Genomic DNA, 113,865 nt, shown 5'->3' on the forward strand with positions numbered 1-113,865 from the left:
ACCAGGAACGGGAATTCCCGACGCGGGTGTTCGGCACCTCGCTGGTGAACCCCGATTTCGCCGCCTATGCCAGGGCTTTCGGGGCCTTCGGGGCGCGGGTGGAGCGCGACGACCTGCTGGTGCCGGCGCTCGACGCGGCGCTGGCCTCCGGCCGGCCGGCGGTGGTGCATGTGCTGCTCGACCCGGAAGCGATCACCCCCACCACGACGCTGACCGCCCTGAGGGAGAAGGCGCTGGGGGACCGCTCGCTGAGCTGAACCGGGGGCGGGCACGCCCCGCACCCGCAAGGGGACGGCGGGAGCCGCTCGCCAGTCGATATCGACCGGCGGCATTCCGGCGGTCGGGCGTTGGCGGTCGGGGTAATGCCTTTCCGCGGTGATAATCAGCGGCAGGTGAGCCGGCCATCGACATTGGCGATGTCGCGGCCGGTGCACCAGCTGGCCGCCGTGGTGGCGTCGACCCAGCGGCCCTTCATGTCCTGGCAGCTCGCCTTGAGCCAGCCCGCCGACATGCGCACATCGCGGCAGGTGCCCATATAGGAGCCCTGCGGCGAACGCTCGCCGAAGCCGGAGGAACCGGAAGAACCCGGCTTGCAGACGAGGCGGCCATCCTCGTTGGAGATGTCGTTGCCGGGCGCGCACCAGGAGATCGCCAGCGTGGCCTCGACCCAGCGCCCCGAACGGTCGCGGCAGGAGGCGCGAAGCCAGCCGGCGACATTGCGAACATCCTGGCAGGATTGCTGATAGCTGCCCGGCGGCACCGATTGGGCGCTCGCCGCCCCGGCAACACAGAACAGCGTACACGCCGCCGCGACGGCTCCCCCAAAGCGCGACATAGTTCTCCTCATCCGGCCCATCCGGCGGCAGGCTAGTATCCGGCATCAATGGGCGGCAAGGTCGGCTCGCGCCGCAGTACCGGTTCTCCACCAGCGGATCGGCGCGCCATATGCCGAAGCCGGAACACCGTCACGACACCGCCGAGCCTGTCCGCGGGAGCGAAGGCGATACCGGGATGCCGATCCGGCGGCGCGCGTCGCAGCAGTTGCTCTTCCACCGACTCCCCGATCCGTATGCCGAGCCGGAACATCCTTCCGGCACCGCAGCACCGCCGGGCCCGCTCCCGGCAGGCGAGCCGATAGCGGGACGCCGGCGGGTAGCCCAAATCGCGGCTGCGGCTCTCCATCGAAGGGCGCCGCGCCGCATGCCAAAACCGATACATCGTCACGGAACGCCACACCGCCGAGCATCCTTCGGGCCAGCGAGCCGGCAGCGGCGCGTCGGCGGAGGCTACATCGCGGCAGCGGCTCTTCATCGATGGGCGCCGCGGCGCATGCCGAGACCGACACATCGTCACGGAACGCCGCACCGCCAAGCCCGCCGGACAGCGAAGGCGGGACGCCGATCCGGCGCCCCATAGCGGCCGGCCGCAGGCACTCCCGCGTGCCGGACGCAGAGGCCGCCGTCGCTACGCCGCGCCCCTCGCCAGCTCGCCGGACAATGCCCGGGCGATCAGCGCCCGCGTCTCCGGGATGCCATAGGCCGCGACGAAGGTGCCGAAGCGCGGCCCTTCCTTCTCGCCGAGCAGCAACTCGTACAGCGCGCTGAACCAGGCGAAGGAGACGCCCGGCCCGCCATCGGGACCCTTGCGCTTGAGGTCCTGATAGCGCGGCACCGGACGGGCGACGTCGAGCACCGCGTTCTGGATCGCCTCGCGGTCGGTGCCGTCGAGCGGCGCCAGCGCGGCGTCGAGGCGGGCGAGCGCATCGGCCTCCACCTCGTCGGCCAGGCGGAAGACGCGGCGCGGCTTCACCCGGTCGATGAAATAGCGCACCGCATAGCCGGCGAGCGCGTCCATATGCGGATGGGTTTCCACCGTCACGCCGGGCGCATAGCGGCTGATCATCCGCCACAGCACGCCCTTGTCCTCGGCGTTGGAGGCCGAGGCGAGCTTGAGCAGCAGGCCGAAGGAGAGCGGCAGGTCGATCGCCGGCGGGTTGCCGGAATGGATGTGCCACACCGGGTTGCCGAGCCGGTTCTTCCAGTCCTGCGTCGGGTAGCGGGCGAGGAAGCCGTAATATTCGTCGACCGCCTTGGGAATGACGTCGAAATGCAGCTTCTTCGCCGAGCGCGGCGACTGGAACATGTAGAGCGCCAGGCTCTCCGGGCTGGCATAGGTGAGCCACTCGTCGATGGTCAGGCCATTGCCCTTCGACTTCGAGATCTTCTGGCCGATCTCGTCGAGGAACAGCTCATAGACGAAATGCTCCGGCGCCACGCCGCCAAGGATCTCGCAGATGCGGTCATAGATCGGCGCGTTGGTCTGGTGGTCCTTGCCGAACATCTCGAAATCGACGTCGAGCGCCGCCCAGCGGGCGCCGAAATCCGGCTTCCACTGCAGCTTCACCTGGCCGCCGGTGACGGGAAGCGTCTTGTCCACCCCGTCCTCGTCGGTGAAGGTGATGGTGCCGGCCTTGGCGTCCACTGCCTTCAAGGGCACGTAGAGCACGCGCCCGGAGGTCGGCGAGATCGGCAGGAAGGGCGAATAGGTCGCCTGCCGCTCCTCCCCGAGGGTGGGCAGCATTACCTCCATGATGGCGTCGTACTTCTCGGCGGCCTTGAGCAGCACCGCGTCGAGCTTGCCCGACTTGTAGTAGTCGGTCGCCGAGGCGAACTCGTATTCGAAGCCGAACGTGTCGAGGAAGCGGCGCAGCATGGCGTTGTTGTGGTCGCCGAAGCTGGCATAGCCGCCGCCGAACGGGTTGGGCACCACGGTGAGCGGCATCTGCAGATAGGGCTTCAGCGCGGCGGGATCCGGCACGTTGTCCGGGATCTTGCGCATGCCGTCCATATCGTCGGAGAAGCACAGCAGCCGCGTCGGAATCCTGCCTTCGGTGAGCACATGGAAGGCGTGGCGCACCATGGTGGTGCGCGCCACCTCGCCGAAGGTGCCGATATGCGGCAGGCCGGACGGGCCGTAGCCGGTCTCGAACAGGACCTCGGCCTTGGGTTTCCGCGTCAGGCGCTCGACGATCTTGCGGGCTTCCTCGAACGGCCAGGCGCCGGCGGTCTCCGCCAGCGTACGCAGTTCGGCAGCAAAATCCTCGACCGGAGCGGTCGCCGTCATGATGGGTCTCTCCCGACCTTGAAAGAATGGGCGCGGACACTAGGCAGTCGCACCCGCAGCGTCAATCGAAGCGCACCTCCCCAACCGGGTTCTTGCATCGATGTTCGCTTTATGTTCTCATCGCGTCAAGCGGATGGGGAGGCCGGGGTGACGCTTTTGGTGCTTTTCGCGATGGCGGCGCCGTGGTGGAGGCGGGCGACCGCTTCAATAGACGCCGATGGGGAACCAGCGCAGATAGAGATCGACATAGGCGCCGTTCTCCCAGATCTGCGCCAGCGCATAGTTCAGCGACTGGCGCAGCGCATCGTCGCCGCGCCGCACCGCGATGCCCATGCCCTCGCCGAAATAGAGGCTCTCGGTGAACGGCCCGCCGGCGAAGGCGCAGCAGGCCTCCGAGGACGACCCGTTGAGCCAGAAGGCAAGCTGCACGCCGTCGCCGAAGACGAGATCCACCTCGCGTCGGAGCAGGGCGGCGCGCGCCTCCTCCGGCGTCGGATAGGAGCGGATGGCGGCCTCCGCGAAGAAATCGCGCAGATAGGCCTCATGCGCGGTGCCGGCGACGACGCCGACCGTCTTCGACGCCACGAGGTCGGGAGTGACCGCCGGGAGGACATCCGCCTTGCGGGCGACGAAACGGGCGGGCGAGCGGAAATAGCGATCGGAAAAATCGACCGCCTCGCGGCTGGCGGGGGAAATGGCGAGGCCGGCGATGGCGGCGTCCGCCTTGCCGCCGGCCAGCGCCTCGGTCAGCGCCTCGAAGGGGACCACCTCCAGCGAGCAGGTGATGGCGAGCTCGGAGCAGATGGCGCGGGCGAGGTCGATATTGAAGCCGGCCGGGCGCCCGTCCTCGCCGCGAAAGCTGAAGGGCGGGTAGTCCTCGGTGGTGACGAAGCGGATCTGCACCGGCACGCGGGTGACATCCGGCTTCTCCGGCTGGCGCCGGGGATCCCAGAAACCCGGCACCGGGACGTCAGGAGCCGTCCGGGCGGAACCGGATGCGGCAGCCGGCGGCGAAGCGGATGCCGGCGGGGTGGGGGAGCGTTGCGCCTCCTGCGCCGCCGCGCCGGCGAGCCCGCCCGCGGCCGCACAAGCCACGAGAAGCGCGGCCGCAAGGCCACAGACACTGGATTTCCACGTCGCGTCTGGCAACTGGCGCCTCTAATCCGCTCCGGTCGATTGAAGACCGATCCCGATCTTGTAGCGTCTTCGCGGGGCTAGGGCGAGGGGCGGCACGGCGTGGACGGGAGTGCGGCGGAGCAGGGGATGGCGAACGCGACGGGGCCGGCGGCAGGTGCCGCGGCGGCCCTGATCGCGGCCCGGATCATGGTGGAGGCGGACGAAGGGCCTGCCGGGGAACCTGTCGGCGGGCCGTTTGGCGGATATCCGGCCGGATATCCCGAAAGCCTTGCCGGAGGGCCCGCCGCGCCGCTCTTCACAGCGGACGCCGAAGAGGATGTCGACCTGCCGGTCGAGATCGCCGGGCTCGCCGGCCAGCTGCCGAAAGCACGGCTGGAGGCGGCGCGGGAGCGCGCGGCCCGCCTCGGCATCGGCGCCGACGAGGTGCTGCTCGCCGCCGCCGCGGCGACGCCGGACCGTCTCGCCGCCGCCGTCGCGACCCGGCTCGGCCTCGCGACGGAGCCGCTCGACGCGGATACTCCCGTCACCGTGCCTTCACCCGGGACGTTGCACGGCATGATGCGCAGCGGCCTGTTGCGCCAGCCCGACGGCACTCTCGTCACCGCCGAGCGCGGCCTGCGGCTGCGCCGTCTCGCCGCGGCGCTGGAAGCGCGGCCGGAGCTGCGCCTCCGCCTGCGGCTGACCACGCCGGAACGGCTGGCGGAACTGGTGCGCCGGCGCTTCGCCGAACCGCTCGGCCGGCTCGCGGCATTCTCGCTGCGCGACGAGAAGCCGGAACAGAGCGCGGCGACGCTCGGCCTCTCGCGCCACCTCCTGGTGCTCGGCGCGCTCACCTGCGTGGTGCTCGCCGGCCTGGCGCTGATCTCGCCGGCGCTGCTGCTGATCGGCCCGGTGCTGCTCGTCTCGCTGCTGCTGCTCGGCTGGTCGTGCCTGCGGCTGGTCGCCTCGACCCAGACGCCGGAAGTCGCGCCCCCGCCGCCACGCGACGATGCCGGCCTGCCGGCCTACAGCCTGATCGTCCCGCTCTACCGCGAGGCGCGGGTGGTGCCGCAGCTGATCGAGGCGCTCGCCGCGCTGGACTACCCGCTCGAGAAGCTGCAGGTGCTGCTGGTGATCGAGCCCGACGACGGCGAGACCGCCGCGGCGCTGGCGCGCCATGCCGCCCGCCCCGGCTTCGACATCCTCACCGCCCCCGATGTCGGGCCCCGCACCAAGCCGAAGGCGCTGAACGCCGCCCTGCCCTTCGCGCGTGGCGAGATCATCGGCATCTACGATGCAGAGGACGTCCCCGATCCGCAGCAATTGCGGCGGGCCTGCGCCGTCTTCGCCACGCCGGGCAACCGGCGGGTCGGCTGCGTGCAGGCGCGGCTCGCCATCGACAATGTCGCCGACAGCTGGATCACCCGCCAGTTCGCGGCGGAATATGCGGCGCATTTCGACGTGGTGCTGCCGCTGCTCTCCGCCGCCGACCTGCCGCTGCCGCTCGGCGGCACCTCCAATCATTTCCGCCGCGCGGCGCTCGACCGCGTCGGCGCCTGGGACCCTTTCAACGTCGCCGAGGACGCCGATCTCGGCGTGCGGCTCGCCCGCGGCGGCTGGCACACGCGGATCATCGCCTCCACCACCGACGAGGAGGCCCCGCGCACGGCCGGCGCCTGGCTGCGCCAGCGCACCCGCTGGTACAAGGGCTGGATGCAGACCCTGCTGGTGCACGGGCGCACCCCGCGCCGGCTGATCGCCGAGATCGGCTGGAGCGGCATGCTGAGCTTCCTGCTGCTGCTCGGCGGCGGGCTCGTCTCGGCGCTCATGCATCCGGTGTTCGTGCTCGCCCTGGCGCTGCGCTGGAGCCTCGGCGATCCGAGCGGCACCACGCTCGCCAGCCTGCTGCTCGACGGGCTCGGCATTCTCGTGCTGCTCGTCGGCTACGGCGCCACCATGCTCTGCACGGTGGTCGGCATGCGCCATCGCCGGCTGTCCGGGCTGTGGCGGGTATTGCCGCTGATCCCGGTCTACTGGCTGATGCTTTCCATCGCCGGCTGGCGGGCCCTGTTCCAGCTCATCGCCGCGCCGCAGCGCTGGGAGAAGACCGAACACGGCCTGGCCCGCACCTCGCGCCGGCGGCCGGTGCGCCTGCGCGTGCGCCGCGTGCGGACCACGAGGGCGAGACGGCCGGCGCCGTCGGGCTGACACGCCTCGCCGGCCGCTGGGACGGGGAGCCATTCGGGAAGCGGGGCGGGGGGAGCGGATTGCCTGCGCATCGGTCGTACGGAGACAGATCACCGCATTGCGGATGATCGGTGCGGGTCACCGGGATGCGGAGCCCCGGGAGCGGAACGCCGGGAAGCGGACTACCGCACATGGATGGCGACGGCACGCCTTCCACCGGCGGCCGGCCTGTGATGGCTCGCCGCGAGATATCGGACGGGGCGCCCCCGCCAGCATCCCGCCCCGTCGTCGCTCCGGCGGGATGACACCGCTCCCGTTGCCCAGCCGGCACTCCCGTGTCAGCCACCCCGGCACTCTCTCTTCGACACCAACAGAGAAGCCGGTTGGAAGCTGGCAGGGCCTCGTCGCGGGTGAGCCTGGCAGCGTCCGGGCAGGAGGACGCTTGCCAGCGCATCCCGTGCCGCATCCTGTCGCATCCTGCCGTGATCGAGCCGCGACGACGCCGAGCGTCCGTCCTTTGTCGGCCGGGCGGCATCATTGGCTACCGTCGCGCAGCGCGGAGAAGGGAACGCGACTTCCGGGAAGAAGTCGGAGTGCCTGGGCCAGTGAAGGCAGCCGGAGAGGGGGCCGAAGGGGTCGGCGAGGGCGGAGCAGATGTGGGCCACGCCTTCTCCTTCTTCCGATCTGCCCGGTCTTCGTCACTTATGGGATAGCTGGGTGGTTCGCTTCACCCTGAATTGATCGGTCGCCTCGCCCTTGCGAACGTGCCTAAGCCCTGTCACTCGACCGTGCTCGCGGGTCTTGATCCCTTAACAGCTTCGACCCAGCAGACGACCTGCGGCGCTCCCAAATAACGGACATCTCACCGCATCGATGCCCGGAGAAAGCGTGGAGCTTAGGGACGCCTGCTATCCATGACTGGCGGCATGCGCCCTTTCCGCCGAGCCGCCACGGCGTATGAGAATGATCCAACGGTTATCGCCGCGGTCGTCCTGCTCCGCGCGGAACCGCGCGGGCTCCGTCGCGGTGCGGTGTTTGCGGGTCTCGATCCCTCTTGGCAGCTCCGACTCAGCAGACGGTGGCCGTGCCCCCGAAAACATCTCACCGGATCGATGGCCGGAAGCATGCGCCTTCCCGCCGAGCCGGCCCAACAGGGCAGAAGGCTCCAGATGTCATCGCCGCGGGCGTCCTGCCCTGCGGAACTGCGGAAGTCCCGTCGTCCTGCGGGGCTTGCGGGACTCGATCCGCTTGGGCGGCTGCGGCCCATCAATCGGCATGCGACGCTCCCCGACGAGGCGCGCATCTCACCGTAGCGATGCCCAGAGAAGACGCGGAAACTCGTGGGGGACGCCTGCTATCCATGGCCGGAAGCATGCGCCCTTCCGCCGATCCCGCCCGGCCAGGGTGTGACACCCACTACTCATCGCCGCGATCGGCGGGGCATGGGCGTCTGCTTGAGCCCCTTCGTGTGGCGATACTTGCGTGTCTTGCCTCTTATATCCTTGGGCAGCTTTTACCCACCGGACGGCTTGCCGCGCTTCCGAACGCATGCGCGGCGGACCGGCAAGCGGTTTCGGGATAAGCCCGAGCCGAAAGCCGGTGCGGGTTGTGCACCGGCTTCTGCCATCGACCACCGCGAGGATCCGGGCGTTCAATCCTCTCCTGAGACCGCCGATGTCGTTGTCGCCTCGCGGTCCACGTTGCCGCAAACATTCCCTGCGCCGCCGGACGCGCGGACGGGCGCAGGCGAAGGGAAAAGCGATCGGGTGAACGACCGGCCCGCCCTTTCGCCGGGGTGTCGGGCGGCCGGAGCCTGGCTTTCGCCGATCCTGCGGGGGCCGCGGGCGGCAGCATCCCCCGAGCGCGCCGGCGGGTCGCGCTGGAGCAAGCCCGTTGACGATCCGGGGCGCGGCACAGGGGAGATGTCGTCGAGCACCCGTCGATCGGCGGCATGCCGCTTACGGGGTCGATACCCGCTCCGATCCGCTGCTGCAGCCGTGGAGCGTCCACCAATCTGCGCCATGCCTCTTCGTCGAGGTCGTGACACCCGCTCCGGCCCGCTGCGACAGCCGTAAAGCGCCCCCCCCGATCCGCCGCGATACCGCTTCGCCGGGGTCGAGACGCCTGCCCGAGCTCGTTGCGGCTGCCGTGACGCTCCCATCTCTTCCCACGGCACGGACGGTTTCAGGAACCGAGCCGTCCGTGCCGCAGGTTGGAAAGCAGCCGCAGCCGCCGGTTTCAGAAATACGGGCGCAGCGCCGTGGCGGCGTCGGCGGGGGGGCGCTTGAGATCGAAAGGCGCGACGAAGGTGCCGTTCTTGTCCATCAGATAGACGATGGCGGTGTGGTTCATGGTGTAGTCGCCATCCTGCCCCGGCACCTTCTGCGCATAGGCGCGGAACGCCTTGATCGCCGCCGTCACCTGCTCGGGCGTGCCGGTGAGGCCCTGTATGCTCGGGTGGAAGCTGCCGATATAGGACTTCATCACCTCGGGCGTATCGCGCTCGGGATCGACGGTGATGAACAGGCCCTGCACCTTGCGGGCATCCTCACCGAGATATTCGAACAGCTGCGACATCTCGAACAGCGTGGTCGGGCAGATGTCCGGGCAGTGGGTGAAGCCGAAGAAGATGAGGGTCGGCTCGCCCTTGAAGGTCTCCTCATTGACCGGCTGACCGTCCTGGTCGACGAGGGAGAAGGCGCCGCCGACGCTCGCCTGCGTCGCGACCGGCGCCGGCGGCGGCAACAGCGCGAAGACCGAGACGGCGACGGCCGCCGCTCCCACGAGGAAGGCAGCGAGCACGAGAAGCAGGCGACGGCGAGCGGGCATGCACAGTCCACAGATCAAGAGCCAAGGCCGAGGGCGCACCGCCGCCGACCCGCGCGAGCCCGCCCGCCCGAGGCGGCCGGTCCCGCCTCAGAAGCAATAGGCGATGCCGCTGGCAATCAGGTCAAAGAAAACGGCCGAACCGTGGCGCGCCCACAGGCCGATCGCCGCAGCCAGGAGCGCCGCGGCGAGAAGCGCACATCCGATCCGCACGGCCGAAGAAAACCAGTCCCGATTTCGCGGTGCCCCCGCCAGCGCGGGTATCGGCGTCCGCATTTTCTCGCCCATCTGCAGGAACTCCCGCCGGAACTTCGCGCGCCGGTCGGATTTTTTATACCATCCGCGACGCCGCTTCGTCACGGGAGGTCTTGCTCAACAGCTTCTTCACATTTGATCGACTATTGACTTTAGGCTCGCCGCCGTCGTCGATAATGGGCGTTGCGAGGGAGACCGCATCCGATGGCCAAGGCTGGCGCTTCCGACGAACCGAGCCCGCGCGGCCAGGCGCCCCTGGCGCGGCTGTCGCCCTGGGGCGAGGACGCGGACCTGCGCACCTCCCTCGATTTCCTCAGCGACGGCTTCGCCCTGTTCGACGACAATGACCGCCTCGTCATCCACAATGCCCGCTTTCTCGAGCTGTTTCCCTTCCTCTCGGTGCTCGGCGACCTCGAGGGCCTGAACTTCTTCGCGCTCGCCTCGGTCCCCTGCGGCGAATGGAGCCGGGTGGGCGACCCCGACGCCTATGTTGCCGAACGCATGCGCCGCCACCACCTCGCCGATGGCGAGGCCTTCGACATCCCGCTGGAAAACGGCGGCTGGGCCCGGGTGCGCGAACGCCGCACCCCCGCCGGCGGCATCGTCTCCACCTGGACCGACATCAGCGAGCTCAAGACCGTCGAGCAGAAGCTGCGCGACGCCATCAACGGCATCGGCGAGGGCTTCGTGCTGCTCGATCCCAACGGATCGATCATCCTCGCCAACGCCTCGATGAACCGCCTCTTCGCCACGGCGGACGTGACGCTGCGGAATGGAGGGCGCTTCGGCACCGCCATAGAGACCGCGCAGCAGGCCGGCCTGTTCGGTCCCGGCACCAGCCCCGAGACACTCGCCCTTCTCGCCGGCAGCGCCGACAGCGATGCCGAGCCGCGGGTGGAGATCGAGCTCGGCAACGGCTCCTGGCTGCTCGCCGGCCACCGGCGCATGGAGGATGGCTGCCTCGCCGCCATCTGGACCGACGTCACCGTGCAGAAGCGCCGCGAGCAGGAGCTCATCGAGGCGCGGGCGCAGCTCGAGCAGCAGGCCGCCGCGCTCGCCGACTTCGCCCGGCTGGTGTCGCGGCAGGCCCGCAGCGACGCCCTGACCGGGCTACCCAACCGCTTCGCGCTGGAAGAGCGCCTCGACCTGCTGCTCACCGAGGAAACCCAGCCGGAACTCTGGCTGAGCTTCATCGACATCGACCACTTCAAGACCGTCAACGACCTGGTCGGCCATGCCGCCGGCGACCGGCTGCTCATCGACTTCGCCCAGTTCCTGCGCAGCCAGATGCGCGCCGACGACCTGATCGTCCGCATCGGCGGCGACAGTTTCGCGGTGCTGCTGATCGACCTCGACGAGACCGAGGCGCAGCGCATCGCCTCGCGCATCGCCACCGCCGCCCGCAGCCATCCGTTCCTGATCGACGGGCACAGCTTCGCGCTCAGCGTCAGCATCGGCCTCGCACGCGCCGGCGGGCCGGGTTCCTCGGCGAGCGCCCTGCTGGTGCGCGCCGATACCGCCTGCTGCGTGGCCAAGGAATCCGGCCGCGACCGGGTGCAGATCTACGACACCGGCGACCCCAAGGTCTCCGACACCCATGACCGGACCGGCTGGGCGGAGCGGATCCGCAGCGCGCTCGAACTCGACCGGCTCATCCTCGAATTGCAGGCCATCGTCGACGCGGAGGGCGAGACGCTCGGCTATGAGGCGCTGATCCGGCTCGGCGACGACGAGGGCGAGGTGCACGGCCCCGGCCATTTCCTGCCCGCCGCCCGCCGGCTGGGCCTGATGCGGCGGATCGACAGCTGGGTGTGCCGGCGCGCCGTCTCCTATGCCGCCCGCCTGCAGCGGCGTGGCGTGGCGCGCTATATTTCGGTCAATATCGGCGCGCGCACCCTCGCCGATCCCGGCTTCCAGAAGGAGCTGGTGCAGCTGCTGGACCTGCATCCCGGCTGCGAGCCGGCGCTGCGGGTCGAGATCACCGAGACCGAGGCCGTGCACAGCCTCAACGAGATCACCGAGTTCCTCGCGCTGCTGCGTGGGCGCGGCATCCGCACCTATCTCGACGATTTCGGCAATGGCTACAATTCCTTCGACTCGCTCAAGCAGCTGCCGGTCGACGGCATCAAGATCGACTGGCGCGTCACCCGCGACCTGCTGGAAGACCCGATCGACGAGGCGCTGATGAAGGCGGCGATCTCCATCGCCCATTCGCTCGACCTCGAGCTCGTCGCCGAAGGCGTGGAGACCGACGCCCAGCTCGGCAAGCTGCGCGAGCTCGGCGTCACGAAATATCAGGGCTTCTATTTCCATCGCCCGCAGGTGGCCGAGGCGACCCTCGGCTGACGCCGCGCGCGCCGATCCTCTCCTTCGGGCGCGTCACTCCCGCATCACTCCGAGGCGTCGAGCAGCACCGCCTCGCCGAGATCGAAGGCCAGCGCCAGCGGCGCGCCGACCGGGGCGCCGGCCACGATGTCGGAGCCGGTCACCCGCGTCTCGACCAGGCCGATCCCCTCCACCACCACGCGGGTGATGGTGTGCGAGCCCTGGTAGATGTGGGCGTCCACCTTGCCGGTGACGATGTTCGGCCCGGCCTCGCCGGGCGCGGCCGGGCGCACATGCTCCGGCCGCAGGAAGGCGCGCACCTGCCGGCCCGGCGCGAAGCCGGCGGCGGGCATCGCCGGGAAGACCAGCGGACCGGCGCCGGGCAGCACCAGCGACGCGATGCCGTCCTTCACCTCGCAGCGGCCCGGCGGCAGGGCGTTGATCTCGCCGATGAAGGAGGCGACGAAGCCGTTGGCCGGCTGGCGGTAGAGCTCGATCGGCGTCGCGACCTGCTGCACCGAGCCCTTGTTCATCACCACGATGCGGTCGGAGAGCGACAGCGCCTCGCCCTGGTCGTGGGTGACGAAGATGGTGGTGAGCCCGGTCTTGCGGTGCAGCTCGGAGAGCTCGACCTGCATCTGGGCGCGCAGGTTCTTGTCGAGCGCCGAGAGCGGCTCGTCGAGCAGGAGCACCTTGGGCCGGATGACGATGGCGCGGGCCAGCGCCACGCGTTGCTGCTGGCCGCCGGACAGCTGGCGCACGCGGCGATTCTCGAAGCCGTCGAGCTTCATCATCGCGATGGCGCGGGCGACCTCCTGCTCCACCTGCGCCGCCGGCAGCTTACGCATCTTCAGGCCGAAGGCGATGTTGTCGCGGACGTTCATATGCGGGAACAGCGCATAGGACTGGAACACCATGCCGATGTCGCGCCGGTAGGGCTCGAGACCGGTGATGTCGGCGCCGTCGACGACGATCCTGCCAGCGGTGGGGGTGACGAAGCCGGCGATCATGCCGAGCAGGGTCGACTTGCCGCAGCCGGACGGGCCGAGCAGGGTGACGAACTCGCCCTTGGCGATGGTGAGCGACACGTCGGCGACGCCGACCGCCGCGCCGAAATCCTTGCGCACCCGCACGATGTCGACGGCGCTGCCGGCCTCCGGCGACGGGTTGAAGGTGTTCGCTTGCTGGGTGGGCGTGGCAGTCATGGGATCAGGCGTCTCCGGCAGTTTCAGTGCGTGTCGATGGCGAGGACGCGGCGCAGACCGATGGTGCGGTCGGCCACCAGCATGATGAGCGTGGTGGCGATGATGAGCAGCGCCGAGATCGCCGACACGGTGGGGTCGGCATATTCGCGGATGTAGTTGTACATGGCGACCGGCAGCGTCTGGGTGCGCGAGCCGGTGACATAGAGCGAGGCGGTGAACTCGGTGAGCGACAGCACCGCGGCGATCAGCCAGCCGCCCGCCATGCCCGGCACCACCAGCGGCAGGGTGATCCTTGTGAGCACCTGCCACGGCGAGGCGCCGAGATTGGCGGCGGCGCGCGCCAGCGCCGGGTCGATATTGGCGAGGCTGACATGCACCGCCCGCGTGACGAACGGCATGACCAGCACCATGTGGGCCAGCACGATCATCACATAGCCCTGCTGCAGCCGGAAGGCGCCGCCGAGCAGCAGGAAGCCGAAGCCGAGGGTGAAGTGCGGGATGATCAGCGGCGACCACAGCACGCCTTCCAGCAGGCCGCGGCCGCGGAACTCGTAGTGATGGATCAGCCAGGCGAAGGCGGAGCCGACGATCAGCGCCAGCGTCGAGGCGCAGGCGGTGACGATCAGCCCGTTCTTGAAGGCGAGCTGGAAGTCCGGGTAGCTCACCGCCTTGGCGTACCAGTCGAACGAGACGCCCTGCGGCGGGAAGGCGAGGATCTCGGTGGGGTTCACCGAGGTCATCAGCACGACGATGGTCGGCAGCGTCATATAGGTCAGCAGCGCGACCACCAGGCTCCAGAAGGCGAAAGAGCGCATCGGCTTGCTCCTCAATGAACCGCGAGGCGCCGCTCGATGCGGCTGGTGACGCCCTTCATCAGCGCGAGGCTGCCGAGGGCGCAGACGAGGGCGATCAGGCTCAGCGTCGCGGCGAAGGGCAGGTTCAGCACCGAGAAGCCCTGCAGATAGGCGAGGTTGGAGATCATCAGGATCTTGCCGCCGCCGATCAGCTGCGGGGTGGAGAAGGCGCTCATGGTCCAGGCGAACACCACCACGATGCCCGACAGGATGCCCGGCACGGTCAGCGGCAGGGTGATGCGCCAGAACACCGCCGTCGGCGAGGCGCCGAGATTGGCGGCGGCCTTCTCGCAGTCGCGGTCGACATGGGCGATGGCGGTGGCGAGCAGGATGATCATCACCGGCATGGAGAACTGCACCAGCGCCACCACCACGCCGAAGCGGGTGTACATGAGCTGGATCGGCATATCGATGAGGCCGAGCTTGCGCAGGATCGAATTGATGAAGCCGTCGGTGCCCAGCGTGAGCATCCACGAGAAGGTGCGCACGATCTCGCCGGTGAACAACGGGGTGATGGAAAGCGAGACGAGGGCCGAGCGCACCCAGTCCCGCTTCGCCCGCACCAGCGCATAGGCGACCGGATAGGACGCGAGCAGCGAGAAGATGGCGGTGAGCAGGCTGATGAAGAAGGTGTCGGCCAGCACCCACCAGTAGATCGGCTTGTTGAGGGCGGCGAAATTGGCCAGCGTGAAGCCGCCGACATTCAGCGAGCCGGGAATGAACTCGCGCACGCTGTATTGCAGCACCTCGAAGATGGCGGCGGCAAGGATCACCGCGGTGAGCACCGCCGGCGCCAGGAAGGTGATGAAGAAGGGGCGTTTGGCGAGCATCGGGCCTTCGGTCGGGTTGGGGCGGACGGGTGGCGGATGGGCGGGCGGCGGTCGGGAGAGTACGGCACGTTCCCTCTCCCCGTCGGGAGAGGGGTCTTCAACGCTTCCCGGTCGCGTCTCCCCTCACCGGCCCGCTTTGCGGGCCACCTCTCCGTCGAAACCGGACATTTCCGGTTTCGACCTTGCAGGAACCGAACTCGGCAACAGCCGGGTTCGGGCGGGGAGAGGAAAGGAAAGCGGCGGCGGAATGGAGCCCTCCCTCCGCGACAGCGTCGTCATGCCCGGGCTTACCCCGGGCATCCACGTCCTGGGCCCGGAGTACCGGGAGGAAGTCGTGGATGGCCGGGTCAAGCCCGGCCATGACGTCGTTCTCGTCGGGCGATCGCCCAGAGCGACCTCCCGGCGGTGACCGGGAGCCGGCCCGGGCGACGAGCCAGTGATGGCAGCCGGCAGCGCGACGCCGCCGGCCGTCCTCTCCGCGGATCAGTGCATCATGTTCTCGGTGAACCACGCCTTCCACTGCGGCAGCAGGGTGGCGTAGGTCTTGTCGTCGAGGACGATGGCACCCTTCTCGATCGCCTCCTGGCTGGTGAAGATGCCGGGCAGCTTGGCGATTTCCGGGTCCAGTTTGGCTTCGCCGCTCATCGGCGAGCACTTGTGGAAGTTGCACAGCTTGGCCAGCATTTCCGGCTCGAGCGCGATGTTGAGGAACTGCTCGGCCAGCGCCTTCTTCTTCGAGTTCTTGTTGATGCCCCACACATCGGTGCCGGCAACCGCGCCTTCCTTCGGCACGTCGATCTGGATCGGGATACCGAGCTTCTGGATGTGGTAGCCGTTGATGTTGAGCAGCACCTGCACCGGGGTCTCGCCGGTGCGGATGAGGTTCTGGCTGGTGGCGTCCGACTGGTAGAAGGCCTTGATGCTCTTCTTCAGCTCGAGCAGCTTCGGCTTCACCTTGTCCCACTCCTCCGGCTTCACGCCGGCGAGCTTGGTGGCGGCGATGATGACGTGGCTCGGGTCGAAGTCGGGCAGGCCGAGCTTGCCGGCGACTTCCGCCCCCCACAGGGCCTCCCAGCTGTCGATCTTGAAATCCTTCGGCATCAGATCCGTGCGGAAGGCCGGCGTATAGACATAGACATAATCCGCGACCGTGTAGTCGGAACGCTTCGCCATCGGGTAGAGCTTGGCGGCGTTCGGGATCTTCGACCAGTCCAGCTTCTCCATCAGCCCGTCGGAATGATAGAGATAGCCGACATGAGCGGTGGTGTTGACGAGGTCGGACTCGGGGTTGTCGCGGGCGACCTTCGCCTTGGCGAGACGGTCCAGCGTGCCGCCGGTGATGTACTCCACCTCGACGCCGGTGCGCTTGGTGAACTCCTTGCCGACGATGGCGACGCCTTCCTTCCAGTTGCCACCCCAGGTGCTGATCACCAGCTTCTCCTGGGCCGAGGCGACGGTCGCCGACGCTACGACCGCCAACGCGCCGAGCGCGAGTGCAAGCTTCTTCATAGTTCCACCTCTCTTCATTGGGCGGCTTGAGCCGCCGGATTTTCCGGCCGCGACATCGTTGGCCGCGGCACCTCCCGCACGCGGCCTAGTAGCCGCGGGCGGGATCGATCTCGTGCAGCGGCGGCCGGCCGGCGCGCACGCGGCGTATGCTCTCGGCGACGTCGCGGGCGGCCAGCGCCGGCACGGTGATGCTCGCCATGTGCGGGGTGATGAACACGTTGTCCAAGGCCCAGAACGGGTGCCCGGGCGGCAGCGGCTCGACATTGAACACGTCGAGCGTCGCCTCGGCGAGGCGGCCGGAGGTGAGCGCGGCGACCAGCGCGTCCTCGTCGACCACCGGCCCGCGCGAGGCGTTGACGAATTTGGCGCCCTTCGGCATCAGCGCCAGCTCGGCGGCGCCGAGGAGACCGCGCGACTCTTTCGTCAGCGGGATGAGGCTGACGAGGATCTCGCTTTCCTTCAGGATGGTCTCCAGCCCCTCGCGGCCGGTGAGCGAGCGCACGCCGGGGATGGACTTTTGTGAGCGCGACCAGCCGGAAACCGTGTAGCCCATCTGCGCCAGCATGGCGGCGGCGGGCGCGCCGAGCTCGCCGAGGCCGAGCACGCCGACCTTGATGTCGGCGAGCGGGCGGGGATGCACATATTCCCACTCGCCGCGCCGCTTGGCGCGCTCGAAGACGTGCATGTCGCGGGCGTAGCGGGTGACGGCGAACACGACGTAGCTCGTCATCATCGCCGTCATGCCGGTGTCGTTGAGGCGCGAGAAATACACCGGCACCAGATCGTCGCGATTGACCAGCCGGTCGACGCCGGCACCGAGATTGGTGACCAGCTTCAGGTTGGGAAAGCGGGCGAAGAAACCGTCCGGCGGCGTCCAGGCGAGGACGTAATGCACCTCGGCGGGGTCGCCGACCTCGGGATCGACGCGGAAATCGAGATCCGGCAGTTCGGCCGCGAGCGCCGCGCGCCACTCCTCGGCGCTGTCGACAGGGCTGTAGAAGACGAGCGCATCGCGTCCCATCAGAAGGCCTCCATGGTGAGGCGCACAGGGTCGGCGAAGCGCTGCATCGGGGGCAACTCCTGTCGGTGCTTTTTCCTGTCAGGAAATGTTGCGACTGCCGGCTGAATAGAAAAATACTTTTTACTGTTCCCCAAGATTGGAAAAATCAATCTTCGCTTCGGGACGACGGGTCGGCGACAGGAAGGCCACGATCGCCTCGCCGTCACGCTGCGAGGACGCGCGCAGGGTCGCCTCCTCGCGCGAGACCAGCGTCTCGCCGGGGCGCACGATCGCCGAGCCGACGCGATCGCCGACCTGCCAGGTGCCGCTGACGGCGTGGAGCACGACGAAGCCGCCATCCGGCACCGCCAGCAGCGGCTCGGTGGCGCCGACCACCGGCATGACCTGCGCGTTCCAGCGCCCGCGCCGCGTCATCACGTTGAGCACCTGCGCCGGCCCTTCCGCCAGCACCGAGCGCGGCTGCAGCACGCTGTCGAAATAGAGCGGCTCCAGCCGCTTCAGCTCGCGCGTCTCGGTGCCGAAGGCGAGGCCGAGCGACGCCGCGCTCAGGCGGGTGATGTGGCGGTCGATGCCGGGGAAGGAGGAGAATGCGCCCTCCGTCACGATCGGCGCCAGGCTGAGGCGGATGTCGAAGCTCTCATGCGTCGCTCCCTCCGGGAAGAGGAACACGTCCCGGGTGATGCCGCCGCCGTTCTTCCACGGCGTGACGGCATAGTCGGACATGGTGAGGACTTTCAGCGACATGATGCACTCCCGCGCCCCCGGCCCGGCCGGCGACGCCCCTTCGGTCAAAGAGGCGGGAGACTAGCGAGCGTCCTCCTCCCCCGGCAATCGGAAGAAGTGACGCCGTGGCAACAGTTTGCCGATGGATTGCATAGGGCGCGCTTATGGAGGGGAAGCGGCCGCCTCCGTCATCCCGGCGGGAAGCGGCAGCCGGAGCGCGGGATCGGCCGACCCTGGCGAGGCGGCACGGATCGGGCTGCGGCCGTCCGGGGTGACGGTGACGGCCGCTGCCGGCGACCTCGATATGTTGCGGGGCGGCCTGTCGTTGCCCCTCCCCGTCCGACTGCTGCGGGGCGGGTTTCGGCGCTGCCGAAGCCGGCGACGTTCTACCTGCCGGGAGGGCCGCGTGGCGGGTTCGGTGAAGGGCGACAACATTATGGGCGAAGAAGGCCCCTCACCCCACCCCTCTCCCCGACGGGGAGAGGGAGCAGGTCGCTCCGGTGACGTGTGTTGCTGGAATGTCTTCCAGGAAGGGGACGGGCCTCAGCGCATCGTCACCTGCGGCGAGAGGGTGCCGGGGGCGAAGACGCCGCCGGCGGAGAACGATTCCTTCAGGTGGCGGGCGAACACCTCCACCGCCGGACGCGGCGCCTGGCGCCGCAGCCGCAGGCTGACGAGGTGCACCGGCTCCAGCCGTTCCACCAGCGGCACCGCCGCCACCCGGCCACCATCATGCGTGGTCTGGGTGCGCGGCATGACGTTCTGGATGGTGTAGCCGCGCCCATGCCCGACCAGGCCGCGGGTGAGCTCATAGGCCTTGGAACGGAAGGCGATGCGCGGCTCGATGCCGACCGAGCGGAACAGGCCGAGGAAATAGTCGCGCGAATGCGGCAGGTCGAGCAGGATGAAGGGCTCGTCCTTGAGATCGGCGAGCCGGACATTGTCGCGCTGGGCGAGCGGGTGGTCGGGATGCAGCACCACATAGGGCGGCAGCTCCGCCAGCGGCTCGGCCACCACATCCTCCGGCACGGCGAATTCATAGGAGAAGGCGAGCTCGGTGCGGCCGGAGATGATGGCGTCGAGGATCTGCGCCTGATCGCCCTCATCGAGGCTGACGGAGATGCCGGGATGCCCCTCGGCGAAATCGGATAGCAGGCTCGGCATGAAATGGGTGGCCAGTGTCCAGAAGCAGCCCACCGTGATCTCGCCGCGCACCTCGTCCGCCATGGCGCGGGCGTTCTGGCCGAAATCGCGGGCATGGTTCAGCAAGAGGCGCGCCTCGTTGATGATGCGGGTGCCGGCGATGGTGGTGGTGACGCCCTTGGCATGGTGGCGCACGAAGATCTGCACGCCGCACTCGGCCTCGAACTGAGCGACGGCGGCGGAAATCGAGGGCTGCGACACGTTCAGATATTTCGCCGCCTCGGTGAGATTGCCGAAATCGGCGGTGGCGACGACATAGCGCAGCGCCCGGAGCGAGACGTTCATCGGCCCATCCGCATCGGTTCACCCGGATCATTGCGCTTCAGCATCGGATTTTCTTATCCCAAAAAATGAATGAAAATATTTTACCGATCTATCGGCGCAACGCAATATTTCCTCACAGGAAAAGGATGGAACCATGATCCGTACCGGCGACCAGTATCGTGAGGGACTTCAGGACGGCCGTGAGGTCTGGATGGACGGCGAGCGGGTGAAGGACGTCACCCAGCACCCGTCCTTCAAGCCGATCGTCGACGTCCGGGCCCGCATGTACGACATGGCCCATGAGGCGAAGTACCAGGACCGCCTCACCTATGTCGAAGACAACAAGCGCAACACGATCTTCTACAAGCCGCCGCGCGAGACCAAGGACTGGACCGACAAGCTCGAGGCCGTCGACGCGGTGATGCAGGACATCGGCGGCGTCGTCACCCGCGTCGGCGACGAGACCATCGGCGAGGTGTGGTCGCTGATCGACGGGCGCGACGTGCTCGCCGAATTCGACCCGCGCTTCGCCGACAATGTCGACCGGCACGTGCAGAACATCTTCGACAACGACATCTTCCACATCTCCGCCAATACCGACCCGAAGGGCGACCGTTCCCTGCCGCCGCAGGAGCAGGACCCCGACATGATGGTGCATGTGGTCAAGGAGACCGATGCCGGCATCGTCATCCGCGGCGCCAAATACGAGACCGCCGCGGCTTACGCCGACCAGGCCTTCCTGAAGCCGACCGTCGGCGCCTGGACCAACGAGACGCTGTCCGACTACGCGGTGGGCGGCATCATCGACATGGGCGCGCCGGGGGTGAAGCAGATCTGCCGCTCCTCCTTCGCCGGCCGCAACAACCCGAAGGACTACCCGCTCGCCAACAAGTTCGACGAGGTGGAATCCCTCGTGATCTTCGACAATGTGCTGATCCCCTGGGAGAACGTGTTCTTCTACCGGCACACCAAGGCGGCGCAGTTCATCCGCGCCACGCTGCACCGCTACTCGGCCTTCCCCTATGTGCACCGCCTGCTCTACGTCGCCGACATGATGATCGGCGCGGCGATGTGGAACGCCAAGCAGACCGGCCTCGACAAGCTGCAATCGGTGCGCGAGAAGCTGGCCGACCTCGTCTGCTACCGCGAGGGCATCAACGCGCATCTCACCGCCTCGATCACGCTGGCGGAGAAGAGCCCCGGCGGGCTCTTGATGCCCAACCAGTCCATCCTCTATGCCGGCCGCGTGCATGGCTGCGCCAACCTGCCGGCGATGATGCACATCGCCCGCGAATTGTGCGGCGGGCAGATCTGCGTCACCCCGAACTCGGCGGCGTTCGAGTCGGAAGGCTCGGGCCCGTGGCTGCAGAAGTTCTACTCGCTGAACAAGCAGTGGGAGAGCGAGGACCGGCGCAAGCTGCTCGCCTTCGCCCGCGACCTGCTCAATTCCGACTATGCCGGCCACCGGCTGACCTTCGTGCAGTTCGCGCAGGCGCCGCACTTCAATCATCTCAATGCGGTGTACAACAGCTTCGACTTCTCCGGCCCGCTCGACTTCGTGCGCAAGGCGGCGGGCCTGTCGGACAAGGTGATGGGAACCGGAAAATGAGTGAAACGGGACACGGGATCGACACGGCCCTCTTCCGCCAGGCCATGGGGCGCACCGCCTCCGGCGTGACGGTGGTAACGACTGACGGCGACGCCGGACGTGGCGGCGTCACCGTGTCCTCGCTCTGCTCCCTGTCGATGGAGCCGCCCTCGGTGCTGTTCTGCCTGCACAAGGGCAGCCGCATCCTCGACACGCTGATGAGCAACGGCGTGTTCGCCGCCAACATCCTCGCCCATGACCAGCACCGGGTGGCCGACAGCTTTGCCGGCCTGATCCCCGAGCTGCGCGAGGACCGCTTCGCGGTCGCCGAATGGGACGCCCTTCATACCGGCTCGCCGGTGCTGCCGGGCGCCCTGTGCCGCTTCGACTGCAAGATCGCCAGCGTGTTCGAGTTCGGCACCCACCACATCATCGCCGGCGAGGTGGTGGCGCTGGAAAGCTTCGAGACCAAGCCGCTGATCTATTCCAATCGCGGCTACCACAAGCTGCACATGGTCTGAGGCATGAACGTGGGGGCGGTGGGGCATGCCGAGAACGGGTTGGTAGCGGGGGAGCGGCTTGAACCCACGCCGGAGCTGCTGCGCCTCGCCGCCGACCTGATCGCCATTCCCTCGATCAGCGCCGTCTCCAACCTGCCGGTCATCGACTATATCGCCGCCTATCTCGCCAAGCATGGCGTCGACAGCCGGCGGATCCCCAATGCCGCCGGCGACAAGGCCTCGCTGCTCGCCACCATCGGGCCGGCGGAGGCGCCGGGGCTCGCCCTCTCCGCCCATACCGACGTGGTGCCGGTGGAGGGACAGGACTGGTCCACCCCGCCCTTCGCCGCGACGATCCGCGACGGCCGGCTCTACGGGCGCGGCTCCTCCGACATGAAGGGCTTCCTCGCCACCGTGCTGGCGACGGTGCCGCATTTCGTGCGCCACGCCACCACCCGGCCGGTGCATCTGTGCTTCTCCTATGACGAGGAAGTCGGCTGCGCCGGCGCGCCGGACCTCGTCGCCGCAACCGCAGCGCTGGCGGTGCCCCCAGCGCTGTGCCTCGTGGGCGAGCCGAGCTCGCTGAAGGTGGCGCGGGCGCATAAGGGCAAGTTCGCCAATCGCCTTGTCGTCACCGGCAAGGGCGGGCATTCCGCCCTGCCCCATCGCGCCGCCAATGCGGTGGCGGCCGCCGCGAGGATCGTTGTCGGGCTGGAGGCGATCGGCGCCTCGCTGAAGACGATCACCGACGACGCCTTCGAGCCGCCCTACACCACCGTGCATGTCGGCGCGCTGCATGGCGGCACGGCGCTGAACCTGGTGCCGGACCGCGCGGTGCTGGACTATGAGGTGCGCACCATTCCCGGCGCCGACGCCGTCGCGATCAAGGCCCGCATAGATGCGCTGGTCGCCGAGGTGCGCGCGAACCTGAAGGCGCAGGCGCCGGAGGCCGACATCGCCGTCGAGCCGATCAGCGCCTATCCCGGCCTCGACACCCCCGCCGACCTGCCCGCCGCCGCCCGGCTCGCCCGGCTCGCCGGCTCCAACGAGGCGCCGATCACGCTGGCCTACGGCACCGAGGCCGGCCTTTACGACGAAGCCGGCATCCCGACACTGGTGTGCGGGCCGGGCGACATCGCCCGCGCGCACAAGGCCGACGAATGGATCGGCCTCGACGAACTCACCCGCGCCGAACAGCTGATGCGCCGGCTGGCGCTCGCGCTCGGCGACACCCCTTCCGACCCGCTTTTCTAACCCCCACCCTTTGCCCCAACGAGGCTGCTCCCATGGTCGTGCACACGCGTCTGCGCCCCTTCAACACCAAGGAAACCTATCCCGAGCAGAAGCTGGACAACGACCTGTCGCAGGGCGTGGTCGCCCGCGGCACCATGGTGTTCCTGCGCGGCCAGGTGGCGCAGGATCTCGACACCCGCGAGAGCCTGCATGTCGGCGACGCCGGCAAGCAGACCGAAAAGGCGATGGCCAACATCAAGATGCTGCTGGAGGAAGCCGGCAGCGAGATGAGTCATATCTGCCGCATCGTCGTCTATGTCACCGATATCCGCTACCGCGAGGCGGTCTATCAGGAGATGGGCAAGTGGCTGAAGGGCGTGTTCCCCTGCTCCACCGGGCTGGTGGTGCCGGCGCTCGCCCGCCCGGAATGGGTGGTGGAGATCGAAGTCACCGCCGTCATTCCCGACGCCGCCTGAGCAGGTATTTCCGCGTTTCCCGGAACCGCAGAAATACACCAACCTTTTGTTTTACCGCATTTTCTTTCACGCGACCCGACACCCGCTTCGCTTGAAAATGCTTTGAAAGGCGCCGACGTGACCTTCTCCATCTCCGCACGCTGCGCCCGCACCGGGCGCTTCGGCATCGCGGTGTCCTCCTCCTCGCCGGCGGTGGCGGCGCGCTGCGCGCATGTCCGCGCCGGCGTCGGCGTGGTGGCGACGCAGAACATCACCGACCCGACGCTCGGCCCCAAGGGGCTCGACCTGATGGCGCAGGGTCTCTCCGCCGACGAGGTGATGGCGCGCTTCAGGGCCGAGGCGCCGCATTTCGACTACCGGCAGGTGGTGGTGCTGGACAGGACCGGCCATTCGGCCGGCCATTCCGGCGTGAAGACGCTGGGCACCCACACTATCGTCCACGCCCCCGACGTGGCGGCGGCGGGCAACCTCCTGTCCTCCACGGCGGTGCCGCAGGCGATGGTCGACAGCTTCCTGTCGATGCCCTCCGCCGACCTCGGCGACCGGCTGGTCGCCGCCATGCAGGCGGCGGTGAAGGCCGGCGGCGAGGAAGGCCCGGTGCATTCGGTGGGCCTGCTGATCGTCGACAAGGTGGCCTGGCCGGTCGCCGATTTGCGCATCGACTGGTCGGACGGCGACGTGATGGCGGAGCTGGCGAGCCTGTGGGAGCTGTGGAAGCCGCAGCTGGAGGCCTATGTCACCCGCGCCCTCGACCCGTCCACCGCGCCGTCCTACGGCGTGCCCGGCGACGAATAGAGGCGGCACGGCCCTGCGGGCTTCGAGACGCGGGGCCATGTCCCGCTGCGCAGCCTGAGGGAGAAAGGCCAGCATCCTTCGCCCCCTCATCGCGAGGCGCGAGTGAAGCGAGCCTCGAAAGACGCACCACGCCAGCCGCTTTCGCTTTTTCAAGATCACTTTCGAGGTGCCGCATGCCGATCACCCGCCCTGCCCTCAAGCTGACCCATGAAGGCGCGCTCAAGGCGCTCAATGGCGCGCTCGCCAAGGCCACCGAACTCGGCGTGCCGCAGAACATCACCATCGTCGACGAGGGCGGCAACCTGCTCGCCTATGTCCGCATGGACGGCGCCAAGCTGCTCTCCCGCGAGACCTCGATGTCGAAGGCCGTGACCGCCGCCTCGCATCGCCAGCCCTCATCGCGACTGAACCCGAAGGACGAGGTGAAGCTGTCGCTCGCCGCCGGCCAGCGGCTGACCAATCTCGAAGGCGGGCTACCGATCATCATCGACGGCCAGTGCCTCGGCGCCATCGGCGTGGGCTCCGGCAAGGGCGCCGAGGACGTGGAAGTGGCGCGGGCGGGGCTTGCCGCCATCGGCGCGGAGGACCAGATCCCGTGAAGCTCAAACCGATGAAGTTGATCTTCGCCCCGACCTCGCCCTTCGTCCGCAAGGTGATGGCGGTCGCCCACGAGACCGGCCTCGCCGGTCGGCTCGAGATCGAGTTCAACCCGGCGAGCCCGCTGCAGCGCGATCCGGCCCTCGTCGGCCACAACCCGCTTGGCAAGATCCCGGCGCTGGTGCTCGACGACGGCCGCGTGCTGTTCGACAGCCCGGTGATCTGCGAATACCTCGCCACCACCGCCGGCGACACCGTGCTGTTCCCGCCCGCCGGCCCGGCGCGCTGGGCGGCGCTGACGCAGCAGGCGCTGGGCGACGGGCTGCTCGATGCCGCCATCGCCAACCGCTACGAGACGGTGCCGCGCCCGGCGGATCTGCGCTGGCCGGACTGGACGAAGGCGCAGCTCGCCAAGATCGCCGGCGCGCTCGACGCCATCGAGGCGCTGGCGCCGGAGCTGCCGCAGCAATCCGACCACCCGGCCACCATCGGCACGATCACGCTGGGCTGCGCGCTCGGCTATCTCGATTTCCGCTATGCCGAGCTGAACTGGCGCGAGGGACGGCCGCAGGCGGCGGTGTGGTTCGCCGCCTTCGACGCCCGCCCGTCCATGGCGGCGACGCGCCCGCGCGAGCACGTCGCCTGAGGCGGCGGGCCTCCCGCCCCTCTTCGCCCCCCTGCGGCGTGGGCTGCCGCCCGCGCCTTTCCCCCGCAACCGGAGCCCGCCCGTGACCGCCCTGCGCCTCGACGTCGTCAACGGCCCCAATGCCAATCTCTACGGGCTCGACCCCACCGGCCCCTATGGCAGCCTGACGCTGGCCGACATCGGCGCGCGCTGCGAGGCGAAGGCGGCGAGCCTCGGCGCCACGCTGCGCTTTCGCCAATCCAACCATGAGGGCGTGCTGATCGACTGGATCCAGGCGGCGCGCACCGAGGCCGACGGCTTGATCATCAACGCCGCCAGCCTGTCCTACACCTCGATCGGCGTGCTCGACGCCCTCTCGGCGCTGGGCAAGCCGGCCTTCCAGGTGCATGTGAGCAATGTGTTCAAGCGCGAGAAGCTGCGGCATTTCTCGCCGCTTTCCGCTGCCGTGACCGGCTGCATCATCGGCGCCGGGCCGATGGGCTACGAGCTCGCCATCGAGGCGCTGGTGGCGCAGCTGAAGGGCGTGGTGTAGCGACGGGGGCCTGAACTCGCGCGCCTTCTTGACGCGCAGAGAAGAAGGCCTGCCATCCGTCACAGATGCCGTCGCCAGTGCTCCTCGGACACGATGGAGATCGGCAGGCCACTGCTCCGCCACTCGACGGCCTGCAGGATCTTGTTGCCGAAGGAAGAGTGTTTCCAGGATTCGGTGGCATAGGCACCGATGACCAGCACCTGCGTCTTCTGTGTGATGCCGCCGACCTGCGCGCCGCGCTCCACCACGGCGGCTTCGCAATGCCGGCGCTGGCCGAAAGTGAAGGTGCCCGTGAAGCAGTAGCGCTGGCCGGCAAAGCTGAGAGCCGGCGCCGGCTGGCAAAGCGGCAGGCTGGTCGACTTGAGCACCTCGCCGAGCTCGAAATTGCCCGCAGTGAAACGCTCCAGCGTCTCCAACAGCTCTGTCTTCTCCTGTTCGTCCACCACGCTGTCGGCGAGGATCGCGGCAACACGCTCGTAGAGACCGTGAATCAGGGGCTCGGCGCTGATCGCCAGATTGGCGGCAAGCCACTTCTGGAGAAACTGAACCTCGGCCTCGTTAATCTGCCCGTCTGCGATGAGACCGCGGGAAATACCGATCAATTCGTCGATCTGTCGACTAGTGAGACGATCGCCGTTCACGCGCGCAAGGAATGCCTCGTCCATCCACCCCTCCCTTTTCCGCAAGGGAATAGGAGGGAGCCGGCAACGTCAACCGAAGGTTGCGGGAAATCGAGAACATCGGGGGAGACTGGAGCGGGCGAAGGGAATCGAACCCTCGTATGCAGCTTGGGAAGCTGCCGTTCTACCATTGAACTACGCCCGCATCGACGCGGCGCACATTAGGGGGGCGCCGCGCGCGGTTCAAGGGGGTGCGGACGAGCATTCCGCGCAACGCACAGGGTTCGCCACCCCACCATCCCGGCCCCGCCACGCTGCGGCACGGGCCCTCATATTCCCATCAACCGGAAGGCCGCCCGGCTGACGTCCGTGTCCGGCTGCGCGAGCCTCCCGGGCACCTGGAAATGATTGGCGTCGACCGCGACGGTTCGGCTCGCCAATCGTCCCATGCCCTCCAGCGCCCTCGCGAACACATCCGACTGGCGCGCGAATTCCGGGCTGTCTCCATCCCCCGACGCGATGCCGATCGGGCAGGAGATCCGATCGAGATGCCGGATGGGGCTGAACTCCACGACCTCCTCGGGCGTGACGTGCAGATATTCCCGGCGCGACGACAGCAGGACCGGATGCAGGTCGTACATGCCGCTCACCAGAAAGCCGCCCTTGACGGCATCCCGCGGCAGGCCGTGGGCCGTCCAATCGGTCGTGAGCACGCAGGCGGCCAGATGCGCGCCAGATGAATGCCCGGCGAGGAACACGCGGCCGGGATCGCCGCCGAAGCTGCCGGCGTTACGGATCGTCCACGCGACGGCGGCGCGGCACGATTCGACCATCTGCGGCAGGCGTACCGTCTTGAGGCTACCGAAATCGGGCGCGAGATAAGCGGCGCCGCGCCCCACGAAGGTCGGCGCCGGGTAGGACGCATCCTCCCTGGTGTTGCGGGTCCAGGCCCCGCCATGGATGAAGACCAGGATCGGGGCCGCACGGGCTCCCTCCGGCACGAACACGTCGATCACGTCGCTCCCGGCCGGGCCGTATTGCTTCGTGAGCGGCGGCATGATCTTGCGGACCGCGGCGCTGGCGAGCCCGTCATCGGCTTCGAGCTGCGCCATTTGCGGCGCCCAGACCGACTGGTCATAGGCCCTGTCGAGTTCCTGCTGATCGTAGTTCAGGAACACCCGTTTCGCGTCGGCGGACATCGGCCTCTCCAGAAAAGCGATGGCCGGAAAGGATGGTGGAGCGCGGCATGGCGGTCAATCGACCCGCCCGGGGCCTCTTCCAACCGCCGGCCGGAACCGCTCGTGCCCGGACATCGCGCCGGCCCGGGCACCGTCGCGGCGCGGGCGTTTCCCTTCCGGGGCGTCTCGGGCGCGGCGGTGCCGTGGTGATGATTTCCGCCCGGGACTTGGTTATCGTGCCCTTGAGGAAACAGGCCTCGGGCAAGGCGGGCGCAGACCTGCGGCCCCGGAAAAGGCCGGCACAACGAGGAGCTTCGCGTGGCCGAATCCGCCCCTTCCACCCCGCTTTTGTCGGGCGTCACCATCATCGACCTGTCCCGCGTGCTGGCCGGGCCGTTCTGCACCATGACCCTCGCCAATCTGGGGGCGCGGGTGATCAAGGTGGAAATACCCGGCACCGGCGACGATTCCCGCGCCTTCGGCCCGTTCGCCAATGGCAAGTCGCTCTATTTCTCCGCCATCAACTGCAACAAGGAGAGCATCGCTCTCAACCTGAAGAACGCCGACGACCGCGCCATCTTCGAGACGCTGCTGGAGAAGGCGGACGTGCTGGTCGAGAACTACCGGCCGGGCACCATGGAGAAGCTCGGCTATGGCTGGGACGTGCTGCATCCGCGGTTTCCGCACCTGATCTACGGCGCGGCCTCCGGCTTCGGCGACAGCGGCCCGATCTCCCAGCGCGCCGCCTACGACATGGTGGTGCAGGGCCTCGGCGGCATCATGAGCGTGACCGGCTATCCCGGCCAGCCACCCGCCCGCGTCGGCATCTCCATCGGCGACATCGCCGCCGGCATCTATCTCGCGAACGGCATCACCGCCGCGCTCTACAGGCGCGCCATCTCCGGCGAAGCGAACAAGATCGACATCGCGATGCTCGATTGCCAGATCGCGATCATGGAAGACGCCGTCACCGCCTATGACAAGACCGGAGAGGTCCCCGGCCCCAAGGGCACCCGCCACCCCTCGATCGCCCCCTTCCAGTCCTTCGCCGCACAGGACGGCAACCTGGTCATCGCCGCCGGCAACGATCATCTGTACCGGCTCATGACCGAGGCGCTGGAACGCCCCGACCTTGCGACCGACGCCCGCTTCGTCTCCAACGATCTGCGCCATCTCAACGTCGACGCGCTGCAGGCGGCGATGGAGACGACGCTCCGCACCCGCTCCGTCGCCGCCTGGCTCGACGCCCTGAACGCCAAGGGCGTGCCCTGCGCGCCGATCAACGACATCCCGCACATGATGCAGGAGCCGCAGGTCGCGGCGCGCAACATGATCGTCACCGTGCAGGATCCCGTCGCCGGCGCGATCAAGGTGGCTGGCAACCCGATCAAGGTGGTGGGCGCCGCCGAGCCGGCGAGCTTCGCGCCTCCCCCCGAGCTCGACGCCGACCGCGCCGCCATCCTCGCCGAGTTCGTGGGAGCGGGGCGATGAGCGACACGCCCCCCTCCGATCTGGTCACGGTCGGGATCGCCAACCGCGTGGCGACGCTGACCCTCAACAACGCCGCCAAGCGCAACGCGCTCAGCGCCGCCCTGCTCGATGCCCTCGTCGCCGGCTTGAAGAGCCTCGACACGCAGGAGGTGCGCGTCGTGATCCTGCGCGCCGCGGCGGGGCTTCCCGTATGGTCGGCCGGGCACGACATCAAGGAACTGCCCAGGGGACACGAAGACCCCCTCGGCTATTCCGACCCGCTGGAGAAGGCGCTGCGCGCCATCCGCGAGCTGCCGGTGCCGGTCATCGCCATGGTGCACGGAACCGTCTGGGGCGGGGCGTTCGACCTGGTCCTGTCCTGCGACATGATCGTCGCCGACGAGACCGCGAGCTTCGCCATCACGCCGGTCAATCTGGGCCTGCCCTACAACACCACCGGGCTGATGCACTTCATCGGGCGGCTGCCGATGAACCTGATCAAGGAGATGTTCTTCACCGCGGCGCCGCTCAAGGCGGCGGACGCCGAGCACTGGCACATCGTCAACCATCTCGTTCCCTCGGCCGAGCTCGAGGGCTTCACCCGGACGCTGGCGGAGGGAATGACCGCCAAGGCCCCCCTGGCGGTGGCGGTCATCAAGGAACAGCTCCGGGTGCTCAGCGACTACCAGCCGATCGCGGCGCAGGTGTTCGAACGGATCCAGGACATGCGCCGGCAGGTCTATGAGAGCGCCGATTTCCAGGAGGGCATCGCCGCCTTCCTCGAAAAGCGGAAGGCGGTGTTTCGGGGGACCTGACCGGTGGTGCCGGCGGCCCGAGCTTCGCGGACGGTCCTGCCGGCTCGCGGCACGCACTTGACTTCCCGGAGCGGCCCCCAGGAGCATGCGCGCGACAGCCGAGGAGGGCGCGAACGATGATCCCGATCAGCCCGAACAAGGTAGTGGCCCCGCGTGGATCGCACCCATGACCCCGACCGAAGCCGCCGATCTTCGGCTGCGCCGCGCTTTGCTCGAGAACATTCCCGACATGGCGTGGCTGAAGGACCGCGACTCGCGCTACCTCGCGGTGAGCGCCGCCTATCTCGAATTTCTCGGGCTCGCCGAGGCCGAGGTCATCGGCAAGCGGCCGGAAGACCTGTGGCCGCCGGAGATCGCCGAGGTTTATCTGCGGACCGACCATGCGGTGCTCCGCAGCGGCAAGCGCCGCCGCTACGAGGAGAGCCGTCCCATCCCCTCCGGCGAGCTGCGCTGGTACGACACCATCAAGTCGCCGATCCGCGACGAGGCCGGCCATATCATCGGCACGGTCGGCATCTCCCGCGACATCACGCAGCGCAAGGCGTCGGAGGACGAGCTGATCGCCTCGCGGGCGGAGTTGCGGCGGCTGTCCGGCGCCGAGCAGAAGGCCCGGGAAAGCGAGCGCGCCCGGATCGCGCGCGAGCTGCATGACGAGCTGGGCCAGACGCTGACGGCGATCAAGATGCAGCTGGTGTCGCTGAAGACGCGCGCCCTCGCCTCGCCCGAGGCCGCGGCGGCCCAGATCGACCGGCTGATCGCCATCGTCGACCGCTCCGTCTCCGACCTGCGCCGCATCGCCACCGAACTGCGGCCGCTGATCCTCGACGAGCTCGGCCTGCCCGCCGCGCTGGAATGGCTGACGCAGACGGTCGCCGACACCGCGCAGCTTCCGGTCGCGCTCGATATCGACGCCGCCGCCCAGCGCCTCGACGCGGAAGCCCGCACCGCCGCCTTCCGCATCGTGCAGGAGGCACTGACCAACGCCGTCCGCCATGGCGGCGCGTCCCGGATAAGGGTATCCGGCCGCCGGTGGCGCCAGGACTTCGAGATCGAGGTCGCCGACGATGGCTGCGGCATCGATCCCTCCGCGACGCCGGGCGGCCGCCTCGGGCTCGCCGGCATGCGCGAGCGGGCCCGCCTCGTCGGCGGCTCGGTGGAAATCCTCGGCATCCCCGGCCGCGGCACGACGGTGACGGTGCGGCTGCCGCTGACGCGCCGCCGCTCGGGGGAGGAGAAGCGATGATCCGCATCTGGATCGCCGACGACCACGCGATCTTCCGCGAGGGCCTGAAGCAGCTCCTCGGCGACCAGCCCGACTTCGCCATCGTCGGCGAGGCCACCAGCGGCGACGAGCTGCTGCGCCGCCTCGACGGGGCTCCCTGCGACGTGGTGCTGCTCGACCTGTCGATGCCGGGTGCCTCCGGCATCGCCCTCGTGCGCGAGGTCGCCGCGCATGGCGGCGGCCAGCGGGTGGTGGTGCTGTCCATGCACGAGGAGCGCCAATATGTGATCGAGGCCCTGAAGGCCGGGGCCGCCGGCTACGTGACCAAGTCGAGCGCCTCGGACCAGCTGTTCGACGCCTTGCGCAAGGCCGCCGCCGGCGAGCTCGCGGTCAGCCCGGCCGCCTCGCAGGCGATGATCCGCCAGATGCTCGAACCGGAGGATCCCCGCCCGCATGAGCGGCTGACCGCGCGCGAGCGGCAGATCTTCGACATGCTGGTGGCCGGCAAGACCGTTTCCGCCATCGCCCATGCGCTGGAACTCAGCGTGAAGACCGCCTCGACCCACAAATCGAACGTCCTGGTGAAGATGGGCGCGAAGACCACCGCCGATCTCGTGCGTTACGCGCTCGCGAAGAAACTCGCCTGACATACGCTGCGTCGCAGCTCGGAAAAGTCCTAGGCCGCCACCGGACGGCGCCGATTGGCATGACGTTCGGTCAGCGCCAGAGTTCCTCCCATAATGAGGACCCTGAATGGGTCACCGGAGGAGGAAGACGCTGATGGACATCGTCCTGCGCCGTGTCCGTATCGACGACGAAAAGCCGCTGATGGACATCGGCGTCGAGAACGGCCGCATCGTGGAAATCGCCGAAACCATCGAGGAAAGCGGCGAGGAGGAGATCGATGCCGGCGGGCGCGCCGCGCTGCCGGGCTTCATCGAGCCTCACCTGCATCTCGACAAGGCCTTCCTGCATCGCCGGCTGCCGGCGCGCACCGGCACGCTCGAAGAGGCGATCCGCGTCACCGGCATCCTCAAGGCGAAGCAGGAGCGGGAGGACGTGCTGGAGCGCTCCCGCCGCGTGCTGGACATGGCGGTGGCCAACGGCACCACCCTGGTGCGGGCGCACCCGGACGTCGACCCGATCCAGGGGCTGATCGGCGTCGAGACGGCGCTCGCCCTGCGCGAGGAATATCGCGACCTCATCGACATCCAGATCGTCGCCTTCCCGCAGGAGGGCATCCTCAAGACCGAGGGCGTCGACGAGCTGATGGAGGAGGCGCTCGACATGGGCGCCGACGTCGTCGGCGGCTGCCCCTATAACGAGCTGAGCTGGGACGACACCCGCAGCCATATCGACAAGGTCTTCGACCTCGCGATGAAGCGCGGCCTGCCGGTCGACATGCATGCCGACTTCGCCGACGACGTCGGCGACCAGCGCTTCGCCTCGGCGCGCTACATCGCCGAGAAGACCATCGCGACCGGCTATCAGGGCCGTGTCGCGCTCGGCCACGTCACCAGCCTCGGGGCGCTGCCGCCCGACGAGCTGGCGCCGGTGATCGAGCTGCTCCGGCGCGCCGACGTGCATATCGTCACCCTGCCGGCGACCGACGTCTATCTCGGCGGCCGCAAGGACGAGGCGAAGCCCCGGCGCGGGCTCACCCCGGTGCGCGCGCTGCACGAGGCCGGCGTCAACGTCGCCTATTCGTCGAACAACATCCGCAACGCCTTCACGCCGTTCGGCAAGGCCGACCCGCTGGTGATCGGCAATCTGCTCGCGCATCTCGTCCAGTTCGGCACTCCCGAGCACCAGGTCGAGATCCTGAAGATGGGCACGGTGAACGCCGCGCGGGCGGTGGGCGTGTCCGACGATTACGGGCTGGCGGTCGGAAAGCAGGCCGACATCGTCATCCTCGACACGCTGTCGGTCGCCGACGCCCTGCTCGACCTGCCGGCCCGCTCCTGGGTGCTGAAGCGCGGGCGCGTGACCGTGGTGACCACGGTGGACAGCCGCATCTGCCGCGACTGCGGCCGGGAGCATTCGATGAACTACCGCGGGCGCCAACCCGCCAAACAAGGAATGACATCATGAGGAAGCTGCCCGTCGAAATCGTCTCCTCCACCCTGGCGGTGACGACCCTGTTCTATCCCTGGCACCTGCCCGTCTGGGCGATCTTCGTCGGCTGGGCCGGCACCTTCGCCGCCGGCGGCCCCAAGCCCGAGATCCTCCGCAAGATCTGGCCGACCATGCTGCTCGGCAATGTCACCGCCTGCATCATCGTGGTGCTGTTCGGCGTCGCCGCGCAGAACCTCTCGGGGACGGCGCTGACGCTCGCGCAATGCGCCATCCTGTTCTGCCTGAACGGAAGCATGATGGCGCTCGGCCGCTTCGAGCCGCTGAGCCTGATCCCGGGAATGTTCTTCGGCTTCGCCTCCTATTTCGCCACCTATTTCGGCGGCTTCGGACCGGTGCCGAAGGACCCGCTGGTGGCGCTCGCCGCGGTGGCCGCCATGAACGCGCTCGGGCCGGTCTATGCCATCCTCACCGCCAAGTTCGGCGTGCACCACCACCCTGCGCCGCGTCCCGCGGCGGCCCCCGCGCCGGCGCGTCCCTGAGCGCCGCGTCCCAAGTGCTTCCCTGAAAGGTTGAAAGTCGTGTCCATGTCCCGCAGGTCCTTCCTCTCCGCCTCGGCGAGCGCCGCCTCGCTCGCCGCCCTCGGCCCCTCGGCGCAGGCCGAGGGGGATCCGGGTGCGGGCATCGTCCGGCCGCGCCTCGCGACATCCTCGAAGGGAATGGTCACCAGCCCGCACACCCTCGCCAGCGAAGCCGGCGCCAAGGTGCTGCGCGAAGGCGGCAACGCCATCGAGGCGGCGGTCGCGATCGGCGCCGCGATCGCCGTCACCTACCCGCATTTCTGCGGCATCGGCGGCGACGCGATCTGGATGATCGCCGACAGCGACGGCCGGCGCAGCACCATCATGGGCATCGGCCAGGCGCCGATGAAGGTGCCCGCCTATAGCGGCCCGATCCCGGTGCGCGGCCCGGCCTCGACCGCCTCCTCCGCCTGCGCCGTCGATGCCTGGCGCGTGGCGCTGGATTTCTCGGCCACCCATTGGGGCGGGCGCCGGAATCTCGCCGAACTGATGGACCCGGCCATCGGCTATGCCGAGAACGGCTTCGCCTATTCGCCCTCGCAGGCCTTCTGGACCGATTTCCGCAAGAACGACCTGCCCGCCTGGCCGGGCTTCGTGGAGACCTTCCTTCCCGGCGGCACGGCGCCGCGCACCGGCGACACCTTCGTGCAGAAGCAGCTCGCCGAGAGCCTGAAGCTCATCGCCCGCAACGGCGCCCGCGACTTCTACGAGGGCGAGCTCGCCGCGCGGCTGGCCAAGGGGCTCGCGCAAGCCGGCTCGCCGCTGACCGCCGAAGATCTGCGGGCCACCCGCGCGCTGCTCGAGGAGCCGGTGGCGCTCGACTATCGCGGCCTGACGCTGCTGGCGCCGCCGCCGCCCACCCAGGGCATCTCGACGCTCGCCATCCTCGGCGTGCTGAACCGCTTCGACCTCGCCGCCGTCGAGGAAGGCAGCCCGGAATATTACCATCTCTGCGTCGAGGCGGTGAAACAGGCCTTCCTCGACCGCGGCCGGATCGCCGACCCGCATTTCGTCGACCTGCCGGCCGATCTGTGGCTCGACGCCGCGCTGCTCGACCGCAAGGCGGCGGCGATCGACCGCAAGCGCGCCATGCCGTGGCCGGCGGTGTTCAAGACCGGCGACACCGTGTTCTTCGGCGCCACCGATGCACAGGGCCGCAGCGTCAGCGTGCTGCAGAGCACCTATTTCGACTGGGGCAGCGGCGTGGTGGTCGGCGACACCGGCGTGCTCTGGCAGAATCGCGGCGCCGCCTTCAGCACCGATCCGAAGAGCCCGAACGCCATCGCCCCCGGCAAGCGGCCGTTCTACACCCTCAATCCCGGCATGGCGCTCAAGGGCGGCAAGCCGCATATCCTCTACGGGACCCAGGGCGCGGACGGCCAGCCGCAGACGCTCACCGTGGTGCTGACGCGCCTCATCGACTACGGGCTCGACCCGTCGGAGGCGCTGGCCCGGCCGCGCTTCCTGCTCGGCCGCACCTTCTCGGACAGCCGCGACACGCTCAAGCTGGAGCGGAGCATCAGCCCGGCGACCGTCGCGGCGCTGGAGCGGATGGGCCACCAGACCAGCCTCATCCCCGCCAACAGCGCCCTCGCCGGCCAGGCCGGGGCGATCGTGATCGGCGATGACGGGACGATCACCGGCGCCCACGACCCGCGCAGCGACGGGATCGCCATCGGGATCTGAGATACGACCGCCGCGACGGGGACGTCGCGGCGGTTGTCTTGCCCAGGCGCATGAAGAGCGGCGTGAAAGAAGGCGCACCGCCGCCCACCGACGACATTCCTGCCTGCGCGGCGGGAGATCTTATTCGCCGAAGAGCGTATCGCTCGCGGTTATGAGGCCGATCTGGGGATTGGCGGCGCAATAGGTTCCGAGCTTCTCGGCATTGCTGACGAACTTCTCGGTATCGATGACCGGCGGCGCGTCCTCGTCCTTGTAATACGCATCCAGCCACGACAGGATGACGCCGATCGTCGACTTGTCGCTATTGATGAATTGCTGGCACGTCATCGTCGACAGGTCCCATTTTTCGGCAAGAACGGGACTTGTACCGAGCATCACGGCAATAATGGCGACCACATATTTCATGGTCGACCCTCCCTTTGTGTCGTTTGTTCTGGAATTCGAGCACGGCACGCATCGACGCCATCCCGCCTGCGCCCGCGACGGCCGGTTGCGGCTCGCGACACGCCGGGTGCAGGTCTTCGAATACCACATCGTCTCCGACATGCCCATCGACACGCAAGATCTCGTCCGCAATCGTCGTTTCAACGAAATATTTCAATTGCGCAATCTGACATGTCAGTTTATAACTTTGACGTATCACGACAGCGATTGAACGACTGACGTGCAATCATGGCGCCGCATATAAAAACAATGGCGCCGATGAATTATCGAGAGGAACGCCCCATGCACTACGTTTACGTAGGGCGCAACGAAGTCGTTGCGCTTGCCGTCGGCCTCATAACCGGCACGATCTACTCCTATCTCAACCTTCCGATCCCGGCCCCCAACGTTCTTGGTGGCATCTTCGCCATCATCTTTACGTTCATCGGCTACCTCATTGTGCAGAAAATGCGCGGCCAGATCGGCTTCGGCCGTCCGCCGCACAACAGCTGATCTCGGGAGGCACGCATGTTTGAAATCGGTATCGGCGCGGTCGAGATACAGGCCGCCGTCGTCGGGCTGGTCACCGGCCTCATCTACACCGCCGTCCGCGCGCCCATCCCGGCGCCCAACGTCCTCGGCGGCATCTTCGCCATCGTCGGGACCTTCATCGGCTTCGCCGCCGTCGCCGCGGCCCGCGGCCAGCTCACCTTTGCCTTCTGAGGGATGACATGAACAAGCACGCCAAATTCGCCACCGCGCCGTCCATCGCCTATCACGAGGTTCCCGCGACGCTGGAAACCGTGCAATGGGGCGCCTTCGACGGCAGCGTCGCCCCGGTCTGCACCATCGCCTCCGGCGACATCGTCCGCATCGAGTGCCTGTGCCATCACGCCGGCGACGCGCCGGACTACCTGATGGACGACGCCATCCGCGCGATCTATGACGGCATCCCCGAAGACCAGCGCACCCCCGGCGTCCACATCCTCACCGGCCCGATCTATGTGGAAGGCGCCGAGCCGGGCGACACGCTCGAATGCCGCGTCCTCAGCATGGAGCCGCGCCTCAACTACGGCGTGAACTTCCAGGGCCGGTGGGGCCTGCTCGACAAGGAGTTCGACAGCCAGGAACACGTCATCGTCTATGAGGCGGACGTGAAGAAGGGCACCGCCAAGGCGCTGTTCCAGTTTCCCTATGACAGCCCGCCGGAGCGCGGCATTCCCGGCCGCTACACGAAGGTGCCGACCTCCGAGCGCAAGCCGGCGCTGGACGGGATCGTCGTGCCGCTGCGCCTGCATTTCGGCACCGCCGGCGTCTGCCCGCCCTCGGACGAGCCGATCAGCACCGTGCCGCCCGGCGTCCATGGCGGCAATGTCGACAACCGCGAATTCGTGGCCGGCACCAGCATGTTCTACCCCGTCCACAAGAAGGGCGCGCTGTTCTGGGCCGGCGACACCCACTTCGCCGAGGGCGACGGCGAGGTGAACGGCACGGCGATCGAGGCGCATGTCAACGCCACCATCCAGCTCGTGCTGCACAAGGGCACGCGCAGCAAGAACCCGATCCTCGAGACCCCCGACCTGTGGATCTGCCACGGCTTCAGCGAGGATCTCGACGAGGCCACCAAGGAGGCGGTGCTGGAGATGATCGCGCTGCTCGGCCGGGAATGGGGCCTGTCGCGCGAGGAGGCCTACTCGCTGTGCAGCATCGCCGGCGACCTGCGCGTCACCCAGGTCGTCGACGGCGTGAAGGGCGCCCACATGGCGATCCGGCGCGACCTGAAGCGCGGCTGACCGGCCGGTCATCCTGCCGTTCGTTTCTTCCAATCGGCATCTGGCAGGCGCTGCGGCGCCTGCTTTTTTTTCCCAGCGTTTGCCCTACATTGCCGCGAACGGGCCGGCGGTAGCCAAGGACAGGTAATGGGCAAGCAGATCGAACAGCCGGAACTGTCCCAAGCCCGCCAGGCCTACCGGCTCATCGAGGAGATGATCGTCACCCTCAAGCTGCCGCCCGGCCACAAGATTTCCGAGATCTCGCTCAGCAAGACGCTCGGCATCGGCCGGACGCCCATTCGGGAGGCGCTGCAGCGCCTGTCCTTCGAGGGCACGGTGCGGGTCGTGCCCCGGTCCGGCGTCTTCGTTTCCGAGATCGACCTCGTCGAGCAACTCGGCATGCTGGAGGTCCGGCGCGGCATCGAAAGCGTCCTCGCCGGACGCGCCGCGCGCTTCGCCACCAATTCGTTGAAGCGGGAATTCGCCGCCGTCGCCGACGCCTTCGACAAGGTGGCGGCAAGCCGCGAAGGTGCGGCCTTCGTCGCCGCGGATCGCGAATTCAACACGCTGGTCATCCAAGCCGCCAACAGCAAATACGCCACCCAGGCCATCGGCCCGATCGAGGCACAGACGCGACGCTTCTGGTTTCTCTACTTCAAGGAGTTCGGCGACCTGCAGCGCGTCTGCGAGCTTCACGCCGCCATCGCCCGGAAGATCGCGAGGGGCGACGAGGCCGGCGCCAAGCAGGCCTCGGACGCGCTGATGGACTATGTCGAGGAATACACCAAGAAGACGCTGCGGGTTTACGGCGTCGCCTAGGCCGCTCAGCTGATGCCGCGCAGGCGCTGGCTGCGCCGCCGCAGCATCTCCGCCGTCAGCAGCAGGACGATGGCGAACACGATGAGCAGCGTGGCGGCGGCGAGGATGGTCGGGCTAATGTTCTCGCGGATGCCGTCGAACATCTGCCGCGGCAGGGTGCGTTGCAGCGGCCCGGTGAGGAACAGCGCCACCACCACCTCGTCGAAGGAAGTGACAAAGGCGAACAGCGCGCCGGAAATCACCCCCGGGGCGATGATCGGCAGCGTCACCCGCCGGAACACAGTGAGCGGGGCGGCGCCGAGGCTGGCGGCGGCGCGGGCGAAATTGGCGTCGAAGCCGGTCAACGTCGCGCTGACGGTGACCAGCACGAACGGTGCCCCGAGGGCGGCATGGGCGAGGCCGAGGCCCAGCAGCGAGCTCGACAGCCCGAGCGGCGCATAGAAGAAATAGCTGCCGAGCGCCACGATCACGATCGGCACGATCATCGGCGAGATCAGCAGCCCCATCAGCAGCGCCTTGCCGCGGAACTCGTTGCGGTGCAGCCCGATCGCGGCGAGCGTGCCGAGCGCGACGGCGATCACCGTGGCGATGGCGCCGACGATGAAACTGTTGAGGATCGCCCGCCCCCAGGCCGGGCTGGTCAGCAGCGCCTCGTACCAGCGCAGCGACACGCCGGGAATCGGCAGGCTGAGGAAGCTGGCCGAGGAGAAGGAGATCGGCACGATCACCAGCAGCGGCAGCACCAGGAAAGCGAGCACGAGGAGGCTCACGGTCCACAGGAGAATGCCGCGGATGCGCTGTCCCATGGCGTCAGCCCAGCTTCACGCCGTCGGTGCCGACGACGCGCGTATAGACGAAATAGAGGGCGATGGTGATGACCAGCAGCACGGTGCCGAGCGCCGCCGCCAGCCCCCAGTTGAGCGTCTGCAGGGTGAGGAAGGCGATCAGCGCGCTGACCATCTGGTCATTGGCGCCGCCGATGAGCAGCGGCGTGATGTAGTAGCCGATGGCCAGGATGAAGACGAGCAGGCAGCCCGCGGTGACGCCCGGCAGCGACAGCGGGAAATAGACCCGCCGGAACGCGGTGAAGAAGGGCGCGCCGAGCGAGGTCGCCGCCCGCATGTAGTTGGGCGGGATGCCCTTCATCACCGAATAGATCGGCAGCACCATGAAGGGCAGCAGCACATGCGTCATGGCGATGATGACGCCCGGCCGGTTGAACACCAGCTCAAGCGGCTGGTCGATGAGGCCGAGCCATTGCAGCATCTCGTTGATCGGCCCCTCGCGCTGCAGGATCACCAGCCAGCTCGCCGTCCGCACCAGCAGCGAGGTCCAGAATGGCAGCAGGACCAGGATCATCAGCAGATTGGCGGTGGATTCCGGCAGGGTGGCCAGCCGGTAGGCGAGCGGATAGGCCAGAACAAGGCAGATGAGCGTGACGATGGCGCTGATCTCGAGCGTGCGGAGCAGCGAGGCCACATAGATCGACCGGCTCGCATCGGTCGATTGCACGCGATCATTGTCGTCGCGCCGGTGATCCAGCGCGGCCAGCAGATAGCCGTCGGTCAGCCGGGTGGAGGCGCGGCCCAGCGCCGCCCAGATCCCGACCTCGCCCCATTGCGGGTTGAGGCCGACCAGCGTGTCGCGCCAGCTGCCGGCGGGCGCCTCGGGAAGCCGGCGGGCGGTCGCCATCAGCAGCGATCGATAGCCGGCATTCTCGAAGTTGAGCCGGGTGGCGAGCTCGGGAAGCGTGCGGTCCTGCGAGGCGGTCCGCAACTCCCCGGCGAAGGCGGCGAAGACCGCCTCGTCGGGAAGGCCGCGCGGATCGGTGCCGCGCCATTGCTGCAGCAGCGCCGAGGTTTGCGGCATGATGGCCGGCATCGGGCCGTTCTGCACGCTCTTCACCAGCATGCCGGCGATCGGCAGCACGAAGAAGACCAGCGTGAACAGGACGAGCGGCAAGGCGAGGCCGAGCCCGCGCAGGCTGCGCGCGCGCTCGGCGCGACGCAGCGCCGTGCGCAGGCTCCGGCCATCGCCCGCCGTCATCGTCTCCATCGCGCCGCCCTGCCCTTCCGGCTCACTACGCGGCCCGGGTCACTGCGCGGCCCAGGCGTTGAAGCGCTCGTTCAGCGCCTCGATATTGTCGACCCAGAAGGCGGTGTCGAAGGCGAGGCCGTGCTCGATCACGCCCGGCGCCGTCGGCAGATAGGGCAGCACGTTCGGGGCGATGCTGCCGGTGGAGTCCTTCAGCGTCGGACCATAGGCCAGCACATTGGCCACTTCCTGCTGCCGCGCCGAGGTCTGGATGAACTTCAGGAAGGCCTGCGCCTGGTCCTTGTTCGGCGAATTGGCGAGGATCACCCAGCTGTCGACCTGGTAGATGAAGCCGGCCGGCCAGGCGAGGGCGAAATTGGTCTTGTCGGCATTGTTCACGGCGAAGATGCGCCCGTTATAGACGCTGGTCATCGCCACCTCGCCGGACTGCAGCAGTTGCACCGGCTGCGAGCCCGCCTCCCACCAGACGATGTCCTTCTTGATGGTGTCGAGCTTCTTGAACGCGCGGTCCACGCCTTCCTTGGTCGCCAGCACCTTGTAGACGTCGCCCTGCGGCACGCCGTCCGCCAGCAGCGCGAACTCCAGCGACTGGCGCGGGCCGCGGCGCAGCGAGCGCTTGCCGGGGAATTTCTTGGTGTCGAAGAAGTCGGCCCAGCTCTTGGGGCCGTTGTCGCCGAGCTTGGCCTTGTCATAGGCGAGCGCGGTGGACCACACGAAGGTGCCGGTGCCGCATTCGTCGGTCATGCCCGGCAGATACTGCTCCTGCCCGCCGAGCTTGGTCCAGTCGAGCTTGGCATAGATGCCTTCCTCGCAGCCGAGCACCAGCTCGTCCGCCTCGACCTGCACCACGTCCCAGGTCGAATCCCCCTGCGCCTTGGTGCGCAGCACGCCGATGCCGCCGTTCCAGCTGTCCTGCACCAGCTTGTTGCCGGTGTCCTTGACGTAAGGCTGGAACATCGCCTTGTCCTGCGCCGCCTGGGCGGTGCCGCCCCAGCCCACCACCGTCAGGTCGCGCGCCATCGCCGCGCCGGCCGCCATGGAAAGGCCGGCCGTCAGGCCGGCGGCAAGGATCAGTCGTCCGAAGGTGTTCTTCACGGTGGTTCCCCTCCCTTGTTGTCGTACGGCACGTCGCCCGGCCCGATCCTCAACGCGCGGGGGCGTCGAGGGCGAGGCAGTCGGAAATGTTGAAGCCGATCCGCAATTCCTGGCCGGCCACGAACTCGCGGCTGCTCTCGGCGTTCGGCACCTTGGCGATGAAGTCGCTGCTGCCCATGGTCGCCAGCCTCAGCCGGAGATGATCGCCATGATAGATCACCTCCTCGACCCGGGCAGGCATCACATTCGGATAGGTGGCGCCCGCCGCGGCGATATGCACCCGCTCCGGCCGGATGGAGACCAGCTTGCGCGCGCCGGGGCTCCGGTCGCCGAGCAGATCGCAGCGCAGCAGGCCGGCCGGGGTTTCCACCTCGCCGGCATTGCCGGCCACGCTCTTCAACGTGCCGTGCACGGCGTTGTTCTCGCCGATGAAGCTGGCCACGAAGGCATTCTGCGGATGCTCGTAGAGCTCCTTCGGGGTCGAGAGCTGCTGGATGCGCCCCTCGTTGAACACCGCCACGCGATTGGACATGGTCAGCGCCTCGCCCTGGTCGTGCGTGACATAGACGATGGTCACGCCGAGCCGCTCGTGCAGATGCTTGATCTCGTACTGCATCGCCTCGCGCAGCTGCTTGTCGAGGGCGCCGAGCGGCTCGTCCATGAGGATCAGCACCGGCTCGAACACCAGGGCGCGCGCCAGCGCCACGCGCTGCTGCTGGCCGCCGGAGAGCTGGCCCGGCTTGCGGTCCGCCAGATGCTGCAGATGCACCATGCCGAGCGCCGCACGCGCGCGCTGCTCCGTCTCCGCCGCCGACAGCTTCCGCACGTCGAGCGGGAAGGCGACGTTCTCCAGAACCGTCATGTGAGGGAACAGCGCGTAGTTCTGGAAGACGACGCCGATGTCGCGCTTGTGCGGCGGCACCCCGTCTATGGGGCGGCCGGCCAGGGTGATCCGCCCCGCCGTGGGATGCTCGAAGCCGGCGAGCATCATCAGGCAGGTGGTCTTGCCCGAGCCGGACGGGCCGAGCATCGTCAGGAACTCGCCCTTGGCGATCTCCAGATCGAGATCGGACACGACGAGCGTGCGCCCGTCATAGGTCTTGCGGACTTTCTCGAAGGTCACAAAGGCGTCGTTCATGGAAGCATGCACTGCCGCTGATCGGATGACGTCGAGCGAGGAAATGCACCCTAGCGGAGTCTGGGGGCGGCGGACCAGCCCCCTTCATGGAGGAGGGACGGCTCCACCTGTGCACAAGCCCCCGCCGATCGATACCGCTAGACGACGATGCGCCCTGTCGCCAGGCCGTAGACGGCCAGCACCGCCCCCGCGGCGATGACGGCGAAAAGCATCAGCTCGGCAGGCGTGAAGACCTGCCGCCCCTGCTCCCGCCGGGTGATCACGAACAAGGCCGTCCCCGGCGCGTAGATCACCAGCGACAGCAGGAGGAAGGTCAGGCCGCCGGCATAGATCAGCCCCGCGGCATAGAGCGTCGCCAGCGCCGCACGCACGAGGTCGCCGCGGCGCTCCCGCGCCCCGGCCTCGTAGCTCTCGCCGGTCCAGGCGAGCTTGAGCGCATAGGCGGCGGTGAGCAGATAGGGCAGCAGGATCATCGAGGAGGTGAGCTTGAGCGCCAGCAGGAACGCCTGCTCGGCGAACAGCGTCAGGATCAGGAAGCACTGCACGAGAATGTTGGTGAGCCAGAGCGCCGCGAACGGCACCTTGTTGCGGTTCTCCGCCGACAGGAAGGCCGGCATGCTCTCCATCTTCGCCGCCGAGAACAGCACCTCCGCCGCCAGCAGCGACCATGAGAGATAGGCGCCCAGCACCGAGACGATGAGCCCCACGCTGACGAACACCGCTCCCCACGGGCCGACCACCGCCCGCAGGACGCCGGCCATGGAAGGGTTGCGCAGCTCCGCGAGGTCCGGGCGCAGCATCACGCCATAGGACAGCATCGTCACCAGCACCAGCAGGCAGAGCACGCCGAGAAAGCCGAGCAGGGTGGCGAGCCCGACATCCGCGCGCCGGCGGGCATAGCGCGAATAGACGCTCGCTCCCTCGATGCCGACGAAGACGAACACCGTCACCAGCATGGTGCCGCGCACCTGCGCGAACAGCCCTTCCGCCTCCAGCCCCGGCCCGCCGTAGAAGTTCACCGCGAAGATGTCGGCCTGGAAGCCGAAGCCGACGAAGACGAGGAAGATCAGGATCGGGATGATCTTGGCGACGGTGACGACGGTGTTGATGAAGGCCGCCTGCCGGACACCGCGCAGGATGAGGAAATGGACGATCCACACGCCGAGCGAGGAGACCGCCACCGCGGTGACGGTGTTGCCGTCGCCGAAGATGGGGAACAGCGCCCCGAGCGTGGACTTGATCAGCACCCAGTAGGACACGTTGCCAAGGCAGCCGACGGTCCAGTAGCCCAAGGCCGAGAGGAAGCCGGGATATTCGCCGAAGCCCGCCTTGGCATAGGCGTAGACGCCGGCGTCGAGCTCCGGCCGGCGGCGGGCCAGGGTCTGGAACACCAGGGCCAGCATCAGCATGCCGCCGCCGGCGATGGCCCAGGCGGCGAGCGCGCCCAGGCCGCCGGTGACGCGGCCGAAGGTCTGCGGCAGGGAGAAGATGCCAGCCCCCACCATCGACCCCACCACCATGGCGGTCAGGGTGGGAAGGGCGAATTTCGCGTCCGTCGGCTGGCTCATTACGGCTATCGCCTATCGGCACGTGCGGCGGGACGGCGCGACCACGCCGCACCGCCCCGGGCGCCTCGCGCCATCAGAAATCCACCGCGTCGCGGATGATCGGGCAGGTCATGCAATGGCCGCCGCCGCGCCCGCGCCCGAGCTCGGACCCGTCGATGGTGATGACCTCGATGCCCGCCTTGCGCAGCAGCGTGTTGGCATAGGTGTTGCGGTCATAGGCGAAGACGACGCCCGGCGAGGCACAGACGAGGTTGGCGCCGGAATCCCACTGGGTACGCTCGCGCATGTAGTCGTTGCCGCCGGTTTCGACGACGCGGATCTCCTTGAGCCCGAGCGCCTCCCTCACCGTCTCGACGAGGCCCTTGTCCTTCGACAGCTCGATGCCGCCCTTGCCGTCCGGGCGGTAGGAGAAGCACTGGATGGCATTGACGATGTCGGGATAGAGCAGCACGCAGTCGCGGTCGGCGAAGGTGAAGACAGTGTCGAGATGCATCGCCGCGCGCAGCTTCGGCATGGCGGCGATGATCACCCGCTCGGCGGCGCCCTTGGCGAACAGCTCGCCGGCGAGCTGGCTGATCGCCTGCCGCGAGGTGCGCTCGCTCATGCCGATGAGCACGTTGCCCTTGCCGATCGGCATGACGTCGCCGCCCTCGAGGGTGGCGAGCCCCCAATCCTTGGTCGGATCGCCCCACCAGACATTCACCTTGCCGGCGAAATCGGGATGGAACTTGTAGATGGAGGTGGTGAGGATGGTCTCCTCGTGCCGCGCCGGCCAGTAGAGCGGGTTCAGCGTCACCCCGCCATAGATCCAGCAGGTGGTGTCGCGGGTGTAGAGGGTGTTGGGCAGCGGCGGCAGCAGATATTCGTTCACGCCGGCGGCGTCGCGGATCAGCGCCAGGGTCTCGCCGCCGATGGTCTCGGGAAACTCATAGGTCGACAGCCCGCCGATCAGCGTCTCGGCCAGCTGGCGGTCCGGCAACCCTTCGAGATAGGCGCGCACCTCCTGGACGAAGCCGAGGCCGATCTGGTTCGGCACGACCTGGTTGTCGAGGATCCATTTCTTGGCCTCGGGAATGGCCAGGGTCTGGGTGAGCAGGTTGTGCATCTCGACGACCTCGATGCCGCGGTCGCGCATCTTGGTGATGAAGTCGAAATGGTCCCGCTTGGCGACGTCGACCCACAGCACGTCGTCGAACAGCAGCGCGTCGCAATTGCTCGGGGTGAGGCGCTGATGGGCGCGTCCGGGCGCACAGACCATCACCTTGCGCAGCTGGCCGACCTCGGAATGCACGCCGAAGGGAGTTTCCATGATGAGGCTCCTTGATGCCCTTCTTGTCAGGGAGTGATGAGGCCGGTCGCGAGACCATAGGCGCCGATGGCGCCGGCCAGCAAAGTGATGCCGAAGACGATGAGCTCGGCCGGCGCGAACAGCCGCGCCTTCTGCTCGCGCCGCGCCCAGAAATAGAGAATGGTGCTGGGAACATAGAGCACGGCGAGAAGCAGCACGTATTTCGGGCCGGCGGCGAAGAACATGAACAGCGTGTAGACGACGGCGATCCAGGCGAAGATCTGGTCGCGGACCCGCTCATGCGGCGTCGTCTCGTAGCCGGTGCCGCGGCGCGCCAGCAGCACGCCGTAGCCCGCCACCAGCAGATAGGGCAGCAGCGCGGTCACGCTGGTCATGTCGAGCATGACGTTGAAGGCGTCGCGCGACCAATAAGTGGAGATGACGAACAGCGAGACGACGATGTTGGTCAGCCACAGCGCGTTGGCGGGCACCCGGTTGCGGTTCTGCGCCGCGAAGAGCTTCGGCATGTCGTTCGACTTGGCGGCGGCGAACAGCACTTCGGCGCAGATGAGCGACCAGGCGAGATAGGCGCCGAGCACCGAGATCAGCACGCCGATGGAAATGAACACCGCGCCCCAATGGCCGACGACCAGTTCCAGCGCGCCGGCGAGCGAAGGATTCGACACCCCGGCGATCGCCGCCCGCGGCGCCGTCGCATAGGGGAGCAGCGTGACGGCCACCATGAGCCCGGTGACGGCGACGAAGCCGAGGATGGTCGCCGAGCCGACATCCGAGCGCGTCTTGGCATAGCGCGAATAGACGCTCGCCCCCTCGATGCCGAGGAACACGAAGACGGTGATGAGCATGGTGTCGCGCACCTGTGCCACCAGCGTCTTCTCCGGCATGCCGACGCCGCCGAAGAAATTCTCCGAGAACTGCGTGTAGTTGAAGAAGAAGATGAAGGCGAGCACCGCCACGATCAGCGGCACGATCTTGGCGATGGTGACGATGGTGTTGATGAAGGTCGCCTGCTCCACCCCGCGCAGGATCATGAAGTGAAAGGCCCAGATGCCGACCAGCGACACGATGATCGCGGTGGCGCTGCTGCCGTCCCCGAATATTTCCGGGAAGAAGCGCCCCAGCGTCGAGCCGATGAGCACCCAGTAGAAGACGTTGCCGAGGCAGCTGCCGAGCCAATAGCCGAAGGCCGACAGGAAGCCCGTATAGTCGCCGAAGCCCGCCTTGGCATAGGCGAAGACGCCGGCATCGATATCCGGCCGCTTCTCGGCCAGCGCCTGGAAGACACGCGCCAGCATGTACATGCCGGTACCGGCGATCGCCCAGGCGATGATGGCGCCGAACGGACCGGTGGCCGTCGCGAAGCGGCCCGGCAGATTGAAGATTCCCGCACCGACCATCGAACCGACGACCATGGCGGTAAGGGAAAACAGCGAAAGCTTACCGGTTGGCTGACTTGCCATGACGCCCCCACACAGCACGAAGACTTCGATTGTATTACATATTTATGAGCATTGTATTCTATTAATCGATCCCACGCTGGAGACGATCATTTAATCCAAAATGCCCACAGGAGGTAAGCCCTTAAAGGATAATATTTTTGCTGCACATGCGAAATCGATGGCGATACGGGCGTGCGGCGGCGGATGGCGCCTTCATCTTTCGAAATCCCACGCCGTAAATCTCCACACGACAGGACATGCTGCAGTGCGTGATGAATAAGGGCGCGGTGGAAGCCGGCTCACGACCGGCCGCCCCGCGACCGTCGGCGGCGCACCAGCCGAGGGACGCCTGCCGAATGCGGCACGACAGCCTTCGCCAAGCGCGGGAAGCGAGACCCGGTGATGCATATATTCCATAATATGAAAATATTATGATATGAAATTTCTGAATATGGAATTACTTGACGATTTTGCTTGGAGCGTGATCGGGTACGAAAAATAGGCACTAGCCCATCGCCTCACCTCACGGCACGACAATGAGCAAATTCTCTCCCTTCGACGCCACGCTGTGGTACGCCACCGCACGCCCCGCTCCCGAGACGCATCCGCTTGAAGAGCGACTGACCGCCGACGTCTGCGTCGTCGGCGCCGGCTACACCGGGCTGACCACCGCGCTCGAACTCGCCAGGCAGGGCGTGAGGGTGGTGGTGCTGGAAGCCGAGGAGGCCGGCTTCGGCGGCTCCGGCCGCAATGCCGGCCACTGCACGCCGACCTTCAGCTATTACAGCATCGCCTCGTTGCGGAAGATGCTCGGCGAGCCCTGGGCGGAACGGCTGATCCATCGCCAGACCCGCGCCAATGACCGGGTCAGCGCCATGATCCGCGACTACCAGATCGACTGCGAGTGGCAGCAGAACGGCTATGTGATGGGCGCGCTGCGGCCGGGCGCCCTCGACGTGCTGAAAGGCAAGGTCGAGAGCTACAACGCGGTGGGGGCGAAGACTCGCCTGATCGACCGCGAGGAGGTCGAGGCGCTCACCGGCAGCCCGCGCTTCCATGGCGGCTGGCTGCACACCGAGGCCGGCCACATGAACCCGCTCGGCTATGCCCGCGGCCTTGCCCGCGCGGTGATGCAGGAAGGCGGCATCCTCCATACCGGCTCGCGAGTGGAGGGCGTGGAGAAGGAGGGCGGGCGCTGGAAGGTGAAGACCGCCAAGGGCGAGGTGGTCGCCGACAAGGTGGTGTTCGCCACCGGCGCCTACACGGTCGCCGGATGGCCCAAGCTCGACCAGAGCTTCAAGATCCTGCGGGTGTTCGTCTGCGCCACCCAGCCGCTCGACCCGGAGACGCGCGCCAAGGTGCTGCCCCACAACACCACCATGCATGACGGGCGCGGCGACATCTATGTCTACAAATACAATGCCGAAGGCCGCATCGTCGCCTCGATGTTCCCGATGGGCGCGCGCGGGCGCGACCTCGACTATACCCGCCAAGTGATGACCGACCGGCTGAAATGGCTGCATCCGCAGATCAGGGAGCCGATCCGCTGGGAATATTTCTGGTTCGGCGAACTCGACATGCAGGTGAAGACCGTGCCGCGCCTCTACGGGCTCGCGCCCGGCGTGGCCGCCCTCACCGGCCTGTCCGGGCGCGGCGTGCCGACCGGCTCCATGCTCGGCGGCATCCTCGCCGAATGGGCGCTCGGCGTGCCGGAGAAGGACCTCGCCCTGAAGGTCGAGCCGCTGAAGCCGGCCCCCTTCTATATGAGCTACGCGCCGAAGCTGCGGCTGCGTTATTTCCGTCATCAGGACACCCGCGCCGCGCAGCGCGAGGGCGCCGACATTCCGCCGCATGCCTGAGGAGGAAAAGATGGGCGCACGCACCGTTCTCATCTCCGGCGGCGGCCGCGGCATCGGCGCCGCGACCGCCAGGGTGATGGCCGCGGCGGGCTGGAACGTCTCGCTGGGCATGCGCAGCCCCGCCGTGCCCGACTGGGCAGGTGAGGTGGCCGGCACCGTCGAGGCACACCCCTACGATGCCCTGGACGCGCAATCGGCCGCCGACTGGGTGACGGCGGCACGCGCACGCTTCGGCGGCATCGATGCCGTGGTCGCCAATGCCGGCATCATGATCCGCGGCACTGTGGTGGAGACCAGCGACGCGGATTTCGACGCGCTGATGGCGGTGAACGTCGCGGCCCCGCGCCGCCTGGTGAAGGCGGCCTGGGACGATCTCGTCGCGAGCGGGCAAGGCCGGGTGATCATTGTGTCCTCGCTGTCCGGCAAGCGGGTGAAGTCGGCTGCCTCGGGCCTCTACGCGGTCTCGAAATTCGCCGCGACGGGGCTGGCCCACGCCATCCGCCATGCCGGCTTCGCACAGGGCATTCGCGCGACCGCGGTGTGCCCCGGCTTCGTCGCCACCGATATGGGCCTGCCGCTCACCGACCTCCCCGCCGAGGAACTGACCTTGCCGGAGGATCTCGCCCGCAGCATCGCCTTCCTCATCGAGCTGCCGAACACCTCGAGCGTGGCCGAGTTCGCGGTGAACTGTCGGCTGGAAGAATCGTTCTGAGCCGGACGGAGAGGCTCAGTTCCGTCGCTCGATCAGGTCGATCTCGGCGCGCAGCAGCGCGGCGTAGTTCTCGACCAGCCCCGGTGTCATCTTGGCGCAGAGAAAGGTGAAGCCGAGCGAGGCGACCGGCACGCCGGCCTCGTTGCGGATCGGCATGGCGACGCCGGCAATGCCGGGGATCAACTCGCCAATATCCACCGCATAGCCGCGGATGCGCGTCTCCTCGATCAGCCGCCAGGCCTTCTCGACCGGCAGATCGCGGAAATCCCCCAGCCGGGCGGCATTGGCGCGCAGGATGAACTCCTGCTCCTCGCGGTCGAGAAAGGCGAGCATGGAGATGCTGCCCGGCCCGGCGCCGAGCGGCACCGAGCCGCCGATGGAGCCGGTGAGCGTCTGCACCACGCATTCGCCGTCGCGACGGTCGAGGCAGATGGAATCGTGGTTGTGGCGCGCCATGAGATGCGTGGTCTCGCCGGTCTTCTTGCGCAGCCGGGCCAGGCTCATCTCGCAGCGGCTGATCAGCCCCGGCCCGCGCGCGGCGCGGGCGCCATAGATGAACATCTTGGCGCCGAGCCGGTAGCGCTTGCGCTTGTCGTCGCGCGCCAGCAGCCGATGGCCGACCAGCGTGTTGAGGATGCGATGGCAGGTCGCCGTGTTGAGGCCGGACAGGTCGACCAGTTCCTTCAGCGTCGCCCCCTCCGGGTTGCCGTCGGCGATGAGGTCGAGCAGCAGGGCGGCGCGATCCAGCAGCTGCGACCCACCGGCACTGGAAACCGACATTTCATCTTTCCATATTATGATAAAATAACCTCCATACACTTGTAGTGTGAGAAAAACTGATAATCAATGTTCAAAATTCAAGCACAGGGGAAGCGGGCTAAATTTTAGCCATCAAACGCGATCGCGCGGCTCTGCGAGTCCCCTCAACGATACCTCACCAACCGCAACCAGACGGGGACCTACAGTGAAGACAACCATTCTGACGATTGCCTCTTCCCTGCTGCTGGCGCTCGGGCTGAGCGCGGCGCACGCCGACACGCTGGCGGATGTCAAATCCAAGGGCACCCTGACCATCGGCGTGAAGAACGACTATCCGCCCTATGGCCTGCTCAACGACAAGGGCGAGATCGTCGGCTTCGAGGTCGATCTCGGCAAGTACATCGCCAAGGAGCTGCTCGGCCCCGACGGCAAGGTCGAGCTGGTGCCGGTGGTGGCGTCCAACCGCATCGAATTCCTGAATTCCGGCCGCATCGACATCATCCTCGCCACGCTGGGCGTGACCCCGGAGCGCGCCAAGGTGATCGATTTCTCCGAGTATTACGTCTCGGCGCCCGGCCCCTCGATCCTGGCGCCGAAGAGCGCCACCTTCTCCAAATGGGAAGAGATGAAGGGCCTGACCCTGTGCGGCATCCAGGGCTCCTACTTCAACAAGCACCTGACCGAGGCCTACGGCATCAATCTCACCAACTTCAAGACCCAGCCGGAGGCCTATCGCGCGCTGAAGGACAATCGCTGCGTCGGCTTCGCCTTCGACGACATGACCCTGCGCAAGAAGACCGAGGAGGCCGACTGGGCCGGCTACAAGATCGCCATCGATCCCTATGAGTACATCCCGCAGGCCGCCGGCATCCGCAAGGACGACACCGCCTTCCGCGAGGCGGTGAACAAGGCGATCCTCAAGGCCGAGGCCGAGGGCAAGCTGATCGAGTGGGAGACCACCTACGGCATGCCGCACGCCAAGTACATCGCCGAGCGCGCCGAGGCCGCCAAGGCCAAGCTGAAGCCGTGACCTGACGTCCCGCGGGGGCCGAGCCGTGTTCAATCTCGATTATTCGTGGCTGGCCGACCCGGTCTATCAGGGTTGGCTGATCCGCGGGACGCTCACCACCATCGAGCTGGCGTTCGCCTCCTCGGCGATCTCCTTCGTGATCGGCCTGTTCGGCGCACTGGCGCTGACGCTGCGCATCGCCTGGCTGGATGCCTTCATCGAGCTGTTCGTGGAAGTGTTCCGCAACACGCCGCCGCTGCTGCAGATGCTGTTCTTCTACTTCACCCTCAGCACCATCGGGCTGAGGGTGACCGACCCGGCGACGGGGGTGAGCGTGCCGCTCCTCTCCGCCTTCGCCTGCGCGCTGATCTCGTTGAGCCTGTTCGGCGGCGCGCTGTGCATCGAGGCCTTCCGCTCCGGGCTCGACAGCCTGCCGCGGGCGGTGACCGAGGCGGCGCGCTCGCTCGGCTACAGCCGCTGGCAGCGCTTCCGCCGCATCGAGGCGCCGATCGCCAGCCGCATCTGCCTGCCGGCGCTCACCAACATCATGACCAACCAGTTCAAGACCACCTCGCAGGCCTCGGTGATTACCGTGCCGGAGCTGATGTACTACGCCGGCCAGATCTACAACGACACCTTCCGCACCGCCGAGGTGATGATCCTGGTGCTGTTCATCTATGTCTCGCTGGTGAGCCTGCTCTCCTGGGGCATGGTGCGCATCGAGCGGGCACTGGCCTTCCCCGGCTATGGCAGGGCGCATTGAGATGGCGCTGCTCGTGACCTATGCCGACAAGAAGCGCGCGGTGCAGCTGGGCATCGTGCTGGCCGTCGCGGCCTGGATCGGGCTCGATGCCGCCGCCGGCGGCGGCGAGGGGTGGGCGCGCGTCTGGGCGCGGCTGCCGATCTTGCTCACCGGCAACGGTTCGGGCTGGCCGCTCTCCGGCGGCTTCGCGCTGAACATCTTCCTCAGCCTGTGCGCCATGGCGCTGGCGGCGCTGCTCGGCACCGTGCTCGGCTTCGGCATGCTGGCGAAGAACCGGCTGGTGCGCGTGCCGTGCTTCTTCGTGATGAACTTCCTGCGCAACTCGCCCTGGCTCGTGCTGCTGTTCGCGATGCTCTACATCATCCCGTTCAACATCCGGCTGTTCGGGATCTCCATCGCCGTGCCGGCCTTCGTCAAGGCGGTGATCGGCCTCGCCTTGCCAACCGCGGCGAATTTCGCCGAGATCATCCGCGGCGCGGTGCAGTCGATCCATTCCGGCCAGTGGGAGGCCGCCCGCTCGCTCGGCTACATGCCGATGGCGATCTATTGGCGGATCATCCTGCCGCAGGCGCTGCGCCGCATGATCCCCGGCTGGATGAACCTCTACGCGCTGCTGATGATCGCCACCTCGCTCGCCACCGTCACCGGAATTCAGGACGTGATCACCACGCTGAATACACTGCTGGCGATGGAGAACGAACGGGTCATCGTCTATTTCTACATCACCGCGCTGTTCCTGTTCTTTGCCTTTTGCTACCCGCTGGCCCTGCTGGCGCGGCGCATGGAACAGTCGGTCAAGGGAGATTCCCTGTGAACCGCTCCGACGTCCTCATCGAGCTCGACCAGGTCAACAAGAGCTTCGGCGCCTTCCAGGTGCTGAAGGGCATCTCGCTCTCCGTCAAGGACGGCGAGGCGGTATGCATCATCGGCCCGTCGGGCTCGGGCAAGTCGACCATCCTGCGGTGCATCAACGGGCTGATCCCGATCGATTCCGGCTCCATTCGCGTCGGCACCCATGCGGTGCACAAGATGAAGACCGAGAAGGAGATGCGCCCGCTGCGCCATCAGGTATCGATGGTGTTCCAGCAGTACAACCTGTTCCCCCACCGCACCGCCCTGCAAAACGTCATGATGGCGCCCATCCAGGTGCTCGGCCACGACCCGAAGGAGGTCGAGGTACGGGCGCGGCGGCTGCTCGCCAAGGTGCGCCTGTCGGAGAAGGCGGATTCCTATCCCGGCCAGCTCTCGGGCGGCCAGCAGCAGCGCGTCGCCATCGCAAGGGCGCTGGCCATGGAACCGCAGGTGATCCTGTTCGACGAGGTCACCGCCGCGCTCGATCCCGAGACGGTGAAGGAAGTGCTCACCGCCATCCGCGAACTGGTGGATGAGGGCCTCACCTGCATCCTCGTCACCCATGAGATGAAATTCGCCCGCGAGGTCGCCGACCGGGTGTGTTTCACCGATCACGGACGCATCGTCGAAAGCGGCCCGCCGGCGCAGATCTTCGACGCGCCGCAGGACCCGCGCACCCGCGAATTCCTCGGACAGGTGCTCTGACAGACCCGGCGGACCGCGCGGCCCGCTTCCACGACCCGGACCGGCGCCCTGCCCTGCGCATTCGCGCGGGCGACGGCCGGTGCACATAGAGAAGGCATGCGCCATGGCGGCGAACGACATCTTCGCGGAAGGCTTCAAGGACCAGCCCTATTGGTGGGAGGCCGCCGAGCCGGAGACCGATCTCGACCCGCTGCCCGCGCGGGTCGACGTGGCGGTGATCGGCTCCGGCTATGCCGGGCTCAACGCCGCCACCGAGCTCGCCCGCGCCGGCATGAGCGTGGTGGTGCTGGACGGCGAGCGCATCGGCGAGGGCGGCTCCACCCGCTCCGGCGGCATGGTGTCGAGCGGCCAGAAGCTGGTGGTGGGCGGTGCCATCAAGGGCATCGACCCCGAGCTGTTCGAGCGGATGATCGGCGACAGCATCGGCTCCTTCGACTATCTGCAGACGCTGATCAACGGCGAGGGCCTCGACGCCGACCTGAAGATCACCGGCCGCTTCTTCGGCGCCCATGCGGCGAACCAGATGGAGGCGATCCATCGCAATGGTCGCATCCTCGCCGAGAAGACCGGCGTGACGGTGAGCTTCTTCGACCGCTCCAACCAGCGGGCGGCGATCGGCTCCGACTATTATTTCGGCGGCATGGTGATCGACCAGTATGGCGGCCTGCATCCCGGCAAATATCACCGGGCGCTGCGCCAGCGGGCACGGGCGAGCGGGGTGATGCTGCGCTCGCATGCGCGGGCGAAGCCGGTGCAGGACGGCCCGAACGGCCTCAAGCTGGTCTCGACGGCGCGCGGCGACGTGCTGGCCACCCATGTCGTCACCGCCACCAACGGCTACACCCGCAAGGACGCCGCGCCGGACATCGCCCGGCGCGTGGTGCCGGTGAAGAGCTACCAGATCGCCACCGAGCCGCTGCCCGCCGACCTGATCGAGACGCTGATCCCCGGGGGCCGGATGATCTCCGACACCAGGCGCGACGTGATCTATACCCGCCCCTCGCCGGATGGCAGCCGCATCCTGTTCGGCTCGCGGCCCGGCCTCACCGAGGTCACCGACCGCGAGGCGGCACCCGCCATCTATGCCCGCATGACCGAGATCTTCCCGGAACTGCGCGCCTACAGGATCAGCCATGCCTGGAGCGGCTTCGTCGCCATGACCGTCGACAAGGTCGCGCATATGGGCAAGCGCGACCTCAGCGACTTCGCGGTCGGCTGCAACGGCAACGGCGTCGCGCTGATGAGCTATCTCGGCTACCAGACGGCGCAGAAGATCCTCGGCCGGCAGAACCGTCCCACGGCGTTCGACCGCGAGGACTTCACCGCCGTGCCGTTCTATGACGGGCGGCCGAACCCGTGGTTCCTGCCGATCGCCGCCGCCTGGTACCGCCTGCAGGACTGGTACGAACGGCGCTGAGGCGCCATGCTGCGCCACGGATTCGGCGGGGAAGCGGCATGGACCTCACACTGACGGCGAAGCTGTTCGCGGCGTTGTTCGCCATCATGAATCCGCTCAGCACCATTCCGATCTTCCTCGCCCTGACCGGCGACCTCACGCCGGCCCAGCGGCGCAGCACCCTCCTCGCTATGATCGTCACGGTGACGGCCGGCGCGCTGGTCTGCGCGCTGGCCGGGCAGGCGGTGCTTTCGGCCTTCGGCATCGACGTGCCGCATTTCCGGCTCGCCGGCGGGCTGATCGTGCTGATGATCGCGCTGTCCATGCTGAGCGGCGACGATCATTCCTCGCATCAGGGCACGGAGGCCGAGCAGCGGCAATTCGAGACGGTGGCCAATGTCGGCGTCTATCCGCTCGGCCTGCCCATCGCGCTCGGCCCCGGCACCATGGCGACGCTGATCGTCTTCGCGCAGGAGGCGCAGGGAACCGCCGGGATCGCGTCCTATTATGCCGGCCTGCTCGGCTATCTCGTCTTCTTCGCCGCCGCGATGGCACTGGCGCCGGTCATCGGCTCCAGGCTTTCGCCCACCGCCCTGTCCATCTCCAAGCGGCTGATGGGCATCATCCTCGCCGCCATCGCCATGGAAATGATCACCGACGCGCTCGGCGGCGTGTTTCCCGCCTGGCGGGCCGGCACCTAGGGCGCCGGCCGGGCTATTCCGCGGGCGCCGGAGCGGGAACCGGCGTCGGAATCACCTCGGCGGCCGGGTGCGTGTGGATGCGGCCGATCAGCGAATAGACCGTCGGCACCACGAACAGCGTCAGCAGCGTGCCCAGCGTCATGCCGCCGACGATCACCCAGCCGATCTGCTGGCGGCTCTCGGCCCCCGCGCCGGTGGCAAGGGCGAGCGGCACCGCGCCCAGGACCATGGCGCCGGTGGTCATCAGGATCGGCCGCAGGCGCAGCACCGCCGCGTCGATCACCGCCGACAGGCGATCAAGACCGGCCTCCTGCTGCTGGTTGGCGAATTCGACGATCAGGATGCCGTGCTTGGTGATGAGGCCGACCAGTGTCACCAGCCCGATCTGCGAATAGACGTTCAGCGTGCCGCCGGCATAGTAGAGCGCGGCCAGCGCCCCGGTCATCGAGAGCGGCACGGTGAGCATGATGATCACCGGGTCGCGGAAGCTCTCGAACTGCGCCGCCAGCACCAGATAGATGAAGCCGAGCGCCAGCACGAAGACGATGGCGAGGCTCTGGCCGGCGGCACGGAACTCACGGCTCTGGCCGGCGACGTCGGTGCGCGCGGTGTCCGGCAGGACCTCGCGGGCCGCCTGGTCGAGGAAGGCCAGCGCCTCGCCCTGCGAGAAGCCGGGGGCGAGGTTGGCGGAGATGGTCGCCGAGCGCAGCTGGTTGAAGCGCTTGAGCTCCTGCGGCGCCACGCTCTCGCGGACGGAGACGAGGTTGGCCAGCTGCACCATCTGTCCGCCCGCGGAACGCAGATAGATGGTGTCGAGCGTGGTGGGCGAGGCGCGGTCGCTGGCGTCCAGCTGGACATAGACGTCGTATTGCTCGCCGCCGACTTCGAAGCGCGTCACTTGCCGGCCGCCGAGCAGGCTCTCCAGCGTGCGGCCGAGCACCGCGACGTCGATGCCGAGATCCGCCGCCTTGGCCCGGTCGATGGTGACCGATATTTCCGGCTTGTTCAGCTTCAGGTCGCTGTCGAGGCTGACCAGGCCGGGATAATCGGCGATGCGGGCGAGGAACTGCTTCACATATTCGTCCAACTCCTCATAGGTGCCGGACGTCTGGATCACGAATTCGATCGGCCGCGAATTGTTGGAAGCCCCGAGCGAAGCCGGGTTGTTGGCATAGGCGTTGACGCCGGCGATGCGCCGCAGCTGCGGCGAGGTGGCGGCGACGATCTCCTGCTGGCGGCGCTCCCGCTCGTCCCAATCCTTCAGCCGGCCGATGACGAGGAAGCGGTGGACCTCCGGCATGCCGTTGATGATCAGCACCGAATCCAGCTCGGGGATCTTGTCGAGAATGCCGTTGATCTGGCCGGTGTAGCGGGAGGTGTAGGCGAGCGTCGAGCCCTCCGGGGCGCTGCCGGTGACGCGCACCGTGCCCCGGTCCTCCACCGGCGACAGTTCCGAAGGCAGGACGGCGAAGAAATAGCCGCTGGCGCCGGCGACCAGCAACGCCACCAGCAACACCAGCGCCCGCATCCGCAGCACGCCGCCGAGCAGGCGCCGGTAGCCGTCCTCCATCCCGCGCAGGCCGCGCTCGACAAAGGCGGAAATCCGCCCCGGATTGGCCTCGTGCCGGAGCAGGCGCGAGCACATCATCGGGGTGAGGGTCAGCGCCACGAAGCCGGACACCAGCACCGCGCCGGCCAGCGTCAGGGCGAATTCGGTGAACAGCCGCCCGGTGCGGCCGGCGGCGAAGGCGACCGGCGCATAGACCGCGGCGAGCGTCAGCGTCATGGCGATGACCGCGAAGCCGATCTCCCTGGCGCCGCGAATGGCGGCGGGGATCGGCTTCATGCCATGCTCGATGTGGCGGAAGATGTTCTCCAGAACGACGATGGCGTCGTCGACCACCAGGCCGATGGCGAGCACCATGGCGAGCAGGGTCAGCGTGTTGATGCTGAACCCCAGCGCGTACATCAGCGCGAAGGTGGTGATCAGCGAGATCGGGATGGTGATCACTGGGATCAGCGACGCCCGGAACGAGCGCAGGAAGACCACGATCACCAGCACCACCAGGACCACCGCCTCGACGATGGTGTGGAACACCGCCCGGATCGAGCGGTCGATGAACACCGAATTGTCGTTGCCGATGGTGGCGTTCATGCCTTCCGGCAAGGTGTCGTTGATCTCCGGCAGCACCGCCCGCACGCCGGACGATACGTCGAGCGGATTGGCGACCGCCTGCTTGATGATGCCGACGATGATCGCCTGCCCGCCGTCGAAGCGGCTGGAGCGCCGCTCGTCCGCCGCCCCGAGGGCAACGCGGGCGACGTCGGCGAGGCGCACCTGCGCGCCGTTGGCCCGCTTGACGATGATGTCGTTGAACTGGTCGACGGTGGCGAGCGCGGTGCGCGAGAGCACGGTGAACTCGCGATCCGTGCTCTCGATGCGCCCGGAGGGGATCTCGACATTCTGCCCCCGCAGCGAATCCTCGATGTCCTGCACCGTCAGTTCATAGGCGGCGAGACGCTCGCGATCGATCCAGATGCGCATGGCATAGCGACGCTCGCCATAGATCTGCACATCGGCGACGCCGGTGAGGTTCTTGAAGCGGTCGACGACGTAGCGGTCGATATAGTCGGACAGCTCCAGCGCGTTCATGCGGTCGGAGCGGAACACCACGAAGACGACCGGCTGGGCATCGGCCTCGACCTTGGAGATCACCGGCTCGTCGATCTCGTCCGGCAGGCGCTGGCGCACGCGGCTGACGCGGTCGCGCACGTCGCTGGCCGCCACGTCGGGATTCACCTCCAGCCGGAAGCGCACGGTGATGCGGCTCGATTCCGAGCGGCTGGTGGATTCGAGGACGTCGATGCCCTCGATGCCGGCGATGGAGCCTTCCAGCACCTGCGTCACCTGGCTCTCGACGATGCTCGCCGAGGCGCCGGTATAGGTGGTGACGACGGAAACCACCGGCTCGTCGATATTGGGATATTCGCGCACGGTGAGGCGGCTGTAGGAGACGATGCCGATGAGCACCATCAGAAGGCTCAGCACCGTGGCGAAGACCGGGCGGCGGATGCACAGTTCGGAGATACCCATCGCCGTGCCTCAGCTCTGCGTGGCCGGCGGGGTCGGCACCACCTCCACATCGACGCCGTTGCGCAACCGGCCCTGGCCGGCGATGACAACGCTGGCACCGGCCGGCACGCCCTTGATGACCTCCACCTCGCCGGCGCGGCGCTGGCCGAGCTCGACCTTGGCCTCCTTGGCCTTGCCGTCGGCGACCAGCCAGACGAAGCGCTCCTGCCCGCGCGGCACGATGGCGCTCTCCGGCACGAACACGGTCGGCCGGCTCTCCAGGCCCTTCACCACCACCCGCACGAACAGGCCCGGCCGCAGCATCAGGCCGGGATTGGGCAGGTTGGCGCGCACGCTGAGCGAGCGCCCGTCGACATCGACCATCGGATCGAGGGCATAGACGGCGCCGGTGAAGCTGCGGTCCGGCATGGCATCGACGGCGATCTCGACATTCTGTCCCGGCGCGATCTGGCGCAGGAACACCTCCGGCACCTTGAAGTCGACCTTGAGCACGTCGATCTTCTCGAGGTTCACCAGCGCGGTGCCGACGGGAATATAGGCGCCGACGGAGACCGAGCGCAGGCCGACCACGCCGTCGAACGGCGCATGGATGGTGTGCTTGGCGGTCTGCACGCGCTGGGAATCGATCAGCGCCGAGGCGGTGTTCAGCTCGGCCTTCGCCTCGTCGAGCGCCCGGGCGGTCCCCGAGCCGCTCTGCTGCAGCCGCTGGGCGCGATCGAAATTGGCCTTGGCGAGTTCCAGCCGCGCCTCGGTTTCCTCCAGCGAGGCCTTCACCAACGCCGCATCGAGCTGGATCAGCACGTCGCCGGCCCGAACCTGCTGGCCTTCCTTGAAATTGATCTTCTCGATCCGGCCGGCCACCTCGGCGGCGACCTTGACGGATTCATCCGACTGCAGCGTACCGATCGAACGGATGTCGGCGGTCACCTGCTCCTGGCGGGCGGCCGCGATCTCGACCGGGATGCGGGGGGCCGGGCGGGCCTCCGGCGCGGCGCGCGCCTCACCCTTTACGGCGGACAGACCGCTCGCGATCCAGCCCTGCCGATGAGCAAGCACTCCGGCTCCCGCCAGCACGGCCAGACACACAAGCAGGCCCGTCACGCGTCGCATACAATCTCCTCGCCCGTCGCTGCGTCGCAAAATGACGCCAGAAAATCGACAGTGCCGAAGTGAGGAAAAGTTCCAACTTAAAACTTTGTCATATTCGCACGACATCGATCACAACGTCGCTGGCGTGCCGATCATATCACACACCGCTCCGTCAATCCGGCAGGGCTCTGAGGAAGCTGCGCATCACCGCTACGGAATTGTTGGCGGCGAGGTCCATGAAGACGTGCATCTCGTTCTCGCCCGGCCCGCCGCCGGCCAGGTCCGACAGGGCGCGGAACACGATGAACGGCACGCCGTTGGTGGTCGCCACCTGGGCGATGGCCGCGCTCTCCATGTCCAGCACATGGGCCTGGAAGGTATCGAAGGCATAGCTGCGGAAGGCCGCATTGTCGACGAAGGCCGCGCCGGACACGCCGTGGCCGCCGATGCGCACCTGCGGCGACTTCAGCAGGCAGACATTGGCGGCATTGCAGCGCTCGAGCGCACCGTCAGCCTGCGCCCCGACCTTGCGGGCGATCTCCAGCAGGGCGGGATCGACGTCGAACCAGAACTGGCGCGGCGACGACGCCTGCCCCTCGCGGAACACGCGCACCCCGCGCGGGAACATCATTCCGAAATTGGCGAATTCCTGCGTGTCGTCGGAAGGCAGCCGGAAGCCCTGCGGGGTCTCCCGCGCCATGATCACCTCGAGATATTGCCCCCAGCGCGCGGGCACCGCGATGTCGCCGATATTCAGCGAGGGATCGACGCCCCCGGCAATGCCCGACACCACGAGGCGGGTCACCTTGTACCGGTCGAGCACCATCTGGGTGGTCATGGCGGCGTTCACCATGCTCACCCCGGTCATCGCCAGCACCACCGGCTTGCCGTCGATCTCGCCGGTGACGATGGGAACGCCCTTGTAGCTGTGCTCCTGCATGTGGGTGGCGACGGCGCGCAGCGACCTCCATTCCGGCTCGAAGGCGCAGAGCACCGCGGTGCGCGGCACCGGATCGACGAGTTCCGCCCGCGCGGGCGAGAAAGCGGCAAGCAGCAACAGGGCGGCAAGCCAGAGGCGCAAGGTCGAGACGGCGGACGACATGAAGGCCCCCGGGATCGGCAACCGCGGCCATTCCGCGGAGCCTCGATCCTACAGGGCGGGCGGCATCCGCGCACCAGCCGGCTAAGCGTTCTCAGCCGTTCTTCACCATGACGTGGCGCACCACCGTGTAATCCTCCAGCGCATAGGCGGACAGGTCCTTGCCGTAGCCGGACTGCTTGAGGCCGCCATGCGGCATCTCGCTCACCAGCATGAAATGGCAGTTCACCCAGGTGCAGCCATATTGCAGCCGGGCGGCGGTGGCCATGCCGCGGGAGATGTCCTTGGTCCACACCGAGGAGGCGAGGCCGTAATCGCTGTCGTTGGCCCAGGCCACCGCGTCCTCGACCTCCTTGAACCGCGTCACCGAGACCACCGGGCCGAACACCTCGCGCCGGACGATCTCGTCCGATTGCAGCGCGCCGGCGACCACCGTCGGCTCATAGAAGAAGCCCTTGCCGGGGGCGAGCTTGCCGCCGGTGGCGATCTCGATATGGCCCACCTCCGAGGCGCGCTCGACGAAGGAGGCGACGCGGGCACGCTGGCGGGCGGAGATCAGCGGGCCGATGTCGTTCTCCTCGTCATTCGGCGAGGCGAATTTCAGCCCGGAGACGGCCGAGGCGAGATCGGCGACCAGCCTGTCATAGATGCGGTCCGCCGCGTAGATGCGGCAGGCGGCGGTGCAGTCCTGGCCGGCATTGTAGTAGCCGAACGCCTTCACGCCCTCAACCACCTCGGCGATGTCGGCATCGTCGAACACGATCACCGGCGCCTTGCCGCCGAGCTCGAGATGGGTGCGCTTCACGCTTCTTGCGGCGGCGGTCAGCACCTTCTTGCCGGTGGCGATGTCGCCGGTGAGCGAGACCATTGCCACCTTGGGATGGTTGATCAGCGCATTGCCGACGCTCTCGCCGCGCCCGACCACCACATTCACCACCCCTTCCGGGAAGATGTCGGCGATCAGCCGGGCCAGCTTCAGCGCGGTCAGCGGGGTCTGCTCGGAGGGCTTGATCACCACGGTATTGCCGCCGGCGAGTGCCGGCGCCAGCTTCCACGCCGCCATCATCAGCGGATAGTTCCACGGCGCGATGGAGGCGACGACGCCGATCGGGTCGCGGCGGATCATCGAGGTGTGGCCGGCGAGGTACTCGCCCGCCACCATGCCGTGCTGGGTGCGCACCGCGCCGGCGAAGAAGCGGAAGCAATCGACCACGCCGGGGATCTCGTCGCGCAGCACCGCGTGGCGCGGCTTGCCGCAGTTCAGCGCTTCCAGCGTGGCGAAGCTCTCGGCCTCCGCCTCGATGCGATCCGCGAGCTTCAGCAGCAGATAAGAGCGCTCCGCCGGCGTCGTGCGCGCCCAGCCGGCGAAGGCCTTGTCCGCCGCATTCACCGCCGCGTCGATCTGATCGGCTGAAGCTTCCGGCAGCTCGACCAGCGTTTCCTCGGTCTTCGGGTTGAGCACCGTCTCCGGGGCTTCGGTGCCGGCGGCGAAGGTGGCGCCGATCAGCATCTCGGTGTCGAGGGTGGCGGTCATGGATTTCTCCTATTTGCCGGCCGCACCGGTTCCGCGCGCCGTTCCACCCTCGCGGGTGAGGTAATAGGCGGCGAGGATGGGCAGGAAGGTGACGAGGATGACGAGCACGGCGACGACGTTGGTCACCGGCCGCTGGCGGGGGCGGATCAGCTCGGACAGCATCCAGATCGGCAGCGTCGATTGCTGGCCGGCGGTGAAGGTGGTGACGATCACCTCGTCGAAGGACAGCGCGAAAGCGAGCATGCCGCCGGCGAGCAGCGCGGTGCCGATGTTCGGCAAGACGACGAGGCGGAAGGTCTGGAAGGCATCGGCACCGAGATCCATCGACGCCTCGATGAGCGAGGGCGACAGCCGGCGCAGCCGGGCGACCGCATTATTGTAGACGACGACGATGCAGAAGGTCGCGTGGCCGAGCACGATGGTCCAGAAGGAGAAGGGCATCTCCATCAGCCCGAAGGCCTGGCGCAGCGCGATGCCGGTGACGATGCCCGGCAGGGCGATGGGCAGCACGAAGAGCAGCGAAATCGGCTCGCGGCCGAAGAACTTCGCCCGCGCCAGCGCGCCCGCCGCCAGCGTGCCCAGCACGAGGGCGATCAGCGTGGCGATGGCGGCGACCTTCAGCGACAGCCCCACCGCCGCCCAGATGTCCGCCCGCCCCCAGACGACGCCGAACCATTTCAACGTATAGCCCGGCGGCGGGAAGGCGTAGCTCTTCTCCTCGGTGGTGAAGGCGTAGAGCAGGATGAACAGCAGCGGGATGTGCAGGAAGGCCAGCCCGCCAAGGGCGGCGATCTTCAGGCCGAGCGAGGGGCGGTTCATGGGAGGGCGCTCCTGAACGCGCCGTCATGGCCGGGCTTGGCCCGGCCATCCACGACTTTGCAGCGAATGCGCCGTGGGTAGGAAAGGCGTGGATGCCCGGCCCGAGGCCGGGCATGACGGTGCTTCCGGCCAAGTCCCCTCATCCCACCGCTCTCGCCCTTGGGGAGAGGGAGGAGTGCCGCCTTGGGCGGAGTTTCCGCTGGGTTCCGGATCGGCGCTGCGCTGCGCGCAGCTTGTCCGGGAAACCGAGGGGCCCCCGCGTCCCGGACCAGCAACGCCGCAGGCGCAGCGCCGATCCGGGACTCAGGAGAGACTCTTCGGCCGCATTCCCCCGCCTCACATCGCATCGAAGGCTCCCGTGCGCCTGGCGAGCGTCAGGAACAGCGCCATGACCAGGATCGGCACCAGCGAGAAGGCGGCGGCGAGCGGGATATTCCCCGCCGTGCCCTGCAGCGTGTAGACTGCCTGACCGAGCACCAGCGCCGAGGTGCCGATGATCTGCGGCACGATGTAGTCGCCCAGCGTCAGCGAGAAGGTGAACACCGCGCCGGCCACCACGCCGGGCATGGCGAGCGGCAGGATCACGCTTCGAAAGGTGTAGCCCGGGCTGGCGCCGAGATCGCCCGCCGCCTCGATGAGGCTGGCCGGCACCCGCTCCAGCGCCGCCTGCACCGGCAGGATCATGAAGGGCAGCCAGAGATAGGTGAAAGTGAGCACCATGCCGGTGTAGCTGACCGACAGGGACGGCCCGCCGACCAGCGGCAGCGCCAGCCAGGCCTCGAGCGCGCCATCGAGCCCGAGCCGGCCGGCGAACCAGGAGATGGCCCCTTCCCTGGCCAGCAGCAGCTTCCAGCCATAGACCTTGACGAGATAGCTCGACCATAGCGGCATCATCACCGCGAGGTAGAAGCCCGCCTTGGCGCGCGGACCGGCATAGCGGGCGGCGTAGTAGGCGATGGGAAAGGCGATCAGCGCGCAGAGCAGCGTCACCGCCGTGGCGACGCCGACCGTGCGCATCAGGATGTCGAAATTGGCCGGTCGGAACAGCTCGAGCAGCGTCGCCGTGGTCGGCTCGCGCACGATGGTGCCGGAGAACTCGTCGATGGAGAAGATCGCCTGGCCGAGGAAGACGAGCAGGCTGCCGAGATAGACGATGCCGAGCCAGAGCAACGGCGGCGCCAGCAGCAGGAGCACGATGAGAGACGCCCGCCGCATCAGCGCGTCGGACAGGCGGCGCGCGAAGCCGTCGCGGGGGGCCGGAAGATCGAGGGTGACGAGGCTCATGCACCGCCTCCCTTCGGCTCGCCCTCCATCGGCACCAGCGCCGCCAGCGGGATGGCAAGGCGCACCGTTTCCCCGGGCGCGGGCGCATGCTGGGCGGCAGGCACCGCCGCGACCAGCGTCGCGCCGGGGGTGCGGACCGCGAGGCGCCGCACCGGGCCCTGATAGGACACGTCGACCACGACCGCCTCGACGACGGCGGCACCCGCCGGCGCCGGAGCGGCATGTGCCAGCAGCGCGATCTTCTCCGGCCGCAGGCTGTAGAGGCGAGGAACGGCACCGAGCACCGCCGCCATGTCCGGCTCGATCACATTGGCCGCACCGACGAAGGCGGCGACGAAGCGGGTCGCCGGCCGCTCATACACCTCCTCGGGCGGGCCGACCTGCACAATGCGGCCCTCGTTGAACACCGCCACCCGGTCGGCCATGGAAAGCGCCTCGCCCTGGTCGTGGGTGACGAACACGAAGGAGAGGCCGAGCGCCCGCTGCAAACCCTTGAGCTCGACCTGCATCTCCTCGCGCAGCTTGAGGTCGAGCGCCCCGAGCGGCTCGTCCAGGAGCAGCACCTTCGGGCGCACCACCAGCGCACGGGCGAGCGCCACGCGCTGGCGCTGGCCGCCGGAGAGCTGGGCCGGGCGGCGCGCCTCCAGCCCCGCGAGCTTGACCAGGGCGAGGGCTTCGCGCGCCAGCTTCTCGCGCTCGGCGCGGGGAACCCCACGCACCTTCAGCCCGTAGGCGACGTTCTCGCCCACCGAGAGATGCGGGAACAGCGCATAGTCCTGGAAGACGGTGTTCACCGGCCGGCGATAGGGCGGCAGCCCCTCCACCGTCTCGCCGAAGATCTCGATATGGCCGCCATCCGGCTGCTCGAAGCCGGCGATGAGGCGGAGGCAGGTGGTCTTGCCCGAGCCGGACGGGCCGAGCATGGCGAAGAACTCGCCCGGGGCGATGGACAGGTCCACGCCGTCGACCGCCTTCACGCTCCCGAAATGGCGCACCACGCCGGCGAAGCGGACGGCGGAGACGGCGGCGCTGGGGGCGGGAGCGTGCATGTGCGGTCCAAATCAACTCGCGCACCCTCATACTGAGGTGCGAGCGAAGCGAGCCTCGAAGGATGCCCGTTTGAGCATCCTCGGTTCCAGCATCCTTCGAGGCCCGGGCTTTCGCCCGGGCACCTCAGGCTCAGGGTGTTCGAGAATAGTGCGGCTACCGTCCGCCGAGCACGGCGATGTAGTCCGACACCCAGCGGTAATAAGGCACGCAACCCTCGGCCTGGGTGGCGCACTTGGCTACCGGTGTCCGCCAGAAATGCGTCTTCTCGAAATTGCCGGCGCCGTTGGTGGCGCAGCCTTCGGCGCCCAGCAACTCGTTGCCCTTGCAGGCCGCCGGCACGGCCGGCACCGAGCCGAACCACGCGGCGAGGTCGCCCTGCACCTTCGGCGCGATCGAATGCTCCATCCACATATAGGCGCAGTTCGGATGGGCGGCATCGACATGCATCATGGTGGTGTCGGCCCAGCCGGTGGCGCCTTCCGCGGGGACGGTGGAGGCGATCGGCTTCTTCTGGCTCACCAGCAGGTTCACCTGGAACGGCCAGGAGGAGGACGCGACCACGCCCTCATTGGTGAAGTCGTCGACCTGGATCATGGCGTCGTGCCAGTAGCGCTGCACGATCTTGCGCTGCTCGCGCAACAGATCGAGCGCCGCCTTGTACTGCGCCTCGGTCAGCTCGTAGGGATCCTTGATGCCGAGCTCGGGCTTGTGCGCCATGAGATAGAGCGCGGCGTCGGCGATGTAGATCGGCCCGTCGAAGGCCTGCACCCGGCCCTTGTTGGACTTGCCGTCCGGCAGGACCTGCTCCTCGAACACGACATTCCAGCTTTTCGGCGCCTCGCCCTTGAAGGCTTCGGTGTTGTACATCAACACGTTGGAGCCCCACTGGTAGGGCACCCCGTAATGCACGCCGTTCACCGTGTGCCAGGGAGCGTCCTGCAGGCGATCATCGACGCTGCCCCAGCTCGGGATCAGCTTGGTGTTGATCGGCGCGGCCTTCTTGCCGGCGATGAGGCGCAGCGAGGCGTCGCCGGAGGCGGTGACGAGGTCGAAGCCGCCCTCGTTCATCAGCGCCACCATCTCGTCGGAGGTGCCGGCGGTCTTCACATTGACCTTGCAGCCGGACTTCTTCTCGAAATCGGTGACCCAGTCATAGGCCTTGTCGGTCTCGCCACGCTCGATATAGCCGGCCCAGGCGACGATATCGACCTGCCCCTCGCCCTTGCCGAGCTCTTTTAATTCAGCAGCGACAAGGGGTTGCGCGGCAAGCGAGGCGCAGGCGGCGAGTGCGGGCAGGCACAGGAGGCGTGTGTGCGTCGGCATGCGGGTTCCCTCTGTTCTGCGGGCATCGGAGGCCCTTTGAGGGAAGTGTGCCGCTGCGTCGGGCGGCTTGCCACACCAAAGAAAAGAACGCAGGCATCGGAAAAACCGATAACCGGAAATCAGGCGATGGCCCCGCCATGGCGAAGGCGGACCGGCTGGCGGGTGCCGGCGATGGACAGGAAGCCGGTGGCGGCGGGCGACAGAGGCGAGCCCCGCCGCCAGGCCGTGGCGACCTCGATGGCCGGCAACTCCTCGGCGAGCTGCCGGGCCTCGATCTTGTCGCCCTCCAGCGACCAGGGGCGATAGGTGAGGTCCGGCAGCACCGCGACGCCGGCGCCGGTGGCGACCAGCGAGCGCACCGCCTCCACCGAGCGGGTGCGGAAGGCCACCGGCGGACGGATGCCGAGCCGGCGCCAGACGATCTCGGAGGCCTCGGCGATCTCGTCGATGGTCAGCAGCACATGCGGCTCGGCGGCGAGATCGCGCAGGCTCACCTTGTCCTCGGCCAGCGCCGGGTGCCCGAGCGGCATCCACACGCGATAGGGAGAAACCTGCACCGGCTCGGTCTGCAAGGCCGCAGAGCGCCTGCCGGGCGGCAGCACCATCACCGCGACATCGAGCTCGCCGCCGACGAGAAGATGTTCGAGATAATCGCCGGCATCCTCCACCGCCTCCACCGCCACGCCGGGAAAAGCGCGGCGGAAGCGGGCGAGCAGATCGGAGAACACGTAGCCGGCGACCAGCGGCGTCACGCCGAGCGCAAGCCGCCCTTCCAGCGTCGCGGCCTCCGAACCGGACAGCGCGCGGCGGGCATCGGCGACATCGCCGAGGATCTTGCGCGCATGACGCAGGAAATGATGGCCCTTCAGCGTCAGGTCGGCGCCGCGGGCATGGCGCTCCAGCAGCTTGAAGCCGAGATCCAGTTCCAGCTCGCGCAGCGCCTCGGTGACGGTCGATTGCGAGATGGAGAGGATGTGGGCGGCTGACGATACCGAGCCGTTCTCGGCGACGGCGACGAAATATTGCAGCTGGCGCAGCGAGAATGCCATCGGAACTTCCGATATGCGAAGGGATGGCCGATGGTAGCATCGCCTGCCGATGGCTGGATAGGGCGATGAAGGCCGCCCCGGCGGCGGCCGCGGCGTGTGCAGTGAGGTGGACGATGAGGACGATTGGCCCGGCCGGATGACCGATCAGGCCGGCACGTAGGTCAGCCGCATCGCATCCTCGCCGACCGGCTCGCTCGCCACGCAGCGGAGCGGCGGCCGGGAGCCGGAAAAGTAGGGCTTGCCGCTCCCCAGCACGAAGGGGCGGAAATAGAGCCGGTACTCGTCGATCAGGCCCATCCGGGTGAGGCTTGCCGCCAGATCGGGGCCGGCGACGTCGATCTCGCCATCGACCTCCGCCTTCAGCCGGTGCACGAAGGCTTCCAGCTCGCCATCGATCAGCGTGGCGTTGGGGCCGACCGATTTCAGCGTGCGCGAGGCCACCCATTTCGGCTGCGGCCGCCAGGCCGCGGCGTAGTCCCGCTGGATCGGCCCCCATTCCGGGCGGTCCTCCTCCCAGTAGCGCATCAGCTCGTAGATGCGCCGGCCGTAGAGGCATCCGGCGAGGCTCCGGACATGGTCGTTGAAATGACGGTGCAGCGCGTCACCCGGCCCCGGCATTTCCAGATGGCCCGACGGACCGTCGACATAGCCGTCGAGCGACTGCATCATCCCGAAAACCAGCTTCGCCATGGCGTCCCATCTCCGCTGCGGGATCTTCGGACGAGCCCGGGCCGGCGCCCGCCTACCGCGCCAACAGGCTCTTCAGATCGAACCCCTCGTCGCCGGCCTGCGCCGGCGTCAGGGAGGGGATGCCGGTAAGCAGGCGGCGGCCGAGCATATGGTCGGCGGGGCGATTGACGCTCTCGATCGCCACCAGCCGCTCCTCGCGGAAGCGGAACACCGAGAAGCGCCGCGAGGCCGGATCGCCGCGCACCACTTCCGCATCGCCGGGACGGGAGAGGCCGACCATCTGCAGCTTGAGATCGGCCTGGTCGCTCCAGAACCACGGCACCGCCGTGTAGTCATGGGCGCGCCCGGTGAGCCGGGCGGCGACGCATCGCCCCTGGTCGGCGGCATTCTGCACCGATTCCAGCCGCACGCGCACATTGTCGGCATGCCGGCTCGGATAGGAGGCGACGTCGCCGATGGCGGAAATCTCCGGGTCCTCGGTGAGCAGCCGGGCATCGACCGCGATGCCGTTGTCGACCGACAGGCCGGCCGCGGCGGCGAGCTCGACATTCGGCACCACGCCGATGCCGACCACCACCAGATCGGCGGCGACGCGCTCGCCCTCCGCCGTCTCCACCGCCACCACGCGGCCGCCCTCGCCGACCAGCCGGGCGACACCGGCGCCGAGCATCAGCGTCGAGCCCATCGCCCGGTGCTCGCCGGCGAAGAAATCCGACATCACCCCGCCGAGGGCGCGGCCGAGCACGCGCGGGGCCGCCTCGACGACCACCACCTCATGGCCGAGCTTGCGGGCCACCGCGGCGAATTCCAGCCCGATGAAGCCGGCGCCGATCACCACCACCCGGCCCGCCGCCGGCAGAACCGCCCGGACGGCATCCGCCTCCGCCAGGGTGCGCAGATAGAACACGCCGTCGAGCTCGGCGCCCGGCACCGGCAGCACCCTGTTGCGGGCGCCGGTGGCGAAGACGAGGTGGCCGTAGGGGAGCTTGCCGTCGCCCTCCAGCGTCACCCGCCGGGCGGCGCGGTCCACCGCGACGACGCGGCCATGGGCGAGGCCGATGCGATGATCGGCGAAGAAGGCGGCGGGGCGCAATTCGAGATGATCGACGCCGACCTCGCCCTTGAGATAGGCCTTCGACAGCGGCGGGCGCTGATAAGGCAGCACCGGCTCGTCGCCCACCAGGGTGATCGGCTCCTCATAGCCGGCCTCGCGCAGGCTGGCGGCCAGCTGAAACCCCGCCTGGCCGGCACCGATGACCACGACGCTCATCGATTGGTCTCCCCTTCGGCGACCAGCCGGTCGCGCTCGGCATAGATGGCCTCGGAAGCGAGGCGGATGAAGTCGGCATCCGGCAAGCCCGGCGGCAGCGCCGGCAGGTAGCTGACGGTGACGGTGCCGGGATTGAGGGTGAAGCTGCGGCCCTTCCAGAACAGCCCGGCATCATGGGCGACCGGCACCGCCGGCAGGCCGAGCGCCTTGTAGAGCAGGGCGACGCCGCGCTGGAACTCGGCGCGCTCATGCGGGCCGCGGCGCGTCCCTTCCGGGAAGATCAGGATGCTGCGGCCGGCCGCCACCGCCTCGCGGCCCTCGCGCAGCATCTTCTTCAGCGAGGAGGCGCCGCCGGCACGGTCGATGGCGATCATCGGCGACTGCTTGAGGAACCAGCCGAACACCGGGATCCTGTAGAGCTCTTCCTTGAGCACGATGGCGACGTCCGGCACCAGCACCGCGAAGGCGATGGTCTCCCACGCCGACTGGTGGTTGGCGACATAGAGCGCCGGGCCCGCGGGGCGGTTCTGCCGGCCGATCTCGCGATAGCCGAGCCGGCCGACGCCTTTGAGGATGGCGAGCACGCCGCGCGCCCAGAAGCGGGAGAAGGTGCGCACCCGCTCCGGCCGCTTCATCAGCGCCAGCACCGGCGCGGCGGGCGCGAGGAGCAGCGTCCACAGGACGAGCAGCGGCAGGAACAGGATGGACATCGACTCTTCGACGGCGAAACGCGGGAACCGAACAAGCTAGTAGCAGAAGCCGGACGGGCGGGCGACAGGCTGGCCGGGCATTGGTGCATCGGGCGTGAAGGATGGCGGGGCCGGGCTGCTGCCAAGTTCGGTTCCGGCAAGATCGAAACCGGAAACTCCGGCTTCGACGGAGAGATGCCCCCCGCAGCGGGTTGGTGAAGGGGACATCGGGAAGCGTCCAAGCCCCCTCACCCCACCCCTCTCCCCCACGGGGAGAGGGAGCCCGGCAGGCAACGGTGGAACCGTCGACGGACGACTTTTTCCTTTCCTCTCCCCGCCCGAACTCGGCTGCTTCCTTTCCTCTCACCACCCGAACCCGGCTGCCGGCGAGGTCGGTTCCGGCAAGGTCGAAACCGGGAACTCCGGCTTCGACGGGGAGGTGGCCCGCGCAGCGGGTCGGTGAGGACGATCGGGAAGCGTCCAAGCCCCCTCACCCCACCCCTCTCCGTCAACATCGGATCCATCCGATGTTGACCTCATTGAGTGCAGAACCCAGCAGCAGCCGGGTTCTGTGCGGGGAGAGGGAACCTCTCTTCTCTCCGCCGTGGTCCCGGCAGGCAACGGTGAAACCGGAAACATCCGGTTTCGACGGAGAGGGGGGCCGCGCGGCGGGTCGGTGAGGGCGCGCTTCGTTTGGCGGCCTCCCTCACCCTTCGATCAGCTCGAAGCGGTTCACGTCGAACAGGCCGAAATCGGTGATCTTCAGATGCGGGATCACCGGCAGCGGCAGGAAGGCCACCTGCAGGAAGGGCTCGGGCAGCACCACCCCGAGCGCCTTGGCCGCCCTGCGCAGCACCACCAGCGCGTCATGCACCTCCTCGAAGGAACGGTCCGACATCAGCCCGGCCACCGGCAGCGCCAGCTCGGCGGTCACTTCGCCGCCCTCAGCCACCACGAAGCCGCCGCGCAGCTCGATGAGCCGGTTCACCGCCACCGCCATGTCGGCATCGTCGACGCCGACGACGCAGATATTGTGGCTGTCATGGCCGACCGAGGAGGCGATGGCGCCGCGCTGCATGCCGAAGCCGTGCACGAAGCCGCGACCGATATTGCCGGAGCGGCCGTGCCGCTCGACCACGGCGACCTTCACCGCGTCCTGGACGAGATCCACCTGCTTGGCACCGCCCGCGATGGGCAGCTCCATGCTCAGATCCTCGGTGATGATGCGGCCCGGCACCACGCCGATGACGCGGGTGGCGGTGCGGTTGGAGGGGATGCGGAAGGTGCCGGCCTCGGTGCGCGCCGCCTTCACCGAATCGAGGCCGACGGCCGGCACGCTCCCCCGCGTGGCGAACAGTGCCGGCGTCACCGGCCGGCCGGCGGCGATCACCTGCCGCACCGAGCATTGCGCGAGGTCGTCCACCAGCACGATGTCCGCCCGCCGGCCGGGCGCGATCAGCCCGCGATCGACGAGCCCGAAGGCATTGGCGGCCGACAGGCTGGCGACGCGGTAGACGTGATGCAGCGGCGCGCCGTTCGCGATCGCCGTGCGGATCATGTAGTCGAGATGGCCTTCCTCGGCGATGTCGAGCGGGTTGCGGTCGTCGGTGCAGAAGGCGAGATAGGCTGAGGTGTTCGCGTCGATCAGCGGGATCAGCGCGTGGAGGTCCTTCGACACCGAGCCCTCGCGGATGAGCACGTTCATGCCCTTCGCCAGCTTCTCGCGGCCCTCCTCCAGCGTCGTCGCCTCGTGCTCGGTGCGGATGCCGGCGGCGATGTAGCCGTTGAGGTCGCGCCCCGACAGCAAGGGGGCGTGGCCGTCTATGTGCCCGCCGGAGAAGGCGGCGAGCTTGTCGAGGCAGCCCGCGTCCTTGAACAGCACGCCGGGGAAATTCATGAACTCGGCGAGGCCGATGCCGGACGGGTCGCCGCGCAGCGCCATGAGGTCGGCGGCGGTGAGCTCGGCGCCGGCGGTCTCGAACCGGGTGGCCGGCACGCAGGAGGACAGCTGCACCCTGAGGTCCATCAGCGTGTGGCGGGCGCAGGCCTGGAAATAGCGGATGCCCTCGGTGCCCAGCACATTGGCGATCTCGTGCGGATCGCAAATCGCGGTGGTGACGCCGTGCGGCAGCACGCAGCGGTCGAACTCCAGCGGCGTGACCAGCGAGGATTCGACGTGCAGATGCGTGTCGATGAAGCCGGGGACGGCGAAGAGGCCGGCGCCGTCGATCTCGGTGGCGCCCTCATAGGTGGCGTGGGTGCCGACGATGCGGTCGCCGCAGACGGCGATGTCGGTCGGCGTGATCGCGCCGGTGACGACATCGAGCAGCCGGACGCCCTTGATGACGAGATCGGCCGGGACGATGCCGCGGCCCTGGTCGATGAAGCGGGCGATCTCGTCGCGGCTGGCGGGAGTCATGCGGGTTCTCCTCAGGAGCTGGCTCTCAGATTTCCTCCCCCCGATCGGGGGGTGGGTCGGCGAGAGGCGAACGATCGGGACGCGAAGAAGACCCCTCACCCTACCCTCTCCCCAACGGGGAGAGGGAGAAAAGGTACCGCCCCGACGGGGAGAGGGAAGAAAGGGGCCGCGCTTCCGGGAAAGGGGAAAAAGGTGCCGCCCGACGGGGAGAGGGAAGAAAGGGCCGCCCCTCCCGGGAAAGGGGAAAAAGGTGCCGCGTTTCCCTTGTGGCGGGGCCGAAAAGGCGGCCCTCACGCGCTGGCGGCGTTCAGGCGGTCGATGTCGCCGCCGGTCAGCTTCAGCTCCGCCGCCTTGAGGAGGTCGCCGAGTTGCTCGGGCTTCGAGGCGCTGGCGATGGCGGCGGTGACGGAGGGGCGCGCCATCACCCAGGCGAGCGCCACCTGGGTGGGGTTGGCGCCATGGGCGGCGGCCACCGCGTCGAGGGCGGCGAGGATGCGCAGGCCGCGCTCGTTGAGATATTTGCTGACGTTCTCCTGGCCGCGCACGCTCTTGCCGGCGTCTTCCGGCGAGCGGTACTTGCCGGTGAGGAAGCCGGCCGCCAGCGAGAAATAGGTGATGACGCCGAGGCCGTTGGCCCGGCACACCGGCTCGATGTCGGTCTCGTAGGCGGCGCGCGCGCAGAGATTATATTCCGGCTGGATGGTCGCGTAGCGCGGTAGCTGCTCGCGGGCGCTCACCGCCAGCGCGTCGAACAGGCGCTGGCCGGTGAGGTTCGAGGCGCCGACCAGCCGCACCTTGCCGGCCTTGATCAGCGCGTCATAGGCGCCGAGCACTTCCTCGAAGGGGGTCTCGGCATCGTCCCAATGCGACTGGTAGAGGTCGATATGGTCGGTCTGCAGCCGCTTCAGCGAGGCTTCCGCCGCCTCGGCGATGTAGTCGGCCTTCAGGCACACCCTGCCGCGGCCCATATCGGCGCCGACCTTGGTGGCGAGCACGATCCTGTCGCGATTGCCGCGCGCCTTCATCCACTTGCCGATGATGGTCTCGGATTCGCCGCCGACATGGCCGGGCGCCCAGCGCGAATAGACGTCGGCGGTGTCGATGAAGTTGAAGCCGGCGGCGAGGAGTTCGTCGAGCAGGCGGAAGCTCGTGGCCTCGTCGGCGGTCCAGCCGAACACGTTGCCGCCGAAGCACAGCGGCGGCACGAGGATGTCGGAGCGGCCGAGACGGCGAAGTTCCATGGGGCGGTCTCCTGCGAAGGCGGCAATGCCGGCCATGCGGTGAAGATTCGACGGCAGAATTCGGCGGCAGTCTAGACAAGACGCGCGGACGGGGAACCACCCGCCGATTGTTCTTTAGGCGGCGGGCGTTACAGCAGGATCATGTCCACCGGCTGCGGCAGCTCGGGCAGGTCCGTCTCGCCCAGCGCCTCGCGCAGGTTGATCTCGACGGTGCTGGCGATGGCGGCGATCGGCACCGCATTGGGGCGGGTGCCGAACGGCTCCTCCATCTCGGAGCTGAGCGAATCCAGCCCGAAGAAGGTGTAGGCGACCAGCCCGGTGACGAAGGGCGTGCCCCAGCCCAGCACGTCGGCGAAGCCGAAGGGCAGCAGCAGGCAGAACAGATAGGCGGTGCGGTGCAGCAGCAGCGTGTAGCCGAACGGCACCGGCGTGGCGCGCAGCCGCTCGCAGGCGGTGGCAGCCCGGCTGAGATCGGCCAGGCTTCCGTCGAGAAGCGAGAACTCGACGTCGGAGACGAGACCCGCCGCCCGTGCCCCGGCGAGCCCGGCCCCGGCCTCGCGCAGCACCGCATCGACCGGGAAGCGGCTGCCGTGGCCGGCGGCGGCGCGCGCCGGGGCGCGCAGCTCGGCCTCCAGCAGGCGGATGAAGACGATGAGCCGGCCGAGCAGCGCATGGCGCGCGGCCGCCCCCACCTCGCCGCGCGCTTCCAGCAGCAGGCTGCGGCGGGCGATGTCGCGGGTGGCGGCCAGCATGCCGCCCCATTGCTTGCGGGCCTCCCACCAGCGGTCGTAGCAGGCGCTGTTGCGGAAGCCGAGGAACACCGACAGCGAGATGCCGATCAGCGCGAAGGGCATGCCGTCCAGCGTCGGCACCAGGCCGGGGCGCAGCGCATGGCCGGCGACGATGAGCGTCGACAGCCCCATGACGAAGACAAGCTGCGGCCAGATCCGCTGCAGCACCGAGCTGCGCAGGATGAAGAACAGCTCCAGCAGGCTGGGATGGTTTCGGACGATCATGCAGGGCTTCCCGGCCGTAGGATCACCGCCGGGCCGGCCCCGGACCGGCCGCGCGCAGGCCGGACGAGCCTAACCCGCGGCCGGAGCCGACGGAAGCTCAGAACGCCTCCTCGTCGGCGCCGCCGACCTCGATCAGCTCCACCTGGCCGCGGGCGCACACGTCGCGCAGCAGCGGCGAGGACACCGCATCGGTGACGAAGGTGTCGATCTCGTCGATATGGCCGATGCGCACCGGCGCCGAGCGCTCGAGCTTGGAACGGTCCGCCACCAGGATCACCTGCCGGGCATTGTCGATGATGGCGCGCGCCACCTGCACCTCGCGATAGTCGAAATCGAGCAGGGTGCCGTCCTCCTCGATCGCCGAGGCGCCGATCACCGCATAGTCGACGCGGAACTGGCGCACGAAATCCACCGCCGAGGAGCCGATCACCGCGCCGTCGGCATGGCGCACCGGGCCGCCGGCCATGATCAGCTCGATGGTCGGGTGACGGTAGAGCTCGGTGGCGACGTTGAGGTTGTTGGTGATGACCAGCAGGTCCTCGTGATTGCCGAGCGCGCGGGCCACCTCCTCGGTGGTGGTGCCGATATTGATGAACAGCGAGGCGCGGTTCGGCACGATGTTGGCCGCCGCCTCGGCGATGGCGCGCTTGGCGCCCTGCGCCATCACCCGGCGGGCCTCATAGGCGAGGTTCTCCACCCCCGAGGCCACCACCGCGCCGCCATGCACGCGCGACATCAGCCGCCGCACGCACAGATCGTTGAGGTCCTTGCGGATGGTCTGCGGCGAGACATCGAAACGGGAGGACAGGTCCTCGACGCTGACCCGCCCCTGGGCGCGGGCGAGCATCAATATGTCCTGCTGGCGCGAGGAAATGGCGTTCATTGTCGTTGGCCCCGCAAAGTCCCGCCCGCCGCCGGCGCGGCGACAGGCAGCCCGGCGAGGATTCGCGGTGATCCTGCACCATCGCCCGCCCCGACCGCAAACAAACCCTTAGCTGCGCTGCAACATCCGGCGCGGCCGCAGCGCCGCGGCCCAAGCCTCCAGCGCCCGCAGATCGGCTTTGCCGCCGGCGGTGCGCGGCCACTCGTCCCGCGCGAGAAAGCGGCGCGGCAGCTTGGCGGCCGGCAGATGCCGCCGGCAATGGGCGCGCAGGCCGGCGAGGTCGGCGGCGCCGGGACCGCGCAGCACCGCCACCAGCTCGATGCCGCGCAGCGGATCCGGCAGGCCGAACACCGCGGCCTCGAGGATGCCCGGCGCGCCCGCCAGCACCGCCTCGATCTCCTCCGGGTAGACGTTGAGGCCCGATGTCACCAGCATGCGCTTCTCGCGCCCGGCGAGGGTGAGGTAGCCGGCGGCATCGAGGCAGCCATGGTCGCCAATGGTGAGATGGCCGCCGTCGCGCCGCGCCTCCTCGCCGCCGCCGCAGGCATAGCCGTCGAACAGCATGGAACCGGCCACCCAGATGGTGCCGGTGGCGCCGGGCGGCAGATCGCGCCCGGCGGCGTCGCGTATGACGAGATCGACCCCCGGCGCGGCGCGGCCGACCGAGCCCGGCGGCACCGCCTCGCCCGGTCGCGTCAGGGTGATGAAGCTCGTCTCCGAGGCGCCGTAGAACTCGGCGATGCCCGCGCGGGGAAAGGCGGCGGCGACGAGGGCGCGGGTCTGCGGGCGCCATTTGGCGCCGCTGATCAGGATCAGCCGCACGCCCGGCAGCACGACGCCCTCCTCGACGGCGGCGCGGGCCAGCATCTGCAGCTGCGTCGGCGTCGCATAGAGCGCGGTGACGCCGTGCCGGACGATCGCCTCCAGCGCCCGCTGCGGATGGAACAGGCGCAGCATCACCGCCATGGCGCCGATGTGGAGCGCGTGCACCACGCCATAGAGATGCAGCGAGGCCGACAGGCCGCCCGGCGCGAGGATGACGTCGTCGGGCGTCAGGCCGAACGCCTGCTCGCTGACGGCGAAGCTGTCGATCCAGGAGCGGTGATTGCGCCGGTAGCCCTTGGGCAGGCCGGTCGAGCCGGAGGTGAAGCCGACATAGAACGGATCGGCCGGCCGCGGACCGGGCGGCGGCGTGCCCGCCGGATCGGCCGGCTCCGTCTCGTCGGCCCAGGTCAAAGCGGGGGCGAGCGCGGCGTCGACGGCGGCACGGTAGGGAGGCGGCCAGGCGGGGTCATAGACCAGCGCCTGCCGGCCGGCGACGGCACAGGCAAAGAAGGCGGCGGCGAGCGCCGGGCTGTTGCCCATGGCGAGCGCGATGCCGGCGCCCGGCGGAGAGCGGCGGGCGAGATCGGCGGCGCGGCGCGCCACCCGTTCGGCGAAGGCGGCGCGGGCGAGCACCTCCTCGCCGCAGGCCAGCGCCGGGCGATCCGGCGCCTGCCGGGCCAGCGCCGCCAGACGGTCGCCGATGGTGCGGTCCATCGCGGGATCTTCGGTAGTGTGCATGGCCGTCGCGAACCGGAATCCGCTCCGCTCGAATGCGCTAGCGGGCGCGGGAGAGCAGCGCCTCCGGCATGCCGCGCGCCACGGTCTGCGCCACCAGCGCGGTGAGCACCGCCTTGAGCGTGTCGCCGGGAATGAAGATCAGGCAGGCCTTGGCGGCGTCGACGAGCGAGAGATCGGTCTTCAGCGCCATGCCGGCGATGCCGAAGGCGTAGAGCACCACGATGCCGCCGACCACCGAGGCGATCAGCGCCGAGGCGAACACCGCATGGGCGCGCAGGAGGCTCATCAGCGCGCCGGCGACGAAGGCCGCCGCCACCCAGCCGAAGATGAAGCCGGCCGAGGGGGTGAAGAACACGCCGAGGCCGCCGCGCCCGCCGGCAAGGATCGGCGCGCCCAGCGCCACCACGAAGAGGACCAGCAGGATCGACAGCGCGCCGCGCTTCGCCCCCAGCATCACGCCGGCCAGCATCGCCCCCATGCTCTGGGCGGTGATCGGCACGCCGCCGGCGATCGGCAGGTCGAATTTCGGCATCAGCCCCAGCACGGCGAAGATCGCGGCATAGAGGGCGATCTGCACGAGCGCGCGGTCCTTCATCGGCGTGGTCCTTTCGGTGCGCCGCCGCGGGCGGCGAGCGCCTCGGCGGTGTGATGCGACAGTCTCAGCGTCTGGATACAGAAGGGCGCGAGCAGGCGCCAGCCGCCGCGCCGGCCGGTGCGGGCGCGCCAGCTCTCGTTCAGCGCCTCCCACAGCGCGAAGAGCAGCGGCACGAAGCGCAGCATCATCGCCACCATCAGCGCCACCGCGCGGGGCGACAGGCCGAACAGGGCGAGGGGACGCAGGATCGGCTCCACCGCATCCATCATGTCGTCCATGCGGGTGGTCATGGTGACGGCATTGGCGAGGAGGATCATGGCGAGGAGGCGCAGCGCCATGGCGATGCCCGCCGCGAGGCTGCCGGTCCACCAATGCAGCCCGACGAGGAGGACGAGCAGCGGGATCATCGGGCGCAGCAGCACCACCTGCCGCAGCGCCGCGCGGCCGAGGCTGACATAGAGCGCGAGCACCGCCGCCAGCAGGCCGCCCATCAGCGGCAGGCTGTCGAAGGGGGTGACGAGCAGGCTGACCAGCGCCAGCGCCAGCAGCTTCCAGCCGGCGGGGACGGCGTGCGCCCAGGTGCGCTCGCCGAGATAGAGCGAGATCAAAACGCCGCCCTCGCGTCCGGCGCGCCGGCGGCGTCCTCGGCGAAGGCGCGGTAGGCCTCGACCACCGTGTCCGGCGGGCCGTCCAGCCGCACCCGGCCCTCATGCAGCCAGATCACCCGGTCATAGCCGACGAAGGCGTCGAGCTCGTGGGCGACGAGGATCACCTGCTGCGGCAGCGCGGCGATCACCGCCTCCAGCCGGCGGCGGGTGATGAGGTCGAGGCTGGAGAAGGGCTCGTCGAGCACCAGCACCGCCGGCTGCATCACCAGCACGGCGATGATGCACAGAAGCTGCTTCTCGCCCTCGGAGAGCGCGTGCACCGGCCGCTCGGCCCAATGGGCGCGACCATGTCGGGCGAGCACCGCCTTCGCCTCCTCGCGCGCCTGCCGGCGCGGCCGGCCGGCCTGCTCCAGGCTGAAGCCGATCTCCTCGGCGACGGTGGGGAAGATGATCTGGTGGTCGGGGTTCTGGAAGATGAAGCCGACCTTGCGCGGCAGCTCGGCGGCCTGCTCGCGGGTGTCGAGCCCGTGCACCTCGACGCGCCCGTCGTCCGGCACCAGCAGGCCGTTGAGCAGGCGGATCAGCGAGCTCTTGCCGGAGCCATTGGCGCCGATCAGCCCGATGCGCCGCTCGGCGAGCGTGAGCGACACGTCGGCGAGCACGGTGCGGCCGCCGCGGGCGAGCGTGACGCGCTTGAGGCGGATGGCGGTGCCGGCCGCCGCATCCCGCCCCGACCCACCGCCGTCAGGACCGGGCTTGGCCCGATGATCCACGCCTGCATCGGCCGAAGGCATGGATCCCCGGGCCAAGCCCGGGGATGACGATGCTTCGGGCAAGCCCGGGGATGACGACGCTTCGGGCAGGCCCGGGGATGGCAGGGCGCGAGATGGCGGGCGGTCGACGATGGTCACAGCATTTCCAGCGAGCGCTTGCGGCTCGGCGGCGGGAAGGCGGCGTCGAGCTTCGCCAGATCCTCGGCGTCGAGCTTCACGTCGCGCGCGCCGGCGTTCTCGCGCATGTGCTCGGGCCGCGACGCCTTGGGGATGACGATGTTGCCGGGATCGCGCAGCGCCCAGGCCAGCGCCACCTGGAACGGCTTCACCCCATGCCTGGCGGCGATCTCCGCCAGCACGCCCGCCGTCTTGATGCGGCCCTGCTCGATCGGGCTGTAGGCCATCAGCGGCATCTCGTGCTGCTGCAGCCAGGGCAGGAGGTCCCATTCCGGCCCGCGGCGGGTGAGGTTGTAGAGCACCTGGTTGACGGCGCAGCCCTCGCCGCCGGGGGTCTCGTAGAGCTCGTTCATGTCGTCGGTGTCGAAGTTCGACACGCCCCAGTGACGGATCTTGCCCTGGCTCTTGAGGTGCTCGAAGCCGATGATGGTCTCGGCCAGCGGCACGCCGCCACGCCAGTGCAAGAGATAGAGGTCGAGCCGGTCGGTGTTCAGCCGCTTGAGGCTGCGCTCGCAGGCGGCGATCACGCCGGCGCGGCTGGCATTGTGCGGATAGACCTTGGAGACCAGGAACACCTTGTCGCGCAGCCCCGCGAGGGCGTCGCCGAGGAAGCTCTCGCAGGCGCCCTCGCCATACATCTCGGCGGTATCGACCAGCTTCAGGCCGAGCTCGACGCCGAGGCGCACCGATTCGGCCTCCTCCTTCCGCGCCGCCGCGCGCTCGCCCATCATCCAGGTGCCGATGCCGAGCGCGGGAACCCTCTCGCCGCCGGGAAGCTGAACCGTCTTCATCGCGACTTTCCTTACCTTGGCCTCACCTTTTGCGTCCTGACGGGCATGCCACCGCCGCCGCCGCCGCGCAAGCGTGCTATTCATAGGCGGCCGTCCGCCTGTCCCGGAGTCCCATGTCCAGCGCGCCGTCCCAGAGCCTCGCCCCGCCGCCCGCCGCCGAGCAGGACAACGAGCTCGGCATCGAGCTCAGCGCGGTGATCCTCGCCGTCACCGGCGACGACCCCAAGGTGCTCGCCATCCGCCACGGCGAGGAAGTTGGGCGCGAGAGCGGCGGCCGCGAGGGCCTTCCCTCCGGCCCGCTGGAACGCGGCCACCGCACGCTGGAGATCGGCCTGCGCAGCTGGGTGGAGCGGCAGACGCTGCAGCATCTCGGCTATGTCGAGCAGCTCTACACCTTCGGCGACCGCGCCCGCGGCGAGGACGGGCGGCGCTCGCTCTCCCTCGCCTATCTCGCCCTGGTGCGCGAGGCGCGCCCGGCCGGCGACGCCGATGCTAGCTGGCAGAGCTGGTACCGCTATTTCCCCTGGGAGGACTGGCGCGGCGGGCGGCCGGCGGTGCTCGACACCCTCGTCCACGGCCTGCGCGCCTGGGCGGCGGCGGCCGAGCCGCGGCTCGCCGACATGCGGGCCGACCGCATCACCCTGTGCTTCGGCGGCCCGATGCCCGGCGGCCTGGTCGGCGCGGGCTGGAACGAGGAGCGGGTGCTGGAGCGCTACGAGCTGCTCTACGAGGCCGGCCTCGTGCCGGAGGCGCTGCGCGAGCGCGGATCCGAGCGCGGCGCCCCGCCGGCGGCCGGCGTCGAGATGACCGTCGACCACCGGCGCATGCTGGCGCTCGCCATCGCCCGGCTGCGCGGCAAGATCAAGTATCGCCCGGTGGTGTTCGAGCTGATGCCGCCGAGCTTCACGCTGCTGCAGCTGCAGCGCACGGTGGAGGCGCTGTCGGGCACGCTGCTGCACAAGGGAAATTTCCGCCGCCTGATCGAGCAGCAGCGCCTTGTCGAGGAAACCGGCGAGAGCAGCGCCGAGACCGGCGGCCGGCCGGCGCGGCTGGTGCGCTTCCGCCGCGAGGTGCTGCTGGAGCGCCCGGCCCCCGGCGTGCGCCTGCCGAGCGGCGGGCGGCGCTAGGACGGCGCGTCGACCTCCGGGGGCACCTCCCTCTCTCCTCCATCGGCCATCGACGTGCAGCCGCTGGCGCGATCGGCGGAACCTCTCTCCCTCTCCCCGCCCGAACTCGGCTGTTGCCGGGTTGAGCGGGAGAGGGAAGGAAAGACGGGCGGATCGCAGCTCGACGCGACATGGCGCCGCCTGCCGCTCGACCGTCATTCGCGGCGGGGTGTCGCCAGGAAACGCAGAGCGACGTCATGGCCGGACCTGGTCCGGCCATCCGTGCCTTTCGGCCCAACCGGAGTGGCGTCGTGCGAAGGCAGACATGGATGCCCGGGACGAGCCCGGGCATGACGCCATCGGGGAGATACCCCGTACAAAGCGCCATTCGGGGCCTATCCGTGCCGAGGCAATCGCCCCGATGTCGTCCCCCCTCACCGACCCGCTGCGCGGCCGCCTCGGCGCGCCGATCAGCCGTCGTTCGCGGCGGGGGTGTCGCCAGGAAACGCAGAGCGGCGTCATGGCCGGGCTGGTCCAGCCATCCACGCCTTTCGGCCCAACCGGAGTGGCGTCGTTCGAAGGCAGACATGGATGCCCGGGACGAGCCCGGGCATGACGCCATCAGGGAGATGCCTCATACAAAGCGCCATTCGGGGCCTATCCGTGCCGAGGCAATGGCCCCGATGTCGTCCCCCTCACCGACCCGCTGCGCAGGCCGCCTCGGCGCGCCGATCAGCCGTCGTTCGCGGCGGGGGTGTCGCCAGGAAACGCAGAGCGACGTCATGGCCGGATTTGGTCCGGCCATCCACGCCTTTCGACCCAATCGGAGTGGCGTCGTTCGAAGGCAAGCGTGGATGCCCGGGACGAGCCCGGGCATGACGCCATCAGGGAGATGCCTCATACAAAGCGCCATTCGGGGCCTATCCGTGCCGAGGCAATCGCCCCGATGTCGTCCCCCTCACCGACCCGCTGCGCGGCCACCTCGGCGCGCCGACACGCGGCGGCCGAGGCATCGACATCTGGAGACGCCTCAGTCGTGGCCGTCGATCCATTTCGACATCACGGTGCGCGGTGCCACCTCGAAGCCGAGATGCTCGTAGAACGCGATCACCGGAGTATTGGTCTCGCGCACCAGAAGCTGCACCTTCACCACGCCGCGCTCGCGCAGCCAGCGCTCGCCGGCCTCCACCAGGAGCCGGCCGATGCCCTCGCCCTGCCGGGAGGGCGCGGCGGCGACGTAATAGAGCCAGCCGCGATGGCCGTCATGGCCGACCATCACGCTGCCGACGAGCGCCCCGTCGTCGGCCCGGGCCACCAGCACATCGGAGGCGGCGCCGGCGCGGGCGAAGCGGAAATCCGTCGCCGGGTCGTTATAGGCCACGGTGAGCCCGCAGGCGTGCCACAGCGCCACCGCCTCGGCCTCGTCATCGGCCCGCGCCGATCCGACGGTGATCCCCATGTCCCCCGCGCTCCCGCTCACCGGCCGCCCAGCCGGCGCCAGCGCCGCTTCCACCACGCGCGGAACCCCAGCTTCCCCAGCCGCCCCTGAACCTCGTCGAGACGCTGCGCCAGCCGGGCCTGCGCCTGTTCCTGCCGCTCCTGCGCCTGTGCCAGCCGCGTCTGTCCATCGGCCAGCCGCTCCGTCAGCGCGACGAGGGCGTCGAGCCGGGCGGCGCTCGCCGACTGCGCCTGCGCGAGCTCCCGCAGCCCGGCTATCACCGGCTCGCCGGAGGCGACGGCGCCGGCCAGCGCCGCCTGTGCCTCGGCGATCTCCTGCAGGCGGGCCAGCAGCGGCGCCTCGATGGCGTCGAGCCGCTGCCGGACCATTTCGCGATAATCGGCGATGACGTGCAGCAGCGTCATGATCGACCCGCCGGCACCGGGATCGGCGTTGAGATGGGTGCGCAGCAGCGCGTTGCGGTAGAGCACGTTGTAGCGCGCATGCAGCGCCCGGCCGGCCTCGACCGAATTGCCGTAGGAGCCGGTGGCTTCCGGGCGCAGGTGGTAGTAGGCCAGCGGCTGGTCGAGAGTGCCGATGTCGCCCGCCGCGAAGACGCGCAGATTGTAGTCCCAGTCGCCGATCACCGGCAGATGGGGATTGTAGAGGCCGATCTGCCGCACCACCGACATGCGGATGAGGAAGGCGATGGGGCAGAAGACGTTGCGCGACAGGAGCTGGATGCCGTCGAGATTGGGCTGCCAGTCGTGCCAGGGCTCGCGGGAGAGCTCCACCACCCGGTCCGGCTCCAGCCGCTCATAGACGCGGGTCATGCGGGTGAGTACGGCGGCATAGCCGCGATTTTCCTCGCGCCGGAGGAAACCGACGGTCTCCTTCAGGAAATCCGGGTGCCAGGCATCGTCGTCGTCATGCACCACCAGGAAGTCGCCGGCCGCCCCGTCCTGCGCCTGCGCCGCCGCCAGCGCCCGGTTCGAGGCGGCCTCCATGCCGAGGCTGACCGGGTTGTGGATCACCGTGACCCGGTCCGCGAACGCCGCGCGATGCGGGGCCAGCGTCGCCTCCACCGCCCCGGCATCGCCGCCGTCATTGACGAGGTAGAGATGCCAGTCGGCATGGCTCTGCCCGAGCACGCTGGCCAGCGCCCGCCCCAGCAGCAGGTTGCGGTTCCTGGTGCGGGTGATGATCGCCACGCGGCCGCCGCCCGGCGCGGCCGACATCCAGTCGCTCTGCGACGGATAAGGCGGAGTGAAGCTCGGCATGCACGGTTCCCCAGGGCACCCCTGCCCGGCTCCTAGAGCCGGCAGCGACCGGGGCAAGTCAAGCCTTCCGCCGGCGGTTTTTCCAGCGCGGCGACGGTTCGGCGGCAGGTGTTGCCACAAGGTTTCCGCCGGCCCCGCGCCGGCCGGCACGACGATAGGGAAGCGGCATCGGCCGATCTGTGACGAACGGTTGACAGCGACTTATACTCAGTCCTAGCATAAGCCAGCTTAGGAATGGTTGCCGGGCCTTTGGCCCGGTTCTTCTCGGCCCTAATTATACTCAATTCGAGCATAAGGGAGGTCGCGATGCTCGACGCCATCGCCACCCGTGAGGACACCGCCCCCTCCGACCGGCCGCGCCGCGACGGCGCCGGCGAGGCTCTGCCGCTGCCGCATCTCTATGCGCGCGTCGCCCGCCACGTCACCCCGGCGGAATGGCCGCTCCACGCCCGCGAGGTCGCGGCGATCGAGCGGCTGAAGCGCGAGCGCAACGCGGTGATCCTCGGCCACAACTACCAGGCGCCGGAGATCTTCAACACGGTGGCCGACATCGTCGGGGATTCGCTGGCGCTGGCCCGCGAGGCGGTGAAGGTCGAGGCCGACGTCATCGTGATGGCCGGCGTGCATTTCATGGCCGAGACGGCCAAGCTGCTGAACCCGTCCAAGACCGTGCTGATGCCGGACATGGCCGCCGGCTGCTCGCTGGCCGACAGCATCACCGGCGCCGATATCCGCTTGATGCGCCAGCGCTATCCCGGCGTGCCGGTAGTCACCTACGTCAACACCTCCGCCGAGGTGAAGGCCGAGAGCGACTATTGCTGCACCTCCGGCAACGCCGCCAAGGTGGTGCGCCACGTCGCCCGCGAATGGGGCGTGGACCGCATCCTCATGCTGCCGGACGAATATCTCGCCCGCAACGTGCAGAAGCAGGTGCCGGAGATCGAGCTGATCGCCTGGAAGGGCCATTGCGAGGTGCATGAGCGCTTCACGCCGCAGGACATAAGCGACCTGCGCGAGAACCATCCCGGGGTGGTGGTGCTCGCCCATCCCGAATGCCCGCCGGAGGTGGTGGCCGCCGCCGACTATGCCGGCTCCACCGCCGACATGGCCGACTATGTCGGCCGCGAGAAGCCGGGCCGGGTGGTGCTGATCACCGAATGCTCCATGGCCGACAATGTCGCCGTGCATCATCCCGACATCGAGTTCGTGCGGCCCTGCAACCTGTGCCCGCATATGCGCCGCATCACGCTGCCGGGCATCCGCCGGGCGCTGGAGACCATGGAGGGCGCGGTGGAGATCGACCCGGCGCTGGCCGAACGGGCCCGCGCCGCCGTCGAACGCATGATCGCCATCCGCTAGCCCTGCCGCCGGGACGACATCCATGACGCAGACCGACCGCGCGCCCCGCGATGGCGCCCTCGTCATCGGCGGCGGCATCGCCGGGCTTTCCACCGCGCTGCGCCTCGCCGGCGCCGGGCTGGAGGTGACGCTGCTGGTCGCCGGGCCGCTCGGACCGGGCGCGGCGACCTTCTGGGCGCAGGGCGGCATCGCCGCCGCGCGCGGCGCCGACGACCGGCCGGACCTGCACGCCATCGACACGCTGACCGCCGGCGCCGGGCTTTCCGAGCCGGAAGCGGCGCGACGGGTGGCGGGGGCGGCGCCGGCCGCCATCGACTGGCTGCTCGGGCTGCGCACCCCCTTCGACCGCGACGCGCAGGGCGCGCTGGCACTGGGGCTGGAGGCGGCGCATTCGCGCCGGCGCATCGTCCATGCCGAGGGCGACGGCACCGGCCGGGTGGTGCTGCAGACGCTGATCGCCGCGGTGCGCGCCTGCCCGGCGATCACGCTCCTCGAAGGCGCACGTGCCACGGCCCTCCTCGCCGACGCGCAGGGGCGCATCGCCGGCGTCGGGCTGCGCGACGCCGGCGGACGTCCCGCCGCGCTCGCCGCGCGGGCGGTGGTGCTGGCGACCGGCGGGCTCGGGGCGCTCTATGCGGCGACCACCAACCCGCTCGGCGCCACCGGCTCGGGGCTCGCTTTGGCGGCGCGGGCGGGAGCGGTGATGCGCGACATGGAGTTCGTGCAGTTCCACCCCACCGCCATCGCCTGCGGCCCGGCAATGGCCGAAGGCCTGCCGCTGCCGCTCGCCACCGAGGCCCTGCGCGGGGAAGGCGCCCGCCTCGTCAACGACCGCGGCGACCGCTTCATGGCCGATATTCCCGGCGCCGAGCTCGCCCCGCGCGACGTGGTGGCCCGCGCCATCTTCGCCGAGCTGGCGGCCGGGCGCCGCGTGGTGCTGGACGCGCGGCTGAAGGAGATCGAGCGGCGCTTCCCCGCCGTGGTGGCGCTGTGCCGCGCCAACGGGCTCGACCCGGTGCGCGAGCCGATCCCGGTGCGGCCGGCGGCGCATTACCACATGGGCGGCGTCGAGGTGGATGCGCGGGGCCGCACCTCCCTGCCCGGCCTGTGGGCCTGCGGCGAGGTGGCCTCCACCGGGCTGCACGGCGCCAACCGGCTCGCCAGCAACTCGCTGGTGGAGGCCCTCGCCTACGCCTCATGGATCGCCGCCGACGTGGCGGATGGCACAGCGCCCGGCGACCCGGCGCCGGCCGCGGTGCCGGAGGCCGCCGCGCCGCCCTCCCCGGCCCTGCGGGCGCTGATGGAACGGCATGTCGGGGTGGTGCGCGACGAGGCGGGGCTGCGCCAGGCCGTCGCCGCGCTGGCGGCTGCCGGCGACGACGACGCGGCACGGGTGGCGCTCATGGTCGCCTCCGGCGCCCTCGCCCGCGCCGAGAGCCGGGGCGGGCATTTCCGCACCGATCATCCGCATCCCGCCGCCATCGCCCGCCACAGCCGCATCACGCTCGCCGGGACGCTGGACGCCGCCATGGAGGCCGCCGTGGCGACGGACGAGCGCCGGGTGGCCTGAGCCGGCCGTCCCCGAAAATCGCCTTCCAGGCGAGGCCCCGGCTTCGCCGACATCGCAGAAGAGCATGCCATGACACTGTCCCCGCTTCCGCGCCTGATGATCGAGCCGCTGGTGCGCGCCGCCTTCCTGGAGGATCTCGGCCGGGCCGGCGACATCACCACCGACGCGGTGATCCCCGCCGGTCTCGCCTTTTCGGCGGTGATCGGCAGCCGGCAGCCGGGGGTCGTCGCCGGCCTCGACGTCGCGGCGCTGGCCTTCGGGCTGATCGACCCGACGCTGCGAGTGGAGATCCTGCGCGGCGACGGCACGGCGGTCGCGCCAGGCGACCCGGTGCTGAAAGTGGAGGGCAATGCCCGCGCCATCCTCACCGGCGAGCGGGTGGCGCTGAACTTCGCCAGCCATCTCTCGGGCATCGCCACCGCGACCCACTCGCTGGTGAGCGTGGCGCGCGCGCATGGCAAGGCGCAGGTGGTGTGCACCCGCAAGACTACGCCGGGCCTGCGGGCGCTGGAGAAGCACGCGGTGAAGGCCGGCGGCGGCTCCAACCACCGCTTCGGCCTCGACGACGCGGTGCTGATCAAGGACAACCACATCGCGGTGGCCGGCGGGGTGAGCGCCGCCATCGCCCGCGCCAAGGCGCATGCCGGCCACATGGTGAAGATCGAGGTGGAGGTCGACACGCTTCCCCAGCTCGACGCGGCGATGGCGGTCGGGGTCGACGCGGTGCTGCTCGACAACATGGACCCGGCGACGCTGGCGCAGGCGGTGCGGATCGTGAACGGGCGGGCCCTCACCGAGGCATCCGGGCGTATCAACCGAGAGACCATCGGGCCGGTGGCGGCGAGCGGGGTGGACCTGATCTCGGTCGGCTGGATCACCCATTCGGCGCCGGTGCTCGACCTGGGGCTCGACGCGCTGGAAGCCGCCTAGCGGCAGGATTTCCGCAGCATCTGCCGGGCGGGGCTATGCCGTCCGCCGCCCGGCGGGCGGACGTGCCGTGCGGTCGGCGACGGGTGCTCTCCGCCTTTCGCAGGGGGTAGCGGAGAACGGATTGTCGCACCCTTGCCCTTGAAACGGGCATGCTTTTGTGCGATGCATATAGGGGTCTGCTAATGGCCATGCGGGAGAGATCGACCCTCCCGAAATGGATGCGTGCCGGCGCCGACGGAGCAACCCCCCAGGAAACTCTCAGGCAAAAGGACCGCATGGTCAGGACAATCTGGAGAGAGGTGCCGGCGCACGGCTGAACTCGCGCCAGGCATCCACCGAAGGGGAAGCCCGGGAAGGCGACGGTTCGTCCGTCCATCTCGGGGCGAGCTCTCAGGTATCCGCGACAGATTGGGGACAGCCGGCCGGAACGCCCCGCGAGGGGGACCGGCCTTGTGGTCCTCAAGCGCGGGAGAGCCCCATGCGCAGCTTCGCCGTCATCGGCGCCGGCATCACCGGCATCACCACCGCCTATGCCCTGATCAGGAAGGGCTACGACGTCACCGTCATCGACCGCCAGCGATACCCGGCGATGGAGACTTCCTTCGCCAATGGCGGCCAGCTCTCGGCCTCCAATGCCGAGGTATGGAACTCCTTCGCGACCGTGCTCAAGGGCATCAAATGGATGCTCACCCCGGACGCGCCGCTGCTGATGAACCCCAAGCCCTCCTGGCACAAATACAGCTGGATGGCGGAGTTCCTCGCCAACATCCCGAACTACCGCGCCAATACGGTGGAGACCACCCGGCTCGCCATCGCCTCGCGCAACTACATGTTCGAGATCGCCGAGCGCGAGAAGATCGAGTTCAACCTCGAGAAGCGCGGCATCCTGCACATCTACCGCGACAAGGCGAGCTTCGAGGGTGCCGGCCGCGTCAGCCAGATGTATGCCGAGGGCGGGCTCGCCCGCCGCGCGGTGACGCCGGACGAGATGCGCGCGATCGAGCCGACGCTGCACGGCGACTATTATGGCGGCTACTTCACCGACTCCGATTCCACCGGCGACATCCACAAATTCACCCGCGGCCTCGCCGATGTGTGCAAGCGGCTGGGCGTTACCTTCATCAACGAGGCGACCGTCGAGGGCGTGACCCACACCGGCAAGGGCGCCGGGGGCACCGGGATCGACATCGCCTTCTCGGTCGCCGCGCCCGACGAGAGCGGCCTCGTCGCGCATGAGACCCGCTCCTTCGACGGTGTGGTGGTGTGCGCCGGCGTCGGCTCGCGCGACCTCGCCGCCAAGCTCGGCGACCGGGTGAACATCTATCCGGTGAAGGGCTATTCGATCACCGTGATGCTCGACGACGAGAAGAGCCAGAACGGCGCGCCCTGGGTGAGCCTGCTCGACGACAAGACCAAGATCGTCACCTCGCGCCTCGGCAAGGACCGCTTCCGCGTCGCCGGCACCGCCGAGTTCAACGGCGAGAACCGCGACATCCGCAACGACCGGGTGAAGCCGCTGATCGACTGGACGCGCCGGCTGTTCCCGGACGTCAACACCAGCCGCGTGGTGCCGTGGGCGGGCCTGCGGCCGATGCTGCCGAGCATGATGCCGCGCGTCGGCGCCGGCAAGCTGCCGGGCGTGTTCTACAACACCGGCCACGGCCATCTCGGCTGGACGCTCTCCGCCGTCACCGCCCACATGGTGGGCGAGAAGATCGCCGCCGCCCTGCCGGTGGAGGCGCCGCTCGCCGCTTCCTACGCCATCGCGGCGGAATGAGGCGGAACGGATAGCCGCGCGGACAGACCCCCGCCGCGCGGCGAAGCGCGAAATGCCCGGCCCCGCGCCGGGCATTTTCGTTTCGGGGCGGGCGTCACAGCCGCGCCGCCCGCAGCCGCAGCGCATTGGCGATGACGCTCACCGAGGAGAGCGACATGGCGAGCGCCGCCACCATCGGCGACAACAGGATGCCGAAGATCGGGTAGAGCACGCCCGCCGCGATGGGCACGCCGCCGGCATTGTAGACGAAGGCGAAGAACAGGTTCTGCCGGATGTTCGCCATGGTGGCCGCCGACAGCCGGCGGGCGCGCACGATGCCCATCAGGTCGCCCTTGAGCAGCGTCACCCCGGCGCTCTCGATGGCCACATCCGTGCCGTGGCCCATGGCGATGCCGACATCGGCCGCCGCCAGCGCCGGGGCGTCGTTCACCCCGTCGCCGGCCATGGCGACGACGCGGCCCTGCTTCTTCAGCCGCGCGACGACATCGGCCTTGTCCTCCGGCGAGACTTCGGCCTCCACCTCGGCAATGCCGAGCCGCCTGGCCACCGCCTCCGCCGTGGTGCGGTTGTCGCCGGTGAGCATGACGACATGCACGCCATCGGCCGCGAGCGCCTTCAGCGCCTCGGGGGTGGTGTCCTTCACCTTGTCGGCGATGGCGAGGATGGCGGCCGGCTTGCCGTTCACCGCCAGATAGATGGCGCTGGCGCCATCCTTGCGCAGCGCGTCGGCGCGGGCCTCGAGCGGTGACACGTCGATGCCGAGGTCCTTCAGGAAACCGGCGGAGCCGATCATCACCCGCTTGCCCTCGACCATGCCATAGGCGCCCTTGCCGACCGGCGAATCGAAGCCGCGCACCTTGGGCAGGTCGAGGCCGCGCGCCTTGGCCGCCTCGAGAATCGCATGCGCTAGCGGATGCTCGGACGGTGCCTCGACGGCGGCGGCGAGGCGCAGCGCGCCGGCCTCGTCGAAGCCATCGGCCGGCTCCAGTGCGACGAGGCTGGGCTTGCCTTCGGTCAGCGTGCCGGTCTTGTCGACGACGAGGGTATCGACGGCGGCGAGACGCTCCAGCGCCTCGGCGTTCTTGATCAGCACGCCCATCTGCGCGCCGCGCCCCACCCCGACCATGATCGACATCGGCGTCGCCAGCCCGAGCGCGCAGGGGCAGGCGATGATCAGCACCGCCACCGCGGCGATGAGGCCATGGGCGAATTTCGGGTCCGGCCCGAACAGCGCCCAGGCGGCGAAGGCGACGAGCGCGCAGGCGACCACCAGCGGCACGAACCAGCCGGCGACACGGTCGGCAAGCCGCTGGATCGGCGCTCGCGAGCGCTGCGCCTCGGCCACCATCTGCACGATGCGCGACAGCATGGTGTCGCGGCCGACCTTCTGCGCGACCATGACGAGGCCGCCGGAGCGGTTCAGCGTGCCGCCGATCAGCCTGTCGCCGACCTCCTTGGTGACCGGCATGGATTCGCCGGTGACGAGGCTCTCGTCGAGCGCCGAGCGGCCCTCCTCCACCGTGCCGTCGACCGGCACCTTCTCGCCGGGGCGCACGCGCAGCTTGTCGCCGACCGCGATGGCGTCGAGCGACACCTCTTCTTCCGAGCCGTCCGGGTTCAGGCGACGGGCGGTCTTGGGCGCGAGGTCGAGCAGCGCCTTGAGCGCGCCGGAGGTCTGCTCGCGGGCGCGCAATTCCAGCACCTGGCCGAGCAGCACCAGCACGGTGATGACGGCGGCGGCCTCGAAATACACCGCCACCGTGCCGTCCGCCGCGCGGAAGGCGGCCGGGAACAGGCCGGGGGCCAGCACCGCGACGAGGCTGTAGAGATAGGCGACGCCGGTGCCGAGCGCGATCAGCGTGAACATGTTGAGATGGCGCGAGACCAGAGACTCCCAGCCGCGCTGGAAGAACGGCCAGCCCGCCCACAGCACCACCGGGGTGGCGAGCACCAGCTGGATCCAGCTCGAGGTTTCCGGCGGCACGAGATGATGCAGCGCCGGCACCAGATGGCTGCCCATCTCCAGCGCGAACACCGGCAGCGTCAGCACGAGGCCGATCCAGAAGCGCCTGACCATGTCGATCAGCTCGTGGTTCGGGCCGTCGTCGAGGCTGACCAGCACCGGCTCCAGCGCCATGCCGCAGATCGGGCAGGAGCCGGGGCCGATCTGGCGGATCTCCGGGTGCATCGGGCAGGTATATTCCGTGCCCTCCGGCACCGGCTCCGCCGGCGCCTTGTCGCCGAGATACCTGTCCGGGTTGGCGATGAACTTCGTGCGGCAGCCCGCCGAGCAGAAATAATAGGTGAGGCCGTTATGGTCGGCCTTCAGCGTCGCGGTGTGCGGATCGACATCCATGCCGCAGACCGGGTCCTTGGCCATGTGCGACCCGCCGGCCGGCGCGGGATGGTGATGGGCATGTGCAGGCCCGTGAGCGTGCGAATGAGCGGGCGCGGCGGCGTGGCCGTGCTCATGATGAGGCCCGCCGCAGCAGGAGGCGCCGGGCGCCTCGGCCGCCGCCTTCGGCGCGGGATCATGGGCATCTCCGCCGCAGCAGGAAGAAGCCTCCTCCTTCGGCGCGGCATGGGAATGGCCGCCGCAGCACGATTTTCCCTCATCCTGCGAAGGGGCCGCCGGATCGTGGTCGTTTTGCGCCATGCCTTCCTCCTCATACCCCACCCGGGTATCCATGACTTGCGATATATACCCTGTGGGGGTATATGACAAGCATGCAGAACGATACGCGCTCCTCCTGTCTGAAACGCCTCAGCCGCATAGAAGGCCAGGTGCGGGGCATCTCCCGCATGGTCGAGGACAACCGCTATTGCATCGACATCGTCACGCAGGTGGCGGCGGTGCGGGCGGCGCTGAAGCGGGTGGAGGAAGAGGTGCTGCGCGACCATGTCGCGCATTGCGTGGAGCACGCTATTGCCTCCGGCGATCCCGACGAGCAGCGCAGGAAGATCACCGAGCTGGTGGAGACGCTGGGCAAGGTGAACGGCTAGCGGGGGTTCCGCACCGGTTGTCCGCGTGGCGGCGGCGACCATAGGATGCGACGTCATGGCCGGAGGTGATCCGGCCATCCACGCGGCATTGACCGGCGCATCCGGTCCAAGACGTGGATGCCCGGGACAAGCCCGGGCATGACGGACTGCCGGTTGGACGGTTTGACGGGTTGGATGGACCGCCGGTCGGATGGACTGCCGGATTGACGGACGGCTGGATTGGCGGCTGGACGGCGGGGCGGCGGGGCGGCGCCCCGTCTTCGCTCCACCGGCACGCCCTCATCCTGAGGTGCGAGCGTAAGCGAGCCTCGAAGGATGTTCGGTGAAGCGCGCCCGGACGAGCATCCTTCGAGACCCGGCTGACGCCGGGCACCTCAGGATGAGGGCGTGCTTGCCGGGCGGACGTACCAAGATGCGGAAGAATGCCGCCTCAGGGCGCCGTCAGCCCCAGCGAGGCGACGTAGCCGCGGTTGATCGTGGTGTTGGCGAAGCGGGCGTTCTCCAGATATTCCCGCAGCGTCGCCACCACCTGCTCGCGCGGCGGCTTCGGCATCGACGCCCATTCCGACCGCGGCGCCGAGCCGAATGCGGCGATGGCGTTCCAGCCCTCCGGCAGGGTGATCGACGACACCGTCGAGCGGGAATCGAGGTTCTTGTAGGTCCAGAAGCTCCAGCCGATGCCGAACTTCTCGTTCATCGCCCGGTATTTGGCGTTCCATTCGTCGGTGAGCTCGCCGGTCTCGCCGAGGAAGATCGGCACGCCCCAGCGATGGGCGAAATTGACGTAGTCCTGCACCTCGCGCCGCTCCGGGCTGGCCCAGAACTTGTGGTAGGTGTAGCCGACATTCGAAGCGAAGGGCGGGCCGAACACGTTGAAATTGGTGCTCCACTGCGCGGCGGCGAGGATCACCGGGTGGTTGGGATCGACCTTGCGGATCGCCGCGGTGATCTCGGCATAGAGCGGCTCCAGCCGCGGATTGAGATAATCCATGTCGTGATAGGGCGAGATCGGCTCGTTGAGCAGGTCATAGGCCAGCACCGCCGTCTCGTCCCGGTACCGCGCGGCGATGGCCGTCCACAGCGCAAGGGTGCGACGCTTGAACTCCGGCACATAGAAGGTCAGCGGATAGCCGACGCCGTCATCGTGGTTCACCCCGGTCTGGCCGCCGGGCGCGGCATGGATGTCGAGGATGAGCTTGATGTCATGCGCCCTCGCCCAGCCGACCGCGCGATCGATCAGCGCCCAGCCCTCGCCGTTCGGATCGACCTTCGAGGGATCGGCCGGATCCATGAAGAACTTCCAGTGCAGCGGCACCCGCGCGGTGGTGAAGCCGGCCGCCTGCAGGAAGGCGAGGTCCTCCTCGCGGATATAGACGTCGCGGAACGCCTTCCAGAATGTCGCCGCCTCCTCCGGCCCGGCGAGATAGGCGATCACGTCCTCGATCTCGCGCGGCGAGCGCTGGACCTTGAACTTGAACATGTAGCCTTCCGGCAGCAGCCAGTTACCGAAGCTCATGCCCTTGATGGGGAACGTCGAGCCGTCCGGCTTCACGAAGCGCGGGCCCTCGGCGCGGACGAAGCCCGGGGAGGGAGGCGGCGCGGAACCGGCCTCCTGCTGGGCGACGGCCGGCGCGGCGAGAGCGAGGAAAGCGGCGAGGAGAGCCGGGAGGAGGCCTGCGGGGCGAGCGATCATGGCCGGCAGGCTAGCGCATGTCGCCGGCGCGGGAAATCACCGCGATGCCGGCCTGGTGCGATGCGAGGGGCGGGGTGACAGCGCCCCCTCGCTCGGGCTAACCATGGCCGACACCGTTTTTTCCCGCCGCCTTTTTCATCCCCGCCGCGCTGGCGCAACATCACGGCTTCTCCCGTCCATGTCGCTTTACCAGGCCGCCTTCTTCGTCCTCGCCGTCGTCCTCGTCCTTCTCGTCACCGCCCGCGGCAGGGTGCTGCCCCTGCTGGCGCTGCTCGTCGGCGCCGCCGGCTTTGGCTACGCGGCGGGCATGTCGACCAGCCATTTCACCAAGGCGTTCGGGCTCGGCTTCGCGCAGAGCGTGAACGGGCTCGGCCTCACCGTGCTGGCGGCGGCGTTCCTCGCCGCCATCGCCGATGCCGCCGGCGCCACCGCGTGGCTGCGGGAGAAGGCGCGCGGCTGGCGCACCCGCTCGGCGCCGCTGGCGGCGCTCGGCCTCGTCTCCGGCGTCGCCTCGACGCCGGCCGCCGCCTTCGCGGTGCTCACCCCGCTCACGCGCGCCATCGGCGGCGGGGCGCCGCGCGCCGCGACGACGCTCGGCCTTTCGCTCTCCGGCGCGCACGGCCTGCTGATCCCGGCGCCGGTGATGCTGGCCAGCGTCACCATCCTCGCCGCCGACTGGACGCTCGCCCTCGCCTATGGCCTGCCGGTGGCGGTGCTCGTCACCCTTATCGGCCTCGGCTACGCCCGCGCCACCGCCTCCGGCCGGCCGCTGGACGCCGATGCCAGCGCGGCGATGGACGGCGACAGCCTGCACGCGCCGCGGCGGGCGGCGCTGGCGCTGGTGCTGGTGAGCATCGGACTGATCGCGCTGCTGATCACCCAGTCGCTCGGCGACATCGCCTCCGAGCCGCTGGGCGGCGGCTCCAACCGCGAATTCCTGCTGGCGCTCGGCCGGCCGCCGGTGCTGCTGCTGGCCGGCGTGGCGCTGATGCTGCTGCTGAGCTGGCACCGCGAGGAAGGCGCGCTCGGCGAACGGGGCTGGGTGGGGCGCGGCCTCGCCTCGGCGGCCGGGCTGATCCTGCTGATCGGCGTCGCCGGCGGCCTCGCCAAGATGGCGCAGGAAACCGGCATGGCGGAGATGAACGCCGAGCGGCTGCTGGGCTGCCGCCCCGCCGGCGCGCTGGCGCTGCTGCTGCCCTTCGCCGTGGCGGCGGCGATGAAGACGCTGCAAGGCTCGTCGCTGGTCGCCGCCATCACCGCGGCCGGCATGATGATGGAGCTGGTCGCGCCGCTCGGCCTCGACGATCCAGCCGGGCGGACGCTCGCCGCGCTGGCCATCGGCGCCGGCGCGATGACGGTCTCCCACCTCAATGACGGGCTGTTCTGGCTGGTGGCGCAGGCCGGCCGCCTGTCGCCCGCATCGGCGGTGGCGCGCTTCTCGCTGGGAACCGCGATCCAGGGCGGCGTGGCGCTCGCTGCCCTCATCTTGCTGCGTTTGGCCGCTAGCTGAACCGTTCGGGGGGAGACGCTTCCATGATCCGACGCCGCGACCTTCTGCTCGCCATGCCCGCCGGGCTGGCCGCCAGCGCCCTGCCGCGCGATCTCGCGCTCGCCCAGGCCGCCGCTCCGGCACCGGCCGCCGGGCCGAGGCTGCCGGCCGGCTTCACCCTGGGCGCCTCGACCTCCTCCTACCAGATCGAGGGCGCGGTGAACGAGGACGGGCGCGGCGCCTCGATCTGGGACACGTTCTCCCACACGCCCGGCCGCATCAAGGACGGCTCCAACGGCGACGTCGCCTGCGACCACTACCACCGCTTCGCCGAGGATGTGGAGCTGATGGCGCAGGCCGGTTTCGGCGGCTACCGCTTCTCCATCGCCTGGCCGCGCGTGCAGCCGGACGGCACCGGCGCCCCCAACGTGCCGGGCCTCGACTTCTACGACCGGCTGGTCGACCGGCTGCTGGCGCGCGGGGTGAAGCCCTTCGCCTGCCTCTACCACTGGGACCTGCCGCAGGCGCTGCAGGACAAGGGCGGCTGGACCAACCGCGACATTGTCGGGTGCTTCACCGACTATGCGCAGCTCACCCTCGCCCGGCTCGGCGACCGGGTGCCGCGCTGGGCGATGCTGAACGAGCCCTCGGTGCACGCCATCTTCGGCCATGCGTTCGGCAACCACGCGCCGGGGATGACGGGCTGGAAGAACTACCTCGCCGCCCAGCACCACATGAACCTCGCCCAGGGCAGCGCCATCCGCGCCGTGCGGGCCTCCCATCCCAGGCTCGGCCTCGGCACGGTGTTCTCGCTGCAGCCGGTGCTGCCGGCGACCGACAAGCCGCAGGACGCGCAGGCGGCGGTGCGCTTCGACGCCGCCTGGAACGGCAACAATCTCGACCCGCTATTCCATGGCCGCTACCCGCAGATCAGCGCCGGCGACTTCGCCCCCGTCATCCGGGACGGCGACCTCGATCTCATCAAGGTGCCGGTCGACTTCCTCGGGGTGAACTATTACGGCCGCGCCCATGTGATCGACGATCCCAACGGGGTGATCGCCGGCGCCGGCTGGGGGCCGCACCCGCCGGGCACCCGCACCACCGCCATGGGCTGGCCGATCGAGCCGCACGGCCTGGTCGAGGTGCTCGCCCGGCTGCGCGACGACTACGGCAACCCGCAGACCTTCATCACCGAGAACGGCGCCGCCTATGACGACCCGGCGCCGAAGGCCGGCACGGTGAACGACCCCGCCCGCGTCGCCTTCATCCGCGAGCATCTGCTGGCCTGCCAGCAGGCCATCGCCGAGGGCTGCGCGCTGAAGGGCTATTATGTCTGGTCGCTGCTCGACAATTTCGAATGGGCGGAGGGCTACAGCCGACGCTTCGGCATCATCCATGTCGATTTCGCCACGCTGCAGCGCACGCCGAAGGCCTCCTTCGCCTATCTCGCCGCGGTGGCGCGGGGCGAGCCGACGGGCGGCATCGTCACCGGCCCCTGAGCCTTCCCGAGGCGGGCGATGGCCCCGCCGACATGCAACCGACACATATGTCGGTCAATTGACGCCTATTGCTCGAACCGTCCAACTTCGTGCTACCTAGATTGTCCCGAGCCCGCGCCCCGCGCGGCGTCACAGACCGAGCCAAGGCATGCGTACAGACGACCCCGCCGTCGCCGAAATCGTCGATTTCATCTCTGCCGAGGTGGGAGTCGATTCGTCCCTGCTCACCCCGGACACGCCGGTATCGGAGCTCGGCATCTCCTCGCTCGACCTCATCGAGACGATCTTCAAGCTCGAGGGCCGCTTCGGCATCGAGATCCCCAATGACGGCCCGCTCAACGGCACCGACGTCACCGTCGGCGCGCTGGCCGACCATGTCGCGGCGCTGATCCACGCCAAGCAGGCCGGCAACGCCTGATGCCCCGCGTCGCCATCACCGGCCTCGGCTCGCTCTCGGCGCTCGGCAACGACGTCGCCGCTCATCTCGCCGGGCTGAAGGCCGGCACGGTCGGCATCGGCGAGACGCAGGGCATCGACGTCTCCTCGATGAAGACGAAGATCTCCGCGCAGGTGAAGGACTTCGTGCCGGAGGCGCATTTCGAGCCGCGCCAGCTCGGCCTCATCGACCGTACCTCGCAATTCGCCGTCGTCGTCGCCCGCCAGGCGCTCAACGATGCCGGGCCGGCGCTGGACGGCGTGGCGCGCCACCGCGCCGGGGTCGTCTTCGCCGCCTCGGTCGGCTTCCATGCCGTCGACGACAGCTACCACAAGCTCTATGCCGACAAGGCGCCGCGCCCGCACCCCTTCACCGTGCCGCGCGCCATGCCCAGCGCGCAGGTGAGCCAGATCACCATGGATCTCGGCATCCACGGCCCGGCCTTCTCCATCGCCTCCGCCTGCTCCTCGGCGTCGCATTCCATCGGTACCGCCTTCCACATGATCCGCTCGGGCATGCTGGACGTCGCCATCGCCGGCGGCGGGGAATCGCAGCTCACCTACGGCATGCTGAAGAGCTGGGAGGCGCTGCGCGTGCTCTCGCCCGACGGCTGCCGGCCGTTCTCCAGGGACCGCAACGGCCTCGTCATCGGCGAGGGCGCCGGCGCGGTGGTGCTGGAGAACCTGGACCGCGCCGTGGCCCGCGGCGCCACCATCCATGGCGAGGTGATCGGCTTCGGCATGAGCGCCGACGGCATGGACATCACCGCGCCGGAGACGGCGAGCGTCGCCGCCTCCCTCCGCTTCGCGCTGGAGGATGCCGGCCTGGCGCCGGAGGCGGTCGACTATGTGAGCGCCCACGGCACCGCCACGGCGCTGAACGACAAGACCGAGGCGGCGGCGCTGCGGCTCGTCTTCGGCGAGCATCTCGGCAAGCTGCCGGTCTCCTCGTCGAAATCGCAATATGGCCACACCATGAACGCCTCCGGCGCGCTGGACTTCGTCACCACGACGCTCGCCCTGCGCGAGGGTTTCCTGCCGCCGACCATGGGCTTCAACGAACCCGACCCGGACTGCGACCTCGACTGCGTGCCGAACGCCGCCCGCGACGCCTCCCCGGCGATCGCCCTCTCCTCCAGCTTCGCCTTTGGCGGGCTCAATGCCGTGCTGGCGCTGAAGCGCTACGAGGGCTGAGCCTCCGCCCCCTCGACCTGGAAGCTGGCGGCGATCTCGCGGCCGACCAGCCGGTCGAGCGCCGCGGCCAGCCCGGCGAGATGCGCGCGGCAGAAGCCGGCGATCTCGCGCGGCAGCCGCCCGAGCTCCTGCCGCCGGGCGATCAGCGTCAGATGGCGGGTGACGGCCGGGCCGGGCATCGGCCGGCAGGCGAGTCCGTCCAGCGGCACCGCCGCCTCCAATATGCAGAGCGGCGTGGTGATCGCGAAGCCGCCGCCGGCGGCGACGCTCGCCGTCACCCCATAGGGCGTGTCGAATTCCAGCCGGCGCGGCAGGTCGAGCCGCAGGCGCCGCAAATGCCGCTCGACCTCCATGCCGGTCTTGGAACGGGCGGAGAAGCGCACCAGCGGCACCGTCGACGCCAGCTGCACGAGGTCGGCGGGCCGCGCCGGGGCCGCGAGATCGGCCGGCATCAGCAGCACATAGGGCTCGGTGAGCAGCGGCCAGCGCTCCAGCCCCTCGATCTCGTCGAGATCGTCGGCGCCGACCAGCAGGTCGAGCTGGCGGGTGAGCAGCGCCCCGGCATGCGAGGCGGTGAGGCCGGACAATATGGAGGCCTGCTCGGCCATCTCGCCGAGCTTGCCGGCCAGCGGCGCCATCAGCGCCCGCGACAGCGAATCGACCAGGCCCGCGCGCAGGAGCGGCAGGCGGGCATGCTCGGCCTCGCGCAGCAGCGGCGCGATCTGCCGCGCCTCCGAGAGCAGCGCGCTGGCCCGCTGGCGCAGCGCGCCGCCGGCGGCGGTGAGGGCGAGCGGGCGGGCGCCGCGATCGAACAGCGCGACGCCGATGCGGCGTTCCAGCTCGGCGATGGCCTGCGATACCGCCGGCTGGGTGAGCGCGAGGCGCCGCGCCGCCGCCGCCATGGTGCCGGCGTCGCAGACGGCGAGGAAGATGTCGAGGCCGCGCAGGTCGAAGGGGAGCGTGTCGGCTGGGGGCATGATCGGATCTCGAACAACAGTGGCAGTCAGACTGCGAAGGATCACGCCAAGCCTGCCCCCCCTCTCCCCGACGGGGAGAGGGTTGGGGTGAGGGTTGGGGTGAGGGGCAGGAGCGCTCCGGGACTCCGCAGCGGCGTCTCCCCTCACCGACCCCGCTCCGCGGGGCCACCTCTCCCCGACGGGGAGAGGAAAGGAAAGAAGCCAACCAGAGGGAGCCCCTTCGCCGAGAACCTCATCCAGAGAAGAACACCGTCCACACTATAAACAAAACTTATATTATCACCATCTCGCCCAGCCTCTATAGCTATATGCATAGAGCTAGCGAGCTGCCCGAATGCGCTATTCCTTTCTGAGCCTCCTCAAGAACGGCCTCACCGGCCAGAGCGGGTGGAAGCCCGCCTGGCGCGACGCCGCGCCCAAGCCCGCCTATGACGTGATCATCGTCGGCGGCGGCGGCCACGGCCTCGCCACCGCCTTCTACCTCGCCAGCGAGCACGGCATCCGCAACATCGCGGTGATCGAGAAGGGGCATATAGGCTCCGGCAATGCCGGGCGGAACACCACCATCATCCGCTCCAACTACCTGCTGCCCGGCAACGAGCCGTTCTACGAATGGTCGATGAAGCTGTGGGAGGGGCTGGAACAGGCGCTGAACTACAACGCCATGGTCAGCCAGCGCGGCATCCTCAACCTCTACCATTCCGACGCCCAGCGCGACGCCTATGCCCGGCGCGGCAACGCCATGCGGCTCGCCGGGGCGGATTCGGAGCTGCTCGACCGCGACGGCGTGCGGGCGATGTACCCGTTCCTCGACTTCGACAATGCCCGCTTCCCGATCCAGGGCGGCCTCGCGCAGCGGCGCGGCGGCACCGCCCGACACGACGCCGTGGTATGGGGCTATGCCCGCGCCGCCGACCAGCTGGGCGTCGACATCGTGCAGAATTGCGAAGTCACCGGCTTCCTCACCGAGGGCGACGCCATCGTCGGGGTGGAGACCTCGCGCGGGGCCATCCGGGCGAAGAAGGTGGGCCTCGCGGTGGCCGGCTCCTCCTCGCGGGTGGCGAAGCAGGCGGGCCTGAAGCTGCCGCTGGAGAGCCACGTGCTGCAGGCCTTCGTCTCCGAGGGGCTGAAGCCGCTGGTCGACGGCGTGATCACCTTCGGCGCCGGGCACTTCTACATCAGCCAGTCCGACAAGGGCGGCCTCGTGTTCGGCGGCGACATCGACGGCTACAATTCCTACGCCCAGCGCGGCAATCTGCCGGTGGTCGAGGACGTCGCCGAGAGCGGCATGGCGCTGATGCCGCGCATCGGCCGACTGCGGCTCCTGCGCATGTGGGGCGGCATCATGGACATGTCGATGGACGGCTCGCCGATCATCGACCGCACGCCGCGCCCCGGCCTCTATCTCAATTCCGGCTGGTGCTATGGCGGCTTCAAGGCGACGCCGGCCTCGGGCTGGTGCTTCGCGCATCTGCTCGCCACCGACGCCGACCACGCCACGGCGACCGCCTTCAAGCTCGACCGCTTCCGCACCGGCCATCTCATCGACGAGAAGGGAGTCGGCGCCCAGCCGAACCTGCACTGATGTTTCACGCCCACTCTCTTGCCGGCACGGCCGCCAATTCCGCCTGGAGCCTTCGTCATGCCCGGCCTTGGGCTGAAGTCGGCTGTTGCCGACTTCGGTTTTCCACCTGCGGATCTCGGCTGAAGCCGAGATCCGGGCATCCACGACGTCGGCACGGCAGAAAGGCGTGGATGGCCGGGACAAGCCCGGCCATGACGACGATGACGACAGCGGCCATGACCGCGGCTCTGCCGGGAGCGTCGATGGCCGTTCGTGGAGACTGCTTCTGATGCGCATCCCCTGCCCCTATTGCGGCGCGCGCGACGCCAGCGAATTCGCCTATCTCGGCGACGCCACGCTCACCCGCCCCGATCCCGCCGCGCCGGACGCGGCCGACGCCTTTCACGCCTATGTCTATCTGCGCGACAACCCGGCCGGGGCGCATTCGGAATGGTGGTACCACGCGGGCGGCTGCCGCCGCTGGGTGAAGGTCGCGCGCGACACCACCACCCATGCCATCGCCGGCGCCGAACTCGCGGAGGGCGCACGATGAGCCGTCTCCCCTCCTCCGGTCTCGTCGACCGCTCCCGCCGGCTGAACTTCCGCTTCGACGGCAAGAGCTATCATGGCTTTTCCGGCGACACCCTCGCCTCGGCGCTGCTCGCCAACCAGGTGCGGCTGGTGGGCCGCTCGTTCAAATATCACCGGCCGCGCGGCATCCTCTCCGCCGGGCCGGAAGAGCCGAATGCGCTGGTCGAGCTGCGCAGCGGCTCCCGGCGCGAGCCCAACACCCGCGCCACCGTGGCCGAGCTCTATGACGGGCTCGACGCCGCCAGCCAGAATCGCTGGCCCTCGCTGGCGCTGGACGCGCTGAGCCTCAACGGCCTTGTCGCGCCGTTCCTCGGGGCGGGCTTCTACTACAAGACCTTCATGTGGCCGGCGACATTCTGGGAGAGCGTCTACGAGCCGGCGATCCGCCGCGCCGCCGGCCTCGGCCGCGCCGCGACAAGCGCCGACCCCGACCATTACGAGAAGGCCTTTGCCTTCTGCGACGTGCTCGTCATCGGCGCCGGGCCGGCCGGCCTGATGGCGGCGCTGGCCGCCGGCCGGGCGGGCGCCCGCGTCATTCTCGCCGACGAGGACTTCCTGGCCGGCGGCCGTCTCAATTCGGAAGCCGTGACGGTCGGCGGCGAGCCAGGCCATGTCTTCGCCGCGCAGGCGATGGCGGAACTCGCCAGCCTGCCCAATGTGCGGATCATGACCCGGACCACGGTGTTCGGCGTCTATGACGACGAATATGGCGCGGTGGAGCGGGTGTCCGACCACCTCCCCACCCCCGCGCCGTTCCAGCCGCGCCAGCGTCTGTGGAAGATCGCCGCCAGGCGCGCCATCCTCTGCGCCGGCGCCACCGAGCGGCCGATCGTGTTCGGCGGCAACGACCGGCCGGGCGTGATGCTGGCCGGCTCTTCCCGCAGCTACGCCAACCGCTACGGCGTCGCCACCGGCAAGAGCGTCGCCTGCTTTACCAACAACGATTCCGCCTGGAGCTCGGCCTTCGAGATGAAGGCGGCCGGCGTCAACGTCACCACGCTGATCGACATCCGCCGCGAGGTTGCCCCGGCGCTGGCGGCGCGGGCGAAGGCGCTCGGCATCGCCGTGCTCACCGACACGCAGGTGACCGGCACCAGCGGCCAGCCGATCGGCGGCGCGCTGACCGGCCTTTCCCTCCGCACCGGCGGGCGCAGCGACCGCCTCGCCGCCGACACGCTCGCCATGTCCGGCGGCTGGTCGCCGAGCCTGCATCTCACCTGCCATCACGGCGGCAAGCCGGTGTGGAACGAGGGCCTCGCCGCCTTCGTGCCCGGCCGCACGCCGCCGGGGCTGAGCGTCGCCGGCGCCGCGCGCGGCACCTACGGGCTCGGCGACATCCTCGCGGAGGGCGCGCGCCAGGGTACTGACGCGGCGAGCGCTCTCGGCTTCGCGGCCGCCCTCCCCGACCTGCCGGCCACCGAGGACACCCCGGCGGGCATCGCCGCCTTCTGGCATGTGCAGGGCTCGAAGGGACCGGCCTTCGTCGACCAGCAGAACGACGTCACCGCCAAGGATCTCGGCATCGCCTACAAGGAAGGCTTCCGCGCGGTGGAGCTGATGAAGCGCTACACCACGCTGGGCATGGCGACCGACCAGGGCCGCACCTCCAACGTCAACGGCCTCGCCATCATGGCGGAGCTGACGGGCGCCAGCATCATGGAGACCGGCACCACCATCTTCCGCCCACCCTATACGCCGGTGTCGCTGGGTGTGCTCGGCGGCCATCATCGGGCTAAGGACTTCCGCCCCACCCGCCTGACGCCCACCCACCAATGGGCGGCGTCGCTCGGCGCGGTGTTCGTCGAGACCGGGCCATGGCTGCGGGCACAGTATTTCCCCAAGGCCGGCGAGACCGACTGGCTGACCACGGTGAACCGCGAGGTGAAGGCGGTGCGCGCCTCGGTCGGGCTGATCGACGTCTCGACCTTCGGCAAGATCGACTTGCAGGGGCCGGATGTCGGCGCCTTCCTCGACCGCGTGTACATCAACACCTTCTCGACGCTGGCGGTCGGCAAGGCCCGCTACGGCGTGATGCTGCGCGAGGACGGCCTCGTCATGGACGACGGCACCACCGCGCGCCTCGCGCCCGAGCACTATGTGATGACCACCACCACGGCGAACGCCGCCAAGGTGTTCCAGCATCTCGAATTCTGCCTGCAGGTGCTGTGGCCGGAGCTCGACGTGACGCTGGCCTCGGTCTCCGAGCAATGGGCGCAGATCGCCATCGCCGGGCCGCGTTCGCGGGACGTGCTGGCGCGGGTGGTCGACGCCGGCGTCGACGTCTCCAATGAGGGCCTGCCCTTCATGGGCGCCATCGAGCGCACGGTGATGGGCGGGGTGAAGGCGCGGCTGTTCCGCCTCTCCTTCTCCGGCGAGCTCGGCTACGAGATCGCCGTGCCGGCCCGGCAGGGCGAGGCGCTCGCCCGGGCGCTGATGGCGGCGGGCGAGGAATTCGGCATCACCCCCTACGGCATCGAGGCGCTCGGCGTGATGCGCATCGAGAAGGGGCATGTGTCGGGCAACGAACTGTCCGGCCAGACCAGCGCCGGCGATCTCGGCTTCGGCAAGATGGCGTCGACCAAGAAGGACTATATCGGCCGCGTCATGGCGGCACGGCCGGGCATCGCCGACCCGGAGCGGCTGAGCTTTGTCGGCTTCAAGCCGGTGGATCCGGGCCAGCGGCTGCGGGCGGGGGCGCATTTCCTGACCATCGGCGCGCCGGCGGACATGGCGCATGATCAGGGCTACATGACCTCGGTGGCGCATTCGCCGCATCTCGGCCACTGGATCGGCCTCGGCCTGTTGAAGAACGGCCCGGCGCGCATCGGCGAGCGCGTACGCGCCTATGACCCGGTGCGCGGCGGCGACTTCGAGGTGGAGGTCTGCGCGCCCGCCTTCATCGATCCCAACGGGGAGCGGCTGCGTGGCTGAGCACGGATCGGATATGACCGGAACGCACCCGGCAGGACGGTGGTCCGTCAGATGCCCTCTTTCCCAATTGGGGAGAGGTGGCCCGCGAAGCGGGTCGGTGAGGGGCGACGGCATTGGGAGGCGAGGAAGACCCCTCACCCCACCCCTCTCCCCCTCGGGGAGAGGGAGCCTGGCGATCTTTCGGTCCACGCCAGACCTCTCGCCCAAGGACAGAGCACCCTCTTTGCTACCGCTCGCCTGGAGACGCATGCAATGACCGCCGCGCTCGACATTCTCCCGGTCACGCAGATGCCGGCGGACGGTCCTTACGGCCCGGCCGGCACGCATGGCGTCACCGCCCGCCTCTTCGACCCGCCGGCGCTCGCCACCCTCGCCGCCCGGCGCGGCGGCGGCATCGCGCTGGCCGCGGCGGCGCGGGTGGAGCTGGGGCTGGACCTGGCCGATGCCCCGCGCCTTTCACGCGCCGACGGCCTCTCCGCCATCGGCACCGCCCCCGGCCGCTGGCTGCTGCTCGCCGGCACCGAGGGCGACCTTGCCGCCCGCCTCGCGCCGCTGGCCCCCCACGCGGCGATCACCGAGCAGACCGACGCCTATGTCGGCGTGGAGATCGACGGCCCGCACGCCCGCGACCTGCTCGCCAAGGGCGTGAGCCTCGATCTCGATCCGGCGGCCTTCCCGCCCGGGGCGGCGGCGACCACCAATGTCGCGCATGTCAATGTCAGCTTCTGGCGCGAACCGGGCGAGGACCGTTTCGTCTTCCTGGTGGCGCGCAGCTACCGCGTGGCCTTTGCCCGCTTCCTCGTCGCCTCCGGCGCCGAATATGGGCTGGAACTCGTCCATCGAGGTTGAGAGCGGCGCGGAGCGCGCTTCCCTCGACGCCGCATCTCCCCTAAAACCCGCGCCGAACCTGATCCGCCCGAGCCGCCCGAGGGTTTCCGCCCGCGCGCGCCGGCGGACGCAGCAAGGCGCCCCGACGAGACCCGCCATGACCGACACGATCACCGCCGACACGACCGCCGCCGACAGCTACATCCTCACCCTTTCCTGCCCGGACCGCCCCGGCATCGTCGCCGGCGTCGCCAACTTCCTGTTCGAGCATGGCTGCAACATCCTCGAGGCGCAGCAATTCGACGACACCGAGAGCGGCCGCTTCTTCATGCGCGTCTCCTTCGAGCGGGTGTCGGGCGAGGAAACGCTGGAGAGCTTGAAGGCCGGTTTTGCCACGGTGGCCGAGGCGTTCAAGCTCGACTGGCGGCTGCGCGCCCGCTCGCAGAAGCGCAAGGTGATGCTGCTGGTATCGAAGTTCGACCACTGCCTCGCCGACCTGCTCTATCGCTGGCGCATCGGCGAGATCCCGATGGAGATCACCGCCATCGCCGCCAACTATCCGCGCGAGACCTACGCCCATCTCGATTTCGACGGCATCCCGTTCCACTACCTGCCGATCACCAAATCGACCAAGATGGAGCAGGAGGCCCAGCTCTGGGAGCTGTTCCAGAAGACCGGCTCCGAGGTCGCGGTGCTCGCCCGCTACATGCAGGTGCTGTCCGACGGGCTGTCGGCCAAGCTGTCGGGGCGCTGCATCAACATCCACCATTCGTTCCTGCCCGGCTTCAAGGGCGCCAAGCCCTATCACCAGGCGCATGCGCGCGGCGTGAAGCTGATCGGCGCCACCGCGCATTACGTCACCTCCGACCTCGACGAGGGCCCGATCATCGAGCAGGACGTCGAGCGCATCACCCACCAGGACAGCGCCGAGGCGCTGGTGCGCAAGGGCCGCGACATCGAGCGCCGCGTGCTCGCCCGCGCGCTTGCCTGGCATCTCGACGACCGGGTACTCACCAATGGCCACAAGACCGTGGTGTTCCGCGATTGACGTCCGCGTGCCGGGCGGGCAAGGCAATCGTCTTGCCGGGGCCTTCATCCTGAAGTGCGAGCGAGTGCGAGCTTCGAAGGATGGCCCGCCGGCATGCCGGCCGGGAACGGGCATCCTTCGAGGCCCGGCGACGCCGGGCACCTCAGGATGAGGGCGTGCCGGTCGATTCGGGGTTTGAGTTGAACGTTCGGGGGAAGAGCATGGTCGAGACCCGCCTCATCGACGGCAAGGGCTTTGCCGAGGACCTGCGCCGGCGGATCGCCGGCGAGGTCGCGGATTTCAAGGCATCGACCGGCGTCACGCCGGGCCTCGCCGTGGTGCTGGTGGGCGAGGACCCGGCCAGCGCGGTCTATGTCCGCAACAAGGGCAAGCAGACGCTGGAGGCCGGCATGGCCTCGATCGAGCACAAATTGCCGGCCACCGCCTCCGAAACCGAGGTGCTGGCGCTGGTGGAGGCGCTGAACGTCGATCCGGCGGTGCATGGCATCCTCGTGCAGCTGCCGCTGCCGGGCCATATCGACGCGCAGAAGGTGCTCGCCACCATCGACCCGGCCAAGGATGTCGACGGCTTCCATGTGGTGAATGTCGGCCGCCTCGCGGTCGGCGCGGAGGCGCTGGTGCCCTGCACGCCGCTCGGCTGCGTGATGCTGCTGAAGCACCATCTCGGCAGCCTCGCCGGGCTGCGCGCCGTGGTGGTCGGCCGGTCCAACATCGTCGGCAAGCCGGTGGCGCAACTGCTGCTGCGCGAGGACTGCACCGTCACCATCGCGCATTCCCGCACCCGCGACCTGTCGGAGGAGTGCCGGCGCGCCGACATCCTGATCGGCGCGGTCGGGCGGCCGGAGATGATCCGCGGCGACTGGATCAAGCCGGGCGCCACGGTGATCGATGTCGGCATCAACCGGGTGGAAAAGCCGGGCGGCGGCACGCGACTGGTGGGAGATGTCGCCTTCGACGAGGCGCAGGGCATTGCCGGGCTGATCACCCCGGTGCCGGGCGGCGTCGGGCCGATGACCATCGCCTGCCTGCTGCAGAACACCCTCACGGCCGCGCGGCGACAGGTGGCGGCCGGCTGACCGGCGGCCGACGCTCCCCGTTCAGATCGACTGCGGGAAGCTGAACAGGTTGGTCGGGTCCACCGCCGCCTTGATCCGCTCCAGCCGCGCGAGATTGGCGCCGTAATAGCGGGCGCGCCAATCGGTGAGCGAGGCATCCGGGAAATTCTGGAACGCGCCCGCGCCGCCGAAGCGGTTCACCACGCCATAGAGCGCGTCCTGCCACGCCTTGGCGGCGCGCACGACCTCCGGCCGTGCCACATCCTCGGCATTCCACACCGCGCCGACCACGCCCAGCCAGCGGCTGTCGCGATGCACGAAGGCGGTGGCTTCCGGCGGCGTCTCGTTCACCTGCCCGCCGGTCTGGAAGAAGAACAGGCTGGCCTGCGCGCCGGTACCCGGCCATTGCCGCAGATGCTCGACGGCGGTTTCGAGGAAGGCCTCCGACGGCGCGTTCGCGAGAAAGGCGGAGCGCTCGCGGTACCAACCGGGCTCGCCGGGCTCCAGGAGGAAATGCTGGCCCTCCCAATAGGCGAGCTCGCGCATATCGGTGAAATCCGGCGCTGCCACGGCCAGCACCGGCGCCAGCAAGGCGAGGAATTCCTCGCGCGGCCCGGCATATTGCGCCAACAGGGTGAGCGGCACCTGCCGCCCCTTCGCCGCCAGCGCCGGGGTGACGCCGCCGAGCGCGATGCGCGAGCCGAGCACGCGCGGGCCGGCATCCGTGCAGGCGAACAGCGCCTTCGCCGCCTCCAGCGTCTTGTCGCGCCAGACGAGGCGCGCCACCGTCAGCCGCGTATCGACCGGCTGGGTTTCCAGCGTGAACGAGGTGCTGACGCCGAAATTGCCGCCGCCGCCGCCACGGATCGCCCAGAACAGGTCGGGCTCGTCCGTCTGCGACAGCGCCCGCACGCGGCCATCGGCGGTGACGATCTCGGAGGCGACCAGCCGGTCGGCGCCGACACCGAAGCGGCGCATGTTGAAGCCGATGCCGCCGCCGAGCAGGAAGCCGGCGGCGCCGACGGTCGGGCAGCGGCCATGGGTGATCATGCGCCCGGCGCCGCGCAGCGCCTCGTAGACCTGCGCATTGAGCGCGCCGGCGGCGACCCGCACCCGCCCGCTCGCCGCGTCATAGGCGATGGCGTCCATCGGTGTCATGTCGAGGACGACGCCGCGGCTGGTGGAGAAGCCGGCATAGGAATGGCCGCCGCCGCGAAGGGCGAACGGCATCTCGTGCTCCTGGCACCAGGCCAGCACCTCGGCGATCATCCGCGGCGACCGGCACGGCACGATGGCCTCCGGCCGGACCTGCTCGAAGCGCAGATTGTTCGGCAGCGCCTCGGCGGCGAATTGCGGGCTCGACGGGCGCAGCAGGTCGTCGCCGGCGATGCGGGCGAGCCGATCCCAGCGATCCGGCACGATGGCGGGTGCGGCGGGGATGGGCGAGGAGGCTTCCTGACCGAGAAGCGGCCCGATCCCCAGCGCGGTGGCGGCCGCCGCGCCGCCGGCCAGCACGCCGCGGCGCGTCACCCGTGCTCTATCGCTCATGTCGCCCTCCCCCGCGCCGGTGTCACCAGCGTCTTGTCCTGCCCGGTGTCTTACGCCGTCCGCGGTTTGGGAAGTGTTAGCACCCATCGGTCAGCACATGAGCGCGCAACGCAAAACGCCCGCGACGGTCCCCCGTCGCGGGCGTTCGCAAGGCACAGCCGGGTGGCTCAGTGCTCGATGTCGACGTCCTTGGTCTCCGGGCCGAGCAGCAGCGCCACCAGCGTGATGAAGGCCATGGAGGACAGGTAGACGCCGACCCAGAACGGCGAGCCATTGCCATAGCGCCACAGCGCCACCGCGATGAACGGCGCCACCGCCGCGCCGAGGATCGAAGACACGTTGTAGGCGATGCCCGAGCCGGTGTAGCGCACATTGGCCGGGAACAGCTCCGGCAGCAGCGCCCCCATCGGGCCGAAGGTCATGCCCATCAGCGTGAAGCCGAGGATCAGCCACGCCATCACGCCCAGCGGGCCGGCGGCCAGCATCGGCACCCAGACGAAGCCGAAGGCGATGATGCCGAGCGTGATCCAGATCAGCGTGCGGCGACGGCCCCAGCGGTCGGCCCACGGGCCGGACAGCAGGGTGAAGATGCCGAAGAACACCACGCCGCCGATCATCATCAGCACGAAGGTGCGGTAGTCGTAGCCGAGGCCGGGCACCGCGGCGCCCGGGGCGGCGCGGCCATAGCTGAGCGAGAAGGTGGTCATCAGGTAGAAGAGCACATAGGTCGCCAGCATGTAGAAGGTGCCGAGCACGATCGCCTTGAAGTGGTTCTGGAAGGCGGCGGCCAGCGGCACGCGGGTGACCTTGCCCTTCTGCACCGTCTTCTCGAAGGCCGCGCTCTCGACGAGGTTGAGCCGCACCCACAGCCCGACGATCACCATGACGATGGAGAACAGGAACGGGATGCGCCAGCCCCATTCCAGGAAGGCCTGCGAGGGACGCGAGGGATCGTCGGAGGGCAGCACCGCGGCGATGATCAGGAACAGGCCGTTGGCGACGATGAAGCCGATCGGCGCGCCGAGCTGCGGAAAGGTGCCGTACACCGCCCGCTTGCCCTTGGGCGCGTTCTCGGTGGCGACCAGCGCCGCGCCGCTCCACTCGCCGCCGAGCGCGAAGCCCTGCGCCAGACGCATGATGACCAGTAGCGCCGGGGCGAGCCAGCCGGCCATCTCATAGGTCGGCAGCGCGCCGATCAGGAAGGTGGCGATGCCCATGGTGAGCAGCGCGCCGACCAGCGTCGCCTTGCGGCCGCGCTTGTCGCCGAGATGGCCGAAGAAGATGGCGCCGAGCGGGCGCGCCACCATCGCCGCGCCGAATACCGCCAGCGAGGCGAGCAGCGCCACGGTGTCGTCGCCGGCCGGGAAGAACAGATGCGGGAACACCAGCACCGCCGCGGTGGCGTAGACGTAGAAATCGTAGAACTCGATCGTGGTGCCGATCAGGCTGGCGAGAATGACGCGGGAACGCGGATTGGCGACGGCGGGTTCCGCCCGCTCCGCGGTGGCTGCAAGGGACATTGTCGAAAAGGCTCCGTAGGCGGCGGCGCGCTAGGGATTCTCATGGGATCCTGGGGCGCGCGCTTGACGAGAACGGGCGCGACCGTCTCCGGCCGGCGCCCGCGCGATTAGCGCTCGTCATATACCGGGCCTGCGACATATTGAACCGCGCTCAGCGCATGGCTGGATAATTCTATGGTCGCATAAGGCAGGCCGGCGACATTTTCTTTCGTGGATGTTTCATCGCCTGTTGGCACAGCAGCGTCACTCAGGAGTCTGCCGCATATCGTTGTAGGCCACTGCGGTTGAGAATAGCCTACGTAGCTACCAAAGGGAATCGTGATAAATTTTGGTGAGGTTGACGATGCGGTTAATTTACGCGGACGAGGCAGGAACCGCCCCGGCAGAACCCGTGCGTGTAGTTGCCGCCGTGATAGTCGAAGCCGACAAGCAATGGGCAACTGTCGATGCTGCCATCAAGGAGCTGATTAACGCAAATGTCCCTACTGAATTCCAGAAGGGATTTATTTTTCACGGAAAAGAAATATTCAATGGCGGTAAAAATATCAATCGAAATTCCTGGCCAATCCAAGAGCGTATGGAGTTTTTCAAACAGTTTTTATCCATACCTCGGCAACACAACATTCCCATCGCACTTGGAATTACATTTAATGGCATCCATGATAAGCGCGCCTCAGAAATCGAGACAAAAACCGGAAAGAAGATCCCCATACCGATGCATCGATTCGAACATTTGTCCGCATTTCAAAGATGCATGGAGCGGACAGATTGGTTCATACATAAGTATTTATCCGGATTAGAAACCGGCAAAGTTGTGGCAGAAGATCTACCGGAAGCAAGAGAAATACTCACAAATTCCGGCTTTATGTTCCGCGACCACCCCATCGAAATGACGGAAGAACATCTTCTCGCCGAGCCTTGGCAGAAGGAACTCGGTATAAAAGCAGCAGCCCACACATATGCGATCAGACATATTGTCGACGTTCCGCATTTTGTGGACAAGAGCGGAGCGCCGATTCTTCAGCTGGCTGACGCGTGCGCGTTCTCGTTTCGCCGCTATCTCTCCAGACAGACGTACGGAGACGATCTCGTGCTCGCGATGCTAGGCGATCAAGAAGGATCGAATTTTCTTGCTCGCGACGCATGGTTTTCGGGTAGTTCCAGCGGCCTATTCAACACTAGGTCATATTGGAGCGAGCAGCAGCATCGGCAAGAAGCTGAAATCAGGATGATGCTGCAGTTTAAACGTCTGCTTGAGCAAGCTGTATCAGACCCATCCACATCACCGTCTCACAGATAAATAGACACGAAAGTTTCCACTCTTTGAAAATGAAGGTATTCGATTTATTGGCCAATGCAACCTCAACTCCCTAAGCTGACATTCCCCCTCACCCCCGCGACAGGCGGTTCCAGGCATCGAGGCCGGCGATCTTGTAGGCCTCGGCGAGCGTCGGGTAGTTGAAGGTGTTCTCGATGAAATAGTCGATGGTGCCCTTCAGGTTGAGCACCGCCTGGCCGATATGGATCAGCTCGGTGGCGCCCTCGCCGACAATGTGCACGCCGAGCAGCCGGCGGGTCTTCACCGAGAAGATCATCTTCATCATGCCGGTGTTCAGCCCCATGATGTGGCCGCGCGAGGTCTCGCGGAAGCGGGCGATGCCGCATTCATAGGGGATCTCGCGCTTGCGCACCTCCTCCTCGCTCATGCCGACGGTGGACATCTCCGGCACGGAATAGATGCCGTAGGGGAAGAATTCCGGCGGCGGCGGCGGCGCCAGCCCGAAGGCGTGGCAGGCGGCGACGCGCCCCTGCTCCATCGAGGTGGAGGCGAGGCTGGGAAAGCCGATGACGTCGCCGGCGGCATAGATGTGCGGCACCGAGGTCTGCAGCGTCTTCGGATCGACCTGGAGCCGGCCGCGATGGTCGACCTCCAGCCCCGCCGCGCCGAGATTGAGCGTGTCGGTGGCGCCGACGCGGCCGGCGGCGAAGAGCAGCATCTCGCTCGACACCGTGCGGCCGTCGGAAAGCCGGCAGATCGGGTGCCCGTCATGGCCGAGCTCGATGGCGGCAACCTTGGAGCCGAGGCGCAGCGAGACGTTGCGGTCGCGCAGTTCGTGGGTGAACTCCTCGATCAGTTCCTTGTCGAT

General features: G+C 68.8%; 100 protein-coding genes, 1 tRNA gene and 2 riboswitches (2 of these 103 running past the window's edge). Of the genes, 48 read left to right on the forward strand and 53 right to left on the reverse strand.

The window, feature by feature from the left end:
- Positions 1-257, forward strand: the final stretch of a protein-coding gene (locus tag KHC19_RS03170) for a thiamine pyrophosphate-binding protein (RefSeq protein ID WP_213350550.1). It extends 1,438 nt beyond the left edge of the window; only the last 257 of its 1,695 coding nucleotides appear in the window; its start codon lies beyond the left edge, outside the window; the stop codon is at positions 255-257.
- Between the two features lie 125 nt (positions 258-382).
- Here KHC19_RS03170 and KHC19_RS03175 read toward each other — a convergent pair whose 3' ends face one another.
- From KHC19_RS03175 to KHC19_RS03185, 3 genes are all read right to left on the reverse strand, one after another.
- Complete coding sequence (locus KHC19_RS03175; RefSeq protein WP_213350551.1) at positions 383-835, reverse strand: CVNH domain-containing protein; 453 nt, start codon at positions 833-835, stop codon at positions 383-385.
- Positions 836-1,464: 629 nt separating this feature from the next.
- Positions 1,465-3,123, reverse strand: a complete 1,659-nt coding sequence (locus KHC19_RS03180) for a lysine--tRNA ligase (RefSeq protein ID WP_213350552.1) — start codon at positions 3,121-3,123, stop codon at positions 1,465-1,467.
- A 204-nt stretch (positions 3,124-3,327) separates the two neighbouring features.
- Complete coding sequence (locus KHC19_RS03185) at positions 3,328-4,086, reverse strand: ABC transporter substrate-binding protein (protein ID WP_343207638.1); 759 nt, start codon at positions 4,084-4,086, stop codon at positions 3,328-3,330.
- A 300-nt stretch (positions 4,087-4,386) separates the two neighbouring features.
- On the opposite strand from KHC19_RS03185, the gene KHC19_RS03190 reads away from it, so the two are divergent.
- On the forward strand, positions 4,387-6,447 hold the full coding sequence (locus tag KHC19_RS03190) for a glycosyltransferase (RefSeq protein WP_246548121.1): 2,061 nt from the start codon (positions 4,387-4,389) through the stop codon (positions 6,445-6,447).
- 2,217 nt (positions 6,448-8,664) lie between these two features.
- On the opposite strand, the gene KHC19_RS03195 is transcribed toward KHC19_RS03190, so the two are convergent.
- Together KHC19_RS03195 and KHC19_RS03200 are read right to left on the reverse strand one after the other, a co-directional pair.
- Positions 8,665-9,255, reverse strand: a complete 591-nt coding sequence (locus tag KHC19_RS03195) for an SCO family protein (protein WP_213350554.1) — start codon at positions 9,253-9,255, stop codon at positions 8,665-8,667.
- 87 nt (positions 9,256-9,342) lie between these two features.
- Positions 9,343-9,612, reverse strand: coding sequence for a hypothetical protein (locus tag KHC19_RS03200; RefSeq protein WP_213351065.1), 270 nt, complete (start codon positions 9,610-9,612; stop codon positions 9,343-9,345).
- Between the two features lie 99 nt (positions 9,613-9,711).
- On the opposite strand from KHC19_RS03200, the gene KHC19_RS03205 reads away from it, so the two are divergent.
- Positions 9,712-11,853, forward strand: a complete 2,142-nt coding sequence (locus KHC19_RS03205; RefSeq protein WP_213350555.1) for a putative bifunctional diguanylate cyclase/phosphodiesterase — start codon at positions 9,712-9,714, stop codon at positions 11,851-11,853.
- Between the two features lie 44 nt (positions 11,854-11,897).
- On the opposite strand, the gene KHC19_RS03210 is transcribed toward KHC19_RS03205, so the two are convergent.
- From KHC19_RS03210 to KHC19_RS03240, 7 genes are all read right to left on the reverse strand, one after another.
- The gene (locus KHC19_RS03210; protein WP_213350556.1) at positions 11,898-13,037 is read right to left on the reverse strand and encodes an ABC transporter ATP-binding protein; all 1,140 of its coding nucleotides are present in this window, start codon (positions 13,035-13,037) and stop codon (positions 11,898-11,900) included.
- Positions 13,038-13,060: 23 nt separating this feature from the next.
- On the reverse strand, positions 13,061-13,852 hold the full coding sequence (locus KHC19_RS03215) for an ABC transporter permease (RefSeq protein ID WP_213350557.1): 792 nt from the start codon (positions 13,850-13,852) through the stop codon (positions 13,061-13,063).
- A gap of 11 nt (positions 13,853-13,863) precedes the next feature.
- The gene (locus tag KHC19_RS03220; RefSeq protein ID WP_213350558.1) at positions 13,864-14,721 is read right to left on the reverse strand and encodes an ABC transporter permease; all 858 of its coding nucleotides are present in this window, start codon (positions 14,719-14,721) and stop codon (positions 13,864-13,866) included.
- 483 nt (positions 14,722-15,204) lie between these two features.
- Positions 15,205-16,230 carry an ABC transporter substrate-binding protein gene (locus KHC19_RS03225; protein ID WP_213350559.1) on the reverse strand — a complete coding sequence of 342 codons (1,026 nt, stop codon included), beginning with the start codon at positions 16,228-16,230 and terminating at the stop codon, positions 15,205-15,207.
- A gap of 85 nt (positions 16,231-16,315) precedes the next feature.
- Positions 16,316-17,251 carry a 2-hydroxyacid dehydrogenase gene (locus KHC19_RS03230; RefSeq protein WP_213350560.1) on the reverse strand — a complete coding sequence of 312 codons (936 nt, stop codon included), beginning with the start codon at positions 17,249-17,251 and terminating at the stop codon, positions 16,316-16,318.
- 120 nt (positions 17,252-17,371) lie between these two features.
- The gene (locus tag KHC19_RS03235) at positions 17,372-17,995 is read right to left on the reverse strand and encodes a HutD/Ves family protein (RefSeq protein WP_246548123.1); all 624 of its coding nucleotides are present in this window, start codon (positions 17,993-17,995) and stop codon (positions 17,372-17,374) included.
- A gap of 522 nt (positions 17,996-18,517) precedes the next feature.
- Complete coding sequence (locus KHC19_RS03240; RefSeq protein WP_213350561.1) at positions 18,518-19,462, reverse strand: LysR family transcriptional regulator; 945 nt, start codon at positions 19,460-19,462, stop codon at positions 18,518-18,520.
- A gap of 133 nt (positions 19,463-19,595) precedes the next feature.
- On the opposite strand from KHC19_RS03240, the gene KHC19_RS03245 reads away from it, so the two are divergent.
- The 8 genes from KHC19_RS03245 to KHC19_RS03280 all read left to right on the forward strand — a co-directional run bounded on the left by KHC19_RS03245 (position 19,596) and on the right by KHC19_RS03280 (position 25,808).
- Positions 19,596-21,050, forward strand: a complete 1,455-nt coding sequence (locus tag KHC19_RS03245) for a 4-hydroxyphenylacetate 3-hydroxylase family protein (protein WP_213350562.1) — start codon at positions 19,596-19,598, stop codon at positions 21,048-21,050.
- Positions 21,047-21,550: a flavin reductase family protein gene (locus KHC19_RS03250; protein WP_213350563.1), complete on the forward strand. Its 504-nt coding sequence runs from the start codon at positions 21,047-21,049 to the stop codon at positions 21,548-21,550. Before KHC19_RS03245 ends, KHC19_RS03250 begins: the two co-directional genes overlap by 4 nt.
- A 3-nt stretch (positions 21,551-21,553) precedes the next feature.
- Entirely contained in the window at positions 21,554-22,783 is a 1,230-nt protein-coding gene (gene argE / locus KHC19_RS03255) for an acetylornithine deacetylase (protein ID WP_213350564.1), read from the forward strand.
- A gap of 32 nt (positions 22,784-22,815) precedes the next feature.
- Positions 22,816-23,238, forward strand: coding sequence for a RidA family protein (locus tag KHC19_RS03260; RefSeq protein WP_213350565.1), 423 nt, complete (start codon positions 22,816-22,818; stop codon positions 23,236-23,238).
- A gap of 117 nt (positions 23,239-23,355) precedes the next feature.
- The gene (locus KHC19_RS03265; RefSeq protein ID WP_213351028.1) at positions 23,356-24,033 is read left to right on the forward strand and encodes a DUF1028 domain-containing protein; all 678 of its coding nucleotides are present in this window, start codon (positions 23,356-23,358) and stop codon (positions 24,031-24,033) included.
- Between the two features lie 173 nt (positions 24,034-24,206).
- Positions 24,207-24,632, forward strand: coding sequence for a GlcG/HbpS family heme-binding protein (locus KHC19_RS03270; protein WP_213350566.1), 426 nt, complete (start codon positions 24,207-24,209; stop codon positions 24,630-24,632).
- 11 nt (positions 24,633-24,643) lie between these two features.
- Positions 24,644-25,276, forward strand: coding sequence for a glutathione S-transferase (locus tag KHC19_RS03275; protein WP_213351029.1), 633 nt, complete (start codon positions 24,644-24,646; stop codon positions 25,274-25,276).
- Positions 25,277-25,358: 82 nt separating this feature from the next.
- A complete protein-coding gene (locus tag KHC19_RS03280) occupies positions 25,359-25,808 on the forward strand; it encodes a type II 3-dehydroquinate dehydratase (protein WP_213350567.1) in 450 nt (149 codons plus the stop codon).
- Positions 25,809-25,867: 59 nt separating this feature from the next.
- On the opposite strand, the gene KHC19_RS03285 is transcribed toward KHC19_RS03280, so the two are convergent.
- The 3 genes from KHC19_RS03285 to KHC19_RS03295 all read right to left on the reverse strand — a co-directional run bounded on the left by KHC19_RS03285 (position 25,868) and on the right by KHC19_RS03295 (position 27,627).
- Positions 25,868-26,473 (reverse strand): BRCT domain-containing protein, encoded by a 606-nt coding sequence (locus tag KHC19_RS03285; protein WP_213350568.1) that lies wholly within the window; start codon positions 26,471-26,473, stop codon positions 25,868-25,870.
- Between the two features lie 86 nt (positions 26,474-26,559).
- A tRNA-Gly gene (locus KHC19_RS03290) sits at positions 26,560-26,633 on the reverse strand.
- Between the two features lie 124 nt (positions 26,634-26,757).
- Entirely contained in the window at positions 26,758-27,627 is an 870-nt protein-coding gene (locus KHC19_RS03295) for an alpha/beta hydrolase (RefSeq protein WP_213350569.1), read from the reverse strand.
- Between the two features lie 297 nt (positions 27,628-27,924).
- Here KHC19_RS03295 and KHC19_RS03300 point away from each other — a divergent pair, with 297 nt between their 5' ends.
- From KHC19_RS03300 to ggt, 7 genes are all read left to right on the forward strand, one after another.
- The gene (locus tag KHC19_RS03300) at positions 27,925-29,097 is read left to right on the forward strand and encodes a CaiB/BaiF CoA transferase family protein (protein WP_213350570.1); all 1,173 of its coding nucleotides are present in this window, start codon (positions 27,925-27,927) and stop codon (positions 29,095-29,097) included.
- Positions 29,094-29,891: a methylmalonyl-CoA decarboxylase gene (scpB, locus tag KHC19_RS03305; RefSeq protein ID WP_213350571.1), complete on the forward strand. Its 798-nt coding sequence runs from the start codon at positions 29,094-29,096 to the stop codon at positions 29,889-29,891. Before KHC19_RS03300 ends, scpB begins: the two co-directional genes overlap by 4 nt.
- 166 nt (positions 29,892-30,057) lie before the next feature.
- The gene (locus tag KHC19_RS03310; protein ID WP_213350572.1) at positions 30,058-31,134 is read left to right on the forward strand and encodes a PAS domain-containing sensor histidine kinase; all 1,077 of its coding nucleotides are present in this window, start codon (positions 30,058-30,060) and stop codon (positions 31,132-31,134) included.
- On the forward strand, positions 31,131-31,760 hold the full coding sequence (locus KHC19_RS03315; protein ID WP_213350573.1) for a response regulator transcription factor: 630 nt from the start codon (positions 31,131-31,133) through the stop codon (positions 31,758-31,760). Before KHC19_RS03310 ends, KHC19_RS03315 begins: the two co-directional genes overlap by 4 nt.
- A gap of 133 nt (positions 31,761-31,893) precedes the next feature.
- Positions 31,894-33,204: an amidohydrolase family protein gene (locus KHC19_RS03320; RefSeq protein WP_213350574.1), complete on the forward strand. Its 1,311-nt coding sequence runs from the start codon at positions 31,894-31,896 to the stop codon at positions 33,202-33,204.
- Positions 33,201-33,728 (forward strand): DUF1097 domain-containing protein, encoded by a 528-nt coding sequence (locus KHC19_RS03325; protein ID WP_213350575.1) that lies wholly within the window; start codon positions 33,201-33,203, stop codon positions 33,726-33,728. Before KHC19_RS03320 ends, KHC19_RS03325 begins: the two co-directional genes overlap by 4 nt.
- A 177-nt stretch (positions 33,729-33,905) precedes the next feature.
- The gene (gene ggt, locus KHC19_RS03330) at positions 33,906-35,453 is read left to right on the forward strand and encodes a gamma-glutamyltransferase (protein ID WP_213351030.1); all 1,548 of its coding nucleotides are present in this window, start codon (positions 33,906-33,908) and stop codon (positions 35,451-35,453) included.
- A gap of 120 nt (positions 35,454-35,573) precedes the next feature.
- On the opposite strand, the gene KHC19_RS03335 is transcribed toward ggt, so the two are convergent.
- Positions 35,574-35,858, reverse strand: coding sequence for an HdeA/HdeB family chaperone (locus KHC19_RS03335; RefSeq protein ID WP_213350576.1), 285 nt, complete (start codon positions 35,856-35,858; stop codon positions 35,574-35,576).
- Here KHC19_RS03335 and KHC19_RS03340 point away from each other — a divergent pair.
- The 5 genes from KHC19_RS03340 (at position 35,857) to KHC19_RS03360 (ending at position 38,467) form a co-directional block, all read left to right on the forward strand.
- Positions 35,857-36,108, forward strand: a complete 252-nt coding sequence (locus KHC19_RS03340) for a hypothetical protein (RefSeq protein ID WP_213350577.1) — start codon at positions 35,857-35,859, stop codon at positions 36,106-36,108. The genes KHC19_RS03335 and KHC19_RS03340 overlap by 2 nt on opposite strands.
- Before the next feature lie 71 nt (positions 36,109-36,179).
- On the forward strand, positions 36,180-36,389 hold the full coding sequence (locus KHC19_RS03345) for a DUF1427 family protein (protein ID WP_213350578.1): 210 nt from the start codon (positions 36,180-36,182) through the stop codon (positions 36,387-36,389).
- A 15-nt stretch (positions 36,390-36,404) separates the two neighbouring features.
- On the forward strand, positions 36,405-36,599 hold the full coding sequence (locus KHC19_RS03350) for a XapX domain-containing protein (RefSeq protein WP_213350579.1): 195 nt from the start codon (positions 36,405-36,407) through the stop codon (positions 36,597-36,599).
- 8 nt (positions 36,600-36,607) lie between these two features.
- Positions 36,608-37,669: an acetamidase/formamidase family protein gene (locus KHC19_RS03355; protein ID WP_213350580.1), complete on the forward strand. Its 1,062-nt coding sequence runs from the start codon at positions 36,608-36,610 to the stop codon at positions 37,667-37,669.
- Positions 37,670-37,795: 126 nt separating this feature from the next.
- Positions 37,796-38,467: a GntR family transcriptional regulator gene (locus KHC19_RS03360; protein WP_213350581.1), complete on the forward strand. Its 672-nt coding sequence runs from the start codon at positions 37,796-37,798 to the stop codon at positions 38,465-38,467.
- A gap of 5 nt (positions 38,468-38,472) precedes the next feature.
- On the opposite strand, the gene KHC19_RS03365 is transcribed toward KHC19_RS03360, so the two are convergent.
- From KHC19_RS03365 to KHC19_RS03395, 7 genes are all read right to left on the reverse strand, one after another.
- The gene (locus KHC19_RS03365; RefSeq protein ID WP_213350582.1) at positions 38,473-39,273 is read right to left on the reverse strand and encodes an ABC transporter permease; all 801 of its coding nucleotides are present in this window, start codon (positions 39,271-39,273) and stop codon (positions 38,473-38,475) included.
- A gap of 4 nt (positions 39,274-39,277) precedes the next feature.
- Positions 39,278-40,522, reverse strand: a complete 1,245-nt coding sequence (locus tag KHC19_RS03370; protein WP_213350583.1) for an ABC transporter permease — start codon at positions 40,520-40,522, stop codon at positions 39,278-39,280.
- 39 nt (positions 40,523-40,561) lie between these two features.
- On the reverse strand, positions 40,562-41,560 hold the full coding sequence (locus KHC19_RS03375; protein WP_213351031.1) for an ABC transporter substrate-binding protein: 999 nt from the start codon (positions 41,558-41,560) through the stop codon (positions 40,562-40,564).
- A gap of 106 nt (positions 41,561-41,666) precedes the next feature.
- Positions 41,667-42,755: an ABC transporter ATP-binding protein gene (locus KHC19_RS03380; protein WP_213350584.1), complete on the reverse strand. Its 1,089-nt coding sequence runs from the start codon at positions 42,753-42,755 to the stop codon at positions 41,667-41,669.
- A gap of 137 nt (positions 42,756-42,892) precedes the next feature.
- The gene (locus tag KHC19_RS03385; protein WP_213350585.1) at positions 42,893-44,323 is read right to left on the reverse strand and encodes a basic amino acid/polyamine antiporter; all 1,431 of its coding nucleotides are present in this window, start codon (positions 44,321-44,323) and stop codon (positions 42,893-42,895) included.
- A gap of 73 nt (positions 44,324-44,396) precedes the next feature.
- Positions 44,397-45,632 carry an arginine deiminase gene (locus tag KHC19_RS03390; protein ID WP_213350586.1) on the reverse strand — a complete coding sequence of 412 codons (1,236 nt, stop codon included), beginning with the start codon at positions 45,630-45,632 and terminating at the stop codon, positions 44,397-44,399.
- A 26-nt stretch (positions 45,633-45,658) separates the two neighbouring features.
- A complete protein-coding gene (locus tag KHC19_RS03395; protein ID WP_213350587.1) occupies positions 45,659-47,092 on the reverse strand; it encodes a basic amino acid/polyamine antiporter in 1,434 nt (477 codons plus the stop codon).
- A gap of 515 nt (positions 47,093-47,607) precedes the next feature.
- Here KHC19_RS03395 and KHC19_RS03400 point away from each other — a divergent pair.
- Positions 47,608-48,930 carry an NAD(P)/FAD-dependent oxidoreductase gene (locus KHC19_RS03400; RefSeq protein WP_213350588.1) on the forward strand — a complete coding sequence of 441 codons (1,323 nt, stop codon included), beginning with the start codon at positions 47,608-47,610 and terminating at the stop codon, positions 48,928-48,930.
- A 10-nt stretch (positions 48,931-48,940) separates the two neighbouring features.
- Positions 48,941-49,642 carry an SDR family NAD(P)-dependent oxidoreductase gene (locus KHC19_RS03405; RefSeq protein ID WP_213350589.1) on the forward strand — a complete coding sequence of 234 codons (702 nt, stop codon included), beginning with the start codon at positions 48,941-48,943 and terminating at the stop codon, positions 49,640-49,642.
- Between the two features lie 15 nt (positions 49,643-49,657).
- Here the strand turns inward: KHC19_RS03405 and KHC19_RS03410 are convergent, their stop codons facing one another.
- Positions 49,658-50,422, reverse strand: coding sequence for an IclR family transcriptional regulator (locus KHC19_RS03410; protein ID WP_213350590.1), 765 nt, complete (start codon positions 50,420-50,422; stop codon positions 49,658-49,660).
- A 184-nt stretch (positions 50,423-50,606) separates the two neighbouring features.
- Here KHC19_RS03410 and KHC19_RS03415 point away from each other — a divergent pair, with 184 nt between their 5' ends.
- The 6 genes from KHC19_RS03415 to KHC19_RS03440 all read left to right on the forward strand — a co-directional run bounded on the left by KHC19_RS03415 (position 50,607) and on the right by KHC19_RS03440 (position 55,827).
- Complete coding sequence (locus KHC19_RS03415; protein ID WP_213350591.1) at positions 50,607-51,431, forward strand: transporter substrate-binding domain-containing protein; 825 nt, start codon at positions 50,607-50,609, stop codon at positions 51,429-51,431.
- 25 nt (positions 51,432-51,456) lie between these two features.
- The gene (locus KHC19_RS03420; protein ID WP_213350592.1) at positions 51,457-52,173 is read left to right on the forward strand and encodes an amino acid ABC transporter permease; all 717 of its coding nucleotides are present in this window, start codon (positions 51,457-51,459) and stop codon (positions 52,171-52,173) included.
- A 1-nt stretch (position 52,174) separates the two neighbouring features.
- Complete coding sequence (locus KHC19_RS03425; RefSeq protein WP_213350593.1) at positions 52,175-52,987, forward strand: amino acid ABC transporter permease; 813 nt, start codon at positions 52,175-52,177, stop codon at positions 52,985-52,987.
- On the forward strand, positions 52,984-53,730 hold the full coding sequence (locus KHC19_RS03430; RefSeq protein WP_213350594.1) for an amino acid ABC transporter ATP-binding protein: 747 nt from the start codon (positions 52,984-52,986) through the stop codon (positions 53,728-53,730). Before KHC19_RS03425 ends, KHC19_RS03430 begins: the two co-directional genes overlap by 4 nt.
- Before the next feature lie 103 nt (positions 53,731-53,833).
- Entirely contained in the window at positions 53,834-55,147 is a 1,314-nt protein-coding gene (locus KHC19_RS03435; RefSeq protein WP_213350595.1) for an NAD(P)/FAD-dependent oxidoreductase, read from the forward strand.
- Positions 55,148-55,185: 38 nt separating this feature from the next.
- Positions 55,186-55,827 carry a MarC family protein gene (locus KHC19_RS03440; RefSeq protein WP_213350596.1) on the forward strand — a complete coding sequence of 214 codons (642 nt, stop codon included), beginning with the start codon at positions 55,186-55,188 and terminating at the stop codon, positions 55,825-55,827.
- Positions 55,828-55,840: 13 nt separating this feature from the next.
- Here KHC19_RS03440 and KHC19_RS03445 read toward each other — a convergent pair whose 3' ends face one another.
- The 21 genes from KHC19_RS03445 to KHC19_RS03545 form a co-directional block, all read right to left on the reverse strand.
- Positions 55,841-58,921, reverse strand: coding sequence for an efflux RND transporter permease subunit (locus KHC19_RS03445; protein WP_213350597.1), 3,081 nt, complete (start codon positions 58,919-58,921; stop codon positions 55,841-55,843).
- A 9-nt stretch (positions 58,922-58,930) separates the two neighbouring features.
- Positions 58,931-60,031, reverse strand: coding sequence for an efflux RND transporter periplasmic adaptor subunit (locus tag KHC19_RS03450; RefSeq protein WP_213350598.1), 1,101 nt, complete (start codon positions 60,029-60,031; stop codon positions 58,931-58,933).
- Positions 60,032-60,182: 151 nt separating this feature from the next.
- On the reverse strand, positions 60,183-61,112 hold the full coding sequence (locus tag KHC19_RS03455) for a 5'-methylthioadenosine/S-adenosylhomocysteine nucleosidase (RefSeq protein WP_213350599.1): 930 nt from the start codon (positions 61,110-61,112) through the stop codon (positions 60,183-60,185).
- A 91-nt stretch (positions 61,113-61,203) separates the two neighbouring features.
- Positions 61,204-62,643 carry a gamma-aminobutyraldehyde dehydrogenase gene (locus KHC19_RS03460; protein WP_213350600.1) on the reverse strand — a complete coding sequence of 480 codons (1,440 nt, stop codon included), beginning with the start codon at positions 62,641-62,643 and terminating at the stop codon, positions 61,204-61,206.
- Between the two features lie 9 nt (positions 62,644-62,652).
- The gene (locus tag KHC19_RS03465; protein WP_213350601.1) at positions 62,653-63,462 is read right to left on the reverse strand and encodes an ABC transporter permease; all 810 of its coding nucleotides are present in this window, start codon (positions 63,460-63,462) and stop codon (positions 62,653-62,655) included.
- 336 nt (positions 63,463-63,798) lie between these two features.
- On the reverse strand, positions 63,799-64,746 hold the full coding sequence (locus KHC19_RS03470; protein ID WP_213350602.1) for an ABC transporter permease: 948 nt from the start codon (positions 64,744-64,746) through the stop codon (positions 63,799-63,801).
- Positions 64,743-65,795, reverse strand: coding sequence for an ABC transporter ATP-binding protein (locus KHC19_RS03475; RefSeq protein ID WP_213350603.1), 1,053 nt, complete (start codon positions 65,793-65,795; stop codon positions 64,743-64,745). Before KHC19_RS03475 ends, KHC19_RS03470 begins: the two co-directional genes overlap by 4 nt.
- A 154-nt stretch (positions 65,796-65,949) precedes the next feature.
- On the reverse strand, positions 65,950-67,119 hold the full coding sequence (locus KHC19_RS03480) for an ABC transporter substrate-binding protein (RefSeq protein WP_213350604.1): 1,170 nt from the start codon (positions 67,117-67,119) through the stop codon (positions 65,950-65,952).
- A 119-nt stretch (positions 67,120-67,238) separates the two neighbouring features.
- The gene (locus tag KHC19_RS03485) at positions 67,239-68,168 is read right to left on the reverse strand and encodes a LysR substrate-binding domain-containing protein (protein WP_213350605.1); all 930 of its coding nucleotides are present in this window, start codon (positions 68,166-68,168) and stop codon (positions 67,239-67,241) included.
- A 144-nt stretch (positions 68,169-68,312) separates the two neighbouring features.
- Positions 68,313-68,858, reverse strand: coding sequence for a dihydrofolate reductase family protein (locus KHC19_RS03490; RefSeq protein WP_213350606.1), 546 nt, complete (start codon positions 68,856-68,858; stop codon positions 68,313-68,315).
- A 52-nt stretch (positions 68,859-68,910) separates the two neighbouring features.
- Positions 68,911-70,128 carry an NAD(P)/FAD-dependent oxidoreductase gene (locus tag KHC19_RS03495; RefSeq protein WP_213350607.1) on the reverse strand — a complete coding sequence of 406 codons (1,218 nt, stop codon included), beginning with the start codon at positions 70,126-70,128 and terminating at the stop codon, positions 68,911-68,913.
- Positions 70,125-70,838: a lysophospholipid acyltransferase family protein gene (locus tag KHC19_RS03500; protein ID WP_213350608.1), complete on the reverse strand. Its 714-nt coding sequence runs from the start codon at positions 70,836-70,838 to the stop codon at positions 70,125-70,127. The genes KHC19_RS03495 and KHC19_RS03500 overlap by 4 nt, the downstream gene beginning before the upstream one ends.
- Before the next feature lie 685 nt (positions 70,839-71,523).
- Positions 71,524-73,236 carry an adenine deaminase gene (ade, locus tag KHC19_RS03505; RefSeq protein WP_213350609.1) on the reverse strand — a complete coding sequence of 571 codons (1,713 nt, stop codon included), beginning with the start codon at positions 73,234-73,236 and terminating at the stop codon, positions 71,524-71,526.
- A 290-nt stretch (positions 73,237-73,526) separates the two neighbouring features.
- Positions 73,527-74,477 carry an aldo/keto reductase gene (locus KHC19_RS03510; RefSeq protein ID WP_213350610.1) on the reverse strand — a complete coding sequence of 317 codons (951 nt, stop codon included), beginning with the start codon at positions 74,475-74,477 and terminating at the stop codon, positions 73,527-73,529.
- Between the two features lie 128 nt (positions 74,478-74,605).
- Positions 74,606-75,493: a bestrophin family protein gene (locus tag KHC19_RS03515; protein ID WP_213350611.1), complete on the reverse strand. Its 888-nt coding sequence runs from the start codon at positions 75,491-75,493 to the stop codon at positions 74,606-74,608.
- 97 nt (positions 75,494-75,590) lie between these two features.
- Positions 75,591-76,376 carry a DeoR/GlpR family DNA-binding transcription regulator gene (locus tag KHC19_RS03520; RefSeq protein ID WP_213350612.1) on the reverse strand — a complete coding sequence of 262 codons (786 nt, stop codon included), beginning with the start codon at positions 76,374-76,376 and terminating at the stop codon, positions 75,591-75,593.
- A gap of 108 nt (positions 76,377-76,484) precedes the next feature.
- Complete coding sequence (locus tag KHC19_RS03525) at positions 76,485-77,939, reverse strand: AMP-binding protein (RefSeq protein ID WP_246548128.1); 1,455 nt, start codon at positions 77,937-77,939, stop codon at positions 76,485-76,487.
- 37 nt (positions 77,940-77,976) lie between these two features.
- Positions 77,977-78,534 carry a biotin transporter BioY gene (locus tag KHC19_RS03530; RefSeq protein WP_213350613.1) on the reverse strand — a complete coding sequence of 186 codons (558 nt, stop codon included), beginning with the start codon at positions 78,532-78,534 and terminating at the stop codon, positions 77,977-77,979.
- Positions 78,531-79,142, reverse strand: a complete 612-nt coding sequence (locus KHC19_RS03535) for an energy-coupling factor transporter transmembrane component T family protein (RefSeq protein WP_213350614.1) — start codon at positions 79,140-79,142, stop codon at positions 78,531-78,533. The genes KHC19_RS03530 and KHC19_RS03535 overlap by 4 nt, the downstream gene beginning before the upstream one ends.
- Complete coding sequence (locus KHC19_RS03540) at positions 79,139-79,915, reverse strand: energy-coupling factor ABC transporter ATP-binding protein (protein ID WP_343207640.1); 777 nt, start codon at positions 79,913-79,915, stop codon at positions 79,139-79,141. The genes KHC19_RS03535 and KHC19_RS03540 overlap by 4 nt, the downstream gene beginning before the upstream one ends.
- A gap of 134 nt (positions 79,916-80,049) precedes the next feature.
- On the reverse strand, positions 80,050-80,883 hold the full coding sequence (locus tag KHC19_RS03545; RefSeq protein ID WP_213350616.1) for an aldo/keto reductase: 834 nt from the start codon (positions 80,881-80,883) through the stop codon (positions 80,050-80,052).
- 113 nt (positions 80,884-80,996) lie between these two features.
- Here KHC19_RS03545 and KHC19_RS03550 point away from each other — a divergent pair, with 113 nt between their 5' ends.
- Entirely contained in the window at positions 80,997-82,010 is a 1,014-nt protein-coding gene (locus tag KHC19_RS03550) for an NUDIX hydrolase (RefSeq protein ID WP_213350617.1), read from the forward strand.
- A 1,009-nt stretch (positions 82,011-83,019) separates the two neighbouring features.
- On the opposite strand, the gene KHC19_RS03555 is transcribed toward KHC19_RS03550, so the two are convergent.
- Both KHC19_RS03555 and KHC19_RS03560 read right to left on the reverse strand, forming a co-directional pair.
- Positions 83,020-83,448: a GNAT family acetyltransferase gene (locus KHC19_RS03555; protein ID WP_213350618.1), complete on the reverse strand. Its 429-nt coding sequence runs from the start codon at positions 83,446-83,448 to the stop codon at positions 83,020-83,022.
- 17 nt (positions 83,449-83,465) lie between these two features.
- Positions 83,466-84,707: a glycosyltransferase gene (locus tag KHC19_RS03560; protein ID WP_213350619.1), complete on the reverse strand. Its 1,242-nt coding sequence runs from the start codon at positions 84,705-84,707 to the stop codon at positions 83,466-83,468.
- 306 nt (positions 84,708-85,013) lie between these two features.
- On the opposite strand from KHC19_RS03560, the gene nadA reads away from it, so the two are divergent.
- From nadA to KHC19_RS03580, 4 genes are all read left to right on the forward strand, one after another.
- Positions 85,014-86,066 carry a quinolinate synthase NadA gene (gene nadA, locus KHC19_RS03565; RefSeq protein WP_213350620.1) on the forward strand — a complete coding sequence of 351 codons (1,053 nt, stop codon included), beginning with the start codon at positions 85,014-85,016 and terminating at the stop codon, positions 86,064-86,066.
- Positions 86,067-86,088: 22 nt separating this feature from the next.
- The gene (locus KHC19_RS03570) at positions 86,089-87,636 is read left to right on the forward strand and encodes an L-aspartate oxidase (protein WP_213350621.1); all 1,548 of its coding nucleotides are present in this window, start codon (positions 86,089-86,091) and stop codon (positions 87,634-87,636) included.
- A 69-nt stretch (positions 87,637-87,705) separates the two neighbouring features.
- Positions 87,706-88,566, forward strand: coding sequence for a carboxylating nicotinate-nucleotide diphosphorylase (gene nadC, locus KHC19_RS03575; protein WP_213350622.1), 861 nt, complete (start codon positions 87,706-87,708; stop codon positions 88,564-88,566).
- Between the two features lie 181 nt (positions 88,567-88,747).
- Positions 88,748-88,850: riboswitch (glycine riboswitch) on the forward strand.
- 1 nt (position 88,851) lies between these two features.
- Positions 88,852-88,977: riboswitch (glycine riboswitch) on the forward strand.
- 67 nt (positions 88,978-89,044) lie between these two features.
- Entirely contained in the window at positions 89,045-90,343 is a 1,299-nt protein-coding gene (locus KHC19_RS03580) for a D-amino acid dehydrogenase (protein WP_213350623.1), read from the forward strand.
- A 94-nt stretch (positions 90,344-90,437) separates the two neighbouring features.
- On the opposite strand, the gene KHC19_RS03585 is transcribed toward KHC19_RS03580, so the two are convergent.
- The gene (locus KHC19_RS03585) at positions 90,438-92,723 is read right to left on the reverse strand and encodes a heavy metal translocating P-type ATPase (RefSeq protein WP_281418526.1); all 2,286 of its coding nucleotides are present in this window, start codon (positions 92,721-92,723) and stop codon (positions 90,438-90,440) included.
- 347 nt (positions 92,724-93,070) lie between these two features.
- On the opposite strand from KHC19_RS03585, the gene KHC19_RS03590 reads away from it, so the two are divergent.
- The gene (locus KHC19_RS03590) at positions 93,071-93,346 is read left to right on the forward strand and encodes a metal-sensitive transcriptional regulator (RefSeq protein ID WP_213350629.1); all 276 of its coding nucleotides are present in this window, start codon (positions 93,071-93,073) and stop codon (positions 93,344-93,346) included.
- 430 nt (positions 93,347-93,776) lie between these two features.
- Here the strand turns inward: KHC19_RS03590 and KHC19_RS03595 are convergent, their stop codons facing one another.
- Complete coding sequence (locus KHC19_RS03595) at positions 93,777-95,039, reverse strand: glycoside hydrolase family 5 protein (RefSeq protein ID WP_213350630.1); 1,263 nt, start codon at positions 95,037-95,039, stop codon at positions 93,777-93,779.
- 178 nt (positions 95,040-95,217) lie between these two features.
- Between KHC19_RS03595 and KHC19_RS03600 the strand changes: the two genes are divergently transcribed.
- The 4 genes from KHC19_RS03600 to KHC19_RS03615 all read left to right on the forward strand — a co-directional run bounded on the left by KHC19_RS03600 (position 95,218) and on the right by KHC19_RS03615 (position 99,656).
- A complete protein-coding gene (locus KHC19_RS03600; RefSeq protein ID WP_213350631.1) occupies positions 95,218-96,549 on the forward strand; it encodes a GntT/GntP/DsdX family permease in 1,332 nt (443 codons plus the stop codon).
- 23 nt (positions 96,550-96,572) lie between these two features.
- Positions 96,573-98,027 (forward strand): GH1 family beta-glucosidase, encoded by a 1,455-nt coding sequence (locus KHC19_RS03605; protein WP_213350632.1) that lies wholly within the window; start codon positions 96,573-96,575, stop codon positions 98,025-98,027.
- 148 nt (positions 98,028-98,175) lie between these two features.
- Entirely contained in the window at positions 98,176-98,445 is a 270-nt protein-coding gene (locus tag KHC19_RS03610) for an acyl carrier protein (RefSeq protein WP_213350633.1), read from the forward strand.
- The gene (locus KHC19_RS03615; RefSeq protein ID WP_246548131.1) at positions 98,445-99,656 is read left to right on the forward strand and encodes a beta-ketoacyl-[acyl-carrier-protein] synthase family protein; all 1,212 of its coding nucleotides are present in this window, start codon (positions 98,445-98,447) and stop codon (positions 99,654-99,656) included. The genes KHC19_RS03610 and KHC19_RS03615 overlap by 1 nt, the downstream gene beginning before the upstream one ends.
- Here the strand turns inward: KHC19_RS03615 and KHC19_RS03620 are convergent.
- On the reverse strand, positions 99,644-100,633 hold the full coding sequence (locus KHC19_RS03620) for a LysR family transcriptional regulator (protein WP_213350634.1): 990 nt from the start codon (positions 100,631-100,633) through the stop codon (positions 99,644-99,646). The genes KHC19_RS03615 and KHC19_RS03620 overlap by 13 nt on opposite strands.
- Before the next feature lie 334 nt (positions 100,634-100,967).
- On the opposite strand from KHC19_RS03620, the gene KHC19_RS03625 reads away from it, so the two are divergent.
- From KHC19_RS03625 to folD, 6 genes are all read left to right on the forward strand, one after another.
- Positions 100,968-102,218 carry a sarcosine oxidase subunit beta family protein gene (locus KHC19_RS03625; protein WP_213350635.1) on the forward strand — a complete coding sequence of 417 codons (1,251 nt, stop codon included), beginning with the start codon at positions 100,968-100,970 and terminating at the stop codon, positions 102,216-102,218.
- Positions 102,219-102,486: 268 nt separating this feature from the next.
- Entirely contained in the window at positions 102,487-102,750 is a 264-nt protein-coding gene (locus KHC19_RS03630) for a sarcosine oxidase subunit delta (RefSeq protein ID WP_213350637.1), read from the forward strand.
- Positions 102,747-105,719, forward strand: a complete 2,973-nt coding sequence (locus tag KHC19_RS03635; RefSeq protein ID WP_213350639.1) for a sarcosine oxidase subunit alpha family protein — start codon at positions 102,747-102,749, stop codon at positions 105,717-105,719. Before KHC19_RS03630 ends, KHC19_RS03635 begins: the two co-directional genes overlap by 4 nt.
- A 252-nt stretch (positions 105,720-105,971) precedes the next feature.
- On the forward strand, positions 105,972-106,568 hold the full coding sequence (locus KHC19_RS03640; protein ID WP_213350641.1) for a sarcosine oxidase subunit gamma: 597 nt from the start codon (positions 105,972-105,974) through the stop codon (positions 106,566-106,568).
- 136 nt (positions 106,569-106,704) lie between these two features.
- On the forward strand, positions 106,705-107,595 hold the full coding sequence (gene purU / locus KHC19_RS03645) for a formyltetrahydrofolate deformylase (RefSeq protein WP_213350643.1): 891 nt from the start codon (positions 106,705-106,707) through the stop codon (positions 107,593-107,595).
- Positions 107,596-107,795: 200 nt separating this feature from the next.
- Positions 107,796-108,671: a bifunctional methylenetetrahydrofolate dehydrogenase/methenyltetrahydrofolate cyclohydrolase FolD gene (folD, locus tag KHC19_RS03650; protein WP_213350645.1), complete on the forward strand. Its 876-nt coding sequence runs from the start codon at positions 107,796-107,798 to the stop codon at positions 108,669-108,671.
- Positions 108,672-108,692: 21 nt separating this feature from the next.
- On the opposite strand, the gene KHC19_RS03655 is transcribed toward folD, so the two are convergent.
- Positions 108,693-110,198: an FAD-binding oxidoreductase gene (locus KHC19_RS03655; RefSeq protein WP_213350646.1), complete on the reverse strand. Its 1,506-nt coding sequence runs from the start codon at positions 110,196-110,198 to the stop codon at positions 108,693-108,695.
- A gap of 167 nt (positions 110,199-110,365) precedes the next feature.
- Positions 110,366-111,718, reverse strand: coding sequence for an MFS transporter (locus tag KHC19_RS03660; protein WP_213350647.1), 1,353 nt, complete (start codon positions 111,716-111,718; stop codon positions 110,366-110,368).
- Between the two features lie 343 nt (positions 111,719-112,061).
- Between KHC19_RS03660 and KHC19_RS03665 the strand changes: the two genes are divergently transcribed.
- Positions 112,062-113,018, forward strand: coding sequence for a DUF3800 domain-containing protein (locus tag KHC19_RS03665; protein WP_213350648.1), 957 nt, complete (start codon positions 112,062-112,064; stop codon positions 113,016-113,018).
- Positions 113,019-113,106: 88 nt separating this feature from the next.
- Here the strand turns inward: KHC19_RS03665 and sthA are convergent, their stop codons facing one another.
- On the reverse strand, positions 113,107-113,865 hold the 3' portion of the coding sequence (gene sthA / locus KHC19_RS03670) for a Si-specific NAD(P)(+) transhydrogenase (protein ID WP_213350649.1). It continues 636 nt past the right edge of the window; the window shows 759 of its 1,395 coding nt (coding positions 637-1,395); its start codon lies off the right edge, out of view; it ends in the stop codon at positions 113,107-113,109.

The organism is Ancylobacter oerskovii (genome assembly GCF_018390555.1).
In the GTDB taxonomy this organism is placed as follows: Bacteria; Pseudomonadota; Alphaproteobacteria; order Rhizobiales; family Xanthobacteraceae; genus Ancylobacter; species Ancylobacter oerskovii.

Bases quoted from the DNA above. Each gene is read 5' to 3' on its own strand.
- KHC19_RS03175 (WP_213350551.1), bottom strand. From the start codon at position 835: ATGTCGCGCTTTGGGGGAGCCGTCGCGGCGGCGTGTACGCTGTTCTGT.
- KHC19_RS03180 (WP_213350552.1), bottom strand. From the start codon at position 3,123: ATGACGGCGACCGCTCCGGTCGAGGATTTTGCTGCCGAACTGCGTACG.
- KHC19_RS03190 (WP_246548121.1), top strand. From the start codon at position 4,387: ATGGCGAACGCGACGGGGCCGGCGGCAGGTGCCGCGGCGGCCCTGATC.
- KHC19_RS03195 (WP_213350554.1), bottom strand. From the start codon at position 9,255: ATGCCCGCTCGCCGTCGCCTGCTTCTCGTGCTCGCTGCCTTCCTCGTG.
- KHC19_RS03205 (WP_213350555.1), top strand. From the start codon at position 9,712: ATGGCCAAGGCTGGCGCTTCCGACGAACCGAGCCCGCGCGGCCAGGCG.
- KHC19_RS03210 (WP_213350556.1), bottom strand. From the start codon at position 13,037: ATGACTGCCACGCCCACCCAGCAAGCGAACACCTTCAACCCGTCGCCG.
- KHC19_RS03215 (WP_213350557.1), bottom strand. From the start codon at position 13,852: ATGCGCTCTTTCGCCTTCTGGAGCCTGGTGGTCGCGCTGCTGACCTAT.
- KHC19_RS03220 (WP_213350558.1), bottom strand. From the start codon at position 14,721: ATGCTCGCCAAACGCCCCTTCTTCATCACCTTCCTGGCGCCGGCGGTG.
- KHC19_RS03225 (WP_213350559.1), bottom strand. From the start codon at position 16,230: ATGAAGAAGCTTGCACTCGCGCTCGGCGCGTTGGCGGTCGTAGCGTCG.
- KHC19_RS03230 (WP_213350560.1), bottom strand. From the start codon at position 17,251: ATGGGACGCGATGCGCTCGTCTTCTACAGCCCTGTCGACAGCGCCGAG.
- KHC19_RS03235 (WP_246548123.1), bottom strand. From the start codon at position 17,995: ATGTCGCTGAAAGTCCTCACCATGTCCGACTATGCCGTCACGCCGTGG.
- KHC19_RS03240 (WP_213350561.1), bottom strand. From the start codon at position 19,462: ATGAACGTCTCGCTCCGGGCGCTGCGCTATGTCGTCGCCACCGCCGAT.
- KHC19_RS03245 (WP_213350562.1), top strand. From the start codon at position 19,596: ATGATCCGTACCGGCGACCAGTATCGTGAGGGACTTCAGGACGGCCGT.
- KHC19_RS03250 (WP_213350563.1), top strand. From the start codon at position 21,047: ATGAGTGAAACGGGACACGGGATCGACACGGCCCTCTTCCGCCAGGCC.
- argE (WP_213350564.1), top strand. From the start codon at position 21,554: ATGAACGTGGGGGCGGTGGGGCATGCCGAGAACGGGTTGGTAGCGGGG.
- KHC19_RS03260 (WP_213350565.1), top strand. From the start codon at position 22,816: ATGGTCGTGCACACGCGTCTGCGCCCCTTCAACACCAAGGAAACCTAT.
- KHC19_RS03270 (WP_213350566.1), top strand. From the start codon at position 24,207: ATGCCGATCACCCGCCCTGCCCTCAAGCTGACCCATGAAGGCGCGCTC.
- KHC19_RS03275 (WP_213351029.1), top strand. From the start codon at position 24,644: ATGAAGTTGATCTTCGCCCCGACCTCGCCCTTCGTCCGCAAGGTGATG.
- KHC19_RS03285 (WP_213350568.1), bottom strand. From the start codon at position 26,473: ATGGACGAGGCATTCCTTGCGCGCGTGAACGGCGATCGTCTCACTAGT.
- KHC19_RS03295 (WP_213350569.1), bottom strand. From the start codon at position 27,627: ATGTCCGCCGACGCGAAACGGGTGTTCCTGAACTACGATCAGCAGGAA.
- scpB (WP_213350571.1), top strand. From the start codon at position 29,094: ATGAGCGACACGCCCCCCTCCGATCTGGTCACGGTCGGGATCGCCAAC.
- KHC19_RS03310 (WP_213350572.1), top strand. From the start codon at position 30,058: ATGACCCCGACCGAAGCCGCCGATCTTCGGCTGCGCCGCGCTTTGCTC.
- KHC19_RS03315 (WP_213350573.1), top strand. From the start codon at position 31,131: ATGATCCGCATCTGGATCGCCGACGACCACGCGATCTTCCGCGAGGGC.
- KHC19_RS03320 (WP_213350574.1), top strand. From the start codon at position 31,894: ATGGACATCGTCCTGCGCCGTGTCCGTATCGACGACGAAAAGCCGCTG.
- KHC19_RS03325 (WP_213350575.1), top strand. From the start codon at position 33,201: ATGAGGAAGCTGCCCGTCGAAATCGTCTCCTCCACCCTGGCGGTGACG.
- ggt (WP_213351030.1), top strand. From the start codon at position 33,906: ATGGTCACCAGCCCGCACACCCTCGCCAGCGAAGCCGGCGCCAAGGTG.
- KHC19_RS03340 (WP_213350577.1), top strand. From the start codon at position 35,857: ATGGTCGACCCTCCCTTTGTGTCGTTTGTTCTGGAATTCGAGCACGGC.
- KHC19_RS03335 (WP_213350576.1), bottom strand. From the start codon at position 35,858: ATGAAATATGTGGTCGCCATTATTGCCGTGATGCTCGGTACAAGTCCC.
- KHC19_RS03345 (WP_213350578.1), top strand. From the start codon at position 36,180: ATGCACTACGTTTACGTAGGGCGCAACGAAGTCGTTGCGCTTGCCGTC.
- KHC19_RS03350 (WP_213350579.1), top strand. From the start codon at position 36,405: ATGTTTGAAATCGGTATCGGCGCGGTCGAGATACAGGCCGCCGTCGTC.
- KHC19_RS03355 (WP_213350580.1), top strand. From the start codon at position 36,608: ATGAACAAGCACGCCAAATTCGCCACCGCGCCGTCCATCGCCTATCAC.
- KHC19_RS03360 (WP_213350581.1), top strand. From the start codon at position 37,796: ATGGGCAAGCAGATCGAACAGCCGGAACTGTCCCAAGCCCGCCAGGCC.
- KHC19_RS03365 (WP_213350582.1), bottom strand. From the start codon at position 39,273: ATGGGACAGCGCATCCGCGGCATTCTCCTGTGGACCGTGAGCCTCCTC.
- KHC19_RS03370 (WP_213350583.1), bottom strand. From the start codon at position 40,522: ATGGAGACGATGACGGCGGGCGATGGCCGGAGCCTGCGCACGGCGCTG.
- KHC19_RS03375 (WP_213351031.1), bottom strand. From the start codon at position 41,560: ATGGCGGCCGGCGCGGCGATGGCGCGCGACCTGACGGTGGTGGGCTGG.
- KHC19_RS03380 (WP_213350584.1), bottom strand. From the start codon at position 42,755: ATGAACGACGCCTTTGTGACCTTCGAGAAAGTCCGCAAGACCTATGAC.
- KHC19_RS03385 (WP_213350585.1), bottom strand. From the start codon at position 44,323: ATGAGCCAGCCGACGGACGCGAAATTCGCCCTTCCCACCCTGACCGCC.
- KHC19_RS03390 (WP_213350586.1), bottom strand. From the start codon at position 45,632: ATGGAAACTCCCTTCGGCGTGCATTCCGAGGTCGGCCAGCTGCGCAAG.
- KHC19_RS03395 (WP_213350587.1), bottom strand. From the start codon at position 47,092: ATGGCAAGTCAGCCAACCGGTAAGCTTTCGCTGTTTTCCCTTACCGCC.
- KHC19_RS03400 (WP_213350588.1), top strand. From the start codon at position 47,608: ATGAGCAAATTCTCTCCCTTCGACGCCACGCTGTGGTACGCCACCGCA.
- KHC19_RS03405 (WP_213350589.1), top strand. From the start codon at position 48,941: ATGGGCGCACGCACCGTTCTCATCTCCGGCGGCGGCCGCGGCATCGGC.
- KHC19_RS03410 (WP_213350590.1), bottom strand. From the start codon at position 50,422: ATGTCGGTTTCCAGTGCCGGTGGGTCGCAGCTGCTGGATCGCGCCGCC.
- KHC19_RS03425 (WP_213350593.1), top strand. From the start codon at position 52,175: ATGGCGCTGCTCGTGACCTATGCCGACAAGAAGCGCGCGGTGCAGCTG.
- KHC19_RS03435 (WP_213350595.1), top strand. From the start codon at position 53,834: ATGGCGGCGAACGACATCTTCGCGGAAGGCTTCAAGGACCAGCCCTAT.
- KHC19_RS03440 (WP_213350596.1), top strand. From the start codon at position 55,186: ATGGACCTCACACTGACGGCGAAGCTGTTCGCGGCGTTGTTCGCCATC.
- KHC19_RS03445 (WP_213350597.1), bottom strand. From the start codon at position 58,921: ATGGGTATCTCCGAACTGTGCATCCGCCGCCCGGTCTTCGCCACGGTG.
- KHC19_RS03450 (WP_213350598.1), bottom strand. From the start codon at position 60,031: ATGCGACGCGTGACGGGCCTGCTTGTGTGTCTGGCCGTGCTGGCGGGA.
- KHC19_RS03455 (WP_213350599.1), bottom strand. From the start codon at position 61,112: ATGTCGTCCGCCGTCTCGACCTTGCGCCTCTGGCTTGCCGCCCTGTTG.
- KHC19_RS03460 (WP_213350600.1), bottom strand. From the start codon at position 62,643: ATGACCGCCACCCTCGACACCGAGATGCTGATCGGCGCCACCTTCGCC.
- KHC19_RS03465 (WP_213350601.1), bottom strand. From the start codon at position 63,462: ATGAACCGCCCCTCGCTCGGCCTGAAGATCGCCGCCCTTGGCGGGCTG.
- KHC19_RS03470 (WP_213350602.1), bottom strand. From the start codon at position 64,746: ATGAGCCTCGTCACCCTCGATCTTCCGGCCCCCCGCGACGGCTTCGCG.
- KHC19_RS03475 (WP_213350603.1), bottom strand. From the start codon at position 65,795: ATGCACGCTCCCGCCCCCAGCGCCGCCGTCTCCGCCGTCCGCTTCGCC.
- KHC19_RS03480 (WP_213350604.1), bottom strand. From the start codon at position 67,119: ATGCCGACGCACACACGCCTCCTGTGCCTGCCCGCACTCGCCGCCTGC.
- KHC19_RS03485 (WP_213350605.1), bottom strand. From the start codon at position 68,168: ATGGCATTCTCGCTGCGCCAGCTGCAATATTTCGTCGCCGTCGCCGAG.
- KHC19_RS03490 (WP_213350606.1), bottom strand. From the start codon at position 68,858: ATGGCGAAGCTGGTTTTCGGGATGATGCAGTCGCTCGACGGCTATGTC.
- KHC19_RS03495 (WP_213350607.1), bottom strand. From the start codon at position 70,128: ATGAGCGTCGTGGTCATCGGTGCCGGCCAGGCGGGGTTTCAGCTGGCC.
- KHC19_RS03500 (WP_213350608.1), bottom strand. From the start codon at position 70,838: ATGTCCATCCTGTTCCTGCCGCTGCTCGTCCTGTGGACGCTGCTCCTC.
- ade (WP_213350609.1), bottom strand. From the start codon at position 73,236: ATGACTCCCGCCAGCCGCGACGAGATCGCCCGCTTCATCGACCAGGGC.
- KHC19_RS03510 (WP_213350610.1), bottom strand. From the start codon at position 74,477: ATGGAACTTCGCCGTCTCGGCCGCTCCGACATCCTCGTGCCGCCGCTG.
- KHC19_RS03515 (WP_213350611.1), bottom strand. From the start codon at position 75,493: ATGATCGTCCGAAACCATCCCAGCCTGCTGGAGCTGTTCTTCATCCTG.
- KHC19_RS03520 (WP_213350612.1), bottom strand. From the start codon at position 76,376: ATGAACGCCATTTCCTCGCGCCAGCAGGACATATTGATGCTCGCCCGC.
- KHC19_RS03525 (WP_246548128.1), bottom strand. From the start codon at position 77,939: ATGCACACTACCGAAGATCCCGCGATGGACCGCACCATCGGCGACCGT.
- KHC19_RS03530 (WP_213350613.1), bottom strand. From the start codon at position 78,534: ATGAAGGACCGCGCGCTCGTGCAGATCGCCCTCTATGCCGCGATCTTC.
- KHC19_RS03545 (WP_213350616.1), bottom strand. From the start codon at position 80,883: ATGAAGACGGTTCAGCTTCCCGGCGGCGAGAGGGTTCCCGCGCTCGGC.
- KHC19_RS03550 (WP_213350617.1), top strand. From the start codon at position 80,997: ATGTCCAGCGCGCCGTCCCAGAGCCTCGCCCCGCCGCCCGCCGCCGAG.
- KHC19_RS03555 (WP_213350618.1), bottom strand. From the start codon at position 83,448: ATGGGGATCACCGTCGGATCGGCGCGGGCCGATGACGAGGCCGAGGCG.
- KHC19_RS03560 (WP_213350619.1), bottom strand. From the start codon at position 84,707: ATGCCGAGCTTCACTCCGCCTTATCCGTCGCAGAGCGACTGGATGTCG.
- nadA (WP_213350620.1), top strand. From the start codon at position 85,014: ATGCTCGACGCCATCGCCACCCGTGAGGACACCGCCCCCTCCGACCGG.
- KHC19_RS03570 (WP_213350621.1), top strand. From the start codon at position 86,089: ATGACGCAGACCGACCGCGCGCCCCGCGATGGCGCCCTCGTCATCGGC.
- nadC (WP_213350622.1), top strand. From the start codon at position 87,706: ATGACACTGTCCCCGCTTCCGCGCCTGATGATCGAGCCGCTGGTGCGC.
- KHC19_RS03580 (WP_213350623.1), top strand. From the start codon at position 89,045: ATGCGCAGCTTCGCCGTCATCGGCGCCGGCATCACCGGCATCACCACC.
- KHC19_RS03585 (WP_281418526.1), bottom strand. From the start codon at position 92,723: ATGGCCAAGGACCCGGTCTGCGGCATGGATGTCGATCCGCACACCGCG.
- KHC19_RS03590 (WP_213350629.1), top strand. From the start codon at position 93,071: ATGCAGAACGATACGCGCTCCTCCTGTCTGAAACGCCTCAGCCGCATA.
- KHC19_RS03595 (WP_213350630.1), bottom strand. From the start codon at position 95,039: ATGATCGCTCGCCCCGCAGGCCTCCTCCCGGCTCTCCTCGCCGCTTTC.
- KHC19_RS03600 (WP_213350631.1), top strand. From the start codon at position 95,218: ATGTCGCTTTACCAGGCCGCCTTCTTCGTCCTCGCCGTCGTCCTCGTC.
- KHC19_RS03605 (WP_213350632.1), top strand. From the start codon at position 96,573: ATGATCCGACGCCGCGACCTTCTGCTCGCCATGCCCGCCGGGCTGGCC.
- KHC19_RS03610 (WP_213350633.1), top strand. From the start codon at position 98,176: ATGCGTACAGACGACCCCGCCGTCGCCGAAATCGTCGATTTCATCTCT.
- KHC19_RS03615 (WP_246548131.1), top strand. From the start codon at position 98,445: ATGCCCCGCGTCGCCATCACCGGCCTCGGCTCGCTCTCGGCGCTCGGC.
- KHC19_RS03620 (WP_213350634.1), bottom strand. From the start codon at position 100,633: ATGCCCCCAGCCGACACGCTCCCCTTCGACCTGCGCGGCCTCGACATC.
- KHC19_RS03625 (WP_213350635.1), top strand. From the start codon at position 100,968: ATGCGCTATTCCTTTCTGAGCCTCCTCAAGAACGGCCTCACCGGCCAG.
- KHC19_RS03630 (WP_213350637.1), top strand. From the start codon at position 102,487: ATGCGCATCCCCTGCCCCTATTGCGGCGCGCGCGACGCCAGCGAATTC.
- KHC19_RS03635 (WP_213350639.1), top strand. From the start codon at position 102,747: ATGAGCCGTCTCCCCTCCTCCGGTCTCGTCGACCGCTCCCGCCGGCTG.
- KHC19_RS03640 (WP_213350641.1), top strand. From the start codon at position 105,972: ATGACCGCCGCGCTCGACATTCTCCCGGTCACGCAGATGCCGGCGGAC.
- purU (WP_213350643.1), top strand. From the start codon at position 106,705: ATGACCGACACGATCACCGCCGACACGACCGCCGCCGACAGCTACATC.
- folD (WP_213350645.1), top strand. From the start codon at position 107,796: ATGGTCGAGACCCGCCTCATCGACGGCAAGGGCTTTGCCGAGGACCTG.
- KHC19_RS03655 (WP_213350646.1), bottom strand. From the start codon at position 110,198: ATGAGCGATAGAGCACGGGTGACGCGCCGCGGCGTGCTGGCCGGCGGC.
- KHC19_RS03660 (WP_213350647.1), bottom strand. From the start codon at position 111,718: ATGTCCCTTGCAGCCACCGCGGAGCGGGCGGAACCCGCCGTCGCCAAT.
- KHC19_RS03665 (WP_213350648.1), top strand. From the start codon at position 112,062: ATGCGGTTAATTTACGCGGACGAGGCAGGAACCGCCCCGGCAGAACCC.